The organism is Bacteroidales bacterium (assembly GCA_035299085.1).
Classification (GTDB): domain Bacteria; phylum Bacteroidota; class Bacteroidia; order Bacteroidales; family UBA10428; genus UBA5072.
In genome coordinates this window covers 1-106,887 of sequence record DATGXG010000004.1, presented here as the reverse complement: position 1 = coordinate 106,887, position 106,887 = coordinate 1, and the positions used below count along the sequence as shown (strand labels likewise).

Sequence of the window (106,887 nt, the reverse complement as noted above, 5' to 3'; positions counted from 1 at the left end):
GTTAAGAAAGAAAAGCTGTTTGAGTCCGATTCCTGCGGACGAGTTCTTTTCTTTTAGCGAAGAGAATTAATTTTTAGCGATTTTTTCAGCAGCGGCGGCATTTTTTGCTTACTTTTTTTTGCTGCAGAAAAAAAGTAAGTCAGGGCTAGGGGCGAAGCCCCTATAAATTATATGCTTCCAGATTCTTATTCAGCCAGGCGATGAATTGATCCACATCGGAACTGTAAGTGTAAAATTCGTCGGTGACATTCTTATCATCTCCGTTTACCACAGCATACAGCGGTAATGCATTCGAATTGAACCTTGTTACCTGCAATTCCTGGTTCACTTTACCCATTGTATTTTTTACTTTACCGTCGGCCGATGTGACCCATTCTGGTTCCGGCAGTTTAGTCCTGTCATCCGTATACAATGCCACTATTATAAATTTTTCCCTGAGAATATTCTGAACTCGCGGATCAGACCACACTTCGGCATACATTTTTTTGCAGTTGGAGCACGTGTGCCCGACAAAATCAACAAGGACCGGTTTTTTCTGCTGTTTTGCACAGGCCAGCGCTTCACTGTATTTGAAATAACCCTGCAGTCCCTGGGGTATTGAAAGCATATCGGAATAAGATGGGGTAGAGCACACTTCATTTGATGTTGCTGATAATGCCTGTACCTGCGTGGTTACTTTCCTTTCGGATGCCGGTGGTACTATTGTTGACACAGCTTTCAGATCTGAACCCAGTAACCCTGAAAACAGGTAGAGTGCAAACGAGAAGCTCGCAACAGAAAGGATAAACCTCGGAACACCAACATAATCGACATCACTGTCATGTGCGAATTTTATTTTCCCGAGCAGGTAAATCCCCAGCAAAGTAAAAATAACAATCCAGATGCTTAAAAACAGTTCCCTGCTGATCAGGTTCAGATGATAGGTCTGGTCAATCTTTCCAATGAAATACATCGAAAAGGCAAGCATAATGAAGGCAAAGAAAATTTTCACACTGTTCAGCCATCCGCCTGATTTGGGCAGACTCTGAAGCCACGACGGAAATATGGCAAACAACGTAAAAGGCAGGGCGAATACAATCGAGAATCCTGCCATTCCTATGATGGGTTCCAGTACTTCTCCCTGTGAAGCCTTGATTAACAGCGAGGCTACAATGGGTCCTGTGCATGAAAATGACAGTACAGCCATGGCAACCGCCATGAAAAATGCCCCCACATACCCGCCTTTATCAGCCTGCCTGTCGATTTTATTGGCAAAGCCCGAAGGCAGTGTTATCTCAAACATACCGAAAAATGATGCGGCCAGTATAATGAAAATTGAAAAGAACACGAGGTTGGTGGCCCAATGCGTGGTGAAATTATTTACAGCGTTCGGATTTTTAACAACAGCAACCAGAACGCCGATGAGGGTATACAGGAGAATGATGGACAGACCAAACACCAGCGCTTCGGAAATGGCTTTTGAACGACTTTTTTCACCCCTCAGGAAATAAGAAACCGTCATGGGAATCATTGGGTAAACACAAGGTGTGAGTAACCCTCCCAATCCTGCTACCATGGCAAAGAAAAACAAGGACCACAGAGAATTGCTTCCGGAACCGGAATTATTGGTTGTGCCGCCGGATACTGAAGCCTTTTGTTTATTGCCTGTATCAGCAACTGCAGATGTTTTAACTGAATCAGCCGTATCAGGCACCATTGTCTGATTGCTTGTGCCGATTGTGATTTCAGCTGTTTCTTCTTTAACAGGAGTCTTTTTTCCTGTTCCTTCCAGCCTGAATTCAAAATCCTGTTCACCCGGAATACATTGCATATCGCTACAGGTCATGTATTCAACAGTTCCTTTCACCACAATGCTGTCAGGTCCTGTTTTTTTAATACGCTGGGTAAACGTAACCTGGCCGTTGTGCAATTCGAGTTTCATATTGAAGATCTCATCATCCACGACTTCCGGTTTTGGACTCTGGGTTGGTTTTCCTGTGATTTCAAATCCTTTGGGATTGTCAAAGTGCAGGCTGGCCGGTATTGGTCCGCCTTCCGGTATGTTCAGGCCGTACATATGCCATGGTTTGGAGATCGTTGCTTTGAAGATAAGATCAACATGCGTTGCATCAACCTGTTTGGCCGAGAATGCCCATTTTACCGGCTTAATCACCTGGCTGCTGCCCGGCAGAATAACTGAAATCAGTAAGAAAAAAGCAAGAATTCCGCGTTTCATTTGGATATATAAATAATTAATACAAATTTAGAATTAAAATACAGAAAAATGAGTTTCGCATATTCTCTTGAAAAATTCAGGGTGGTACCTGAGCGGACCAAACGTCCCAGGTTATTGTCAGTGGATGCGCTCCGCGGATTCGACATGTTCTGGATTATGGGCGGTGAAGCCATTTTCAAAAGCCTTGATCTGATTTTTCACTCCCACACAACCCAGTTGATAAACACACAATTGGATCATGTGGAATGGCTGGGATTTCGCTTTTACGACATCATAATGCCACTGTTTGTGTGGCTTGCCGGCGTATCCATGCCTTTTTCCTATTCATCCAGACTTGGACAAATCGGCTCCAAGAGAGCGCTGTGGCCGCATATCATCAGGAGGTTTCTCATTTTGTGGATACTGGGTATGATGGTGCAGGGAAACCTGCTGAGTTATGATCCTGCAACATTTAAATTCTACAGTAACACATTGCAGGCGATTGCTGCAGGGTATCTGATTGCATCAGTGTTTGTGCTGTACCTGAATGTCAGGTTACAGGTGCTGGCAACGGCGGGACTCATGATGGTTTACTGGCTTGCCATGGCCTTTATACCGGTTCCGGGAGCGGGTGCCAATATATATGAGCCTCAGCAAAACCTGGCTTTGTATATCGACAAACTGCTCCTTGGAAGATTCCAGGACGGCACTACCTATACCTGGATACTCAGTAGTCTCAATTTTGGCGCATCAGCCATGCTGGGTGTTTTTGCCGGGTATATTCTCAAATCGGATTACAAAAAATTCAAAAAATTCTTTGTCCTTGCTCTTGTTGGTTTTATTCTGATTTTCCTTGGAAAGGTTTGGGATCCGGTGCATCCGATAATCAAGCATATATGGACCGGTTCATTTGTTCTGTTTGCAGGCGGGATCTGTTTCCTGGGAATGGCATTCTTCTTCTTCGCCGTTGATATGACCGGTTGGACCCGATGGGCAACATTCTTTATTATTATAGGATCCAATTCTATTGTGGCTTACACGGCATGGCACCTGTTTGACTGGGGACTCATATCCGACGTATTTACAGGCGGTCTTCAGCAATATATGGATAACTGGTACCCGCTGCTTCGTTCACTATGTGCCTTTGCCGTGATCTTCCTGGTACTTCGGTTTATGTGGAAGCAGAGGATTTTTGTGAAGGTCTAAAAGCCCGTCATTGCGAGGAGCGTGAATCGACAATGATTATAGAAAAAATTAATTGCGACGAAGCAATCTGCCCGAACAGGCACAGCAATGCAATGAGCAATTATTGTTCCGATTAACTGTCTTGGCGAGGCAATACCTGTGCTGGCAGATTGCTTCGTCGCTCTATATATTCAATATAATCAGTGATTATCAAGCTCCTCGCAATGACGCTTTTACATCGCCACTTCCTCCCCCTTACCATCAAACAAATGGTATTCAAGGAAATCGTAGGATGAAATGGATATGATCTTTATACGGCAGCCGAAATGAAAGCGCCACCGGAGATTCAACGGAATGATTCCTTTGGTCAGGTAGGCTGCCACATAGGGATGAAGCTTAAGAACAAGAAGACTATGCTTCTGCTTTTCAAGTATCGAGGTGATATGGTTTTCTATCTTATCAATAAACAGGATGCTTGGTGAAATTTCACCGGTACCGTTGCATGTAGGACACTTTTCCGTAGTGCTGATATGCATTTCAGGCCGCACCCGTTGACGGGTTATCTGCATCAGTCCGAATTTGCTCAGAGGCAGAATGCTGTGCTTGGCACGGTCGTTTTCCATGCACTGCTTTATCTTTTCATTCACCTTCTGGCGATGATCGCTCGACTGCATGTCGATGAAGTCGATTACAATAATGCCACCCATATCTCTTAACCTCAATTGCCGGGCAATTTCTTCAGCTGCAGCCAGGTTAGTTTCAAAGGCATTGCTTTCCTGGTTGTTCACCGATTTCGACCGGTTGCCGCTGTTGACGTCAATTACATGGAGTGCCTCGGTATGCTCGATAATTAAGTATGCACCGTTCTTGAAGGATACCGTTTTTCCGAATGCAGATTTGATCTGCTTTTCAACACCGAAATGCTCAAAAATGGGAACAGTGCCCTTGTGGAGCTTTACAATTTTCTCCTTTTCAGGGGCAATCGTATTGATGTAATCTTTTATTTCCCTGAAGATGATTTCATCATCCACAGTGATGCTGTTGAATGATACATTCAGGATATCACGGAGTATGGCAGTTGTGCGGTTGATCTCGCCGATAAAAAGATACGGCGGCTTTATGTTTTTTAAATTATCAAAGGCATTTTCCCATTTACGGACAAGACCCTTCAACTCCGTATCAAGATCCTTTACCTTTTTGCCTTCAGCCACTGTACGTACAATGATGCCGTAATTCTGAGGTCTGATGCTTTGAATAAGCGTTTTAAGGCGGTTTCTTTCTTCAGCCGACTGGATCTTTTGCGATACGGAAACCTTATCATGGAAAGGCATTAACACCAGGTTACGGCCTGCAATTGAGATTTCGGATGTAAGGCGCGGGCCTTTTGTGGAGATGGGTTCCTTAGCTATCTGCACCATTACAAGTTGTCCCTGCGTGAGGACATCCGTAATAGTTCCTTCTTTATCAATATCCTTTTCCCTTTTAAATTTCTGAAATGAAAATGCTTTCCCGCGGCGGTTGAGCGATGATTCAAGAAATTTGTGCAGTGTTCTTACCTGGGGACCAAGATCAAGATAGTGCAAAAAAGCATCCTTTTCAAAACCAACATCAACAAAAGCCGCATTTAAACCGGGCATCAACTTCTTTACTTTGCCAATATAGATATCACCAACGGCAAACTTGGGATTGCTTTTTTCCTTATTTAATTCGACTAATTTTTTATCCTCTAGTAGAGCAATGTTAACATCGCTGGAAGATGTATCAATAATCAATTCTTTGCTCACATTTCCAAAATTATGAAGTCTACCGATACTATAGAGCCTGAAGAACGCAGATAAATAAACATAATAAACCTAAAGTGAACTACGTCAACTTTAGGTTTATTTCAGGTCATTATGAATAAGTTACAGAACTACCTGTTTTTCTTCTTATGTCTGTTCTTACGCAAACGTTTTTTACGTTTGTGTGTAGCCATTTTATGTCTCTTACGCTTTTTTCCGCTTGGCATGTTGTTATTATTTAGAGAAAATTACTTTACGTTAGCTTTTACCTTATTTACAAAGGTTTTTGCAGGCTTGAACGAAGGGATATTATGAGCAGGAATGATCAGAGTTGTATTTTTTGATATATTCCTAGCTGTTTTCTTAGCCCTTTTCTTAATTATAAAGCTACCAAATCCCCTGAGGTAGACATTCTTACTCACAACCAGCGAGTCCTTTACAGCTTCCATAAAAGCTTCAACTGTCTTCTGAACAGTTATTTTCTCAATCCCGGTGTTTTTAGAGATTTCGTTTACAATATCCGCTTTCGTCATTGTTAAAATACTTTAATTATCAATTAATTAGAAGTTTACATTTTTTCGAGATGCAAATATAAAGCATTTCCTTCGATAAATAAAACACTAAACCATTAATTTTGACATTCTTTATATCGATTTCAGGAAAAAAAAACATGAATGTGTCCTCATTATTAATTAAATGGTACCATAATAATAAAAGGGACCTTCCATGGCGTTTATCGCAAAACCCTTATCATATCTGGATATCAGAGATTATTTTGCAGCAAACACGGGTCAATCAAGGCCTGCAATACTATTGCCGTTTTATCCGAAAATATCCTGATATACAGGATATGGCTGATGCACCTCTTGATGAGATATTGAAGCTTTGGCAGGGTCTAGGCTATTATTCCAGGGCTCGTAACATGCACTTAACTGCAAAACAGATTGTTAAGGAGTTTGATGGTCGGTTTCCCTCAACCTATGATTCGCTTATTAAATTAAAAGGAATCGGCAAATACACTGCTGCAGCCATTGCCTCAATGGCTTTCAATGAACCGGTTGCCGTTGTCGACGGAAATGTATACCGCGTAATCAGCCGTATATATGCCGTATCAGAGCCCATAACATCTACGGCAGGAAAAAAACTTTTTGAAAGTCTGGCAGGTGAACTGTTAAACACCCTGGACCCGGCAACCCATAACCAGGCTATGATGGAATTCGGGGCGCTTGTCTGCGTGCCCCGTAATCCCGACTGCCTGTCTTGCGTGCTTGCGGAAGGTTGTATGGCAAGGGAAATGAATCTTGTTCATGAACTGCCTGTGAAGAAAGTCCGGCAGGCAACCCGGATGAGATATTTTAATTATTTGGTTATCAAAAATAAAGACCATATCCTTATCAGAAAACGAAACGAAAAAGATATCTGGAATTCGCTTTATGAATTTCCCATGATTGAAACACCTGAACCTGTATCATTTGATGAACTTCGCCAAAAATCACCGTGGGATAAACTAACCTGGCATGCAGGCCAGGTTGAAGAGCCTGTAGTCACATACAATCACAAACTCAGCCACCAGACGCTGATTTGCAGTTTCTTTAAAGCGGATTCCGGAAAACTCCCGGAGCCTGATGGTGGAGAATACATACGGGTAAATCTTAATGATATTAAGGAATACGCCGTGCCCAAGGTGATTGAGAGGTTTTTGGAGGAGATGGAAAAAACCTGATAGCGTCCGGAGGACCTGTCAGCGTTTTTTGATGGGTAATATTCATTGGAAAGCCCTGATCAACGCTGACAGGTCTTCGACGCTGTCAGGATGATCAGGGCATCCAGTATCCGTTTTTTTTTATAATTTTACCTTCTATTTTAAACTATCAACCTATGTCAGTCAATAAAGTAATTCTTGTGGGTCACGTCGGACAGGACCCTGAGGTTCGTTACCTTGATAATAATACACCTGTCTGCACCATCAGAATGGCGACAAGTGATGTTTACAAGAACAAAAGCGGCGAACGGGTTACAACGACCGAATGGCATAATGTAGTGCTATGGAGAGGACTGGCTGAAGTGGCTGAGAAATATGTAAAAAAGGGTAGCCAGATTTATATTGAAGGGAAACTGAGAACCCGCTCCTGGGATGATAAAGATAAAAACAAACGCTATACTACCGAAATAGTTGCGGATGTCATGCAACTTCTGGGTAAAAGAAGTGACGAACAGGGCCAGTCGCCCCAGGCTCTTTCACATGGTGACCAGCCTGCACCCGATAAAATGCAGGTTGACGAACCTGATATAAACAATGATTTGCCTTTTTAGCATTTCCTGTGTTTAATCTTATTTTTACTGAATTGGACGAAGAACCCTATTACCAGGCTGCCGGCATGGTATTTCAAGTTACGGTACACCCGTTTACTCTCAATTTGCTGTTTGCTATTTTTGCCATCCTGGTATTGCTCATCCTTTCGGCTCTTGTTTCCGGAGCCGAGGCGGCTTTCTTTTCGCTTTCCCCTTCAGAAATTGAAAAATTCCGTAATTCCAAATCATCAAATGACCAATCAATTAACCGCCTTTTGGGCATTCCCGACAAATTGCTGGCGACCGTTCTTGTATCGAATAATCTTCTGAATATTGGAATTATTATCATTTCAGCATATGTAAGCAGTTCACTCTTTGATTTTTCACATTCCGAAGTTCTCGGGTTTATTGTTGAAGTCATAGTAATTACCTTGCTGATCGTGTTTTTCGGCGATATTTTGCCCAAGATATATGCAATTCGTTATTCAGGAAAGGTAGCAGCCTTTATGGCAAAGCCGCTTGAGACAACCGAGAAATTACTGAGGCCGCTGAATTACCTGCTTGTCAATTCAACGGGTTGGCTCCAGAAAATTTCAGGCCAGCATAAAAAGAATATTTCAATGGATGACCTTTCCGAAGCACTTGATCTCACTCAGCATAGCCTGAGTGATGATAAAAAGATTCTGGAAGGCATCGTAAAATTCGGCAACCTCAATGCAAGCGCCATTATGACGCCGCGAATTGATATTGTTGGGGTTTCAATACGCACACGATTCAAAAAGCTTATTGGTGTGATTGTGGATTCGGGCTATTCAAGAATACCTGTCTACAGCGACGACTTTGACAACATCAGGGGTATTCTTTACATAAAAGACCTGCTGCCATATCTTGATAAACCGGATTCATTCAACTGGCAATCGCTCCTCCGGCCGGCTTATTATATTCCTGAAGCCAAGAGGATCAATGACCTGCTTAAGGAATTCCAGACTTCCAAAATTCATATGGCCGTTGTGATTGATGAATACGGCGGAACACTTGGAATTATTACACTTGAGGACATACTTGAAGAAATTGTGGGCGAGATCAGCGATGAATCTGATCTTGAAGAACCTCCACCTTACGTAAAACTTGACGATAAAAATTACCTTTTTGAAGGGAAAGCCCTGTTAAACGATTTTTTTAAAATTTTTAACCTTTATGAGGAAGATTTTGAGTCAATTAAAGGAGAAGCTGATACCCTGGCCGGGATGATCCTTGAATTAAAAGGAGAACTTCCAAGGAAAAACGAGGCTTTTAAAATAAAAGGATTTACTTTCACCGTGAAATCGGTCGATCAGCGGAGAATTAAACAAATTCAGGTCACCCTGGAATAACACGAGAGGCACTATGAATAAATTTCAATCATTCTTTTTCAGGGTTTGTCTTGCATGCACCCTTGCCTTTTTTTCAGTGTGTTTAACCAGTTGCCACAAAAATTATACGCCAAAACCACGGAGTTATTTCAGGATCGACTTTCCCGAAAAAAAATATGTGCAGTACCATTCCGAAGGTTGCCCTTACAGCTTTGAAGTTCCGGTGTATTCAAAAGTGGTCCCTTTTGAAGGCAGGATGGCCGAACCATGCTGGATCAATATAGAGTTCCCCGGATATAAAGGTGTTCTGCATATTACCTATAAAACCTTAAGCAACAACCTGGGCAGTTTCGTTGAAGACATTCATACGCTGGCTTATAAACATAGTATCAAGGCGGATGATATTATTGAAAAGCCTTTTTATTACCCCGATCGTAAGGTAAACGGCATTCTTTATGATATCAGAGGTAACACGGCCTCGTCACTCAGCTTTTTTGTTACCGACAGCACACGCAACTTTTTAAGTGGTGCATTGTATTTTAATGTGATACCCAATAAAGATTCACTTGCGCCGGTTATTCAATTTTTTTCGGCAGATGTGCAGCATCTCATTGAGACAATAACCTGGAATTAACCGAATTTATTCATTGGTCCATGGCAATTATACTGAATGAGCAATTTGAATGCGGCTGCCAGTTGGGCATCTGGAAAATTACCGAAGATTATAATGCGCTGCGTTCAAGTGTTAAACTTAACCGCGAAGAGCTTGAAACCCTTGAAAAATTCACCCATCTTCCACGTAAAATCGAGTGGTTGAGCGTCAGGGTACTTTTAAATGCAATGACTCAGCGTGAACTGTCCATATTTTATAATCGCAACAGAAAGCCGTTTATAAAAGAAGAAAACTACCTGATCAGCATATCCCATTCGCGGGACCTTACTTCAATCATGCTAAGCAGGCAGAAAAGAGTGGGAATAGACCTTGAGTATATGTCGCACCGGATTGGCAATATATCCGACCGGTTCATCAACAGCCAGGAACAGATTACTACGGATGAGGAACAGCGCAAATACCATTTATACATTCACTGGTGTGCGAAGGAAGCCCTTTATAAGATCTGTGACAAGCAGGATATTAATTTCAAGGAAACGCTGACAATTGAACCTTTTATCCCTGCTGAAAAAGGTGAACTGAACGGGTGGGTCAGAAACCGTTCAAGGAATGAACTTTTTAAAATGAATTATTTTTCACTGGGTAATTATGTTGTTGTCTGGACGTGTAAATAGCATATCAATACAATTAAATCCGTGATCTACAATACCGTTTCAACACCCGGCCGGAAAACAATTTCCCTTTTGATCGATCCCGAAAAACAACCGGTTGCCTCCCTGGATAAAACACTGGCAGTTGCAGAAAAATCAATGGTTGATCTCATTCTTGTAGGAGGAAGTCTTACTTCACTCCCTGTAACTGATTTTATCACCGAACTTAAAGCCCATAGCAATATTCCGGTATTGCTTTTCCCCGGAAACCTAATGCAGCTAAGCGATAAAGCTGACGGTATATTACTATTGTCTTTGATTTCAGGCAGAAATCCTGAATTGCTGATCGGAAATCATGTCATGGCTTCCCGGTTCCTGAAAAAGTCGGGCATGGAAATCATTCCAACAGGATATATCCTTATTGGCGCGGATATCCGAACGTCTGTGGCTTATATGAGCAATACAATTCCCATTCCGGCTCAAAAATCCGACATTATCACGGCCACGGCAATCGCCGGTGAGCAGCTTGGAATGAAACTCATTTATCTTGAAGCCGGAAGTGGTGCAAAAGAAATGGTGTCGCCGGAAGTGATAACAGAAGTTAAAAGGAATATTAGCATACCGTTATGGGTAGGTGGCGGAATCCGAAGCAGGCATGATGTGCAAAAGCTTTACGCTGCGGGCGCCGATGGAGTGGTTGTCGGAACGGCGGTGGAGGAGGATTATGAAAACCTCATCCGGCTTGCGGAAGTCCGCAAAGAATTTACATGGTAAGAAACAAGGCAAGTCCTTGTTTTTTTCGTTAATGGAAAAATTGAAATCATTCATCAACACATCTTCCCGGTTCACAGAAATCCGCCAACTTCTCTGTAAGGGGTGCGTATCATCATACAGAAATCAGAAAACAAAAAACAATAGATGACAGAAAGAAAAAATAGATGATTTTGCCCAAGTTGGTTTAGTTAGTAGTTTTGTTTAATGTGAAAAGACCGTCGTTTGACGGTCTTTTTTTTTACCAATTATCTATCTTTGCTTATACCAGAAATTCACAATGTCATCGGAAGATAAAATCAGGATTGATAAATGGCTATGGGCCATGCGCATTTTTAAAACGCGTACCCTTGCCACGGATGCCTGCAGAAAAGGAAGGATCATAATTAACGGCAATGAGGTAAAACCATCGCATGATGTGAAACCGGGTGAAACGATATTTATCCGGAAGCTTCCTGTGGTTTATACTGTCCGTGTTATAGCGGTGAGCAATAACAGGCTTCCTGCCCAGCGGGTAAGGGAGTTTTTGGAAGACCTTACATCACCTGAAGAACTTGAAAAGCTTAAAATCAGTGAAAGCAGCTTTTTCAGGCGGGATAAAGGCAGTGGCAGACCAACCAAAAAGGATCGCCGATTACTTGATAATATTTTTGATCAATAGCAACCGTGTTGCCAATGTCCTAACCTAAGATTATGCTGATAGCCCAGGAAAAGAGAAAAACCAATATTGCAGAATATATACTGTATATGTGGCAGGTGGAAGACCTGATCCGTGCATACCGGTTTAATATTGACGATATTGAAGAAAATTTGATTTCACAGTACCCTAACTCGGAAAAAATCCGGGATGATGTACGCGACTGGTATGCAAACCTTATCCTGATGATGTACCAGGAAGGGATCCGTGAAAGAGGTCATCTGAGTTTCCTGAAAACACTGATGGACGAAATTACCGACCTGCATATCAGGCTCATTAATCTCGAAGGGCAGGATGATTACCAGCAATTATACCGGAATGCTCAGGTGTATCTTGATGAATTCAGGAAAAAAAGTGCCGATCCGAATGCCGGTGATATTGAAACCTGCCTGAATGCGCTTTACGGCCTGCTACTTCTGCGCCTAAAAAAACAACAGGTAAGCCGCGAAACCGAAATCGCTATGTCAACCTTTTCCAAACTAATGGCCCTGCTTTCTCAGATATTTCTGAAGGTAGAGAGAGGAGAGAGGGAGATTTGAGGCTGGATGCTGGGCAGAAGCGCGTCATTGCGAGGAGCTTGAATAATTAGTGATTATAGTCTGATTGTAAGTCGACGAAGCAATCTGCATGAACAGGCAGAACGATGCAAAGACAAACAACAGATAGATGCTTTTAGAAGGTGTGCATGTGCTGGCAGATTGCTTCGTCGCTATAAATATTAACTACAATCAATGATTGATCAAGCTCCTCGCAATGACGAATCACCAATTACTGATTACTTACCCTCGCCTCATCCCTTATCCTGTCTGTAAGCGCATTATAGTAATTGTTCGCGTCTTTTTCCTCAAATTCTGTATAGGAACGTGATGCCCATTCCTTTGCCTTTTCAAGATCACCCAGGACTTCATAGGCAACAGCAATATTGAAAGCGGCCCTGCCGGCGTCTTTCCTGTCGCCGTTATTTACAGTCTTCATCCATGAATCAATGGCTTTATCCCATTGTGCGACTTCGGAGTACCTTACACCCGTTCCCAGCTCCTTTTTAGGCTTATCAAAGAAATACCGGGTTACCTGGTAATAGGTTGGAGTGATGCGTTGGCCGTAAATAAACCCGGCATCATAGCTGGCCCGGTTTATAGCTTCGGTTTTGTCGAGCAGTGAATTAAGTGCGCCCTGCAAAGTTGGTGCCTGTGCATCAAAGTTCAGTCGGTGCGTCGTCTGGAATTCATCGATGATTACATGGTTCACCGCATCATATAGCCGGATTCCAAGATTTATAACGGCTATGCCGTTGGCCCTGAATTCAACCCTTGTTGAAACCTGGCCGTTCTCGGTCTTCGTATCCAGCTTTACAGGATTGTTCGTAAGCAAAAAATCAGTATCGAAAATTTCTATTGAAAGCAGGATATCGGTTTTGTGGCGGTTACAGATTTCCGTAACAGTTTCCCAGTCAAGCGGGGCAGGAAACGTATTTTTTGTACCGTTCGATTTATATCTTTCTGAAGTTCTCACGGTTTCAAATCTTTTTGTTCCAGAACAGGCTTCTATAAAACCTTCTGCAATGCGGGCAACCGCCTGGTCATCCTGATGAAAGGCTTCACCGGTTATAACCTGTTCAATCTTATTCTGGTTGGTTTCATCCTGTAAAGTCCGGTCGATAAGGGCAATTGATTTCAGGTTTTCGGGCAATACAAGGTCTGAAGGCCTTACAAGGGTTAGCTTAACCCATGCTGAGCCTGAGAAAAGGATAAAGGCAAAAACGGAAATAAGTATAATCGTAACTTTTTTCATTTTCGTTGGCTTTATTTCTGTATACGTGATTTGCACTTAAAGTATTCACTTGAGTATGTTAATTTGATTTTGAAAATAATGTGTTATTTTTGTGGAAGGGGCATTTAGCTCAGTTGCCTGCCTGCCGGCAGGCAGGGTTTAGAGCACCGGGGTCTTAGCTCAGTTGGTTCAGAGCGCATGCTTGACAGGCATGAGGTCGCCAGTTCGATCCTGGCAGATCCCACTTTCATATCACTGCACATTCATAATATCGAACAAGGAACACTGATTTATGAATTTCGAAGTTTACCTTAATCTGTAAAAATCCAAACTATGCGCTGGAAAGGACGTGAAGGCAGTGGCAATATCGAGGACCGCCGCGGAATGAGCGGTGGCAGAATTGCTGCCGGCGGTACCGTCGGTACCCTTGTAATTGTTGTTATCGTTTGGCTTCTTGGAGGAAATCCTTCCCAGTTACTGAATAATCTTCAATCCGGCACCGAACAGGGAACAGCCGATTCCACAGTTATTCAGGCTGAACAGGAACTTGCCGATTTTTCTTCGGTAGTGCTAAAGGATACCGAAGATGTATGGCATGAACTGTTTGCAAAAAACGGTCAATCTTACCGCGAACCGACTCTTGTTCTTTTCAGCGGTTCTACTCAATCGGGCTGCGGCTTTTCTTCAGCGGCAACAGGCCCGTTCTATTGTCCCGGCGATGAAAAACTGTATATCGATCTTTCCTTTCTGCAGGAGTTGCAGGACAAACTATCGGCAAAGGGAGATTTTGCCATGGCCTATATTATTGCCCATGAAGTAGGACATCATGTTCAGAAACTCCTTGGAATTACAGATAAAATGAATGAAATGCGCGGCCAGGTTAGTGAATCGGAATATAATAAATACTCAGTGAAACTTGAACTTCAGGCTGATTTTCTGGCTGGTGTCTGGGCTTATCATGCCCAGCGCACGAAAAACATTCTTGAAGAAGGGGATATTGATGAAGCCATAAACGCGGCTGCTGCTGTGGGCGACGACCGCATCCAAATGCAATCGCAGGGTTATGTGGTTCCCGATGCGTTCACACACGGCACTTCTGAACAGCGAAAATACTGGTTCATGAGAGGCTTTAAAACCGGCGATATCAGTAAGGGAGATACTTTTAAAGAAGTGGATTAGGAAATTTATGATTTGGGATTTACGATTTAGGATTAATTGAATTGACGAATTTAGATTTACGATGTACGATTGGGCTTGAGATTTGAAATCGTAAATCGTAACTCGTAAATTTATAATATCCGGTTTTCCTGCTCTGATTTATGAATGATAAGTAACGAAGGAAACTGATTCAGGGGTAAATTGTGCTTATCCTCAAGTGATTTCCAGTTATGTTCCGAAACAATTACAAGATCAACCGATCTCAGAAAAGCCGGCTGCAGTAAACTGCCTGTTACAGGAACCATGGGTATCCCTGAATCATTAAAACCATTGGCTGAATCCTTGTTTTCAAGTCCGCGGTGATAGGCGTAAAACTTCCGGTCACTGTTATGATTCAGCAAAGCGGCATACTTAAAAATGAATTCATCGCCGTTACCGAAATACACGATAAGAACCGACTTGATTTCAGTGAAATTGCGCTCATTGAAAATCAGTACATCACATGGCGCATCATGAATAATTCTTTTCAGAATACCGCCGAGGATGTCAGTGCTGAATACCGACCGGGCACTTCCCATAATCAGAAAATCAGGCTTCTCATAGCGGCAGGTCCTCAGAATTTCGCCATGGATTTCGCTTGAATTTAAGTAGATCGTATTCAGTGTGAGATCATATTTTTCAGATACCTGCCTCACCGGGATAAAACTTTCCCTTTCAAAAATTCTTGCCTCATCAGGAGAAATATCGCTCCTTGGAGATATGTGCAGGGCTGTGAAAACAGTGTCTTTTGCCACTTTTCCGGCAAAAAGGTATGCCAGGTTCAGCAGGGTACTTCCCATTTTGGGATTGGCAAACGAAAGCATGATGCGGTAAATGTGACCAGTTGAAACGAGTTTTTCCTTTTTCGGGTGGAAAAGCTCAACCAGATTCAAACCCGGACCGGTGAGTACCGTTGTGATAAGTGCCATGATGATGAGCATGGTGAAGATATCAGGGCCGAGAATACCCAGGTCATACCCGATATTCAGCACAATAAGCTCCATCAGGCCTTTCGTGTTCATCAGCACGCTCAGGGATATTGAATCGCGCCAGCTGAGCTTTACATACCTGGCACCAAGCAATGTGCCGCCAAATTTACCTAAAATTGCGATGAGAGTTATGAAACCGCAAATCATCCACATGGTACTGTTATTGATCAGCCCTATCTGTGTACGTAATCCGGTGGAAACAAAAAACAACGGCAGCAGGATAACAAGAGAGATGTCCTCTATTTTTTCAGTAAATACCCGTTTGAAGTTGATATTTTCAGGCATAACAACTCCGGCCATGAAGGCGCCGAATAAGGCATGAATTCCAATAGCTTCGGTTACAAGAGAGGAGAGTAATATAAGCAGGAAAACAAGGGCTACAATCGGTTTCACCATGGCTTCGCGACTGCCGTAAACATTTCCGATTCGGTACATCAATGGTTTGACAACGTAAAACATGAAAAGGATGTACAATACCGAAAAGCCAATGGTCATAAAGGAATGGCTTATACCCCCTGCTTTTACAACGGCAATTACAATGGCCAGTATGATCCATGCCACCACATCACCTATGGCAGCCACAGTGATAGCCATTATGCCAACCGGTGTCCTGGTAAGTTTTCTCTCCTGTACAATGCGGGCAAGAACCGGAAAAGCTGTAATCGACATGGTGGTACCCATGAAAAGCGCGAAGTATGTGAACTGCACATTTTCAGGGCAAAAACGCTTGTATAGCAGGGATGCCAGGAAAACACCCAGGATAAACGGAACCACCATACTGGCGGTACTTATCAGAAATGCCTTGTTGGCCGACTTTTTGAAAGCGCTTGTATCCAGCTCCATACCAATGATAAACATAAAGAAGATCAGGCCCAGCTGGCTGAATTGCTCAAGTACAAAAATTGAATTTTCGGGGAAAAGGAATCCGAATACTTTTGGCGACAACGCTCCTAAAACCGAAGGACCAAGCAGCAAACCGGCAACAATTTCACCAATCACAAGCGGCTGATCAACCAGCTGAAAAATGTAACCCAGGATCCTGGCGGCTACCATGATGACAATAAGCTGCATGATAAAAATACCGGGTGCCTGAGTAAGCTTGTCGGCAAAATGTTTGAGATTAATCCCGTTACCCCACAACGACGACCGGGTGACAGTTTCCCCGGTGCCTGCCGAAGCAGAACCCAGGATAAACCAGACTGCCACCAGTCCTATACCAATCAGAATGCCATAGAAATACAGATTTCTTTTCATTCTTAATTTTCCTGTTCCTTAAAGAGACCGGCAAACTTTGTAAACATCATCAATGCCAATATACCGGCAATCATATGGATAGCCATTACAAACCACACATTCTCGGGATGTCCTGTGCTAATGAAGTGACTGAAAATATAGCGTGTATAAATCCAGCCGCTGAGAAGTCCCCCAAGTCCGGTTGCAAGAAAATTGGAGCCCATGTAAAGACCTGCTTTTTCTTTCGGTGCTATCCAGGTTATATATTCCTGGATGCGGGGTGATGTTATCATTTCTCCGAAAGCAACAAGTATGATTCCCGGAAAAAACAGTGCCGGACCTGATATGCGGGCAAGTCCCAGCAGGCAAAAGCCTGCACACAATACACCCAGGCCTGAAATGAAGGATGAAACCGGCCTGAATCGTTCAAATATCCATGAAACGATCACCTGGAAGACGATAATAACCCATCCTGTGTGTGAAATAGTCTCTCCGAGCACCATTCGAACACCGTTTCTTTCTTCCGAAATCAGACCTGCCAAACGGCTTCCAAAAACTGACCTGATCTGTTCATACAACTGGTGCCCGTCAAGGTATGACTCCACATAAGTGGGACATATATTGAAGAACGTCCAGAATGGCAGCCAGAAAAACAAGCCAATCAGAATAAGGAAAGTGGTAAACTTCATATCGGAAAGGGCTTCGCCCATTTCCCTGAATTTTTTACCCAGGGTTTCGCCTTCAAGAGCTCTTTCAGGTTCCTTATAAAACAAGAGAGTGATGACAAACATTATGGCAATGGCAACAAATGCAGCTATATAGGCATTTTGCCATGATGTGGCCCTAAGGCTTCCCATGATCAGCGGTCCGAAGGACGCCCCGATGTTAACCATGGCGTAGAATATGCCAAAACCTATCGACCGGTTTGTACTGTCGGTAACGACTCTCACCGTGCCTGAAATCAAAGGTTTGAAGATCCCCGCTGCAAACCCTATGCACAGCATTGTCAGCGCAATGCCCGAAAATGATTTAGTGTAGATGAGTAGCAAAACGGAAGGCAAATAAGCCAGGTAGGAAATGAGCAGTACTTTCTTAAATCCGTACCGGTCGGCAAACGTCCCTGAAATTACAGGTACCATATAGGATACAAACAGGAATAAACCCTGGATGATTCCCAGCTGATCAGTCTTAAATCCTAGTTTTTCGAAATAAATCCCGAAACCTATATAAATGCCATAATACGCAAATCGCTCAAGGATCTCAACACTGTTGGCAATCCAGAATACTTTAGGAAACCTGGAACGGTTTTTAGTCATAAAGCCCGAAATTTACAGGAATAAACAGAAGTGCCGGCAAGTTAACAAAAAACGGGTATTGTCTGCAGTAATGTGCGAGAAATTCAATCATTCCCTGTTTCTGACCTCTAGCCGGAAACCTGTGTTATGAATGTTGACAATTGATACGGCGGGATCGTTACCCAGCATTTTCCGCAATTTGGTAATATAAACATCCATGCTGCGCCCCATGAAATAATCATCTTCACCCCAGATGGTCTTTAAGGCAAGATCCCTGCGAAGCACATTGTTCATGTTTATGCACAAAAGGTGCAGCAATTCAGCTTCCCGTTTTGTAAGCTGCCTTTCCTGGTCGGCGATTGAAAGAATATGGTTCGGGTAATCGAATTTATATCGGCCGATATTAAAAACAGATGACTTTTCAGCGTTTCTTCTTGACCTTCTTAATACGGCATCTATTCTTAGCTTTAGCTCTTCAGTACTGAAAGGTTTGGTGATGTAATCATCGGCTCCAATTCTGAATCCTTTCAGTTTATCTTCTTTAAGTGTTTTGGCAGTCAGAAAAATGACCGGTATATCGCAGTCGGTTTTACGGATCTCCTCAGCTACCGAGAAACCGTCAAGAAGCGGCAGCATGATATCAAGTAAAACAAGGTCGTAACTGCCTTTTTTAAATTCGTCCAGTCCATCCCGTCCGTTTTCTCTGAGAATCACTTCATATTCCGACATTTCAAGGAAATCGCGGATTACGATACCCAGATTCTTATCATCTTCAACTAAAAGGATTATGCCTTTAGATTTCGCCATTTCAATTTCGTTTTTCGGCGGCTGAATACGGGAAGTAAACATCAAACCGGCTGCCTTTGTTCAAATCGCTGAATACATTGATATACCCGCCATGCGCTTCAGTCATGATCCTGGCATAATATAATCCGAGACCGAAACCTTTCACATTGTGAATATTTCCGGTGGGCACCCTGTAGAATTTATTGAAAATATGTTTCATTGCCTCACGGCTCATTCCGATTCCGTTGTCGGTAATTGATATCAATATGCCATCGTTAGCATCTTCAGTATCAACCCGGATTTCAGGCTGCCTGTTATTATATTTCAGAGCGTTTTCAGTGATGTTGGTTATAACACCGGTCAGGAACATCATATCACCGCGTATGACAGGGTTTTTAGCCTTGAGATTATAATTTACGCTTACTTCTTTTTCTGATCGTTCAAGGCAGATATTGGGAATGACAGAACTTATAGTCTTATGTACATCGCATTCCTGGAGGTTAAGAGTGATTTCCTGGTGATCTTGCTGGGCAATTTCAAGAACCCGTTCAATCTGTTTCTTCATCCGTTCATTTTCATCAAGAATGATGCGGGCGTAGTTTTTCACGCGCTCCTGACCTGAACGCGGATCGGATTTCATCAGCACTTCAGCCGCAAGGGCAATAGTGGCAACCGGCGTTTTGAATTCATGGGTTACATTATTAATGAAATCATTTTTCATTTCCGAAAGCTTTTTCTGTCGGAGGTATGTAAAAACTATCAGAATTACGCCTGATGAAATTATGGTGAGAAAAATGAGTGTCAGCAGAATCCATCCGATCTGTTTTGAAAAAACGATCCGGTTTTTACCGGGAAAATACAATGCCAGGTGATAATATGTGCCTTTATACACAGGCGAAAGACAGGCTTTGAATGGCTCCGTTTTTTTTGAATCGTCAGAAAAGCCGGCCGAGTGCCATACAACCGAGTCATTACTGCTTTTAACAATGCTGTAGTAATATTCTCCTTCCAGCCTGTGGTAGTTTACATATTTTCTCATAAGACCGCTGAGAAAAGCTGTATCCACAACCTGCAGGATATTATGCGCCGTATTTGAATCAACAGGTACAGCAACGGCTTCATGATTGGTTTTAAGTTCGCCGATTACATCTGAAAGAGCGTTATCGGCCCGGTGATTAAACTGCTTTCCGGCTAATCTGGTTTCTTCCAATATCCATAACACCTGGGTAAAAACAAGACCCAGCAATGCAAGTAATGAAACAAGTATGATTATTTTAACAGTTTTCGGACGCATATTCTTTCTGCACCCGACTAATTTATAACAAATTAGAGTGAGTTTAATGGTTTTAACAGATAATTAACGAGAAGGTTATGGCTATAGGCAAAATCCAACCTGTCAGCGTCCGGAGGACCTGACAGCGTTGTTTATTTATATGTATCTTCTAATTATAAATCTTAAAACGCTGACAGGTCTGCGACGCTGTCAGGTTTTACGCCGGGTCCAACCTGTCAGCGCTGTTTCGCCTACAGCCTCTTATTGAAATTATTCATTGTTCGTTCAACGCCGAGGGTGGCGAAACCCTGTATGACTTCGTGGCAGCTTTTAAGTTTTTCAGGAAGTACGGATGCTTCTTCTTTTGTCCATTTGCCGAGGACATAATCAACCTGCATTCCATACGGAAAATCGCCTCCGATGCCGAACCTCAAACGGGCGAAGTTCTGATTGCCCAGTGTTTCAATTATGCTTGTGAGTCCGTTATGTCCCCCGTCACCACCCCTGGCTCTGAGACGGATTGTGCCGAAGGGCAGCGAAAGGTCATCTGATAGTACCAGGAGATTTTCAGGAGGAATGGATTCTTTCTGCAACCAGTAGTTAACCGACTTTCCGCTTAGATTGACGTAGGTGTTGGGTTTGAGCAGAATGAGAGTGCGGCCTTTGTAACGGTATTCAGTAGTAAAACCGTACCGTTTGTCATTAAAAACAATACCGGATGCCTCTGCTAAAGCATCCAGTATTGTGAAACCGATATTGTGCCTGGTATTGTGGTATTCATCTCCCACATTACCCAATCCGGCTATCAGGTATTTCAAAACAAATGTTATTTTTCTTTCTTGGCTTCGGCAGCAGGAGCGGCAGCAGCAGGAGCAGCAGCAGCTTCGGCAGGTGAAGCAGTTTCAGCTTCTCCCATACCTTTGGCAGCAGCCCTGGCTGATATCACACCAACGATAAGTGAGCGCGGAGCTTCGAGTATTTCAACCTCGGGAATTTTAACATCGCCGGCAAGGATTGACCCTCCGATATCAAGGTCCGAAATATCGAGAGTAAGAACATCAGGCAATTTATCCATCAGTCCTTTAACCTTAACGTATCTTTTGCGCTGCCTGAGTTTACCACCGGCACGGATACCGATTGAATTCCCAGTGATTTCAACAGGAAGTTCAACTATAATAGCCTTATCCCTTGATACTTCGATAAAATCAATGTGGTTGATGTCATCGCTTACCGGGTGAAACTGCAATTCCTTCATTACAGCCAGATGCTTCTTACCTTCAACGTCGATATCAACTATAAAGGTATGATGCGTGTAAACAAGATCCTTAAAATCTCTTGCCTGGGCTGCGAAGTGAACGTTTTCTTTACCGCCATACAGAACGCAGGGTACCTGGCCGTTTCTTCTCAGATTTTTTGCGTCTTTTTTTCCTGTTGCTGAGCGCAGGGTCGCTTTCAGATCGAAAGTTTTCATTTTAATAATTGATTAAACAATAATACTCGTGCTACCTGGAATTCCCCGGGATAACCGGATTCCCCATTACACCATTGTTTAATGTAAACAAAGGTTAAAAAGGAGGGCAAAGATAAAAAATTATTTGGATTAAAGAAAAGATACTGGATACCGGATGCTGGATAGTGGATGCTGGATACTGGATTCCGCCGGTCCCATTGGTCTCATACGTCCCATTGGTCCTAGTAATGAACACCGAACACCAAACACCGATTTTTGATTTAAGAAGTTTTCCTACAGCCTATGGCCTAAATCAGAAAATTCTCCGTTATCGATTTATATTTATAAACCTTATGGATCACGTCAGCAAACAAATCAGCTATGCTCAGCACTTTGATTTTATCCGAATGACCCCGCAGAGGAATGGTGTCTGTTACAACAACCTCTGTAATATCTGATTTTTCAATACGTTCATAAGCGGGTCCCGATAGAACCGGGTGTGTGCAAACCACTCTTATGCTCCGGGCTCCTTCTTCCATCATCAGTCTTGCGGCCAGGCAAACAGTCCCTGCCGTATCAATCATATCATCCACAATGATGACATTCTTGTCTTTTACATCACCGATTACCCGGATCTCTTCTACTACATTGGCCTTTTTTCTGACCTTATAGCAAATCACCATTTCACAGTTCAGAAACCTTGAGTATGCGTTGGCTCTCTTGGTCCCGCCCATATCGGGTGCAGCAATAACAAGATTGTCAAGTCCCAGGTTTTTAATATAGGGAACAAAAATCGTTGATCCGTATAAATGATCCACAGGCACATTGAAAAATCCCTGTATCTGATCGGCATGGAGGTCCATTGTCATTACCCTGTCTGCCCCCGCTGCAGTTAATATATCTGCAACCAGTTTTGCTCCAATGCTGCACCTGGGCCTGTCTTTCCTGTCCTGCCTTGCCAGCCCGAGATATGGCATTACGGCCACCACCTGGTAAGCAGAAGCTCTTTTTGCCGCATCAATGAGCAACAAAAGTTCCATCAGGTTATCTGAAGGAGGGAAAGTTGACTGAACTATAAAAACGATGCAACCCCTGACTGACTCTTCAAAGTAAGGCTGAAACTCACCATCGCTGAATTCCAGAACCGATGTGCGACCCAGTTCGGTTCCGTAACTTTGAGTGATTTTTTCAGCCAGATAATGTGAAGCGCGACCAGAGAAAAATTTAATTGGAGCCTTAATTTTCATCTTTGCAAATCAGGTTAATTGAAGTGCTGCAAATGTAAAAAATATCCGCTCAACAAAAGAAGATGAAATGCGATTAATTTAAAAATTCAATGTTTCAGCGTGTTTTCAATGAAATCAAGAATTTCCTCCCTGCCGGTTTTATCGGGTGAAGACGATACGAAAACAGGGGGTAATTCGTCCCACGATTGAAGCAATGTCTTTTTATAATAATCGAGATTCTTTTTGAGTGCGGTTGATGACATTTTATCCGTCTTGGTGAATACAAGGGCAAGAGGAATGCCAGCCTCACCAGTCCAGTTTATAAATTCAATATCGCTGTTCATTGGGTTGTGCCTGCTATCGACAAGTATAAACAAACAGGCAAGTGTCTTCCTTTGCTGGAGATAATGACCGATGGTTGTGAGAAAATCATTCCTTGTTTTCTTTCCGGTACGGGCAAATCCGTAACCGGGCAGGTCAACCAGGTACCATTTGTCATTTACAAGAAAATGATTGATCAGTTTTGTTTTTCCCGGTGTAGACGAAGTTTTGGCAAGGTTCCGGGTGCCTGCCAGTAAATTCAGAAGCGAAGATTTTCCGACATTCGAGCGGCCGGCGAAGGCAAATTCAGGCGGACCTTCACGCGGACACGATTTTAAATCGGCGCTGCTTTGTATGAATTTCACCGATTGTATGATCATCCCAGTATCTGATCGAATAATTCATTTGAACGATCCGGCTTTTGATGCTTGCCGGCATAAATCTCAAGAATACGTGCTGAAGGATCTGGTAATAGTGAAATATTCTTCAGTTCAGCCGGTAAAAGCACGGTCTCGCCTTTTTTTACCTGTTCAAGCTCGTTATCATAATACCTGATTGAGAAACTGCCTTCAATGCACATGAATATAATGAAGGAATCAATCCGGCTGTAATCTTTATCGACAGACTTACTGAGTTCAATAAGATTTGTTGTGAAATAATTACATGAAACCAGGCTAACAGACTCATTGGGTGTTACCTTGTATGAAGTCTTAAATTCTTTAACATCACTGAAATCTATGGCTTCAAGTGCCTTGTCATTATGGAGAGGGCGCGGTTTCCCTTTTTCATCAACCCTGTCAAAATCATAAATTCGTAATGTTGCATCGGAGGTTTGCTGAATCTCGGCAACCAGGATGCCTGATCCCAGCGCGTGAATACGGCCTGCAGGCAAAAAGAAAACATCACCCGGCCTTGTCTTTTCCTTATTCAGAATGTCAAGGATCTTTTTCTTTTCCAGTTGATCCATATATTTTTCGGCATCAACCTTCTGGTTAAAGCCTATTATTATTTCAGCATCCTTTTCTGCACTTAATACATACCACATTTCTGTCTTTCCGAATGAGCCGAATTGCTTTTCCGCAAGCTCATCTCCGGGATGTACCTGGACGCTCAGGACATCATTTGCATCAATGAATTTGATCAAAAGCGGGAACATGGTTCCGAACTGATCAAATACACTGTCACCTACCAAATCGCCCATGTAAACCTCAATAATTTCTTCGAGGGAATTACCGGCAAGAAACCCGTTCTTAACCCTTGAAATATTACCCGGAAATCCACTGATTTCCCAGCTTTCACCTGCCTTATCGGTTTTTGTACTTTTATTCAGAAGGTTTTTCAGCCTTGTGCCACCCCAGATCTTATCTTTAATTATCGGCTTGAATTTCAGAGGATACAAACGGTTCATAAAAAAGCAGTTAGAATGTTTCGTTGCGTATTTGACTGATATTTTGTAATTTTTCAGAGTGCAAAAATAACGATTCCGGCCATATTATGTTAGACCAGTTAAAAATAGGCAACATACTGTTCCTTGATATTGAAACGGTTCCGGCATATCCTGTTTATGACGATGTTCCTGAAAGGATCAGGACCTTGTGGGAAAAGAAAGCTTCTTACCTGAAAAAAGAAGAAACGGAAACGCCTGAGTCAGTTTACCAGCGAGCCGGCATATATGCAGAATTCGGCAAGATAATCTGCATTTCTACCGGAATGATCGGTTTGCTGGAAGAAAAAAGAGTGTTGCGACTGAAATCTTTTTTCGGTCCAGATGAAAAAGTACTGCTTGCCGAATTTGCTGACCTTATTACCCGGCTGTGCCAGAAACGCGAAATTGATCTTTGTGCTCATAATGGCAGGGAATTCGATTTCCCCTATATAGCCAGGCGGATGGTGGTAAATGGCATCAGGTTGCCCGATTTATTCGACAATGCCGGGAAAAGGCCCTGGGAAATAAGGCATATTGATACCCTTGAGCTGTGGAAATTCGGAGATCATAAGCATTATACATCCCTTGATCTCCTGGCTTCCCTTTTCAATATTGAAAGCCCTAAAACAGAAACAGACGGAAGCCAGGTATCCCGTATCTACTGGCAGGAAGACAATCTTGCCCGCATAGTGGAATATTGCCGCCGTGATGTGATCACAACTGCACAGATTATGCTTAAATTCAAAGGGGAACTTCTGCTTGATCCCTGTGATATATTGATATTGGATACCTTATAAAATACCCCGGCCTGCACAGTGATTCGAAAATTAGTGTAATTTCATGCGTTATTTAATCTCTCATTCTATGTATTTCAGAATTTCACTTTTAGTAATCCTTTGCTCCAGCCTTTATACTGCAAAAGCTCAATTTCCGGCAAAGGCCATTTTTATTGAACCAAAGTCAGGTTTCTGGCAAAATTCAATCCTTAAAGATGACAGGGATGTAGAAGCCCGCAAAGAACCGGAGAAAACTAGGAAGTATTTCTCCGCTGATCTTACCGTATTGTCTTTGCCCAACAAAGTTGATCTTTATAAAAACCAGCAATGGCATAACCCTCCGATTTCACAGGGAAATACAAGTACCTGCTGGTGCTTTTCAACCACTTCCATGTTAGAATCGGATGCCTACAGGATTAATAAAGTTCAGGTTAAACTGTCGGAAATATACACCGTGTATTGGGAATGGGTTGAGAAAACGAGGAGATTCATAAATGAACGCGGAAACTCAGAGTACAGCGAAGGATCTGAATCAGATGCCGTAACCCGTATCTGGAAACAATATGGTGTAGTTCCTGAAGAAAGTTATACAGGCTTGCTCGATGGCAGGAAGTACCATAATCACTCCACCATGGTGGATGAAATGACAAAATATATGCAATGGGTTAAGGAGAATTCGGCATGGAATGAAGAAGAGGCAATTGCTACAATAAAATCAATAATGAATCATTACCTCGGTGTACCTCCGACTGAAGTAACTGTGAACGGCAAAAAAATGAGTCCGCAGGATTATCTCAGGCAAGTTGTAAAAATCAATCCCGATGATTATGTGGGCATCCTTTCCTATTTGCAGGAGCCTTTTTATAAGAAAGTGGAATATTCGGTTCCCGATAACTGGTGGCACAGTAAGGATTATTACAATGTACCGCTTGATGTTTTCATGGCTTCGCTTAAATCGGCGGTTCACCAGGGATTCACAGTTGCCATAGGTGGTGATGTTAGCGAACCGGGTTTTGACAGGATTACACAGTGTGCAGTTGTCCCTGAATTTGATATTCCCTCAGCTTACATTAATGACGATGCAAGGCAGTTCAGATTCAGCAACAAAACAACCACGGATGACCACGGATTGCATATTGTAGGTTATCTTGAAAAGGACGGAAGGGACTGGTATCTTGTCAAGGATTCAGGATCCGGATCAAGAAACGGCGATCCGAATGCGAAAGAGTTTGGTTATTATTTCTTCTCTGAAGATTATGTGAAGCTTAAAATGATGGATTTTATGGTTCACAAAGACGCAGTGAAAGACCTTCTTGAAAAATTCAAATAATTACTTCAGGAAAAACATTCTATGAAAACCATTGACATCAAAAAGACAGACAAAACACCTGAAGTTGTGCTGGATACCGAAAAGCAGGTGTTCCATATAAAAGGGAAATGTCTTCCCGAAAACATCAGAAGTTTCAGCGAAGGGGTTTTAAGGGATTTTGAAAAGCACCTGCAAACCCTGCCCGCCGGGGATGCGATTCATCCGGCATTCAGGATACATTTCAGGCTTGGATACTTTAATTCTGCTGCAGCCAAGTTCATTGCCGATGTGTTGACACTGTCGGGACAATATATACAAAAGGGCTGCAACATAAGAAACTACTGGTATTTTGAAGAAGACGACCACGATATGCTCGAAGCCGGTGAAGAAATCGCCCAGATGGTTAACGTACCAATGGAATTTATTGCGGTAGTGAGGGAGTAAAAGGATTTACGATTTACGATTTACGGATTTACGATTTGTGATTAAGATTTGGGATTGACCGGCAAGACCTGACAGAGTCTTAGTATTATCCCCAAAGTGCTAGGCGAAGTTTGCAACCATCGCCGTCAACTTAAGGCCATTACTGTACAGTTAATTAATGGTTTAAACCACATAGTGGCTTAATTTGAATAGCGCCGGCTGAAAGCCGGTGTAAGCGAATATCCAATGCATACAGTACTTCTAACCACGGAGTGGTTAAATGTAAACACAACGGTTGAATACCGTTGACTGATAGTTTCACTTGTTCAAATTCAACCGCTAACGCGGTTGTGAAAACCACAAACGCCATAACACCGGCTTTCAGCCGGCGCTATTCACATTAATCCGCTAACGCGGATTTTAGCTTAAGTTGACGGCTATGGTTTGCAACTTCGTCCGAACGGAATTTGATTACTCAATGCTAGGCGAAGTTTGCAACTTCGTCCGAACGGAATTTCATTACTCAATGCTAGGCGAAGTTTGCAACTTCGTCCGAACGGAATTTCATTACTATGTTAATTAACTATCAGTTACATAAAGACGAAGTCACAGACTTCGCCTGGCACTTTGTCACCCTTGACATTCTTTATTCACACATTATTTCAACCGTTCCTTCTCTCAATCCCTCCGAATATACCGTCAGCTTTATCGTTCCCGGATTATGTGAAGATTTTACGATCGCAAGACATTTACCCCGCCAGGCTTTGCGCCTTGGCAAGCTGTAGCTTTCGGTGCTCATGGGATTGGCATTGCCGACAGCGAGCAGCGATCCTTGCTCTTGAACCAAGGGGACCGTTGTCGTGATGAACGCATCCTCCCATTAATTTTAAAGGAATGCCGTTCATCCTGAAACCATATGTTGTATCGTTGATCCAGCATTGTGAATTCATATACACTCCGTCGAAAATGACAGTTACCCGTTTCCCATTCCATTCAGCCGGAATATTTATTGATTTCCTGTACCAACCTGTCCCGCCGGTTGTAAAGCCTCCGCTTACCTGGCTTACCGCATCAGGTGAAAAAGGAGAATTTGTACCGGGCAGGTCCTCAATGCTCCAGTCGTGAGGCAGATCAACCGATCTCCAATCCGAATCATTAAACGACGGATCTTCTGCGCCCTGGGCTCCACCACGGTGGAATTTCCAGTCATCGTCGATCAGAAAGGTCTGGCTGAAAGAAGCTAAGGAAACGACAAGAAACAGCAGGCAGGTAATACTCCGGTTCATGGTGAGTTGTTTTGGTATTTTAAAGATAATATAATACAGACAAAAGATCGTCATTACGAGTTAGAAGACCTTTTTAAGGATCACCCAATAATATGACAACCATGGGCTTTCAACGAATTACGAAAAGGCGTCATTAGCAGGGGGGTGATCACTCGCAATGACTGACATTAGGGTTTTTCCCTCTTCGCCGGTCTAAAGAAAAACACCTTTTAACAATAAATCCATGGATAGAAAAGCCTTTGCTCAAAAGCTTGCCCTCATGGGCGTTTGCCCTTTTGTTGCTGGTAAACTGTTCGCCGGTGAAACAACACCCGTTCAAAGCACTGACAATTGTGATGAAGTAAAATCACAAAAAGAATTTGTTCAGAACTGGCTGACTGACCTGCTTGAGTCAATTGACAAAAATCTTGACAGGGCCACCCAGGAAAAGATTGTTGCTTTCTGCGGCGTACAATGTTTCAACAGGCACCAGTTCAAAAAGGACATAGCCCTGACAAGCAATGCAAACCTTGAAAAACTCATTGAGAATTACAGCAAGAATTTTGAAATCTGGAAAGAAGATAATAAAGTCCACATCCGCTATGGCGAAGTTTCAGATCGTTGTTACTGCCCTGCCGCCAATTATCGCACACCAAAGCCAAACGATATCCATTGCGAATGCACCCGTAACACACATAAGGCCATTTTTGAAACAGCTTTAGGTCGTGAATTTAGGGTTGATGTTGCCGAGAGCCTCAGAAGGGGAGGCAAGACCTGCCATTTTATAGTATACCTGGATTAAGAAACCGTTTATTCAGTCTTAATCGAACTGGCCGGGTTCATTATTGCAGCCTGGTAAGCCTTATACCCTATTGTAAGGAATGTAATTACTATTGTCAGCGAGGTAGCCAGCACTATTAACAGTACTCCTATATGAATTCTGTATATATAATTTTCAAGCCATTTATTCATTATATACATTGCAACAGGAACGGCAATTACAATTCCTGCTATGACCAGGTACAGGAAGTCGCGTGATATGAGCTGCAAGATCTTTCCTTCACCGGCACCAAAGACTTTTCTGATACCGATTTCTTTAGTACGCTGTTCTACCATGTATGAGGCAAGACCGAATAAACCGAGACATGCAATCAGAATGGCCAGCAGGGTGAAAAGGGTGAAAATCAGGCCCCTTTTTTCATCGGCATCAAACTGGTTATTGAACCGATCGGTGAGGTATGTGTAGTTGTAAGGCTGATCAGGAAAAATGTCGTTCCATGTTGATTTTATAAAATCAAGGGTTGCCCTTGTATTTTCTCCGCTTAGTTTAATATAAATCACGTTGTTCATCTCGCGGTAAACCAGTACAAGCGATTCAACCTGGTTGTACATTCCTGTCTGGTGATAATCGTCCATTACGCCTATTACCCTTGCACGCAGCGTGTTTGAATCTCCGAGTTCCATCTTTTTCCCGATCGGGTCTTTCCATGCCATCCGGTTTGCAAATGTCTGGTTAACCACAATCGATGACAGGGTATCTGAAGGCATGTCTTCTCTGAAATCTCTGCCGCTCTTTATTTTTATCCCCATAGTTTCAATGAAATCATGATCGACCACGGCAAAGTTAACGCCCCGGGTTTCCATTCCCTGTTCTGTTTCAACATTGAAAATAACTTTCGGAGACCCTTCACCTATGGGTGTATTCGTTGAAGTGACATGCACAATATCTTTATTTTCGAGCAATGCCTGTTTCAGAACAGGATATTTCCGGCTGAGAGGACCATCCAGTTGCAGTGTAACGACATTCTTCTGATCAAAACCCTGGTCCATATTTTTCATGTAATGGAGCTGTCTGAAAACTACAAGTGTACAGATGATCATGATTACCGAGGCGGCAAACTGTATGATCACAAGTATTTTCCTGAATGAACTTCCTGCTTTGCCCTGGGTGATTTCACCCTTTAATACGGTAACCGGACTGAACCTTGAAAGGAAGAACGCCGGGTAACTTCCTCCTGCAATTCCGACAATCAGGAGAATCACTGTTAATGTAATCAGGACTACCGGTGAATAAAGTACATGAAAGTCAAATGTCCGGCCGGCAAGTATGTTAAACTTTGGCAGCAATACAGCCACAAGGATGAGGCTGATGATCATCGAAAAAACAGTGAATACAACCGATTCTGAAAGAAACTGCATTATAATGGGCCCTCTGGCCGATCCGACAACTTTTCGGAGGCCTACTTCCCTGGCACGGCGGGTCGACCGGGCAGTTGCAAGATTCATGTAATTCATGGCCGCTATCATCACGAGCAAAACAGCAACTATAAAGAAAATGTATACATACCTGATGCTGCCGGTAGGTTCAGGTTCTCCGCTATTAGTCGAATACAGGTGTATACGGGTTACCGGTTCCAGTATGTATTCGATTTTTATATTCATTTTTTCAAATATCGGCTTCATGTACTTGTCGTACATGCCCTGCATTTTTTTCTCAAACGCCTTAACGTCTGTATTTTCAGGAAGCAGAATGTAGGTAAAGACTCCGAAATTACCCCATGAACCCAGTTCTTTCGGAAGGTTGCTTCGCGAAGTCACCGCATCAAAACGGAAGTGCGAGTTATTGGGTACGTTCTTAATGACACCGGTTACTTCATAGGATTTGTCGCCCGATTGCAGCACTTTTCCTATCGGATCGGCATCGCCGAAATATCGTGCGGCGATTTTCTCTGTCAGAACAATTTTATTCGGTTCTCTTATGGCGGATTTCACCTCGCCTTTGATAACAGGATAGGTAAAAATGTCAAACAGCGTTGAATCAACATAAAAGAATTTTTCTTCAGTGAATTCGTTATCTTCATATTTGAATACCGCACGGTCCATTGGAATAAACCTTACATAGGCTTCCACCTCAGGGTAATCCTGGGCGCATTGAGGCCCGAATGGTATTTGAGCCACTATCCATGTAAACTGGTCATCAGATTCAGTTATCTTAGAAGATACCCTGTAAATTCTGCCGGCTTTTTCATGATACCGGTCGTAACTGATTTCATTAAATGAATATATGATCAGGAATAGGGCGCTTGTAATTCCGAGGGTCAGTCCGAGAATGTTCAATGCACTGTATCCAAAGTGTTTGAAAAGATAACGAACTGCGGTTTTGAACAGGTTTTTTAACATGGTAGTGGTTAAAGGAATTGAGTGACAAAGAATATGACGACCAAAATCAAAATTGGTTACATGTATACAATTGTAAATTTAAGAAATCGATAATAATTTGTAAATTGTAAATGTATTTTCCTGATAAGCATACAGGTTAACTTACAGAATTTCCAACCAATTATCATTAATATGAAAACATTAGTTTTTATTATGCTTACTTTATCAGTAAGTTTTTCAGAATGTAAACAGTTATCTGATGGAACAAAAGATCAAACCAAAATGGATTTTGAAATAAAAGTTCATGAACGTTTTAAAATTAAATTAGAATCCAACCCTACTACCGGGTATCAATGGAAATGGTCAAACAAACAGGATATTTCTATTGTCGATTCCACTAATTGGCGATATGTTGCTGATTTCCCGGTCAGAACAGGAAGCGGAGGAAAGGAAATATGGACATTTGAAGGAATCAAGACCGGAATTGATACTATAAAAATGGAATACTACAGGTCGTGGGAAAAAAATGTTCCTTCGGCAGAATCCAAAACCTTTATTGTACAAGTCAGATAGAACAACTGATCACAAATTGCCTATATCCGTCATTTTTATTTCACCCCGTTATGCGTAAAACACAGAACGTATTTCTGGTCGGTTTCCATAATGTGGTTATTAAGCCAGCTTCTTAAAAAGTTCATCAGGTCGTAGGTTAATGCACTGTGATTTTTCTTGAACTTGTCCATGAATTCCTCCACTTTGCTGCGGAACAGCTCATGTTCTTTGATGTGGCTTTCAGCACCTGCATAATTAAACATGCTGAAATACTTCTCCTCGGTGGTGAAATGATAGTTGGTATACGCCCACATCCTGTCTACAATGGCTCCGGCTTTTATTTTATGTTCCTTTTTCATAAAAGCATCGTACAATTCATTCAGCATTTTAATGAGTTCTTTATGTTGATTGTCAATTTCAACAGATTGAACACTCATAGAATCTGTCCAACGGAAAAAAGTTTTTTCAGTCATAGATAAAGTGAAACAAAAAATTAATAAGTAATGATCAACCGAGTTTACTCAAAATTTTAAGCAGGTCAATACTTTTAAGTATGACCTTGCGATCCTCAATATCGATCATACGATCATTTTTAAATTCGGTTAATGTCCGGCTTACACTTTCTTTGGTTGAATATACGTAGTCTGCAAGCTCCTGCCTTGAAAGGGGCAATGTAAATTCGTTATTATTATATACTTCGGTACTGAATGAAAGCAATAATTCGGCCATTCTGCCGGGTACCTGTTTCTGGTGGAAAACTGACAGTTTATTTAAAAGATAAACGCCTTCCTTACTTGACTGTTCAAGGATTTTGAGACCGTATTGCCCGTTTTCACTGATCAGGTCTTTAAGAGCCTGGATGTTTATATAAACGAGTTCACTTTCTTCAATTACAGTGGCAGATATCTGGTATTTCAAATCATAAAATATCGAAAGCAGGCCAAGATAACGGTCCGGACCCACGATCTTGACAATCACTGTTTTGTTATTTGTACTTTCCCGGTGAATTTTAATCAAACCTGATTTAACATAAAGCAAATGAGATACAGGCCGGTCCTGCCCGAACAACAATTCTCCTTTCCGGTGTTTAACCGGAACACACGCCGAATTGATCTTCCGGATCTGATCATCAGTTAATACACTATACGCTGGTATTATACACTCAGTTGCCATCAAGCCGGTTTGCATTTAACAAAGTAAATTTACACATTTCGGTCATTTATCAATTATCCTAATCAATAAAGGTCACAATTTATTTCTTTTTTGTAGCTTAGCAGTCGACTCTCAAAAAATCACATGAAGAAAAAGATTCTTTGTATTGACGATTCATTAACGGCTTTGCTTTTACTTGAGTATGCTCTAAAAGATGCGGGATTTGAGTGCTATTCCGCAAAGAGTGTGGATGAAGCCAAGAAGATTTTAGAGAAACTTTCACCTGATCTGATTCTCCTGGATTTGAGTATGCCCCAGGTTTCAGGTTATGATTTCCTCAAAATGAGGGATGAGCTGAAATTGGGAGGAGTTAAAATAATTGTAGTTTCGGCTTTTGATTCAAAGGAATCGATTGCTTTGACAGAATCACTCGGAGCTGCAGGCTTTATAGCCAAGCCCATCAAGATTGAACAGGTAATTAGCAGAATCAGGTCAGAACTGGAATAGCTCAGAACCTTAAACCGAAGCCGATACTGGCTATTGGTGCAAAACCGTTGGACCCTATTTTTTCTCCTGTCACGGGAAGGATTTCCGGTTTCTTTATAGAGCCAAGGTATAACCCATAACCCACTGCAGCAGTAAGATATATGCCATTTGTAATGCGGGCATGAATGCCCGCACCCAAATGGTGTTCAAAGCTTTTATAAGTTCCGAAACTGTTAATAAGGGAATCGGATCCACTTTTGCCGACTTTTGTGATCCTGTAAATGCAATGATAAAAAGCAAAGGGTACCAGCCTTTTTTCTTGTGGGAACCTCACAAGCGCCACTTCATGATGAACTATAACGCCGGTAAACCTCTTTGCTTCCGAACAGAAATAGAAACCTATTGCTAAATTTCTTCCTTTTTCACTCATTGAAAGTAACAGCTCTGTTCCTGAAGCGAAACCGCTTCCTGTGACAGTCTGGTTAACCTCAACTCCATAAACCGTCTTTTTTACGGAATCAGGTACCTGCGCATAAACACCCGTCACAGCGAAAAGAACCAGGATAAGGAAGTAAAACTTTTTCATTGGATCCGATTTGATTTCTTTTACGCTGTTATGTCGGCTTAGTTAATTGTAATGGATTGATATGCAGATTAATAATGATTGATATTGACCATGCTTATGCTTGATTCACTATACTAAATCCGTTGACTTGAATCAACGTATTACTTTTCTAAAGAATTTAACCTTTTATATTCCAAATATTTAAATTATCTTAGACTTGTATTCTGTCTTTCAATACCGGTTTGTAAAAGGTTCTTGTGAAATGTGATTATCCCGGCCCTTTACGGGATTGAGTTATAACCGGTATAGGTTTTTCGTGTGAATGGTTTGAGCACAACTGCAATTAATAATATGAAAAAGGCCATAATTCCCGGTCTTGTCTTGTTGTTATTACTATTCGTTACAGGAAGCAGCGGACAAGAATTTCAGAGTCCTCTTGATTTTGATCATATCGAAGCCTTGTTTAACAGTTCATGTGTGGTTAAGCTTAACTCAGGTGAAGATGTTACAGGAACCTTCAATGGGATTATGATGAGCTCAGAAAATTACCTGTCTCAGATCATCATTCGGCTTGAGAACAAGAAATGGAAAAAATACCATGCTGATGAAATTTCTTCTTTCTGGGTTAAATCAACAAGCAGAGCTGGTAGCTATGGCATGCTGCACGGGAGAACTATATCAGTCAACGGATGGACAATGGACCTGGACGGAAAGGTAATCGGGGATTATTTTATTTTTTATCCCGCCCTTAAAAATAGGAGAGGAACCAAAATCCGGCTTTATCAATTATTGAATCCGGGATTTGATAACCGGATAAAAGTTCTCTTTTATGAGTATTGTGAAGGAGGTAGCAGGGGCACAGGAATCGGAGCGGATTTTACTTACACAGATGCAGGAAGTATGACCTTCATCCTTGTGAAAGACGGGGAAAGCTATTTTACAAAACCACAAAACTACCAGGAGATCGGCAAGCAGTTATATTCAGATTGCCCGAAAATGAGAGAAGTATTTGGAGGTACCTACAACTGGAATGACCTGATAAAACATATCATCGTTTATGACAAATTCTGCAGGTTCGAATACTGAATCCGGATTATTTTTAGAAAGTAAAATTTCACCCAAATAATCAAAATCATGGCCAAATCCACCCGAATCCTTAAAACCGGAATGACTGTGCTTAAAGGAGGCAATGTTCCGTCCTATACCCTGGAATACATCACTCCTTCCAAAAGAAAAAAAACAGGTGAATACGAAACCATTGTAATCCCCTACATAGAAATAGGGCGTGCAAATGAATGCAATGTCCAGTACGCAAACGATATTATAACAGTTAGCCGCAGACACGCTGCCATTGAAAGAAGGGAGGATGGTTATTATATCATGCAGTTATCACAGACAAACCCCACCTTAATTAATGGCCAGGCTATCAACAAAGAAAAACCGCTGAACAACGGGGATGAAATACAACTTTCAATCGAAGGCCCGAAACTCAGGTTTAATATTACGGCTTCAGGTACTTCAAATATGGGTTATACCCAGAAAATCGGCCTTATGGCAAGCCAGGCGCTCAAGCCCTATAAGATTCAAATCCGGGTCCTTGTATTCACCCTTATGGTAGCCATTGTGGTTGGACTGTATTTTATCAATAAACAGGCTAAAAAGAATATTGACCTTCAGACACAAATTGCTGTGACCGAAAATCGCAGGGTTCAGGACAGCATAAAATACGCGCAGATTATGAGCCAGTCGGAGCAGGTTATCACAAAACAGGCCGATGAGAACTCTGAGCTTAAAAGCACGGTGCTGGGTGTGACAAATGAACTCGATAAAATAAAAAGAAACATCGATACCACACCGGTTATTGAGTATACCAAAAAAGAAGCTTACAGGGATGTTAAAGATTATATCTATTTTCTTGAAGTGGTTGAGATATCGGTGAAATTTCCAAATGGAGATGAATCCAATATTAATAACGGATGGACAGGAACCGCTTTTCTATGCAAAGATGGTAAACTGATCACCGCCAGGCACTGCATTCAGAACTGGAGATACACAGGCGATGAATCCGCAACGCTGATCAATTATGCCGAACTCAACGGAGGCAGTGTTAATGTCAAATTCCGCGCTACTTCATCGAAAGATCAGTTTATTTTCAGCTATGACCAGGTGGTGATCGATGATTCGCAGGATCTCATCTTTAATGGAAAAACCGGGAAACGAAGAAAAGAAAAGAAGTATATACTGAAATATGCCAATGACCTGAGAACCGACTGGGCTTACCTGCAAACCGATAAAAAATCACCCCTTGAAACAGATATAGACCAGTCGTTGACGCTGGAGGCAGGTGAAAACCTTATGATTTTCGGTTTCACTGTAAATAAAGAAAACGAAGCCAAAAATGACATCAAACCATTTTTTGCCGAATCATCGGTTGCACAAACTGGTTTATCAGCAGACGGAGTGTATACCCTTTCCGCCAAGAATTATGAAGAAGCAAACAGCGGAGGGCCGGTGATCCTTTTTAATCCGGAATTGAAAACACATATACTTTGTGTTGGAATTATGGCTTTTGGTGACTTTGAAACCCGGGGCGGTGTAAGCCTTACAGGTGGAGTAGTGCCTATTGCAAACATTAAAGATAAGGATACTCAGGAATCTTCATCGCTAATTTCACAGTGACATGAAAATTTCGGTTTATGGCGAAACCAATGTCGGCAGGCAAAGGGATCATAATGAGGATTCTTTCGGCATATTCTGCCATTGTAACACTACAGGGTTTGAGTTGAACGACCAACAAATTGAACTCGCTCAACAGGAAGCCATACTGTTTATGGTTGCTGATGGGATGGGGGGCGCCAACGCCGGCGAGATCGCCTCGTCAATTGCCGTTCAAAAGGTGGGTAGCCGGTTTAAGACTCATAAGGATGCATTGAAAGATACTGGCCAGATTCAGAAATTCCTGTTTTCAGTGATTGCTGATGCTCATTCGGCCATATTAAAAAAGGCCAGGAACGATGAGTCGCTGAAAGGCATGGGCACCACAATCATATTGGGTTATATAACCGGCCATTCCCTGTATTTAGCCTGGGCAGGCGATAGCCGTATTTATCATTTCAATACTTCATGGGGTGTAAGTCTAAGGCCTTTTTCAGATGACCACTCACTGGTTTGGAGCAAGGTGAGAAAAGGTGAAATGACTCCCGAAGAAGCACGGAACAGCAGCGAGAGCAATTTAATCCTGAATGCAGTGGGTGATCCGTTACAGAAACCGGCTCCCGATTTCAAATCAGTTATTTTGCAAACCGGAGACAGGCTTGTTATGTGCAGCGACGGAATGAATTCGATGTTAAGCGACTCGGGAATTCAACAACTTATTGAATTCTCTTCCAGTACAAAGGAAACCTGTAAATCGCTCATTAAAGCAGCCTGCAACGCCGGCGGAAGAGATAATGTCACAGTAATTGTAGTTGATATTCTCGATGCACCGAAACCGACAAAAGAAGTGGTTACACGAAAGCAGAAAAACAGGAGGAGAATCTGGCCTTTTTTTGTCATTCTTTTGCTTGTGATGCTGGTTTATGCAGGAACCAGGTACAATATTGAAATTAGGAATTTTATTACTGAAAAGGTTAAACCGTTCCTCACACAATTAATTCATCCCGGCTCTTCACTATTACCGGTTAACGACAGCCTTTCTGCCACTGTGAACACTGATAATATCGTCGCTGGATTTGATCGCTCCCCGAAAGATACAAACAGGATTAAAACTGACCTGGAATTTGAGTTTTACAGGATCCGCCATCTAACCGATCAACTGGAAACGTACATGTCGGAACATGAGGAAGCCGGTATCTCACCCGCTGACCAGGCCTCATTTGATAAGTTGTTTGTCAGGCTTGACAGTCTTCGTAATCTAGTAGCCAATGTTGCTGATACTTCGGGGAACGGTATCCTGTCGCTTAATAAACCCGGAAAAGCTTTAAAAATGCTTGAACCACTGAAAAATTCAGTGGACAGATTAAAAATCACCGGAGACAAATTAATGAATCATCCGAAATAACCAGTATATGAAAAATATCTTCAGCTTCCTTGGCTTTAAGCCTAAAAAACCGAAGACATCAACGGGTCGTCCTGAAATACGGCTTCCTTTCTCAGATGGTAAATCAAAAAAAACAATGGCCGGATTGCAGCCGGAAAGGCCCGCAGTCAACCGACCTACACAAGGCGCAGTAGGAGGAATTTTGAATTGCCCTCAATGTCAGTATCCTCTTCGCGTGGAACCATCAAGATCTTCTCCGTGTCCTAATTGCGGCTTTTCCGGATCAAAACCTGAAAATACGGTATTTAACGCCGGAAAAACAATGGCTGTGAGCGGACTGGAAGAAATTGAAGTCCAGGGACTGAACGAATTGCGGTTTAAACTCATCGATGAATCCAATAAGAGTGAACTCAAGATCCAATCAGAAGATCCGGAGGTGATGCTGAACCGTGATTACCTCGATCCCGGAAACATGAGCATATCTGGTGAACAGCATGTTATTTTCAAATTAAAAAATCGCCGGATCCTGATTCAGGATGTCAGTTCCAACGGTTCTACATTTATCCAGGTTAAGGAAGCCACGCCTTTGGTTTCCGGTATTCGCCTGGTACTTGGAAACAAAGTATGCCTGTTTACAATACGCAATAAAGAACAGAAAGCTGCTTCAGAAAATACAACAAAGAAAATGGGGGGCTTTGATTTCAAACAACAGGGAGCTGATGCCGGCTTTGAGCTGAAGGATGACAAAAGCGGCAGGACCATTTCATTTTCTGAATCGCATGTGGTTGTGAACCGTGTGAACCTTGACACGGGAAATAACACGATTTCAGGATCACGTCATGCTGAATTTACTTTTGAGAACGGGAACTGGTTTATTCACGATCTCAGCTCAACAGGGGCAACTTTTTTTCAGTTGACTGCTGAATCCCCCCTTGCAGATAACACTAAAATTATAATCGGAAATAAGGTATACACTTTTATGTATGACTGATGCGCTTAAAGTAAAAGAGTGAGTTATGCTTCAGACGCTTAAATTACAATCGGGGCAAAATCTCTCTTTGTCATCCGGCAATTATTTCATCGATTCTGAAATTGGCAAGGGCGGATTCGGAAGCGTATACAAGGGTGTTAAAGACAACCGTTACTTTGCCATTAAAGTTAACCGGTTATGGGAGATGCTACCTGAAGACAGGGAGGAAATTAAAAAACGGATTAAGCTGGAATACGAGATAAGTCACGGTATCCAGTCTTCACATGTGGTGCACGCCTATAGTTATGACGAAATCAATGAAAATCCGGTACTGGTTATGGATTTCTGTCCTGATGGCAACCTTCGTGAGAAAATCGGAAAACCATACAACACTGAAGAACTAAACAGCCTCGCCCTGCAGATACTCCAGGGCATAAGCAGTCTCCATTTTTTCAATATCATACACAGGGATATTAAACCGGAAAACATCCTGTTCAATAAAGATGTCGCTTTACTTACCGATTTCGGAATTGCGGCAAACCTTAAGGGCCGGCTGACAAAAACCGATATCAGGGGTCACGCTCTCAAGGTTTTTGCCACCATGACCTATTCACCGCCCGAACAAAGCCAGAAATCGCAATCCTTTAAATCAACGGGTCCCACAACGGACATTTTTTCCTTTGGCGTTATCCTGTTTGAATTGATCACACAGGGAAGTTTACCCTTTGGAAATCTTGATGAGTTTAAAGACGATTCCAAAGCCATTGAAGACAGGAAGACCGAAGGGAAATGGGATGTCGATAAACTGGCAGCCTGTATTGGCACAGGTTACTGGTTTAAAATCATCCAGCGATGCCTGTTCCCTGATCCGAAGATCAGGTTTCAAACCATTGATGAAATCATTGCCCTGCTGGATTCCAATATGGACCAGGAAACTTTTATCAAACAAACAGTCTGGAAGATCCAGGTTGTGGAGGGCACGGATAATGGGAAGGAGTTTAACCTGACCAACCTGATGAAATTCAAGCAGAAGAATATGCTGACAATGGGCAGGATGGATGCCGGGGACCCGTTCATCAACGATATCGGCATCAGGGAGGAAGGAAATAAAACCTTCATAAGCAGCCGGCATGCCACTTTCGAATATGTTAAGGCAGAAAACAGGCCCCAGTGGTATTTGCGCGACGGGCAGTGGTATGCAATCGACGGAATTCCATCCTGGAATCCTTCGAGGAACGGCTTATATGTGAATGAAATACAGATTGATAAAAATGGTGTTCTGCTGAAAAATAACGATGTGATACGGATGGGTAAAAGTTTGCTGAGGTTTTATGGAGATTGAACCAAAACCAATTTAAAATCCGCAATATGAAAACTGCATGTTTCCTGTTACTCATTATCAGCTTTCTGCCTTTACATTGTCGGGCACAAACATTTATTCAGCCTCTTAATCCCGATGCCATCGATAATCTTTCGGGAAGTCCTTGTACTGTTACTCTTTCAACCGGCGAAGAACTTCATGGTACTGTAAAGGGCGGAGGCTTTATGGGCAGAACCATCACAAATATTACTGTTGTTCTTGATAACGGTAAAAAAGTCAAGTATAAACCGGAAGATATGGTTTCAATAAAAGCTAAACCACCTTACCGTTCTTTGTATGATATAGTCAGGGAATCAGGTTATTCAATGGATGAGGATTTAGGTGAGGATATAGACCGCTATATTGAAAGAGAATACATCACTTTTGCATCAGTGCCGCTGGATGAAAATGGAGGCAGAATCAGGTTCATGCAGCTGATCAATCCCGGATTTGACAGCAAAATGAAAGTATATGCGTTTGTCCGGAAGGATCTTAATCTTGTAAGGGTAACCGATGGCGATGCTTCGAAAAAACAAAGAGTTTCCGAAGATGAAGATCAAACGGAAGAGGAAGAAGAAACACCGCTACCCGAACCGACTTACAGCACCGACCTGGTGTTTGTTAAAAAGGGTGAAAAGCCTGTGAGAATCTTTGATTATACTTACCTGTCCGAATTTCCATCCCTGTTCTTCGATTGTCCGCAAATGAAAAAAATGTTTTCAGGCCACAACTTACGCCTAGAAGACATGGCCGGTCATGTGTGGGTGTATGATCGGATGTGCGAGGGAAGTCTATAAGATACTTTACACTCCTTTATATCCAACACACTTAATGTATTTGTATTCTACTGGTGACACAAAAGAAACCTCAACTGCTTGATGAGGAATCACACCAAATAAGGTGGCATTAAGTAAGTTTTTAGCATTACACACAATTCGGAAATTTTTACTAAAGGCATTGATACGCCCGACTGGGAGGCCCAATTCTTTTGCTGCTTCCTCTATTGTTGCATCGATCTCCCATTCGGTGATTATTTGATATTGATAACCACTATAGGAATCATCTTTTTTAATTGCAGCGGCTATGAGTCCAATATCGTTATGAATTACATGTTGCTGGAAATCCATTGGGCTCAGAAGCATCTGTTTCAACTTTTTTCTTGCATTATTAAATAATTCAACTTCTGTTGTTAAATTACATTTGCATCCTAACTTTCCATCAATTTTGTTATTACAGGCAACAAAGCCATCAAAACCTCCCTCATGTGAATTAAGCAAATATAAGGGAACAAAACCACCAGATCGTTTAATGGCTGACTCATCTCTAGAATCACCTCTAAATAAATATTGAAGTTTCATTTTTACCTCCAATTGTTTGGTTATGTCTTATTTTCAGCCCCCAATCAATACCTGTGGGAACCCTGCCATGATTACTCCACCGTGGGCGGTGGAATCGCCCATGCGGGCGGCAGGCTGGCCACCGATGAGGACAGTGGCTGATCCCATTAGAATGGAATCAGGCGGGCCTACACAGGTTGCCATATCGCCCATACGGGCTGCGGGTTGGCCGCCGATCAACACCGTCGGGCAACCGGGAGGCAGAATCGGCCCTCCCACATGCGGAATCGGCGGAACTCCGGGTGTCTGCATCGGGCAGGTGTGCATGTCACCTACCCGTGCTGCTGGTTTTCCCATAGTTGTTTAGTTTATTCGTTTTCCATCTTTAATAATTACCGGTCCCTTGCCGGCTGGCCTTAAATCGTGAACCGGGGACGCCACTTTCCCCGAGAATACCATCTTTTCGAAAAGCTCATATACAAGCTCCAGATAGATTTCCACTTTTGCCACGGAAGCATAAATATCCTGGTGATCGTATTCCAGGTTCATGAGTTCGAAAGCCGCATTATCCAGGTCTCTTGATGAAACCCAGTGGCTGAAATGATTCAGCACCTCTTCACGGTCATACTCGGATAGCCAGCTTAATGCCGATTTGAACAGCCTTGCAAACCGGATGAAAAATTCGATCATAAACACAGGAGGCTGTGTTTTTAAGATCATTTTATAATGACTCAGGTTTATTGTGAGATAATACACCAATTTTTCAATCACATAAATCAGGTTATTATTGAGCTTGGTCTGGTCCGTGCGGTTCTTTCTCAGGTACTCGGCTAATGCGTTAGTGATTTTCTCAATCTTATTTTCAAATTCCATGTAATAATCGAATAAGGCAGGATACGCTGTTACTCTTGAACACGGCGGAATATATTCGGTGATTACATGCACTTCATGCGCTACTACCTGGAACCGGGCTATGGTTATGTGGTTTTTCCATAATTGCGACGAATTCACCTGTTTTGTAGGGACCGCATTGATCTGAATTTCCGGCATCACCCAGGGATGACGGAACGGTGTTTCATTTTCAACCGGCTGACCCACAGGCACTCTCTTATCGGGAAAAACTGCCAGAATCAGGTCAAACATTTCATTCGAAGCATCGGATATATTGAAGTCCATCGAAAGCTTTTCAAGGGGATACAGCAGTTTCTGGATATTCTGCGAATTGAGTTCTACCCGGATGCCTCCTTTGGTTATCGCCCTGCATTCGGCCAGTTTCACATTGATCTGGTTATTCTGGTCGAAGCTGATCATCAGGTTCAATGAACTGTTTCCTTCACCCGAGCCTTCCAATAAACCATAATTGTGGTCCGTCATCTGGATACATCCCATATCCCGCAATCCATCCATCAGCCAGTTGTCGAGGCCGATGAAATGATCCTTGTTCAGCTTCATTCCGTCGATCCAGTTGGTTGCGAGATTTCTTTTTTCTGGTAGCATATGTTGTCAGTTTATATCGATGTGCTATAGGATAACCGGCTTTCATAATCCCTGCCGGCGATGATAAACGGTTCATCTTCGGGTTTAAGCAGGATCCTGAATTGCGTGTGCAGGTCGGCCTGAAAAAACAGTCCTGTAAGCCATTCAACCAGTTTCCTTTTATCACCGGCCACATAATCCATCAGGTCGTCGCTGTTCATAAGCGGCCCGATCTCAATCGTAATGAGGGGATTCGCGTCCGGAAAACTTTCTCCCAGCGTGGATTCAAGTGCCAAATGCATTTGACCCACAGGAAGAGCTGATCCTGTATATTTAATTGCACGGTTATTCTCCTGTTTAATCCTGATTATTTCCTGGATGATGATCTCAAGGCAGGTTTCAGTCAGCGCCAGGTTTCCAGCAATACTGCTGATATAAGGCATTATAAAAAAAAGCGATGCTTTCTGATACGGGTCCAGGCCAAATTCATCGAGGTTAAAAAAATCCACAAACTCCCGGATACTCTCCGGTGAAAAATAAAAATCCTGCTCAAAATTTTCCTTGTTAACCAGGTGCCTGTAAAATTCCTGTTCCAGGGGCATAAAGAACAGCCGGGCGTTTTTCTCCTGTGTTTTATGAAGTGAGAATTCAGTTACCGTTTCATTATGATCCTTAAAGTATTTCCGCGACGTGGTATGGAAGAAACCTTCGGGCAGGATATCATAAAATCCTTCACGGTGCAGGAAAATATCCCACTCCTGTTCATTCCGTGTGTTGGTGCGGCTTGTTATTTTTTCCACATCATGTGAAAAGAAACGGCGAAATATCCCCAGCAGCCGGACGGTTACCCCCGCCGGCGCTTTCTGCCCTGAAAGCAAATGACTGACAACCACTTCAGCCAGGTAATCAATATTTTCGCGGTTATTCGTTAACATAATCGACCTTGTAATGATAAAGACATGAAGAGCGCCGTTCAAGCGACTTTTCAATATGGTTAACCAAATTCAGTGCTTCATCATCCGTTTTTCCGGTACTGAATTTCAAAATCACATGAAGGCAGTTCATATACCCGGAAGATCTTTCTTTTGAAAGAAGAGCTCCTTTTTCGACGGTTACCTTATCCAGTTCATTGCCCAGTTCGGATTTGCAAAACGACCGTATATCTTCAACCGTAACAATCCGGTTGCGTGCCAGGAGCTCATTTTTAAACAGCCATGTCCTTTCGAGCTGATCGGGTGGGTTTTTACCCCCTGTTGAGGTGGTGAGGAACCGCAGGCTTTTCTTATCATATTCTCCGCTGGTGCACCGGCTTCCAGGGGTGATGTTATTGGCAAACGGCCCTGCAGTGGACCAGTATTCGAGCCATATATCCTCGACAACAGCTGATTTCATAAAGATGAAATGGGTGCTGTTCTCGTCGGTGTTTAATTTTGAAATCCCCAACTGAAGCCTGTTTATAATGATCTGCAGATCATTCAGCTCCTTTTCGATCATGGAGGCATTCAATGAACGGAATGCGACGTATTCTTCACGCAGCAGTTCCAACAGGTAAACCACATATTCGAGGGCATCTCGTTCATCAAACCGTTTGACGCCTTTTGTGCGGACCGTAAAGGTGCCTGGTGTAAATTCACTGGCTCTTTTAAAGGGTAATTCCTGGTAACTGGTCTGGCTGCCGCTTATAATACGATGAATGGTGAAAAACATATCGTCGTTCTGCAGAGGAAGAATATTCAGATCGGCGCTGATCGTAAAGGGCCGGTTCGAACTGTGAAACCTCCTGTTCATTACAGGGAAAGCGTTCGGTGTGCAGAAGATGCTTGAAAATGCATCCGGGGGAAATATTTCAGGAAATCTGATTTCAATCCAGCAAAGTTTCTCTTTTATTTTTTCGAGTTCGGATTCATTATAAAATTCTTTGAATACTGCCGGATGGATATCCGCCTTAGGTAGCATGTCGCCTGCTATGGTGATGAAATGCTCCTCAAAGAAGCCGGTTACCGCTTTTTCGGTTTTGCTGTTTATATCCAGGAAACTTTCAATGTCGACTGAAATCTCATTGTAAATGTTTTCGATTTCTCTGCTGTAGCCGCTTTTTACCTCGATCTCCGTTCCCTGGTGAAACCAGCGCGTTGCCGGGAGCAGTTTTAGCAGAAATTGCTTATCCGGATTGTTGAACCAGTCGAAGTAAAATGAGACATTTTTCAGGTTCTTCACTGAAGGATTCATTTTCAGGCCAAGCCAGATAGTCTGGTTGTAAGCGGGTAACGGAGGACCTGAAGACCTGAATTTGATTTCCCTTGTCATCTCATTCATTTGCATAACGGCAGATGACGTTATCATAAGGGCTACCTCAGCATCTACCAGGGTAAATTCGGAGGCGGGGGAGAAATAGAGTTTCTTGTGCCCTGTTTTACCATTTACTGCATTGATGTTTTCTTTTTCGAAAATGAACTGGTCACTCCGGTTTGCTTTTTTAGTCGGGGTGGCCGGCTTTGCATGCATTATGGCATACGCGGGAACCGGCCGTAAATTCACTTCAGGCAGCAGGATCCGGGCTACTTTTTCAAGGATCCTTGACCTTGAATTATAAAGCGACGTTGACAATCTTTCAAATTCAACCGAGCAGGCACCGAAAAGCATATCAATGACAGGGTCAAAACCTTCGGTTTCGGCATCACTGTATCCCCACAATTTAGCGGCATATTGCTTGAGCCGGCTTTGTACGACCTCTTTTTTATTTTCTTTCAGGTCCATATTCTTATCAGGCTACGGAGAGGGGACTGAAAAACAGGAATTCAAAATGCTCAAAAGGTTCATTCAGGTGTGATATCACGCCCCTGATTTCAAGGGTCAGCTTGTGCTTGAGTCTTAACGGCTGTCCTTTGAACCGTTCAAAAACCTCTGCCTCTTCCAGGTCAATTTTTACCTCCGTTTTACTTATCCTCGGTTCATTCGATTCTATTGAATCTACCACGGAACTGCGCAAATCTTCAAGCCACTTTGAGATATTGGTTACCGTACTATAATCCTGGTTCCAGATCAGGCAACCATAGGATTGATTATACCGGTATTCCCGGAAGTGCGTTTTAATGATCATATTGATGTTCATCCTGATCGATTCACGGATATCGCAAGCCGGGTGTTTCTTCTTCTCTAAAAGAGACGCGGTATTCAGAGGTATAGAATAATATTTATCCACTTCATCGGAATTAATTGATCTTTACAAGTCCCCCGGTGACTTCCGTAATTCCGCTTCCTGCCACCTTAACCATGGCACCGCTGATTTCTGTCTGTGCGCTTCCGTTGATCTTTAGTGTAGTTGCCTTTATATCGGTTTGTGTCCCGTTAATATCCATCTGCTGTCCTTTTATGTTAACTCCCTTACTGGCGTTGATTGTATGATCGGTAGCGGTTAATTTGGTTCCTTTACCTGAATCAATCTGAATATCACTTTTCGCAGAGATCTTAATTGAATCGGCAGAAATTTCAAGTTCACCTTCTGTTTTGATTGTGATCTTGCCTTTATTGTCCATGCTAAGAGATATCTCATTTTTAGGGGAGCCGTCGTCCTTGTTTAAAATCCGGATTTCTTCTTTTCCGTCCTCGTCAATAAAAAGTATTTGATTCCCGTTGCGGGTTCTTATGGATTTCGTATTGTTTTGTGAATGGTACCAGTGGTCGGGTTTTGAGTTTTTATGATACACACTTCCCATTACAAAAGGTTTATCCGGGTCATTTCCTTCAAAACCTATCATAACTTCATCGTTAATTTCAGGAATAAAATAAAATCCGTGCTGGTCATTTTTATCCGATTTGCCTCCATGCGGATTTAAAACCCTGAGCCATGGTGTTTCGGAATGGTCATCCCAAAAGAACCGGGCTTTGACCCTCCCGAGGTTCTCCGGGTCATCATTACTGCTGATAACGGCAGGTTGCATTTCACATGCAGGGAGTTTCACCCTGTTGTTCAGCGGTGGTTTGTTTATTGATTTTGGGATGGCTGTGAAATAATTTTTATATTTCCTTTCGGTGTCAATAATGTGCTTTACTGAAGTAATGATGAATTCACCGAAATCATCTTCCTGGTCATTCTGACTTTTAATTTTGATAACCGAACCCACGTTAATATCAGGCAAAGTACTCTGGCCTTCATTGCTTATGAGGCTTCGGGTGTCGGCAATCCGGCGGGTTTCAAAGAAATCCTTGAAATCGCTTTCTTTTGCATACAAACCGGATGAGAACAGGATGTTCTCCTGTTTGAATTTTTTCTCGGAAACCGATTTGGCATGATCTCCCCGGGCATCCAGGTCATTAACCGCAATGTCCTTGCTTTCTTTAATCCAGGACTCATTTTCAAGGTAATCATAGGTTATGGCCTTGAAACCGTAATTTTTCAAATTAAAGGCAAAATTGAAATCCTGCAGGTTATTATCAACAAAAACGTCAATTGATTTGGATTTACTCAGGGTGCCAAATATCAGTTCACTTCCGTTATAATAGCACCATTCGCCATATTTTTCAGCAATGCGGTTAAGAAATTCAAAGTTTGATTCATTATACTGGACAATATAAGGAATGTCTGTGCGGTAAGAAGGATTAGAGTTCAGTTTCAGGTCGTTTTGGGGTACCTGGTCGTGAGTGGCCTGTACTATTTCACTGAGCAATCTGCCGGTAAATGACCTGCAGCAGGGCCTTCCATCTATAAGTATGGTCGGACTGAAACCGGCGAGATGAATTTCCTTTTGTCCCTCTGAGGTACGGTTAAGTCTTGCCTGGGTTACAAGACCATAAAACCGGTTGTGTACATTGTTTTTTCCGTTTTCAATGGTTTCAAAAGTGATTTCAATTTCCGAGCCGATAAAATCCCGGATTTTATTCAGGATTGAATTGTATTTCTCTTTGTAGAAATCGGCAACATAGATCACCTCGAACTGGTGATGCCAGTTGATTTCCTGGTTTATTGAACAGGAAATAACGGGGGAAATCGTATTTCCCCCGATTTTGACGGTTAGCTCGACTTGCTGTAGCAATGCTTACGTATTGAAATTATTTACCTGCCTTCACATCGTATTTGACCCCGTTCATGTCAATTTTGGTGAATGCAATTGAAATGCTCATTCCTCCTCCGCCTCCACCGCTGAATGATTCACTTAAGGATGTAAGATAGGCATCACTGAATTTTATTTCCCTCAGGTTGGATCCGGGATTATTAAAATCCTCAATTTTTATGGTTCCACCGATTTTCTTTTTAGTCGTTATCCACTGAAAGAACTCCGTTTTATCGGTGAGTTCTATGTTAAGCGAAAGATCAGAAAACGATAGCCTTGCTGCGGCTGCATTAGCCTCAAGGCCTGATACAGGAAGATTTGCGCCATACGATACGCTGTAAACCTTAACGTCTTTTAAGTTTTCAATGTCCAGTTTAATTTCATCCATTGCAATAATTTTTTAGGGTTTAAGAAAATAGATATGTTTATTTACCTTGATCCTCAGAGAATTCAGCCTTCCATTCTTCTGCTGTGTCTCCCTTGGTTCCTCCAAGCCGCAGCAGGAAGCTTTTGGCGGGGAAGAAGGGCGTAATATGGACATCAAGGTGGATGACTTTTGTTTCAGGGTCCTGTGTGATATCCACTACCTGGAATGATTCGATGATTTTGTCATGTCCCTTAATACTCCCCAGGAAACGGGCTATTTCCACTTTTATGTCCCTCTCCACAGTGGCATCCCAGTTAACAAAGGCCTGCCGGTTCAGGAAGTCGATGATGACTTTTGCCACATAATCGAACACCCTTACAACAGAATAGGTCTGAAGTCCGATATCATTTCCGTTATAAAGCGTTTTAGCCGACATGCCCATAACCTTTCCCCACTCATGAACCATGGGAACCAGGCCGCGTCTTTCAAGCTCGGATATCTCACTTTTCTTCATTTCGAATTTGACGCCGTTCACTTCATTCAGTCCGCCATGCATTTTCCCTGCAACAGGCTGAGCAATAAGTGTGCTGTAAATCTTACCCGCAAGGGCTGTTGACGGCGGAACAAACAGATGATCCTCTTCACCCAGTTCGGCATATTTCTCTCGGCCAACAACCCAGTTACACGTAAGTATCGCGTTTGATTTGTATATTTCACCGCCTGTAAGTCCGGCACTGTCAAATTCCTCAATTACGGCTTCGGGGTCATCGAGGTGCTGAAAATCGGTTATCAGCATCACCTTGTTATTATAGGCAATTTTCGCCCATTTGTCCACCGCCTGGTTTGAACCGAGATAACCCGGAAGCACAAGGAGCGAATAGTTTTCCCTGAGGTCAAGCCGGTCATAATTTTGCTTAAGTTCTTCCGTAATCTTATCGATCACCATGGTGTTTTCCATGTCCTTCAAGCGGTCAGGATCCACATTGATAAAAGTGACATTCCTGACCTTATCGCGTTCCGCATTTTTGTAAAACAGCGCAACAGAACGGTATGCTACTTCAAGATCATGTGTAGCGTTCACGGCTTTTGCCATGTTTTCATTCAGCACCTTTGAGGATGCGCTGATGCGTTCCTGGGCAGCGCCGATCATTTCAGTAAGATCGGTATGCTCCGACAGGAGCTGGATCCATAGCGAAAGATGGTTTTTAAGCTTAGCACGGTCCGATCTTTTTGAAGAATCCGTTAGAAAAATATTCTTCCGCGCCCTGGCTTCGGGGTCCATGGATGACACTCCGTCTACTGTATCTTTAATCAGATCGAAACCTCCGTAATCCAATAAAGCTTCAATCGATTCTGCCAAAGGCCTGGCCCCGGTTTTAACTTCCTGTATCTTTTCCTGAACAGGCTTGGCCTGCTTTTCTACTTTCTTTTCTGTTTCATTTGCCATGGTAGTAGGATTTAAGCGTTTGCCTGGTCGAGTTCATTAATGATTCCCTGTAAAGCCTGCAGGAAATTTTGTTTTGCATCGGCGTTTTGCAAAGCCGCCTTAAGGATTTTATTCGTCTTCAGCTTTTTAATAATGGAGTTACACACATCCTGCTCTGCCTGCAATTTTTGCAGGAACTCACTCTGGTTTATTATTCCTTCCTTTTTAAAATCGAGAAGGCTGTTGAATAGTAACTCTTCTTTTCGCTGTGCACCATTTTCCTCTTCAAATTCAACTTCAACCGAAGGTTTGAAATGATTAAAAACTTCATCGATTGTTTTAAGGCCTTTCACGGGTTCAAGTTTTCCGGGTTTCCCTGTCAGCTTTTGAACGAGGAGGGTTTTGTTCGAAGAAATATTCGTTATAGCTTCGAAAGACTGTTGAGGGACCAGCTGTCCCCCGATTTCAACTTCATTGAGCATAGGATAGATATTTAGTTTTTGTTCACTGTGTTTTTATTCTGAATGACATTCCATACGAGTTCTTCTTCTTTGTTCAGATCGAGATTCAGGGTGTCACCTGCGTTTACTTCACCTGAAATAATCATTTTAGAAACAGGTCTTCGCAGGTAGCTGCGGATGACCCCGTTAATCGGTCTTGCACCATAACGGGGCGAAAATCCTATTAATGCAAGGCTTTTCTGAGCCTCATCCGTGATGTTAATTTCAATATCGTTCAACTTCAACGTGGCAATGAATTTTCTAAGGTGTATTTTGAAAATTCCGGCGATGTTTTCTTCGGTAATGGGTGCAAAAGGAAGGATTTCTGTAATACGTGCCAGGAATTCCGGACGGAAGTACCTGCTCATGATTTCCATCATTTCAGATCCCGTTGGCAGGCCATCTTTATTGAATTTTTCTATAATGAAATCACTGCCCACATTTGAGGTAAACAGAACGATTGAATTGGTAAAATCACCTTCTTTGCCAAGCCTGTCATGCAACTTTCCTTCATCCATTATCTGAAGAAATACATCGAAAACAGAAGCATGGGCTTTCTCGATCTCATCGAAAAGAAGTACCGAATAAGGTTTTTCACGGATTTTATTTACAAGCAATCCTCCTTCCTTATAACCCACATATCCCGGAGGGGCGCCGTATAAAAGCGCTGCGGAATGTTCTTCCTTGAATTCCGACATATCGAACCGGATCATCGCCGTTTCATCGTTGAAAAGGTAATCAGCCAGTGATTTCGCGAGCTCCGTTTTCCCTGTACCTGTGGGTCCGAGCAGGAAAAAGCATCCTATCGGCTGACCCTGCCTTGTAAGACCGGCCCTTGCTTCGAGAATGGCAGCGGAAAGCGACTGAATGGCAAGGTCCTGCCCGATAACCCTTGATCTCAGATGTTCTTCGATCTTCAGAAGTTTCTCTTTCTCACTCGTTTGAATTTTCCCGAGCGGGATACCCGTTTTGCCTGAAATAACGGCAGCCAGGTCTACTCCGAGCAATACTCCTTTCTTGTCCGATGCCAGCGTTTCAAGATTATCGAGGATACCTGACAGGTATTCCGTATAGTTTGCTGGATCGTCAAAATGTTTTTCGGTCAGGTTCAGCCCGCCGGATAAAATGGGGCTGATTGTGCTTCTGAGTTGTTGTTCAAACCAGGAAAGTTCTTCAGAAAGATTTTCTTTCTTTTCCTGCAGTAGGAAATTGAGACTTTTCCTTAGTCCTTTAAGTGAATCCATCGACACCTCATCCATGATCCGGATGGCTGCCATAGTGCGGTCAATCAGGTCAATGGCAGAATCAGGCAGTTTTCGTTCCTTCAGGTATCTTTTTGCCAGTTGAACCGAAGTTTTTATTGTTTCATCTTCGATTTTGATGTTATGGTGCTTTGCATACAGGGGGATAATATGGCGGATCATCCGGAAGGCTTTTTCCGGGTCAGGTTCCTCGATTTGCAGAACTTCAAAGCGCCTGTTGAATGCGGCTTCAGGTTCAATGAACTCCCTGTATTCCTCGATTGTGGTTGCCCCGATTAAAGTCAGGTCCCCTTTTGTCAATTCAGGTTTCAGTATGTTAATGACGCCTGTTCCTAAAGATCCTGAAGCATCAAAGAGGGAATGAATCTCGTCAATAAATAATATGGCTTTTTCAAACGATTTAATTTCATTTATAATATTCTTTACCCTGTCTTCAATTTCTCCTTTATAGGATGCCCCGGCAGCCAGTGAACCCAGGTCGAGGCCAAAAACCAGGGCATTCTTAAGATTTGCCGGCACCTGTCCTTCGGTAATTTTCAAACACAGACCATCTACAAGGGCGGTTTTGCCCACCCCGGGGTCACCAAGAATAAGTACATTGGGTTTGGTTCTGCGACTGAGTATTTCAATCATAGTCCGGGTTTCGGCATCACGGCCTATAATCGGATCGATCTTGCCTTCCCGGGCAAGCGAAGTTTTATCGACACAATAACTGAAAAGAGCTTTTACCTGTGCCTGCTTTTTTCCTTTTTCAGGTTGGCCGGCCGATTTCACAGGAATTGATTCCAATAGCCCTGCCTCTTCAAGCAGGTGATCGGTAAACTCCTTTTGCGAGAGGGAGAACGATTTTAACTGATCCTGGCTGAAAGCAAGGTTTGGTTTACAAAGAGCCAGCAATAAAAGATCCGGATCGATAAGTTCCCTTGAAAACTTGAGGCGCAGCAAATCAGCTTCTTCAAGAACCCTGCCAATGCATTCGTCACCTGAAGGCTCGGGTATGGTTACAGCCGATCTGGGGAGCTCTTCAATTCTTATGTCGGCCCATTCTTTAAGGTAATTTACATCTTTTCCAATACGGGTCAGTACCACATCAAGCCCCACATCCTTATGCAAAAGACCTTTTAAAAGATGGGCTGCTGAATAGTGTTCATGCTGATACTCCCGGGCAATCTTCTGGGCGATCCTGACTGCTTCCCTGGTTTCTCCGGATAATACATTTAATTCAGACATTTATTCAAAACAGAGTTAGTATGGAAATTATCTGATCGCATACAAATCAATCATCCAACATATCCATGCCACAAGTCCATCCACCGCGAAAAAACACCGAATCAAATATGAGAACCTGCGCCTGCAGGACTCACAAAAAGGAATATTTTAAAACTGTTAAGAGTTGAAAAACGGTTTAAGATCTGCTTTCTGTCTATAATCTTGCTGATAATCCCTTAAAATTTACACAACAGATCCAATTCATCTAAACAATCATGAAACAAAGAAACAAGTTATAAATTTAGCAAAAAAAACTATTCCACAATAGGTTATATTGTATTCTTGACGGATAATTCCCATTTGTCGATGTTTAATAAATCGTGACTCGCATTTAAACAACCTGTATTAAAAATATTTGATTTTTAAGAATTTGATGTAATTTTATTCAACTAATCTATTCCAGTCCCGTTATGAAGCCCTTTTATTGTTTTTTAATTGCTCTTGGTATTCTTGGCGGTTATGCGAAAGCACAGGAGGTAATTAGCCGTAAATCGGATGCCAAACAAATTACCTTGAATGCCGGCCCTCCTGAACTCACATACATGTATTATACTGTTTGTGATACAGGCGCAGGTACCACCACGTTAAAACCTGATGGTTGGATCCAGGCGGGTGAAGTGGTGCAGGTCAGATTTTACATCAAAAATACAGGAGATGCAGTAGCCAATGATGTTACTTATATGTTTAAGTCGCCAAATCACTCTGTTGTTATTTCAAAGAACTTTGGGAATTTAGGTAATTTACCACCACAGCAGGTTAAAACATTTACTATTTATGTAAATCCCGACAGGTCCTACAGGTTGCCGAATATTCCTGTGGTTTTAACTGTAAACGGATCAAATAAACCTTCAGGCATTAATAAACTGCAAATAAACCTGGCGTTCAATAAAAAACCTCCCTCACCTCCACCGCCACCTCCACCGCCACCTCCGCCTAATCCGTATAAAAATCTTGACAGGGCGCCCAATACAAATTCAGGAAGGCCCGATGCTATTGCGGTGGTTATTGGGATTGAAAAATACAAGGATTTACCTGATGCCATTTACTCCAGTAACGATGCAAAACTGGTTTCCTCCTATTTTAAGAATACTCTTGGCATTGATAAAGTAATAACGGATACGAATTCGGATGCAAACTGGATTTTTTTTGATAACATGTTCAATCTTGAAAACGGAGAGTTGAAGAAAATGGTTGTTCCCGGCGTTACAGAACTGTTTGTATATTTTTCGGGACATGGAATTCCGTCCATCTCCGGTGAACAGATATACGTTGTACCCTCTGATGCTAAAAAAGACAGAATCAGCAGCCAGGGTATAAATGTCACCGCTTTATATGAAACCCTTCAGCATCTGAAGGCCAAAAATGTTTTTGTATTTGTGGATGCCTGTTTTTCCGGAATATCGAAACAGAGCGAAAGCATTAAGTCGGAAAATATCATCAGAACCAGATCAACAATAACAGGAAGTAAGTCAAGGAATCCATGGATCAGCAATCCGTCATTTTATGTTTTCAATTCCTCGTCATCTGATGCAGTTTCTCTCGCATTTGATGAGTCCCGTTCGGGTTTGTTTACCTGTTTTCTTTGTCTTGGACTGCAGGGCGCTGCGGATGAAAATAGTGATAAAAAGCTTACTACAGGTGAGTTGCAGAAATACATATATAACAATGTCTTAAAAAACTCTGAAACGATGATCAGTAAACAATTCACCCAATTCCACGGAAATATGGATTATGTTTTGGTGGAATATTAAAAACAGGATTATTCCTTTATAATCGGACAGAAAAACCCATAACAGGAGGATTGTATCCGGTTTCTCAGGTTTCTTCAGAAATCCCAGGAACTTCCAATTCAGGTGCACAAGCGGACAATACCCCTAATGCTGCAATCAAAAATTTCTTTCTCATTCTGCAGAATATTTCCGGACATTAAAATGTATAGGCGATTCCGAAAGTCACATCAGCATATTTAAATTTGTACAAGGATATTCCGCCTGAAAGATAAAACTGCTTTATCCTGTAAAGAGCTGAAACTTCAGCCTCAAAAGCTAAAAATGAATCTTCCCTTAGAGTTACCCATTCAGTATCATTATCTGAGTTGGTCATATGCCACAATGCACCATGATAAGCAAGACCTGCTCCCGGCTGCACATAAAAGGAATTTGAAAGCTTCAGATGCAAGCCGGCAGTTACCGATAATCGCTTACGTTCAGTTTCATTTGGCAGAAAAAACCATCCATTTGGTGGTAAGTAATTCTCAACAGATAAATCTGACTTTGTTAAGACATTGGAATTGCATCTTGCTGAAATATATAGTCCGGGATTTCCGGATATTCCGGCGATTAATCCGAATGGCGCAGTATGCGATCCCTTATATCCAATAAATAGTTCCCTGTTTTTTTCTTTGTTTATTTCTTCAATTGCTTTAATCTCAAAAACCGCATCCCCTTCCTTGAAAGAAGGAAATTCCTTTGACAAATCCCAGATCACTTTCTTCTCTTTACCCGGCTTAACATCTTTGCCAACATCACCTGTTACAAATTTCAATTCCTGTTTTTTGAAGGTAGCACCGCTATCCAGGCTAACGTATATTTCAATCTTATAGATTTTTTCCTTCGAATTGCTTGCCAGGTCATATCTGATTTCAACTTTCTTATCCTTGATATTCCAGTCAATATTCTCAATGGTTTGACAGAATGACTGAGGAATATACAAAACTAAAAGAATAAAAAGAACTATATTCCTTTTCATTTAAATGAATTTTTTACAATTTAAAAATCATAAATTGAATAACATGTTTTTATTGCTTAATACACCGAACTGAAAAACCATAGGTCAAAACAAATGATTTATATAAGGCTTCATTACTATTATACAAAAGCTGAATGCAATTATAATTGTTACTGGGAATCTTTTTCATCCAGATATAGGCATATCCTCCCATTTCTAAATAACCATCTCCTGAAGGATTACGTTTTCCGGAAGGCATAGCACTAAAACCTGTTACATTGGTGGGTGTAGTTGTCGAAGAATTCCATAAAGGACTCACTGCTTTTAATTTACCTCCTGATATCCCATATCCTCCGAGAAAATCAAATAAAGTTTGCACATTATTAAAGTCCGGAACTATCCAGCCATCAGGACATAATTTATCTGTATTCATAGCATAGCCATTATATAACGCACCATAAGGATTTGAATTCGCCGGATCGTCGTTATACCAGCAATAGGCAGAAGTAGAATGGTTTCCCCAGGATTCTTTATCAACCAGATAATCTATAGGCTCACCATTATTAAGTCTGGTTACTTTTAAATTTTCAGCCGACCAGTATTGAGTACCAATCTTTACTACTTGATAAAAATTACTGTCAACATCAACCAATCCAATATGAATCAAATTTGATTTTCTAATTGAATCAATTCCCGCATTATTTAATATGGTTAGTTTCACAGTATAAACACCTGGATTTAGATAAGTGTGTTCAGGATTTTGTAAATTACTAAATGTGTTATCTCCAAAATCCCAGAACCAAACACTCGGATTATTGCTGGAATTATCCTTAAAAGTTACTGAATTACCCAGAGTCACAAATTTTTGCGAACTGAAGCTTGCTACAGGCAATTTTGTAACAACTAATTCGGGTTCACACGAATGCAATGCAACAAGCGTGATGATAAAAGGGAAAATTAAGCCTTTCATATCTTGATAAATAAAAATTAGTAATCAAGAAATACAAAAACCCAGTGTAATCGAAAAAGAATAAGGGCTTACCGTCAGCAAATGCAATATCGGCCTGAACAGAACAAACAGGACGGTAATTCTTAGGAAACGTTAGATCAAATCTATAACAAACTATTCTAAAATCAAAATTTAACTTTCTTTATTTCAGCTTAATATTCGTAAAATCAATGGCAGTATAATCTTTGTGAAATTGTGTATTCCCGTTAATCAAACTGAAACTTTCGACAGGGTCTAATTTTCTGAAATGAAGCCGGACAATTCGATCTGATTCCTCAATAACAAAAGAACCGGTTTTTACCCCCGAAATATCTGTTAAAGTAAGCCTGTGGTTTCCATAAGCTATGTAGAATGAACCGTCATTACCAGGGCTGCTGAAATAGAGACTTTCCCCGGCTTTCAGCCTGAGTGTAATTATGGTTGCTGAATTCGTTATTTCAACACTTACAAATGAAAGAGCATCATTTTTACTTTTATCCATATTTAGCTGATTCCGGTAATATACTCCGGCAGAGAATAGTTTCGGAGGTTTTGCCGGTTCAACTTTAATTATGGAATAAATTGTGTCGATCCGGTGTTGCACAAATTTGCGGTCACGTAAATTTTCTAATGCAATAATTTTAAGATATTGGTTTTGTGCCTGTGCATATTGTTTTTTATCAAATAATTCATTGGCAATACTAATCAGGGTATCTGACCTGAGGATCTGATAACTGAAATTGTATTTTCTCAGAATGGCAGTGTTTTTTTTCAGACCATCCTCAAGAGAGTCGTAAATGCTAATAAGTTCGGTGTATTTAGATTCGGCTAATAATGTATTAAATTGCCTTATTATGGTGGACACATCGGGCTTAGAAGGAACCGGTGGGGTAGGAGGAAGAGGATCAGGGTCCGATCTGAAAATGAAGTATAGTAGAATACTGACAATCACAAGACCTGCACCGATCATTGGTTTTATATATCCCTTTTTCCTTTTTTCAAGCGTTGTAATTTCCATGGTTCGGATCGCATGCGTCTGCATCTTTTGCGATCCGGAATTTTTTTGAAGGAAAGCCTGCAACAGGGTTATAATCTCAGATGCATGTTGAAACCGGCTGGCCGCCTTCTTTTCAAGGCACCGCCTGATTATTGTCCTGTATGGTTCCGGAATCTGCTCTGAATGTTCAACCGGATCACTTACGATCGATTGAATCAAGGTCATAGGGCTATCAGCCTGACTATGGCTGAAAGGCAATTTCTGCAGAAAAAGCTCATAGAGAATTATACCAAAGGCCCATAAATCGACATTGGTGCTGATCCTTTTTTCAATACCGTATTTCTCAGGGTAAAACTGTTCCGGGGCCATGTAATCCACTTTTCCAAGAAGCTGGGTGGACTTATTCTGATTATTTGCTTCCTGTGATAAATCAATTTTTTTTGAGATTCCGAAATCTGCAATTTTAGGAATCCATATATCACCGTCACGATACATTAGAATGTTCTCGGGACTTAAATCGCGATGAATCAGTTTCTTGTCTTCATGAAGGTATTCAAGTCCCCTGAGTATCCCTGTTAAGACCTGTGCAAAGGCTTTTTCAGTTGGCTGTGATTGAATGAAGTCACGAAGATTTCCTCCGTTTGCATATTCCAGGATACCTACCTGAATGTAGGAATAACCTCCGGTATGTTCAAAACGTACCACATAGGCGTCATGGATACGAATGATGTTTGGATGGGAGTACCTGCGGGTATCTTTCATTTCATGCAGCACATCATATTTTCCCTGGTCACCCTTGCTGTAAAACTTGAGTGCTACATATTCCTGGAATTGTTTGTCAAAGGCTTTATATACCTGCGCAAAACCTCCTTCTCCCAGCAGATCTTTGTCTGTATATTGATATCTTGCCCTGAAATCGGTTTCAGAAATGAAAATTTCGTTAATGTTGCTCATAGGGTTGGTTTTGGGCTCGAAACCAATTAATTCGCAACAAGATACGAAAAATGATCGGGATTCAAATAAAAAAGGGTTTGAATTTCTTCAAACCCTTTGTGGGAACTGATGGATTCGAACCATCGACCCTCTGCTTGTAAGGCAGATGCTCTGAACCAACTGAGCTAAGCTCCCTTTATTATTCCCTTTCATTAAGGAGGTGCAAATATAAACCGCATTTTCAAATTGACAAAATTATTTTTGAAATTTTGTTTTATTCTTTGTAACCAGCTATTGCAGATTTGATTCATAGATGATCGTCATGCTTTATGAACTACCGGAATGGTGAAATAAAACGCTGATCCCTTGCCCGGCTCGGATTCTACCCATATTTCACCTCCGTGATTTTCAACAATCCTTTTGCATATTGACAGCCCGATGCCGGTGCCTTCATATTCCTCCCTTGGCATAAGCCTTTTAAAAATCTGGAATATCCGTTCAAAATACTGCGGCTCAATCCCGATTCCTTCATCTCTCACCGAGAATACATATCTTGTTTTTTCGGAGCGTGATTCAACGTAAATCCTGGGACTGCTTTTACTGAACTTGATTCCGTTGGAAATCAGATTCTGAAAGAGCTGGATCATCTGGTTACGATCAGCTTTAACATGGGGAAGTCGATTCACCTGTATATCGCAGTTTTTCTCTTTAATTACAAGAGCCAGATTAGCCATTACCGTCTTAATCGTATCATTCAAATCCACATCGGCCAATGAAATTTCTTTCCTGCTAATCCTGGAGTAAGCCAGCAACCCGTTTATAAGGTCATACATGCGCTTTGCTCCTTCAACAGCAAATTCAATATACTCTTTTGCCCTGTCATCGAGCTTGTCACCGTAATTACGTGCAAGCAACTGCGTAAAACTGGAAACCATCCTTAATGGTTCCTGCAAATCATGAGAGGTGATGTAGGCAAAGTTTTCAAGTTCCTTATTTGATCGAAGCAGATCTTCATTAAGTTTTGAAATCAGCCGTTCGGTTCCTTCCTTTAGGTCCGTAATGTCAAAATTAACTCCTGTTAAACCGGATATATTCCCTTCCTCATCTTTGTGTATAAGAGCTTTTGAACTGATATATTTTACTTTTCCGTTAACAGGTTTTGTCCTGAATATAACCTCAAATGGAGCGCCGTTTTTTACCGTTTCACTTATTGCTTTTCTCACATGACCGATATCCTCTTCATGTACCAGTTTCTCAAAGTAACTGTGTTTCTTTTCATAAGCGCCGGGTATTAGGCCGAACATTTTTTCAGACCGCTCATCCCATATCACATCATTGGTTTTCAGATTCCATTCCCATAGCCCGATATTGGCGTTTTCAAGCGCCATTTCAAGCTTCAGCCTTGATTTTTCAAGCTCATATTCTGCATTCTTTTTGTCTGTAATATCCTGCGTAATACCGAAACCTGCTACAAGGTTTCCTTTTTCATCAAATTCAAGAAAAGCTTTTTCCCGGACCCATTTTACATTTCCATTCACCACAATGCGATGTTCAATATCGTAGTCTTCGCCCAACATGGCAAATCTCCATTTCCGGTCGACATATTCTCGATCTTCCAGATGAATGATGGCAAGAAAACTTTCATAGGTTTGCGGGCTTCCTTTTTTAGCTCCGAATATCCTGTAATTCTCATCTGACCACACAAGCTCATTTTTCTGCACATCAAGCCTCCAGCTACCTATTTTGCCTACATTCTGCGCTCGTTTGAGGTTTTCCTCACTAATACGCAACGCATTTTCAGCCACCCTCAGGTTAGTTGAATCAAAATAATAACAGATTACACCAAAATTTCCATCAGCTAGTGTCATGCGGTGCAATTCCCATTCGTACGATTCGAGCTGTGCTTCATCCAGGCGGTTACTTACGAACCGGGGCGAATAATAGGATTCCCCTGTATCCAATGTGTGCCGGAAATGTCCGATGATTTCTTCCGCCACCTCGTCAGGCCACAAAATGTGCATGGCCTCATTAAACGGTCGGCCAATTATCGGCCGTACATTGCGGAAGGCACCGTTTTGCGAACTGGCGTTCATGTGGGCAATACGGAATTCCGAGTCAATGACATAAATTCCGAACGGAGCTCTTTCAATCAATTCCGAAAAGGTTTTCTGGCTTTGCTTCAATGCCTCATCAGCCTTTTTCCGTTCTGTAATATCATGGGCGATAACCAGTCCTTTTGTGGGTTTTCCTTGATCTGTAATAATCCTCAAATTCAGAACAGCCCACCTTTCACTGCCATCCTTCATTCGCACCCTGTACTCAACACTTTCATCAATGTCTTCGCCGGCGAGAATCTTGGCTATTCTTTGACGGAATTGTAAAGAACCCTGGTGATCAAGCAATTCAAACGGATTCATGGATAATAGTTCCTCCCTGCTGTATCCGCTGATTTCACACATGGTATCATTGACCGACAAAAACCGAGGCACAGTGAAATCCACAACATATATACCTATAGGGGCATATTTTACAAGCAGATTGGCGCTCATTTCGGTTTGTCTGAGAGCTTCCTCAGCTTTAGTAAGATCGCTGATATCAATATTATCTCTTCTCATCGGGCAGGTCGGGTTAGCATATAAAATTACGACATTTTTGTCAGCCAATCCGGAAATATTATCTTTATACCAGTGTCCAGTAAACATAATCCCCGAATATCTGCCATGAAACCTTTTATTCTGTTCATTAGCCTCTTTTGTGTTTCAATGCTCAATGCACAAAATAATTCAGAAAAACATCCCCAAACCTGGATGCCTGACAACGGAAACGGAACTTTCACCAATCCGCTGTTTTATGATGAATTTTCAGATCCGGATATGATCCGCGTGGGTGATGATTTCTATCTTACCGGTACTACAATGCATACCGTCCCGGGCTTGCCGGTACTCCGATCAAAAGACCTTGTAAACTGGGAATTACTGGGCTATGTTTTTGACAAGTTTACGCTGGGACCTGAATTTAACCTTGAACAGGGCAAAGAAGCATATGGCCAGGGAATCTGGGCGCCCTGCATCCGATATCATAATAATACATTCTATATTTTCAGCAACGTTAATGGTCACGGCATGCAGGTGTTTACTGCCAAAAACCCGGCAGGGCCGTGGGAACACCGGCCGCTGAATTCAGAAATCTATGATCTTTCCGTTTTATTCGATGATGATGGTAAAATATACGCCGTCTATAATTACAATGAAGTACACCTTGTTGAACTGAAGCCCGATTTTTCAGGCACAGTGGAAGGAACCGACCGCATTATCATACCTGCCGGGAATAACATGGGTGAAGGCCATCATATGTACAAGATTCACGGCAAATATTATATAATCAGTGCCAATTATGCCCCTGTTGGGCGCATGCAATGTGCAAGAGCAGATAATCCGTATGGCCCCTTTGAAACCGTTGTAATAAGTGCTGAGGAAACATTGGGTACACAAAGGGGATGGATGACTCAGAATGCCGGCTTTGGCCAATTACCTGAAGCCAGTGCTTCGTTGGGTTTTACCCCTCCCGGAAATAATTACCTGGGCGCAGTTACCCTTCACCAGGGCGGTATTGTGGATTTACCGAACGGCGACTGGTGGGGCTTCTCCATGATGGATTTCCGTTCTGTAGGACGCACTACCTGCATTTCACCGGTAACATGGAAAGAAGGATGGCCTTACTTCGGCCTCGAAGGTAACCCTGGCCGGTCACCCAGAACATGGACCAAACCCAATGTGGCCGCTCATTCTGAACAGGTTGCGCCATATGAGCGGAACGATGATTTTTCAGGTCCCGGTTTATCCAATGTGTGGCAATGGAACCATAATCCTGTCGATAGTAAATGGGAATTGAATAAGAAAAAAGAAAGTCTGCGCTTTTATACATTGCCTGCCAAAGACTTCATATGGGCGAGAAATACGCTTACACAAAGGGGCATAGGTCCGATATCCATTGCTACGACCCGACTCGATGCTTCGGCACTTAAAACCGGTGATTATGCCGGTATTGCTATCCTGAATATTCCCTATGCTACTCTGGGCATTGAGAGGACGCAAAACGGTTTTGTGCTTAAGTTTTATGACCAGAGTACGAACAAGACAATAGAAAACGCCGTGAGCACAGGCTTAATCAGTTTGCGCATCTCAGGCGATTTCGACAATGATTTTGCACAATTCAGTTACAGTACCGGTGAAGACAAATACATTGCCATCGGAGATCCCGTTTGTATGTCATACCAGCTTAAAACGTTCCAGGGATCAAGATACGCCCTGTTTGCCTATAACAGGGAGAACAGGGAAGGCGGATACGCTGACTTCCTTGATTTTAAACTGGAGGAACCCATGGCCGACAGGTCGGCCAATATACCGTTGGGTAAGGTAATCATCCTTACAAACCTGGCTGATAGCAGTCATGTCTGGGCTAATCCGCATGGGATGTTACATTCACAACAAAAAGGATCGAAAGAATTTGAAAGTCAGGGTTGCCGGTTTAGGGTTCATGATCGCGGAAAAGGTAAAGTGGCCCTCGAGGCCATGAATGGCACGGGTTTTCTGACAGTTGTCGGAATAGGAATATCAGCCGACGTCCGCCTGATGAAGCAGGAAACTGAAGCAAGCCTCTTCATGTGGCAGGATATGCTGTATAACCAATGTATGCTCCTGTCGCTCAAAACATACAGGTATGTGGGTATAACACCCGGAACCGGGGAGCCTTATGCAGCCGACAGGCCCGGTGCGCTTCCTGCCCGGAAGGATGGTACCGTGCTGGTGTGGAAAACGGCTGAATAAACGCCGGCAAAACTTTATACCTGTGCGCTTGTTCTTGTAACAAGGCACAGGAGTTCATCATGTTATACCGCAAAATTCTTAAAATAACAGGCATTTTTATTCTTATTTTACTAGGCCTGGTTATACTTATTATCCTTTCCATCAATACATCTCCGGCCCGGAAATTCATTGCAAAAACAATTAACCGGAAACTGGAGAGCCTGGAAAAGCCTGTCACCATTGGTGCAATCAATTCTCTTACATTAGAACATCTGAGCTTTTCAAACATCCTGGTTCATGATAACCGGGATACGATTGCGTTTACCGGACTTGTGGAAATTGACTGGTCATTTCCGGCGTTAATGAAACGGAAAATCACAGTGAAAAACTTAAAAATTCAGGATGTTAAATTAAAACTGTTCCAGTCGGATAAGCAGGAGCCGATGAACCTAGTGAAAGCCTTTGAAGGTAAGGATACGACAAAACAGGATACTGCCGGTAAAGGATCCGGGGCATGGACTTTTAATATCGGCCAGGTCAGTGTTGAAGCCGTTGACGTACAATATAACAGCATTCCTGCAAAAACCTTTGCCCGTCTCAGGTTAAAAGAAGCCGGTATTAATTTTAATAAAATCGATCTTGCCACCAAAGCCCTTGAAATACCACTGATCAAGCTGGTTCAGGCGGATGCTATGCTGTTCACCGGCAATGCTCCTCAAAAAGAAGCCGATACGACTGCTTCGTTTGATTTCCCATGGAATATCCGGGTTGGTGAAATAAACATACAAAACAGCTCGTACAAGGCCGGATCATATCCTGATTCTTCAGGTACAAGTTTTTCTCCGCAGTTTTCGATTACCGGATTTCACTCTAAACTATCCGGCATCATTGTTAAACGTGATCAGGCTGCTTTAACTATTTCTGAAACAGGGTTCAGCCTGGGAAACGGATTTGAATTGCGGAATTTCGATGGTTCTCTCCAATCAGCTATGGATAAAACAAACTTCAATTTTAATGTTGAGTCTCATAATAGTGATATTGACCTTCAGGGAAGCTCGGATACAATCCTCTATGCAATAGCTGAAAAAAATTCAGTCTCCGTCCTGGTCTTAAATGATAGCAGGATATCGCTTAACGACCTTCTTTATTTTAATCCGGAACTAAAGAATGCATCCTGGTTTTCACGCTATGGAATCAATCCGGTCCGCATTGATACAAAAATTGAACGCTATGGCAGTGTCATCCGTTTTGATACTCTTCGGATCTTTCAAACGAACAGCCTCTGGTTGGCTCTGTCTGGCCATATTACGAATATTCAGGATTCGCTGAAATCAAAGGATTTTGATGTGAACCTTCAGAGCAGCCTGGGAAATATAGCACTGAAAGGAAAGGTCAATACGGAGGAACAAACGTTATTTGCCTCAGTATCATTCAGCCGGATAAGAACATCCCCGGTAATTGAGCAGCAGGTTTTACAGGAGGCAAACGGAACATTTGAGGCCGATATCAGGGGTTTCAGCAGCAAAACACTTCAGTCTGTTTTCGACGTGAACCTCGACCATGTTATTTTAAATCATCATTCATACGACAGAATCCGGTTGAACGGCAATATAAATCCCGACACCATCACTGTTTCAACTGAGGTAAATGACGAGGGACTTCAACTGGGCTCGCTGAATCAGGTTAATCGGAATGGGACCGGCATGAAAGTTCAATCATCGGGGAAATTCAGCATTACACCCGTTTTGCTCGGACTGGGAAAAGATTCCATGACAGTGAATTCTGCTTATGCCGCCGGCTTCCGGCAAACTGATGACTCTCTGAATGCCTCTCTGGATTTGAATGAAATAGCCATTACAGCACCCGGAACAGGTACCCATTTGAGCAGTCTGCATTTCGATTTGAAGTCGGATTCAATGGCAACCACCGTGAATGGTAATTCCGATTTTTTTGATATCAGCGGGTATATGGAAAGTCCTGTAAGCAATGCCGGCAGGATAGCTTCAGGACTTTCAGGTTATTTCAGGTCGCTCGCATCCAATTTTTTCCTTGATTCCGCTTTTATACTATCAGGAGCACCGGGCGCAAGACTGGATGCTGATATCAGGTATCACCCGGTTATTGCACTGGTTTTAAAAGATACGGCATTGAGGTTTTCGGATGCTTCAGTACAGGTAGTATCGGATTCAATGAACTCACGTTTTTCAGCAAATGTCACTGTTAATCGCATTAAGGCAGGAAGCGTACTGGTGAATCATTTTCAGACTTCTTTTAATGATTCATCCGGATTGGTTAACCTTCGGACCAGAATTGACAGTATTTCGGCTGAATCAGGTCTGATTTCGGCAATAGAATTTTCAAATAATTCAGATATTTCAACACATAATGGCAAAACCCATCTCATTATTCTGAAAAATCAAAATGAGATTAACACAGAAATTACGCTGGCATCAACCTTAAGACATCCTGAGCTGGTGGTTACATTTCCAACGGGTGAGTTATTGCTGAACGGGTTTGCGTGGCGGACTGATTCCACTGAACAACTGGTATACAATCCGTCAAGTGCTGAATTTCTTCCGAAAATTACCCTGTTTACCGATAGTTCGGAATTGAAGCTGGCCGCTATAGAAGAAAGATCATTGAAGGGTTTTACAGTGAACTTTAACCGCGTTGATCTCATGTCCCTGATTCCTTCCGGTCTTATACCCGGAAATCCATCGGCACGGATCAACGGGCTCGTTGAATACCTGGGAAATAAAGAGAATACCGATGTCAAAGCAGATCTCAACCTTGATCATGCCGGTTGGTCCGACATTCACCTGAACGCAGTAAAAATAAACGGTTTATACAATAGTTCAGGAAATGGGGGTTACAGAATGAATGTGAATGCAAACCTCGATTCGGCAAAATTACATGCCGAAGGACATGGTGATTCTGCATCCGGCAGTGTTCTTTCAGCCGATATTACAAATGTTTCGCTTGACTTACTGAAGCCATTTGTTAAGGAATCGCTCTCCGAATTATCTGGCACAGTGTCAGGAAATATAAAGTCAACATCATCCGGGGGTAAGCAATCGCTTGATGGAATTGTTAAACTTGACAGCGTCAGAGCCCGGGTGGCTGCGTTTAATTCTCTTTTCAGAATACCTGGCGAAAACATATCAATGTCCGGAGGAAAGATCATTTTTGACCGTTTCAAAATCCTTGATTCGCTGAATAATGAGCTGCTGATCAACGGAAACCTGGATATATCGAAACCGGGCGCTGTAAATGCCGATTTGAATATTTCATCACCAAAGCTGCTTGTGATGAATTCAACAAAAGAGGATAACCAGTCATTTTACGGCAGGATTGTCATCGGCACAGGCATAACAGTTACAGGTCCCCTTACATCTCCCAATGTGCAGGGAAAACTGACGCTGAAAAACGGTACTGAAATATTCTATGCAAACCAGCCAAGCTATAAGCTCCAGGATATGAATAAAACGGTTACGTTTATAAATACCGGTTTTCCGGATTCAACCGAAATAAAACAAAATGAGCCATCGGCACAGGCAAACACTGTCATCGGGACCACCGTGGAAATAGACCCTGAAACAATAATTCATTTTTCAATGCCTGATCCGATGTATAATTTAAAAATGGACATCCAGGGAGGAGGCTTACTCAATTATAGCGTTACATCCACTAACCAGGCCGCATTATCCGGTGTTTACAATATAAGCGACGGAAATGCCGATGTGAAAATAAAAGGATGGTCAAACAAAAATTTTAAAATTACCGACGGCAGTTTTATCAGGTGGATCGATCGCATGGACGATCCTGAGATGCAGATCGAAGCGCAAAGTGCCGTCACAGGGAAATATAAAAATCCGGAGGATAAAAGTGACCGGATTGTTGAGTTTAACGTGGTCCTTAAATTAACCAACCGGCTGTCAGCCCTGAACGTACTGTTCACGGTAACTACCGGGGACCAGTACCTGATGAGCGTGATCAATTCAATGAGTCCGGAAGACCAGATGAAGCAGGCCGTGTCGCTGTTGCTGTTCCAGACAATCAATATTCCGGGCATTTATACCTCTTCGAATAACGTTACCGACCAGGTAAACCAGATTGTGGAAAGCCAGCTGAACAAACTGACACAGGCTTCGATTAAGAATGTGGATATTTCACTGGGAGTGAATTCCTATACAACGCCCGGCCAGGGCGGTTCTGAAGAAACACAAACAAGTGTTTCATATAATATAAAAAAGAATGTGTTCAATGACAGGGCCACTGTTGAAGTATCCGGAAGACTCAATGATTACGGCCAACAGGGACGAAATGACAACTCTCTGAGCAATTTTACATTCGAATACAGGCTTGATTCGGCCGGTACCAAAAACCTGCATGTTTACAGGCAAAGATCGTATGAAGACATACTTGAAGGTGAAGTGGACAGAACCGGGATAGGACTGATCTTCAGGAAAACCTACGATTCTATCAGCGATATCTGGCGAAGGAGGAAAGGCAGATGACAGGAAGGCGATTTATAAAATTTGCGGCAGGCGCTTTTCTGCTGGCGGCATGCTCGAACACCCGGTTCCTGGCGGATGATCAGCTTCTGTATACAGGCAGGAAAAAGATAGAAATTCTCAGTCACACAACCAGGAAAAACGAAAAGGAAGCGAAAAGCGAGGCAAAAACCATCACCGCCAACAAGGTAAATAATGCAATTGCAGGAATCAGGATGCTGCCACCGGTTTCGCTCTGGATTTACAATTATGCATGGCCCGGTAAAGAAAGGGGGTTCGGTCACTGGTTCCACGAATATTTCTCAAAGCCGCCGATCCTGATTACGGATGTAAATCCTGAATTACGGGCCGCCAAGATACAGAATGACCTTGTGAATCGCGGATTCTTTCATACTACAGCCAGTGCTTCCATTGATACGGCAAGCTATAACAGGAAAAAAGCGAAAGTATCTTATTCCGTAAACCTTCAGCCGCCATGGTATCTGAATAAAATAAATTATGATACGGTCACACATCCGGTTGATTCGGTTATAAATGCCACGAATATTGCAGAGCTTGTAAAACCCGGGGACCGCTTTGATCTGTCGGCTTTGCAAAGTATAAAAACCAGCATGGCAGAGGCAGCACAGGAAGACGGTTACTTTTTCTTCCGCCCGGAATATATAACCATCAGGGCGGATTCAGGAATCGGAAACAGGAAAATGGATATTTTCCTGGGCAGAAAGGAAAATCTTGATGAGAATTTATTGTCGCGTTACCGCATCAACAGGATAACGCTTCACCTGGTAAAAACCGGTGGAAGGGACAGCGCGCTGACTGACACCTTTCATTATAAAGATATGGTGATTGTATCTCCGGGAAAAGTTCTGAGGCCTACAGTATTATATAATTCCGTTGCATTCCGAAACGGTGATCTGTATTCGATTACCGATTATCGCAAAACGTTGAACCGTTTAAACAACCTGGGCGTATTCAGCCTGGTGAATTTGTATTTTGATGTTCCCGGTAAGGATACTTCTTCACATTTGCTGGATATCCGTATTGAAACACAGGTCCCGAAAAATTTAAGTTTGTCGGTTGAAACCAATCTTGTTACCAAATCCACTGGATTTACCGGGCCCGCGCTTATAGCGGGTGTTCAGCATAAAAATGCCTTCAGGGGTGCTGAGAAAATTGATCTGAAACTTACCGGAAGCATGGAATGGCAGTGGTACCGGAATTACAGGAGTGAACTTGGATCCTATTCCTATGAAGCAGGTGCTACGGGATCTGTTGTTTTTCCCCGGATTATGCTTCCTGGAAAAAAAATTAATGAAGGCAACCTGGTTACTAAAAGTACAACACTTAACGGCGGTATCAGTCTGCTGAACCGTACTGCCTTTTACAGGCTGGGTTCACTCAGGGCAGGACTTTCTTACCAATGGGGCCATACACAAAAAGTACATCATACCTTTTCGCCGTTATACCTTAATTTCGTAAAACTCCTGAAAACCACACCGGCATTTGATTCGGTTGTAAGAAATAACATTTATATCCGGCGTAGTTTTGAACAGCAGTTCATTCTGGGGCCCCGGTACGAGTTCAGTTTCGACAATAAGTCGCCCGAAAAGCCCGGAACCTTTATGTTTATTGGCGGAGTATACACTTCGGGCAACCTGGTCAGTTTATTGGCCCGGAAATCCGGTGAAGAACCCGCAAGGTTATTCAACGCGGTGTATGCCCAGTTTTTTAAGTTTACTGCCGACATCAGGTATTATCTAAATGGCAATAATCAGACGCTTGCATTTCGTCTGTATTCAGGCGTAGGTCTGCCTTATGGAAATTCATCGGTGTTGCCTTATGTAGAACAGTTTTTTAGCGGCGGTGCCTACAGTATCAGGGGATTCCCGGCACGACGGCTCGGTCCGGGCAGTTATCACGATAATACAAGGGGATTCATTGATCAGAGTGGCGATATCCGACTTGAAATGAACGTCGAATACCGTATGAAATTTACAAAAATCATACAGGGAGCGCTGTTCCTTGAAACCGGGAATGTCTGGCTGAGGAATAATGATCCTGCACGGCCGGGTGCGCAGTTCAGGGCCAATACTTTTATGAATCAGCTGGCAGCAGGAACAGGTTTGGGACTGCGTTTCGACCTGGGATTCTTTGTGCTGCGAACGGATCTTGGTCTTCCCCTGAGAACGCCATATACAGTGAATGGCAGCCACCATATCGGTTCATTCCGTGACATAATGAAAAAGAGCGTTTTTAATTTAGCTATTGGTTATCCGTTTTAGTCTGTTAGTCTGTTAGTCTATTAGGCTATTAGGATGTCAGAAAAACTTCTTAAATCAAAAATCGGTGTTCGTTGTTCGATATTTTTTAGCACATTATCACATTATCACATTATCACATTATCACATTATCACATTAGCACATTACCACATTAGCACATTATCACATTAGCACATTATCACATTACCACATTAGCACATTAGCACATTAGCACATTACCATGATGAACACGAAAATATATAAAATGCCTTTTGCCGCTGTATACCCTATGCTTGTGCAGAAGGCCGAGAAAAAGGGCCGTACAAAGGCCGAAGTGGATGAGATTATTTACTGGCTCACCGGGTATGATGAAAAAGGGTTGAAAAGCCAGCTTGACAATAAAATTGATATTGAAACCTTTTACTCACAGGCTCCGCAGATCAATCCCAATGCTTCAAAAATAACAGGTGTCATTTGTGGTTACCGGGTCGAGGAAATCGAAGATAGGCTCATGCAGAAAATCCGGTACCTGGATAAACTGGTAGATGAACTGGCAAAGGGAAAGGCGATGGATAAGATTTTAAGGAAGTAATTTAAGACGGACACCAACCTGTCAGCGTCCGGAGGACCTGACAGCGTTGTTTCCTGGCATAATCACGACTAACTCAGTTTTCAATTGTAATAAAAACGAATTGACCTTTTTATTCGTATATGCATTCAAAACCCATTACTATGACTGACAATAAATATGGAAAGCTTATCAATCGTGTTAAAGCAATTCTGGTTGATACCCTTGTAATTATTGGTCTTGCACTCGCTGTTTCCGGCATTCTTAACCTGTTTGAAAATGTAAGTAACCCGGTACGGGCCTTGTGCTTTACCTTGATTGTTCTTTATGATCCTATTCTTACTACATTAAACGGAGCAACTGTTGGGCACATGTTAATCGGTTTAAAGGTAAGAAAAGAATCCGATGAAAATCAGAAGATCAGCTTTCCGTTTGCATTGATCCGCTTTGTGCTTAAAGCCTTCCTTGGATTTATTTCGCTAATGACAATCTCGGAAAAGAACAAGGGAAAAGCAATTCATGATTCAGCTGCAGGTTCGATTGTATTACAGAGTTAAGGGTTTTCTTCATGACCAATAAAGCCAGGTTATTAACAGGAAGTATACTGCTGATGGCCATTGGATTGTTTTGCTTTAATTATTACGGAGCGAGGGCAATTATACAGGTCAGAGGGGATTTTGTTGATTTTTTGAGACCTGTGAATGCTGGCCTTATTCCTGATACAGCTGACTTTCCTCTGAATTATCAGGATATTTCGTGTAAAACAAATGACGGCTTAACATTGAAAGGTTATATAGTCCGCACAGATTCAATAAACCAGAAGGGTACCGTATTTTTGGTTCATGGTATACGTGCATATAAAGAACATTTTCTTCCGGTAGCCAGGATGCTTTCCGATAGCGGATACAATGCCGTGTTGATCGACTTAAGAGCTCACGGAAAAAGCGAAGGTAAATACTGTACATTCGGTTATCTTGAAAAACAGGATCTCACCATTTTAATCGATACAATCCTGAATGAGAAAAACCTGAGTTCAGATATAGGAATCTGGGGGCAATCCCTTGGTGGCGCTGTGGCCTTGCAAACCCTGGCCATTGATGACAGATTGAAATTCGGTATCATTGAAAGCTCATTCTCTGATTTCAGAATTACGGTACATGATTATTTTAAGCATTTTGCCGGTTTTGATATTCCGTTTCTGACCGATTACCTGGTTCATCGGGCTGAAAAAATAGGCAGTTCAGCAGACCAGGTAGTTCCGGAACAAAGTGCCGTGAATATACATCAGCCTGTTCTGATTGTTCACGGGAATATGGATGACAGGATCAATATAACCTACGGGAAGCGGAATTATACTAATCTTTCCGGGCCAAAGGAATTCATTGAATTGCCCGCCACTCACCTGGATGTATGGCAGGTTGGGGGAGAGGATTATTTTAAGAGGGTATTTGGGTTTTTGGAAACGATTCAATAATTGAAATTTAAATCTTACGCCCTTTCAGGGCTGAATGGTGAATCCGCCATAAACACAGGGTTTGCACCCTGTGCTGGTATCTTACACCCTTTCAGGGTGATTCGCCATTCGTAAAATGTTTGCACCCCTGTGCTGGTATCTTTCACCCTTTCAGGGTGATTCGGAATCCGGACAATGAAATTCGTTGGTCAAACAGGCAATACATCCCGGGATGTCCATGATTTGTCATGCGTCATTACGAAAAGCCCTGAAAGGGCTGAATAACCCAGCACAGGGTGCAACCCTGTGTTAAATGTTTGTGTTAAGAATTCAGCCCTGTAAGGGCGTAAGATTATGGTGCCCTGATATTTTTATAACCTGAAATAATAAAAACAACGCTGCCAGCTCCTCCGGACGCTGACAGCGTTGTTTTTCCCCTAATAGCCTAATAGCCTAATAGCCTAATAGCCTACTAAATCGGCAACCAATATGATAATTTAATCAGGAATACGTTATTGGCTTTTTTCTGGAATAAATCACGGATATCATTTCCGTAATTGAAATTACCATCCGATGCTGAATCTGTGCGGCCCTGCGACCAGACAAGAAACAATGTTGAACCGGGCAGGTACTCCCACCTGACAACCAGGTTTGATCTGTATTGTCTGAAATTAAAATCAGGATTGCTGATGGTATAATCTATGGTTCCATCCTTGTTTTCATCCACACTGTATTGACCGCTGTTTCCGTTGGTTCCCGGTGCATAGGTGATTTCATCCGTAAATACATGATACCGGTCATTGAACTGATCGGCAACCGGATTGGTTATCCTGCTGAAATGGCTGTATTTTCCGGCTGATACAAAAGGCTGTCCGTAATACTCAACCGAAAGTTGAGGATTTATTGTATAGTTAAGCCTGATGGTGACAGTCATTGTTTTCTGTTCAATTTGTGCAAAAAGATACCTGTTTTCATCCAGGATACTTGATGTTTGTACATATTGCAGTTGTGAATTTATTGCCAGGTATTCCGGTTCAATAGTAAGAGAAAGAGAATTAAGGGGCTGTGCTATTAATCCCCCATAGAAATCATGTGCCCTGAAGCTTTCCAGGTCGCCATATCCCCTGTAATGACCGGCATATAGCGATATCTTTTTCGACTGATCCGTAAAGCAGTTCAGATTTCCTTCAACACTTCCGGGCATATGCATTGCAGGACCTCCTCTTAACAGGTCATTTGATACATTCTTGGTTTCGCGGGTAATGTTGAAATTCATGTTCCAGTGGTTCTTATACTGCCAGTGCCAGTTTGTGTTAAACAGGGTCGTGGTGTGTTTTCCCGAAAAGTCCCAGAACATCCAGTAATTAGTGTTCAGGTAAAAATTATTGAAAATAAGGAAGGGATCCCGCTTGTTTAATGATAACCATGAACCATGATGAAACAGGTCACTGTACCTCATGTAGCCGATATCGTTGAATTCAAGTCCCGGCGATCTGACTGTGAAACTGGTTTCAAACTGCACTACTTTCTTGCTCTGACGCCCGAACTTTACCGTGCTGCCCATACCCGAAAGGGAAGTCAGGCTTGTGTCAACCGATTTATAATCAGCGTCAGGTCTTTGGAAATAATGTGCCGAGGACTGTTGTGTAGCCGTTATGGCCTCCGGTTTTCCTCTTACATTGCTGAATTCTACGTTTCCGGCAAGGTACCATGTGCGTTCTTTCCATGTGGTCTTGAAATCAACGCCGCCGGTATATGCCGCGGAGTGAAGATAATCAAACGCATGGCTCCTGGTGTCACGGTTCACGGCCGTTACAATGCCGCCCAGGGTGGTTTCTCCTTTATTAAAATCCTGCTGTACTCTGGCCACAAAATAGTTTGTCAGTGGTTCCACAATTTCTTTGCTCCGGATTCCTTTTTGGTCTATTTCAGCCTTCTCGTTTGTTGTGACACTTTCAAGAAGTCCCACTGATAATCCGTTCCTGGTTTTTCCCGACAGTTTTAGTGCTGTAAGTATTTTTGTTGATTCAGGCATTTTAACATGCACTGTGTCATTTGATTCAGGGGTAAGATGTGGGTAGCGCCCGATCCGCCGTGAATAGAATAAATTATCAGAATTAAAATTATTGATTACAATGGTGTTGGAAGGTTGAAACTGGTAAATGTTTTTTCCTTCCACAAATAAAGGCCTGTGCTCTGAGAAATACGTTTCAAAAGCAGTGAGGTTAACCTCTGATGGATCCGCTTCAACCTGCCCGAAATCGGGATTGACTGAAAAGTCAAGCGTGAAATCATTGGTTACCGCAATTTTGCCATCCAGGCCGGCCGATATTGAATTCGATCTCCCGTTTTTCAGGAAAGGATCATTTTCAACTTTTTCAAATCGTTCGGTTTTAGCCAATGCATAGGGCATCAGTTCAATTTGCCTGACCGGCTTTATATTATTGATTCCGTGCAATTCACCAAACAAGTGAACCACGCCCGGAGATCCTTTTGGAATAAACTGCCAGGCAGATTCTTCCTGGTTCCTGAATAAATAGCGTTTTATCTGGATTCCCCATATGTGTTCATCCTTCTTTCCAAATCTCAACTGACTGAATGGAATACGCATTTCAGCGCTCCATCCGGAGTTATCAATTGTTGTGGCCAGGTACCACACCGGGTTCCAGCTGTCGTCAAAATTATTTCCGTCCTGTGAAATCAGTGCATCTCCCTTTGTTCCGGATGCCATTGCAGTGAATGAAAACGCGGTTTGCTGATCATAATAACTATCGATCTGGATGGTTACCATATCGCCGTCCTCCGTGTCGCGCCTGGATAACCTGCGACTTATTTTGGATGCGGTGCTGTCATGGGCTCTTATGAAAACGTATAAATTGTTGTTGTCGTAAAGGATTTTAAAGGAAGTCTGTTGTGAGGGTGCTACATTTTCCTTTGGAATACGCTGAATGAAGCTGTTGCCCCATTCTACGCCATTCCAGCTATCCTCATTCATCATACCATCAATAACAGGAGGAGTGTCTGTAAATGACGTTTCATACATTCTTTTTTCACCGCTTTGAGATTGGCCTGCAAGTTGCGGCACTGCAAGAGTAAATGCAGAAATGATTACCGGAATTATTAAGTTTGTTTTCATAGTCAGGTTTATCATGAATTAAAACTGTGTTGCCACTAAAAGGAGTACCCTCCAACATTACAATGGTTACAAACAAATTTTAATTTTGAATATAAAGACTATGTTTTACCGGGAATGCTGCATGAAAATTTGTTAAAAATTCAATTACGCCTGTTCATTGAATTGCTGATTATTTCAATCAATACTTCTTTATTAACATCCTCAAGTTTTTGTACATAGATGCATCCCTTGCCTGCCTTGAATTTTCCAAGCCTCGTCAGCAAGACTTCCTTATTTTCGAAATCGCCCACATAAAACGTAATTGCATTTGATCTGCCGGCTAGTCCCGCCAAAGGAGCGTCACCTGAATGCCCGCTTTCATACTGGTAGTGGTACGAACCAAATCCTACAATGCTTTTCCCCCACATTTTTGGCTGTATACCGGTCTTTTGTGTTATTAAATCAATGATTACAGCACAGTCCATACGTTTTTTTTCATCCGGTATGGTTTTCAGATAGTCTAATACACTCGTCTGGTTTTCAATTGTTTTGTTGGTAGCCATTGTTTTTTACCGGTATAACAGATCATAAGAAGAAGTGTTCCTGATGTATCGGGATTTTTTTCAGACGCGATTTATCGCGTCTCAGGGAATCTGTAATAAATGCATAAAGACGCGATGAATCGCGTCTCTACATGGGGGTATTGAACACCCTCGAAGGGTGGGGGTACCCTCGGAGGGTGTCTTTATTGTTTCCGGCAAAAGATGTCCCCGCTGATGGTTTCAAGTTTTACGGGGTAGCCGCCGCCGTTTAGGGACTGGTTGACCGATTGTGGAATCTGGTTGTCGTTTCCGCTGAATTTCAAATCGAGGTTTGAATACAGAGTGCCTGAGATGGTGCTCATCTTAAGGTCAGCTTTTCTGCCATTGGCAACTGCCCAGTCTATGAACCCGCTTATCGTTTTTGCCTTTATTTCGGTTGTGCTGCCAGTAATCATAATGTTGCCATTTATGGTTTCAACCGAAAAAGGTGCATTCTGAGGGATGAAAACTTTCCAGGTAATCATGGATTCATCACAGCAATTGTTATGCTTTTTAAAATACTCTTCCCTGATCTTAGCTGTAATAACAACCTGGTCGCCCTGTGTGTCAAACGATGTTATGTAGGCTTCGTTATCTTTATTGTCATTCAGATTAACAAGAGCTTTTATTCCTACTTCCTGCCTGTTCCATGTGCTGATCACGATTGAATCGGCAATCTGGATGTCCATTTTTACGCTTTTTTTGCCCTGGAAACCTAATGTTTTCTCAATATTCGTCTGCGCCGTTACGGGAAATACAATTACCCATAAGGCTAATAAAATCCGTGCTTTCATAATTATGCTCCTTTTCTCAGGTAAATATTTCCGCTAACAGAAACGATACTGAATTTCACACCTCCGCCATTCAGCTTGTATTCAAGGTTATTTCCGCCCACCTGCTTTACATCTTTGTCTGTATTGCTGAAATCAAAATCCGAATACATGCTTCCTGTAACAGAGTTCATTTCAATATCAGCTGCAAATTTCGAAGGCATTGTGATATCAATCTCACCGCTCACCGAGTTTATGGCAAAAGGCTTCTGTGAATTAATGGTGCCGAATGTGATGTCGATATCGCCACTTATCGTGGACAGAACCAGCGGTCCTGAAACCTGATCCAGTTTTATTGAATGACATATCTGGATTTCAATTTCATTTTTCATTTTGCTAACGACAACATCATTGCTGTTCTGACACTCGCTTGTAATTTTCAATGCCATATTTTCAGGAACTTTCAAAGTGAAATCTTTCTGATTGGTAAATGGCAACAGGCATTTTATGCTGATTTTGTTCCCATCCTTATCCAGTTTCAAGCCTAGTCCTGTGTTATCCACCCCGCCTGAATAAACAGGCTTCAGACCTTTGGCTCTTTCTGGCGTTTCAGTTCTGTCGGCCGGGCCTATCACTATCTCGTTTCCTGAATAGCCTTCAATGGTGAGCTGTCCGCTGAACCCGTCGAGAACAAGGGATGCATCGGTACTGTTTGAAGCCGGAATCTTATAGTCCTGTGAATATAACGGACTGTAAAGGACAATAATAATGGTACTTAATAATATAGTGGTTTTCATAATGTTGAATTTTAAAAATTTAGAATTTGACCTGCCCGACCCGGAATCCGGCTGATCTTTTGTTATTGAATTCAATAATGTATTTTAAAGCAGCACGTTGATACTCTTTTGTGCCACAGCTTTTACTTCCTTCAGCGTTTTTTCATCCGAAACAATCCTCTGCATGGAGGGTACAGCTTTTGGTTCCTTCATATCCACCAGGATGTTCATGAGTACTACCTGAATAATCGGTTCGGTTTGCTTACCCAGTGACTCGACCAGGGTATCCCTCACCGCCTGCACGGATGCAAACTTTGCAAGAGAATAAGCGGCAGCCATGCGTACGTTTATGTTTTTATCCTGGTTCAGTGTTTTTGTAAGAGCATTCAGCACCTGGGGATCGGGCCCACTGAGTCCATCGGTGTAGCTTACTGCCTGTATACGCTGACTGGCTGATTCATCTTTAAGCATATTCAGCATAACAAGCTTCTTCATATCATTCATTTCAGAACGTAGCTGGGCTATCTCTGTAGTACGGCCTTTACCATGGTTCATGAAAAGAGCAGAAGTGAACGAGCCTGCCAGGAAAAGTGCAATGGCAGCGGCTATTCTCAAAAATAGCCGGATATTCAGGTGCCTGACTTGAGGTGCCTTTTCTATTTCAGCATGCAGCATGTGATAGAAATTGATCTTCAGCGTTTCAGCGGGAAGTTCCATTTTTTCTGTATCCATTTTCTCCAGGACTTCCTTTAGGTCTTTCAGCTCATCCGAACATCTTTCGCAGTTCGCAATGTGTTTGTCTACATCAGCCCTCTGTGATTGATCCAGCTGGTTATCCAGGTAGTCGATCAACAGGTTTTCTATTTCTTCACATTTCATATATGAGGGTTTAGCTTATTTTAAAATATATATTCCTCAGTTGTTTAATGGCCCTGTGAACCTGGACTTTAATGGCCGGAACCGACAGGTTGCTGATTTCAGAAATCTCGCTGTACTTCAGACCCTGGTACCGGCTGAGCACAAGGAGCTCTTTCTGATCGGGGGCCAGTCGTGACATTGCTTTATCCAGATTGGCGAAATCATCTTCGTTGAAATCATTTTCAACATCGGAAACATTGTGATCAACCTGCTCAACCTGCAAATACCGGTCATTTTGTTTCTTCTGCTTTTTGCAGTAATCGGCATGAATGTTCCGCGCCAGCTGAAATATCCACGATTTGAATGTATGCTGGTCCTTAAAAGTATGCCTGTATTTAATGATCCTGTAAAACAACGTTTGTGTCAGGTCTTCACTGGCCGTTCTGTCAAGCGTAAGTTTCAGCATGAAATTGTACATGCGCACATGATACCTTTCAAAGAGCTCCGAAAGTTCAGCCAGATGGCCTTCCTTCACGTGATTCATTATTATTTCATCCGAAACTTCCTTCACCGGTTTAAACTTCTTTTATTATGATTACCACCTAAAGGTAGGAAGGTTACAAAAAAAAAGCTGCCTTTCCGGGCAGCTTTTCTGACTAAAAGTAAACCACTAAAGAACAACCTTTTGCGTTAGTGTTTTTCCTCCTGATTTTATTTTAACAACATAAACCCCATGATTCAGGGTCTCTGTGTTGAATTGAAGTCTTGAACTATTTGGTTTTGAGTTGATCACTACCCGGCCAGTAAGGTCAAATACATTGGCCGATTCAATTGTTGTACCGGCATCTACATTGAGCATACCCGGGGTAACATATACATTGATGTCATCTGCTTTAATATTGCTGGTTTTCACCGGTGTTGAGGCAACCACACTTACATTGTCATAATACAGGTAAGTATACGATTCACCATAACCAAAATCCCTTGAATTGTAAATGTCAATTTCGAAAACAAGATTTTCGCCTGCTTTCTCATTGTCTGCTTCAATTGTAAAAATACTGTCAAGGGTTTCATAGGTAAACCAGAGGGAATCATCGCAGTTAAATACGAATGTAAGGGTATCCATACTCACTCTTGATGCAGTATCTGTACCGGCAAAAGAGCTGAATATCACGTAAAGATCCGTATTGTAATCGTTTGACCACCATGAATACATGCAGGTTGCATCAAAACTGAAAGTGTAATCGGTTTTAACGGATGGAACAGTTCCGATAACCTGGTAAATGCTCTTAGCTCCGTCCCAGTGCCAGCAAACAGGTTCGTTTTCATTCTGATCATCGAATGTTCTTCCGCTGTTTTCATCGGTAATATCATCCGATCTCCAGTAGGGTATTGAATCAATCAGTTCATATTTCCGGGAATCGTCAGGCAGACTGAAATCCCCATTGTGGATCAATTCCTGGCTGAATGCCCATGAGCCTGTAAACAAGGCACAAACAATAAAAAGTAGAGTTTTCTTCATAGTGATAATAATTAGGTTAAAAATCAAAAAGCTTTATTTGAATTGTAATTTGAATTTTCAAGGAAAAGTAAATCCCGGACCTTTATTTCATTCCCGTTTATCGTAACAGCCTTATCTTCAATGAAACTGACCAGTATTTTCCAGCCGGGGTCTCTGCTGTCAAACCAGGCTTTGGAAGAGAACAGGTTTTGCATCTCTCGAAAACCTTCGGTATCGGCTGACAGATTCCCTGTAAACAGGTTGTTTTCGGCTATACTGTTAGTCGATTTTGTGGGTTTCCATGCAATTAGGATTTCTTCAGACAGTATATAATTGTTTCGGAACGATGTATTATCTGCGTAACCCCGCCAATCAGTAAAGTGAACCAGTGTGCGGTCAATGGAAGAATTTTTCTTTTTCGGCAGGATAAAAAGGTTCTTTTCAATAAGGGTATTTTTCACAGGCCCTGTTATATTTATCACCGGAGAAAAGTAAGGCTGGCCATGGGCATCCACTCTTTTTTCACGAATTCCGTCATTGATACTTATGTTATAGCGGATAATGGTGCCTGTATTGCCAGTACACCAGTCAGGCGGCCATCCCCCGGGGTTGCAGATAAGCAAAAAACCTCCCTGGTTATTATAACTGAGGTTGTACTGAAAAATGCTGCCTTTGCAGTCGTAATCCGAATCGAACCCATACCCGTCCACACTGCCGCTCATATCACTTACAGTGTTGAACTGGATAAGGGCACTGTCGCAAGCCCATGGCCAAATACCATCAGCGATGGCATCGTGAGGCATAATATCCGGGCAGTCTTTCATTACATTGTATTCTATAAGCGGTTTCAGGCAACCGACAGGAACAATCCCGTAACCCGGGACCCCTTCCAGCACATTGTTCCTGATAACCACGTTAAGACTGGGATACCATTTGCTCCTGATCCAGTTTCCCCACATCAGTATTCCATCGCGGGAGCAATTCTTTACCAGGCAATTTTGTACAAGCAGTCCGTCATACCTTGAAAGGAAAGGTTCTTCCACATTATCCCGGTAATTCCTGATCATTATTCCAGATCCGCCTCCCGTACTGTCGGTAGCCACGCTGCCAGTGACATCATGTACATATAGGTTATCGAGGGTAACGTTATGTGCTGTACCGAACTCTTTTAATTCAACCAGGATGCCCGTTAATCCTGTCACCTTGGTGTCTCCTTTGTTCGAAATGTCAAGATCCCTGATGTATATATGTTCTGAATTAAAAATATGTACGGCTTGCGGTGAATGACCTCTTGTTTTGATTCTCGGCATTTCCTTGCCGCCGTATTTACCTATAACTATGGGTTGTCTTTGATTTCCTGAACAATGTACATAGACCGGCTCGTTAAATTCAGCACCCGATTTGAGCAAAACGCTGTCACCGGGATTCAGTTTCAGATCCGCTAATTTAGCCACCGATCTGAAAGGCAAGTCAGGTGAGGTACCCGGGTTAAGGGTGTCATTTCCTGTTTCCGGGTTAAAGTAATAATTTGTTGTCCGGGGTCTGTTGCAAGCCATAATTAAAGGGATAAGCAACGCAGTTCCTATGATGTAAAGACAGATCTTCATTTCACCCTGATTTCTATTACTTTTTCAGGCAAACCCTTCGATGAGGCTTTTACTTTAATGATTCCGGGGTCAAAGCCGGCTTTAACGATTACCTGGCACCTGCCCCTCCAGGTCATTCGCTGGGGCAGCTGAAAGCTTTCAGTGCTCATGGGGTTTGCATTGGCCACTGCGAGCAAAGTGCCCGAACCGGAAACATCAAAATGGATTAACCGGTCAGAACCCGGATTTATTCTGCCTTCTTCATCCTGCAGCTCAATATCGATAAATGCCAGGTCCTGGGAATTAGCTAATATCTGTGAACGGTCAGCCCTCATTTCAATGGATTGAACAGGATACGCTGTTTCCAGAATAGCTTCAGAATCTTTTTTACCATCAGTATATCCAATGGCTGAAAGTATTCCTTTTGAATAGGGTACCTGCCATATAAGTCGGTTTTTGTCCGCCGCAGTTTTTTGTTTTCTTCCCAGTGATTTTCCGTTGAGGAAGAGTTCCGCTTCCGTCGCGGAGGTATATACGGATACATTAAGCGCTTTCCCTTCATAACCTTCGAAATTCCAGTGTTGGACCACATCTGGCCAATCCCACACACTCCAGTCAGCTTTATTTGGGTTCACCGGAAAGGAGGTTTCAGGAGGTTCTACAAACAGGGCTGTTACAGGATGTGAATCCCACAAGGTTTGACGATAATATGATTGCGGCCTTCTATGTCCGGTAATATCAATGTCGCCACACCATGCCAGGTTCCATGGATAGAAGTTTTGTTCCTGGGGATAGCCTCTCCAGCCTATTGAAGCTTCACCAATATAGTCAAAAGCAGTCCATACAAAATCACCAATCACCCAGGGATGGTCCTCTACCTGTTTCCAGTAGTCATATGCCTGCCATGCAAACGATTCGGAACCATACATGATCCTGTCGGGAACCCTTTCATGGTCAGCTTCATACAGGAAGGGTGCATAATTGTATCCGCCTATATCGAGGTATGAGAAAAACGTGTCCTTGGCTACACTTATATTGTTAACAGCAGAAGTGACAGGCCGGGTATAATCAAGCGTTTTAACCAGTCCGGCAAGTTTCATACAAGTTTCTGCAATCTCAGGCGTCTCAGATTTTTTTATTTCGTTTCCGATGCTCCACATAATTACAGAGGGGTGATTCCTATCACGGCGAACCATGTATTCAATGTCCTTCTTCCATAACGAATCGAATTTCGCCGAATAATCACCTTCAAAATGCCCGTATTTCCATACATCAAATGATTCATCGATAGCCAGCATGCCCAGTCGGTCGCATGCATCCAGGATTGCCGGAGAAGGAGGGTTGTGCGCAAACCGAATGCAGTTAAAACCAGCCGATTTCAGCAACTCTATCTTCCTTTCTTCAGCACGGTCATATGCGCATGCTCCCAACGCACCATTATCATGGTGTATGCAACCGCCTTTCAGCTTCACCGGCTTACCGTTTAAAAGCAACCCGTCTTTCGCGTTGTATTCTATTTTTCGTATTCCGAAATCCTGTGCGTATTCGTCGTGATTTTTCCCTTCTGATACTTTTACAACCAGTTTGTATAGTGTTGGGGAATCTACGCTCCACAAAGCAGGATTTTTTATAATAAAGTCATGTGTTATTTCGATATTCCGGTTGGCTTCGATTTCAGCAGAAACTGTTGCCAATGCTATTTTATGATTGTTTTTACTCAACAGTACAAGCTGAATCCGGGCTTTACCTTTAACTGTATTGTCATTAGCAAGATTTCCCTTGATTCTTACCAGCGCCTGCTTTTCTGACACAAGCGGAGTGATAACCTGGATGTCGCCCCGACTGAAACTTATTCTACCGGACCTGGTAAGCCACACATGCCTGTATATGCCTGATCCGGAGTACCAGCGGCATTTCACCGAATTGTTTTCCACCTTTACAGCCACCACATTATCTTCGCCAAACCTGGCATAAGGGGTGATATCAACGGGAAAGCCTGAATAACCATAAAAATTACCACCGGCATGATGACCATTTATCCATATGTCAGAGTTCATATAAACCCCGTCAAATAAGAGCCGGATTGTTTTGTCCTTATCGGCATTTTCAAGCCTGAAATGCTTCCTGTACCAGCCTGTTCCTCCCCTGGTGAACCCGCTGGCCACACCGTTTTCAACGGTTGAATCAAACGGGCTTTCTGTCCCAGGGATATTTTCAATACTCCAGTCATGCGGCAAATTCACGCTCCGCCATTCTTCGACACCGGTTTCGTTCCGTTCAGCTCCAGGGATGTCACCGCGATGGAATTTCCAGCCCGAATCAAATAGTTCACCCGGGTTAGTATCAACTGAATAGTTGGAACTGCAGGCAGTCAGAAAAATAAAACAAGCAGGTAAAAGAGAGAGTAATTTCATGATCAGTATCCCGGGTTTTGAATTAAAGCTGTATTCTTCTGCATTTCTTCATATAATATGGGAACGAGGTAATTCCTGTCATTCCATGCGTGGGTTTCATAGGTAAACTGTGAATATTCCGAGCCATCATACTGAATTCCATATGCCTCTCCATATGCCTCAGGCGCTATCATCCACCTTCTCACATCAAAGAAGCGCTGGACTTCAAATCCTAATTCAACTTTCCTTTCGTTCCGGTAATGATCAATCAGGACCTGGCCTGTTTCCGACGCCGGTATATCAGGCATGCCTGCCCGTTGTCTTATAAGGTTCATTGCCTGGCGGGCATTTGTTTCCTCACCCAGCCCTAGGCAGGCCTCTGCATAATTGAGCAAAACTTCTGCATACCTTAACTGGATATAAGGCTGGGGTTGTGGTGTTCCCTGGTAATGGTCGTTTTGCGAGGGAGATATGAACTTTTTTAGATAATAACCGGTCGAATTGCCCTGTTTATAATCAATTCCGGTTCCCTTGGTAATATCAATGGTATCCAGTGTTACCACATCATTTGCATTGTGATACCAGGGTGAACCATGGTGCAGGATGGAAGCATTAAACCGGGGATCGCGGTTTGAAAAGGGATCGGCAGCCTGCAACCCGAAATTGAATTTTGAACCATCAAGGTTCTCAAAGGAATTGGCCATATTGGCTGTTACCTGGTTCAAACCATACCCTCCATACGATGGCGTGCCATTGAACCATGCCACCCAATCCATCGCCCAGTATGTATTGACCTTATCAAGCCTTGTAATGAATATCTGTTCGTTTGACGATATGGCAAGAAACAGCTCCTGGAAATTGGCCGATGGATCAGGATTTTCGTTATAAAGCGAATAACCCATTCCCATCACCATCTCAGCGGCTTCCTTGGCCTGCTGGTATAACTGAGTCCTGTTGCCTCCTATATACCCGATTAATTCCGGATGTGAGTAACCCGATGACCATGATGTGTTATGGTGCAGTTCACTGGCAGCATAAAGCAGAACCCTTGATTTCAGCGCATACACTGCACCGGTGGTGGCCCTTGTTTTATCAGTTTGCCCTGCCAGCCTGTTGTCGGCCAATGCGGCATCCAGGTCTGCCAGTATGAAATTGATGGTTTCTTCAAATGTATTCCTTGGAATATTATAATTGTCTCCTATGTTTACCACATAATCAATAAGGGGTACCCCACCGTATTGTGCCATCAACACATAATAAAAATAGGCCCTGAGAAAATGGACTTCATCAACCATCTGCTCCCGGTAAGCAGCAGGGGTATTCTCAGCAAGATGAATTTTTTCAAAAAACAGGTTACACGACCTTATATTGCCGTATGCATAATTCCACCACCATCCGTCCATACAAGCTGCCCAGTTGGGTTTGAATGCCCCGGGCTCCTCCGGGGTCATATTCGATTGAAGGACACGGTCCATAATCCCGTCATTCTGAATGGGAACACTTTCATCCACAAGCGACGCGTTGGAGAGCCAGGTATGAGGATAGGGGACTCCATTATAGATACCAAACAGGAAACTTTCAATCAGGCTTGTATTTTTCCAAACCGTGGCATCATCATATTTATCACCGGGATAGGTGTCGAGATAGTCATCGCAGGAATTGGTAAGGGCAGCTAAAAAAAGGAATACCAGTGTGTATGCAGAACGTTTCATTTCTTACTCTTTTAAAAAGTTATGGATAAGCCGGCTGTAAGCATTTTCTGCAAAGGGTATCCTTCCCCTGCCATGCCATCACCTTTTGCTTCAAGCTCGGGATCAAAATCTCGCATGTCCGGTGTCCAGGTGACCAGGTTATATCCGCCTGCATGTATCCTGCAACCCGTAAGTCCTAATTTGCCCGCAATCTTTTGTGAAAGGTTATAACCCAGTTCAAAATTCCTCAACCGGATAAAATCGGTTTTCCTTAGCCAGAAGGTATTTGCATTTTCAGAGCTTACCCAATATTCATCATTCCTGTTGAAAGTCCGCGGATAATCGGCATACGGATTATCTTCCGTCCAGCGGTTATCATAAAAATCTTTCATGTAATTTGAACCGGTCTTGCTTCCCATATACTGGATGTATTTTATACCCCCTGCCTGTCCCTGCACCAACAGGGCCAGGTCAAAGCTTTTGTACATAAGTTTCACCGTGATTCCGCCTGAAATGGTAGGAACCACGTTTTTATAAATGCGTTTCATGTCATCCCCGTTGATCTTCCCGTCGTCGTTGATGTCTTTGAACCTGACATCCCCTGTGCGCGCATTGTTCATATGCGGATACTGATCAAGTTCCTCCTGAGTGTGAAAAATGCCATCAGCTATATAAAAGATGCCTGATTTCATAGGATGACCGGTCTGCTTTTGCCAGGGAAGCATACCTTCGGCTTCATCAAAGAATAATACCCTGTTCTTTGCCCACAGGCCATTAAATGCCACCGAATAATCAAGTTCATGATCATTATCCCGCCACAATAATTCAAAATCGAAGCCCTGGTTTCTTACTTTTCCCAGGTTTATCAATGGCAGTTTGTCCGATGTGCCCGTCATGTCCGGGATGGAAGCCGCCTGGCTGATGAGGATCTTAGTCCTGAGATTATTGAAGTAATCAAAAGTAAAAGTCAGTTTATTGTTTAAGAAGCCCATATCGGTTCCGACGTTGAACTGGTTGGCCTCTTCCCATTGGGCTTTAGAATTGCCTGCCAGGCTTTCACCATATACCGGGTATGTAGTGCCGTTTCCTGAAATGAAATTTCGCCATGATTGCTCATACAATGAATAAAACTGGTAGGCAGGAATCAGGTCATTGCCGGTTTTCCCCCAGGAGGCACGTATTTTCATATAAGGAATGAAACCGGCAAAAGGCAGGTCTTTCCAGAAAGGTTCCTCTGCAATTCTGTAGGCAAGCGAAATACCGGGAAAAAACCCCCATCGTGTAGAGGGGCTGAATTTGCTGGAACCCTGGTACCGCCATACAAATTCAGCAATATACCGGTCTTTCAGTGTGTAATTAAAGCGGCCGAAATAATTCTTCCACCGGTTGATACCCGGGTTCGAACCGGAAGCATATTGTTTGTCCTCATCACCAAAATTAAGCTCATCAGGATAATTGAGTGTAAAATTCCGGCGTTCGGCTGTAAACCAGAAATAATTGTTCTGGATTAGCTCCATACCGGTCACTATGTTCAGGTTATGGTCATCAAATTTTCGCTGGTAGGTCAGGAAACCGTTAACCACATATTCCTTGTTAATGGTGAGCGACTGCTGCAGATTGGATTCTCCGAATCCGTTGCTTTCGAGAACAGGCAGGTTGTCCGCATCTACTGTAACCCGATCCCACTGGTAAAGCTGGTAATGCTTTGAAAACGACTTGTTGTAATTCAGCCCCCTGTCGAGCGCGCCGGTAGCCGTTAAAGTAAGTCCTTCAATACCGGGAATTTTAACAAGGAGCTTTGAATTTACATTGAAAACATAATTCTCGCCTTCTGCTACACCGCCATCAGGCGTAGCCTGAACAACAGGATTCACCTGGTTACTGGGATCCAGCGGGGGGCCGGGTAAACCATTTGGCCATCGGGCTACCTGCATGGGCAGGGCAGTCATCAGGTTCAGGAAGATAGCCGGGGACCAGGCGGTCGGAGATGTTCTCTGCTCAACACGTAAACCGGCATCTACCGAGAAATCAATATACTTATTGATCTTGTGGTCGATATTTGCCCTTATGTCGTGCTGTTTGTATTTGCTGGCGCTGTTTTTGAAAAATCCATCCTGGTTTCGTGACGAAATGGATACAAACGACCTGATTTTTTCATTTCCGCCTGACATGGTTATGTTGGCATTACCCTGCATTGACCACGGTTTAAGAACTTCCTTAAACCAGTTTGTGTTTGGATAACGCCAGGGGTCTGAACCGGAACGAAATGCTTCAATCTGCTCCGGTGTATATACAGCAGGCCTGTTATCATAATAGTTTACCTCGTTGGCCAGTGTGGCGAACTCTGCAGAATTTGTAAGTTCCGGTATCCTCGTAGGCCGGGTCCATCCCATGGTGTAGCTGGCTGTAAATTGTAATTTTTCAGCATTACCCCGCTTTGTGGTCACCAGAATGACACCGTTTGCAGCCTGGGAACCATAGATTGCTGCTGACGCGTCTTTTAACACGGAAATATTTTCAATTGTTGCCGGGTCAATTCTCTCAAGCGACCGGTTCGGTACCCCGTCAATGACAATCAGTGGAGAATTATCATTCAGCGTACTCTGTCCCCGGATATATAAGGTGGCATAATCTTCACCCGGTTCACCGCTTTGCCCTACTGTTACCAGCCCCGGTATTGAACCGGCCAGTGAATTGGTAACATTCAATGCCGGCGACCTCGATACTTCCTGTCCGTTTACCTGGGCCACTGACCCTGAAACCGTTGTTTTCTTCTGGGTGCCGTAGCCGACAAGGACAACCTCGTCGAGTTGTGCCACTTCAGGTTGCATGGTAATGTCAATTATCAACCGTCCGTTTAACTGCACTTCCTGCGTCTTATATCCTATAAAGGTAAAGACAAGCGTTGCGTTACCATCGGTCACTTTAACAGTATAATTGCCTGCTATATCGGTTATTGCACCGTTAGCGGTTCCTTTTTCCCTTACATATACCCCTGGAAATCCATTACCCGTTTCGTCTCTTACAGTTCCGGATATGCTAAGGGAGCCGTCGGAAGTACCTGTTGATGCTGAATAAACAGGCAAACAATAAAGTATGATGGTAAGGAAGAGAATACCTAATGCTGACTTCTGATAAATTTTCATAAATTGGATTCTATTTCAATCATGAAATTATATAAGGCACACTGAAGCCGATAACAGAAAAGAACCCATTCATAACAGAATCGTGTCATAGGGTTAAGCCGTTGATAATGATGGATTCAAAACAGACAGAAATGCAACACCGCTTAAAAATTGCATTGATTTTAACTCTCCTGGTTCGGTTTACTTTACCGGCACCAGCACAGGAATTTATCCGGTATAATATAACAGATGGTCTTTCTGGTGTTGAAGTGACGGATATAATAGAAAATGGAAATTTTTTATGGATATCGACGACAGATGGCCTTAACCGATTCGACGGCAAGCACTTTAAAGTCTTCAGGCATCAACCGGGCAATACCAACAGTCTCAGGGAGAACAATACGGAATGTCTTTATTTCGACAGGGACAGCCTGTTATGGATCGGGTTGAAATCAGGCGGGGCCGACATTTATAATCCCCGGCTCCAAACCTTTATGCATCTTAACGACCTTATCGGAGACAGTGTGCCGGTCAGGGTTATTTCCATTTTCGAAGATTCACATTTGAATATATGGCTTGGAACATGGGAGGAGGGTTTATATCAACTGGTTCCCGAAGGAAAAGATAAAAAGCACTTCAGGGTGAAGATCCATTACCCCGGATATATCGTATCCTCTCTCCTCGAAAAACCACGGGGCTTTTTAAGGGTCGGTACTTATTTCGGGTATTTTGTTTATGATATTTCGAAAAACAGGTGGATTGAAAATGAACACCGAAACGCCTCAGTTACGCGTTTTCTTGATGACGGGAGTAAAAATGAACTATGGTGCTCTACCTGGTCATCGGGATTGTTGAAACTGAATTGGGATGAATCAGACCCCGGACAGATGAAAATTGCCGGGCAGTATTCCGATAGTCGATTTCATTCCATCTTCAGGATGGCTTCCGGGCAAAATGGTTCTTTATTTCTTGGCACCTGGGGCAACGGGTTGAAAAAAATGGACAATGATTTCGCTGTCAGGTCCGGATTCACGGGAAAAGGATTCTCCGCTTCATTAATTAACTCCTTGCTGAGAGACCAATATAATAACATATGGGTGGGAACTTACGGAGAAGGATTAATCCGGTTCAGCGATACTGAAACCGGGTTTTCTCATTTTCCTGCAGAAGGAAAACTGCCTGCACCGGCTACTTCACTGGCAGACCTGGGAAACGGTAATATCTTGGTGGGGACACAGGGATCAGGTTTGTATAGGTTAAGCCTGCAGGATAAAAAGCTTATCCCGTTGAGCATAGGTTCTGAAAAGGAAGATCTCGCCAATTTCATGCTGAGCTTATACACCAACGGAGATCTGGTATTTGCAGGCCATGACGGAATGGGAATTCCTTACAGCCTGAACAGAAAGGATGAACATTTCGGTTTTAAAGTATTCAGGCATGATCCTGCTATTCAAAAAGTCACTTCATTTTTTCAGACTGATGACGGTACCGTTTGGATCGGAACGAAACAAAGCGGGTTGAGTTCACTGAAGTTTGATTCAGGCTTGCCCGGAAAGTATACATACTATGATAATTTCAGGCGGGAAGAAATAACAGGATTTGCGCCTTTTGACGACTCTACCATGGTTATTTCCTCTCATAGCGGTTTATTCAGGTTCAATACAAAAACCGGTCGGCTTGCTCATAAGGGTGAACTCTCGGGAGAACTGATTTACCGGTTGTTTTTTGACAATAAGAACAGGCTGTTATGGATCGGGACTTCCACTTCATTGATGCAACTAAATTATAATGCTGATCCGTTAAAAGCTGAATCCCTGTTTGCTGATTATGGTCTTCCGCAGGGAGCAGTGCGATCACTTATTCCCGACGGAGAGAATAATCTCTGGTTTTCAATCGGCGAAAGACTGTTTTGTTATGTTTCAAGGGATAGTAATGTTTTTGAGATTGACTGGGACCAGGTTGGCAATCATGCTATTCTTTCAAGCACTAAAACACGTTTTAAAGGCAAAGACTATCTTGTGTTCGGAACTACTGATAATTTGATTATTGTTGATCCGTATACCTTACTGCACCATGAAAACGCCGATCAGATTGTTCTGACTGAACTTCAGATTGACCATAAAATAATTAATGCCGGTGATAAGATCGAGGGTATCGTAGTAACACACGTCGCACCTGAATATGCTTCTTCGATTACACTTTCGTATAAAAGCCGCTGGATTTCTTTACTTTTTGCGGAATCGGGACCGGATTTGTATGTAAACCGGTATCAATATATAATTGAAGGATTCACAAAAAAGTGGCAACATCTTGATTTAAAAAATCCTATTACCTTTTCGCAACTAAACCCCGGTGAATACACCCTTAAGATCAGGAAATTTGACAATTCTCCGGAATCTGGTATCTGTCGGGCTATACACCTTACCATAGTCCCTCCATGGTGGAAAACAAAATGGTTCAGGATTATTGCAGTGGCATTAATAATCTTAATCGTGATTTTAGCAATATGGCTTGCGATTAACCATAACAAGAAGAAACAGGTGGCCGAACTCTTCAGAATCGGTAAGGAAAAAGAACAGGAATTATTACGCGAAAAAGAAAGCTTCTTTACCGGCCTTTCGCATGATCTGATGACACCATTTTCCCTTATAATCTCACCTTTGAATGATCTTCTGAGAGACCAGGATAATAAAGACGGTGTTAAGGATAAACTCAGGATCATTCATAAAAATGCGTCTTACCTGAGTGATATTTTCGGAACCATACTCGACTTTAAAAAAGCTGAATTAAACAATGATGAGCTGAAAGAGACAAAAATTGAAATTGTATCCTTTTGCAGGATGGTTGTAAACGCATTTGATTACCTCGCCACATCAAGAAAAATCAGCCTTGGTTTTGTTTCATCTCACGACATGCTTGAAATCATTACAGATCATGTTAAAATAGAACGAATCCTTTTTAACCTTATCAGCAATGCCATTAAATTCACGCCCGATAAGGGTCAGGTGGAGGTAAAACTTTCACTTGATCACCTGAACCAGTTGACCATGGGTGTAAAAGATAATGGTACCGGGATGGAACTAAAGAACCAGGCCCGTATTTTCGAAAAATTCTTTAAGGAATCCGATGGCATCCCTTTTGCCAAAACAAAAGGGTTAGGACTCGGGCTTTACATTGTACGGAAATTCACCGAAAAACTCGGGGGAACAGTTATGGTAAAATCCGAACCTGGCAAAGGCACTGAAATTGAAGTTTGTATCCCGGTTAAAATGGCGGAATCAGCCGGCGAACCTGAAACACTCAAATCCGTTTCGGGCGATAAATCTACCATCCTCATTGTCGAGGACAACCCGGATATGCGTGATTATCTTGAGCAAAAACTCGAAGCCAGCTTTAATGTGTTTACGGCGGAAAATGGCCAACAGGCAATTGCAATGATTGAAAAAATAATGCCTGAGATAATCATTACGGATATTATGATGCCCGACCTCGATGGATTATCATTGACCCGCACCATAAAGCAAAATCCCCAGTTTTCAGACATATTTGTTGTGATTCTTACAGCCCTTGTAACCACCGATGATGAGCTCCAGGGGTACCAGCAAGGGGCGGACCTGTATATTAAAAAACCCTTTGATGGTGAAGCCTTGCTCAATCAGATGATAAACATCCACACAACTTCAGGGAACCGGAAAAGGCAGATTCTTTCATGGCTGGTTTCCGGGGAAGACGACAGAACGAATATCGAGTTTGACCCCCGCGAAGCTTTTTTGAAAAGGGCGATGCAGGTAATAGAGGAACATATTATGGAACCTGAATTCCGGATTGATGAGTTTGCTTCGGCTATGAATGTAAGTAAAACGGTTCTTCACCGGAAATTCCGTGTGCTGCTCGAACAAAGTCCAAACCAGTTTATTCGTCTTGTCCGCTTACGGAAATCCCTTCATCTCCTGAGGAATACCGATCATTCCGTTGCTGAAATAGCCTATCTGACAGGGTTTAACCAATCGCATTATTTTATTAAATGTTTCCGTGAAGTGTACCATCAGACCCCTGGTGAGTTCAGGGGAGAAGTGAGAAGTGAGAAGTGAGAGGTGTGTGGGGGAGACCTGACAGCGTCCGGAGGACCTGTCAGCGTCTCAGGGCATTTAGAAAAACAATAAAAAAAAACTTTACGAAATAGCATAATAATTACAAAAATCGTATATTTGTACCATTAAACGTATCCTAATAATGAAAACGTCTGATGCAAAATACGACACGATTTTGAAGACCGGAAGGTCACTGTTCTGGAAATACGGATTTAAAAGGGTATCCATTGAAGAAATTTGCAGGGAAGCCGGTATAAGCAAAATGACCTATTATAAATTTTTCCCCAATAAAATCGAACTGGCGCGGAAAATTTATGACAACGAGGCGGATCGCGGAATCCGTGAATTCAAACTTTTTATGTCCGAGGAAGGTTCGCCTGCTGAAAAAATGATGAGGATGCTGAAACTTAAGCAGGAAGGAACCAATGACATCAGTAAGGAATTCCTTGCTGATTTTTACAATAACCCTGAACTCGGACTTAAAGAACATATCGAACAGGTTAATCGCAGGCTATGGAAAGAAATCATGGACGATTTCAGGAATGCCCAGAAAAAAGGGCTTTTCAGAAAGGATATCAAGCCTGAGCTCATCCTGTATTTTGCAGAAAAAATGATGGACATGATCAATGATCCGCTTCTGATCAGTATGTATGAAAAACCTCAGGATATGGTAATGGAACTGGCCACCTTTTTTGTATTTGGCATTTCTCCGAAAAATTAAGATGAAACAGCTGAAAGCTATATTGACGTTGATTTTAGTTCTACCCTTTATATCGGTCGGGGCACAGGATTCCCTTTCCTTTTCAGGAATGGTTTCAGGCTGGATGCATGTTAATCCGGAAATAGACCTGCCTGTGAATGCCGGTTTGCGTTATATTCCCGCATTCGATTACCAGGTGAAGCTAAAAAAAGACAGGATGATTGATTTTGAAGCGTCTGCCAACATCAATGGTTCTCTTGGATTTTCACCTTTTGATACAATACATTCCTACGGAAAAATCAAGCCTTACAGGGTATGGGCGCGTTTTTCAGCGGATCAATATGAACTACGGCTGGGATTGCAGAAGATCAATTTCGGGTCGGCATCCATGCTTCGTCCCTTAATGTGGTTTGACCAGCTTGATCCCCGCGATCCGCTTCAGCTTACCGACGGAGTCTGGAGCCTTCTGTTCCGATATTATTTCCTTAATAATGCGAATCTATGGCTTTGGGGATTGTATGGAAATGAAGGTCCTAAAACCTGGGAAACCGGTAAATCCGCTGAATTGCCTGAATATGGCGGGCGCTTTCAGTCGCCGGTTCCCAAAGGAGAGGTGGCCCTCTCGTTTCATCACCGGATTGCTGATACACGCGGATTGACCGGAGATTTTCAACAATACGGAAGAGTAGGAGAGAACCGCATAGGGATCGACGGCAAATGGGATGTAGGCGTTGGCCTCTGGTTTGAAGGAACATGGATCGGGAAAACAAGATACTCCGGATTCTACACAAACCAGGAGTTATTTACAGCAGGAATCGATTATACATTCGGTTTAGGCAACGGACTTAATGTGATCGCTGAGCACCTTGTGTTTGCTCTGGATGAGAACGCGTTTCAGTTCAGAAAGAACACGTCCTTCACAGGAATTTCCCTATCCTATCCGCTCGTCATGAACGATAATCTCAGCGGTATTGTGTTCTACGACTGGACTCATGGTAATTTTTACAACTTCCTTAACCTCAAGCATGACTTTGGGAAGATGACCGGTTACCTGATGGCTTTTATGAACCCGGCTCAGTATATCATGCCTCAACAGGGTGAATCATCGCAGTTATTTGCCGGTAAAGGCTTTCAAATTATGATTGTATATAATTATTAACCATTATGGAAAACAATAAAATAATTGAGATCAGCGGACTTACCAAGCGATTCCCAATGGGAAAAGCAGTATTTACGGCGCTGAAAAACATCAATATCTCATTCGGCGGAGGAGAATTTGCAGGACTCATCGGCCCCAGCGGTTCAGGTAAAACCACCCTGCTGAATATTATCGGGTCACTGGATAGTCCCACAGACGGCCGGGTAACCGTGCTCGGTAAATCGATTGGTGACCTGAATGCCAAACAGGCTGCTCAACTTCGCAAAGTAAACCTCGGCTTCATCTTTCAGAGCTATAATCTTCTTGCTGTTCACACCGTTTTTGAAAACGTTGAATTCCCTCTTTTACTGCTTGATTACAGTACTGCCGAACGCAGGAAAATGGTGATGGAAGCGCTGGAATGGGTGGGACTTACTGATAAGGAGCGCTCAAAACCTCCGCAGCTTTCGGGCGGCGAATGCCAGCGTGTGGCCATTGCAAGAGCCATGGTTAAAAAGCCGTCGCTTGTTCTGGCCGATGAGCCTACAGCTAACCTGGATGCGGCTAATTCTCACAATATCCTGCAAACCATGGTGAAACTGAATAAAGAACTGAACACGACTTTCCTTTTTGCCACTCACGACGAAAAGGTTATCGGTTATCTGAAACGAAAGGTTTTCCTTGTGGACGGGTCTGTTAACCGGGATGAGGTGCTGAATTAATACATGGGTTATGAAAACTGCATTTAAACTGGCCTATCGTAATCTTGTCGGTGCCGGGCTGCGCACCTGGCTGAATGTGATTGTGCTTTCTTTTTCTTTTGTTGTGATTATCTGGATGAAAGGGTTGCTTGCAGGATGGGACCGCCAGGCAAAAATCGATATGATCCGGTGGGAAATCGGAAGCGGACAAATCTGGCATCAGTCCTATGATCCCTTTGATCCGTTTTCATTGCAGGATGCTCATGGTCGGATCCCGGATTCCCTGGCAACTCCTGTTCAAAATAAAGTAATCGTTCCTGTTCTTATATCACAGGGCACCATTTATCCTTCCGGACGGATTCAATCGGTTATGATTAAAGGTATTGATGCAAAGCAGAACCTGCTGGCACTTCCCACTGAGAAGTTTGACACAGCATGCGGCGCTATCCCGGCCATAATCGGTGAAAACATGGCCCGCTCAACTAAACTGAAGGCCGGTGATTACACTACACTCAGGTGGCGCGATGCCAACGGCACTTTTGATGCCACTGAAATATGCATTGCCGCTGTTTTTAAATCCAATGTGCCGTCAGTGGATGTGGGACAGGTTTGGATTCCGCTGGATACCCTGCAGAGAATGCTCGGAATGCCTGGCGAAGCAACTCTGTTTACGGTTAAAACTCCTGAATTGGTTGTTTCTCCGGGACCTCAATGGAAAAGGATGCCTCAGAAAGCCCTTGTAGCTGACCTGGAATCGATGATCAAAACAAAATCCGCAAGCCAGTCAATATTCTACATTATTCTTTTGCTGCTGGCCCTTTTGGCTGTTTTTGACACACAGGTATTATCCATTTTCAGGCGTCAGAAAGAAATAGGAACCTATGTGGCGCTTGGATACACCCAGAGCCAGGTTGTGTGGCTGTTCACACTCGAAGGAGCCATGCATGCTGTTCTTGCCGCTGTGCTCGCAACAATATACGGATTGCCGTTTTTTATCTGGCAGGCGCAAACCGGTTTTAAGCTGCCAGTTAATGGAGGTGATTATGGAATTGCCATAGCAGATACATTATACCCGGTTTATAGTGCAGGACTGGTAATGTCAACGACGCTGCTGGTTCTGCTTACAACTGCACTTGTAAGTTACTGGCCATCGAGGAAAATAGCACGACTGAAACCAACAGAAGCTTTAAGGGGGAAATTGCAATGATACGATTCTTATTCAAAGGACTTTTGCGGGATAAAAGCAGGAGCCGGCTGCCCGTGATTGTGGTAGCGCTTGGCGTTATGCTCAGTGTATTTATGCATTCATACATTACAGGACTTATGTCGGACATGATTGAAATGACGGCTAAGTTCACTACCGGTCATCTTAAGGTAATGACTAAAGCCTATGCCGATAACGCCGACCAGTTTCCGAATGATCTGGCTATGCTTGATGCCGGGAAAATGAAAGAAAAGCTGGCAACAGATTTCCCCGGATTTCAATGGACGCCCCGTATCAATTTCGGGGGATTGATTGATGTGCCTGATACAACCGGTGAAACCAGGAGCCAGGGTCCGGCAATGGGACTTGGAATTGATTTATTGTCGGAAGGCAGTGAAGAGGCAGAGCGGCTCAACCTGGCAAAATCACTTGTGAACGGAAGGCTACCCGAAAAGAGGGGAGAGATTCTTCTCAGCGACGCCTTTTCAAAGAAGCTGCAGGTGAAACCGGGAGAGCAGGTAACCCTTATCGGATCGACAATGAATGGGGGAATGGCAATCAGTAATTTCACTGTTGCCGGTACAGTACGGTTTGGAACCAATGCACTCGACAGGGGAACTCTCATTGCCGATATCGCCGATGTGCAGCAGGCACTTGAAATGACCGATGCTGCAAGCGAGATTCTCGGATTTTCAAAAGAGGGGTATTATGATAACGACGAGGAAGAATTAATTGCCCGACAATTTAATTCGAAATACAATACAAGCGAAGACCTTTATAAACCGGTTATGCAAAAGCTTGGCGACCAGAGGGGAATGGACACATATATCTTTATGTCGGAAAGTATGGGTTCCATTATAACCTTCGTATTTATTATTGCCATGTCGCTGGTGCTTTGGAACGCCGGTTTGCTGGGTGCCCTGCGACGATATGGTGAAATCGGAGTCCGACTTGCCATGGGCGAAGAAAAGGGTCACGTATACCGCATGATGATCTATGAATCGGTGATGATTGGCATCGCCGGAACCATAATCGGAACCTGTTTTGGCCTGGGATTCGCATGGCTTATGCAAACATACGGTCTGCATATAGAAACATTTACAAAGGGAGCCACAGCGGCTGTTATGATGCCGGATGTGGTAAGGGCAAGAATAACAGTAACCGACTATTACATCGGGTTTATCCCCGGAGTGATTTCAACGATTATCGGTACTTCTCTTGCCGGCATCGGAATATTTAAAAGAAAAACAGCACAATTATTCAAAGAATTGGAGGCTTAAAATGAAAACGATAGAAGTAAAATTAATGGCTCTAATAATTGGCGGCTGCAGCCTGTTTTCATCGGTGTTGTCACAGGATCCGCTAATGATGCTGAACCGCGTGGATAAAAACATGTCGGCTCGTAGCAGGGTTTTTGAATCCACTATGACAATCCACGGAAAAAGAAATGATCGCACGGTTCAGTCAAAGACTTATTCCGAGGGGTCAAACAGGTCATTCACCGAATACCTGGCCCCGGCATCTGACAAAGGAACCAAGATGCTTAAGCTTGAAGGACAGTTGTGGATTTATTCACCTTCGGCCGATCGTACGATCCAGATATCCGGTCATCTTCTCAGGCAATCGGTTATGGGTTCTGACCTTTCGTATGAGGATATGATGGATGACCGTAAACTGACTGATTTGTATACGGCCGTTTTTTCGGGAAACGAAAAGATCGGCGACAGGGATACCTGGGTGCTTGAACTAACCGCAAAGGTCAATGATGTAGCTTATTATAAACAAAAGATATGGGTCGACAGGGAAAGATTCATCCCGTTGAAGCAGGAACTATATGCCCGGAGCGGGCAATTGCTGAAACGCACTGAATTATCGGATGTACAAAACATCCAGGGCCGCTGGTTTCCCACAAAAGTCTTATATAAAGACATGCTGAAAGAAGGAAACGGCACTGAATTTAAAATGTCAAACATTAAGTTCGACCAGGAAATTCCGGGTTATATTTTTACAAAAGCTGCATTAAAGAAATAGGTTACCGGTTATCTTTCCAGACGAGACGCCCGTTTTTAGCTGTTGTGAAGAAGTCAGCGCACCGGCCGTCACCGCCGCCGGCAATACCCCCATCGGGTGAACAGATATAATTACACCGGGCATCCGTCAGCTCACTGGGAATATCGCAGCAATGCTGGGGAATATAATATACAGTCCGGCCCTTGTAGTTGTAAGAGTATATTTCTGCAGGCGGGTTCCATACAGGTTCACTTTTTATCTCATCAATCCTGGCCTGGATGCATTCGGGAATGCCGGCCAGTTTAACCATTTCATCATTCGGCGCATCTGTATTCTCACAGGTTGCAAGAAGCAGTAGCGAAAGCAAAAACACATATTTCATAACCGTTAAATCACAATCATGATGCAAATTCCCGGCCAAAGGTTGCCTGAAATGAGGTTTTAAAGTGACCACCAAAAAATACTATTGTGAAATTCCGCCGGTTGGTACTTATTCGGGGTCGGACCAGGCTATTATGTTGTATATTAGTTTTTTAATAATAAAAAAAGGCCAATATCTGGCCTTAGAGCATCATTTTTGGCATGTAAAATGGCCTTCTAAGAAAACACCTGTTTTGCGGCGGTTGAATCTGATTTCTTAGAAGGCTAAAAATAGGGTCAAAAATGACTCTGTAAGACCAAAAACAGGTAAAAAAATAACTTTAAATCCCTTAATATCAATAAAATAGTTTGGTCCGACCCCGATAAAAGAACTATTGAGAAATTCCTCCTGTGGGAATTACCTGTTTGATTGTGCCGTCCGCATTATAATAAAGCTTATCAAAACAAATGGACCTTCTGAAAGGATGCGGACTGCCGGGATGGCCCCAACCAAATAGGGGTTTGATGCCGGGATTATTCCTGAAATACAAGTCGGAGTTGTGATAGAATAAATACCATTGGCCTTTATATTGCACAATGGAATGATGGTTGGTGCCACTGTTCATTTTCTGCAACACAACGCCTTTATATTGAAAAGGCCCCAGTGGGTTGTCACTCATGCAGTATTTAATTTCACCGCTCTGAGCGGCATACGACAGGTAGTATTTGCCCTTGTATTTATGCATCCAGATGGCTTCAAAAAAATCATCAGTGCCTTCGAGCAGGTAAACCCTGCCGTCGTATGAAATCATGTCCTTATTGAGCTTAATTGCATTCACAACGAGTTGTCCCATGTAAAGATAAGCCTGTCCGTCATCGTCAATGAAAACACAGGGATCAATGAAATCACGGTTGCACACTACACCTTTCGATTTGGTATGGATCAATGCCGAATCGAGAGGATCCTTGAACGGCCCGTACGGCCTGCTACCCACTGCAACCCCTATTTTACTGGCTTCAACCGGATAATAGAAATAATACTTACCGTTTCTGTATGCACAATCAGGTGCCCACGCCTCAGAATGAGCCCAGCCCAAGTCGTTCAGAGATAGCGCAACACCGTAATCGGTCCATTTTTTCATGTCGGTTGTTGAAAACACATGCCAGTCTTTCATCGAAAACTGCGTGGCCGTATCCTCGTCATGCGACGGATAAACATAAAGCGTATCGTTAAACACCCTTGCCGAGGGATCGGCGGTATACATATGGGTTATAAAAGGATTTTGCGCTAAACATGCATTAAAAACCCAGGCAAAGCAAATCAGAAAAATGATGCGGTTCATTGTATTTATATCAATCATACTAAAAGTAATGAAAATTTAAACGGGATCAAAATCCGGTAGTCAGCCTGATTTTTTTTCAAACAAAATTCATATATTTCCTTTACGAAGTCCATGGTTAAATTTTGTTTACTGTAATATACCGGATAAAACCCCGATCAAGCCATATTCTGATTACTAATTTTCTGATCTGCAAAGCATGGAAAAAAACAACGAGCCGTTTGAGAATATCTACAAAAGCATAACTGAATCCATTGGACTACCTGTTTTTTCAGTTGACACCCAATACAGGTACACCAGTTTTAACAAGATTCATGCAGAACAAATGAAATTCCTGCATAATGCAGACATCCGACTGGACAAAAGTATCCTTGACTATTTTCCGCTTGCCGCCGACATTCAAAAGGTAAAATTCAATATTGATAAAGCGCTGAGGGGAGAGCAATGGATTGACGAGGCCTCATGGGGTGAATCACCCAATACATTACATTATGAGGTAACTCATAACCCCATATATGATAAGACAGGGAAGATTAAAGGTGCGGTTTTTGTCGGAAGGGATATATCAAATTACCGTAATACACAGGAAAAATTAAATCAGATCATTCAGAATTACAATGCTGTATTCCAGACTTCACCCAATGCCATTGTAGTAACGGACATTAACGGAGTGGTGAAAATCTGGAATGAAGCTGCTGAAAAGATATTCGGATGGAAAAAAGAGGAAACTATCGGTAACTATGCCTCTTTTATTCCACCTGACAAATCGGAAGAGGCGATTGGTGTAAGGACCCGGATACTTGCAGGTGAAACCATAAAAGGATTTGAAACGGTTCGGCTTGACATTACAGGTAAACGCATTGATGTCCGGTTCTCAGCGTCACCTTTTCGGGATGGTCATGGTGAAATTAGCGGTATCATTGCCATAATCGAGGATGTATCGGAACGCAAGGCTGTCGAGAGCGAGTTGCAACAATCGCTGCAAAATAAATTGAAAATTGAGCATCAGCTCCGTGACGTTATGGACCATATGATTGAAGGGTGTCAGATCCTTGGAAAAGACTGGACGTATAAATACCTGAATGACGCTGCTGTAAGGGATGCCCGTATGGAAAGAGATTCTCTTATCGGCCGTAAAATAACCGAATGTTTTCCTGATTTTGAAAATACAACTATCTATTCTGTCATGAAGGATTGTATGGAAAACAGGGTATTCAGGAACGTTTATAATGAATTCACCTATGAAGATAAATCCAGGGGATATTTTAATCTTTCTATCACACCTATACCTGACGGATTGTTTGTCCTGAGCCTGGATATCACCAAGCAGAAACTGGCACAGGAGGCGTTACAGATCAGCGAAAATAAACTCAAACTATTTGTGGAATATGCTCCTGCAGGCATTGCGATGTTTGACAGTAAACTTAATTTTATTGCGGTAAGCCAGCGGTTCCTGAGTGATTATGGCCTGGATAAAAACATCATAGGACGACATCAATACGAAGTATTTCCGGAAGTACCTGATCAATGGAAGGAAATTCATAAAAGATGCCTGTCGGGTGCAACCGAATCCAAGGAGAAAGACTTATTCAGGCGCAAAGATGGATCAGTGGATTGGGTACGATGGAAAATAACGCCATGGTTTGAAAACTCCAGCCGCATAGGAGGAATTGTTTTGTTTTCAGAACTGATTACAGAAAAAATCAAGTCGGAAGAAGCTCTTGAAATTTCGCGGAAGAACTTTGAAACGGCTTTTGAATCCAATCCATCAGCTATCGTTATTGTTAATTCTGAAAATAAATTCGTCCTTGTAAACGAGGCCTTTACTTCTATCCTGGGGTATACCAAAGAGGAAGTGACCGGCAAACACGATCAGGATATCAGTACTTTTGTTGATCTATCGATCAGGCAGTCTTTAAAAGAAATGCTTTCCCGATCCGGCTATATAAAAAACGAAGAAATTCTGGTTAAAACGAAGTCGGGCGAAGTTAAAACTGTAATAATTTCAGCCAGGCCTATTATTCTTTCAGATGAAAATTGTGTATTAATATCATTTGTTGATATTACCGGGCTAAAACAGGCGCAGGAAAAACAACGGGAAAGTGAGGAAAGGTTCTCAAAAATATTCCATTCCAGTCCGGTTGGAATTAATATATTCGACCTCGAAACCGGTTTTTCCATGGATGTAAACCCTGCATTTCTTGATATGATTGGCTATTCAAGGGATGAGGTCATAGGTCATTCTGCCGATGAGATGAACTTGTTTGTGAGATCCGGAAGTCGCAAAATTTGGGTCGATATTCTTAAGCAAGGTTCCGGTGTAATTAACCAGGACGCAGCCATCAGAAGAAAAAACGGTGAGATACGGTATGCCATGGTTTCTATTGAAGTAATTGAAATCAGGGGCAGGAAAATGGGCCTTGTGCTGGCAACCGATATAACGGACAGGAAAATTGCCGAAGACACCATCCGGTTAAGAGAAGCCGAACTCAGAAATTTAAATGAAACACTTGAACAAAGTATTGCAGAGCGCACTGCTGAAGTGATGGACCTGTATAACAATTCACCGTGCGGGTATCATAGCCTGAATAAGGATAGCGTATTTGAAATGGTGAATGATACCGAACTACGGTGGCTGGCATATGAAAGGGATGAGCTGATCAATAAAATGAAAGCCATGGATATCCTCACGCCGAAAAGCCAGGAGACATTCAGCAATAATTTTCCGATCTTTATGAAAACCGGTTTTCTGAATGATCTTGAACTTGATTTTATCCGAAAGGATGGAAGCATATTATCTGTACTGCTGAATGCCACGGCTGTCTATGATGATAATGGAGGTTTCCTTCGAAGCCGTTCTACTATGATTGATCATACAGCCAGGAAGCATGCGGAAGAATCATTGAAAAAAGCATTAATCCGACTTGAGGAAGCCAATAAGGAACTTGAATCGTTCAGCTATTCAGTTTCGCATGATTTAAGAGCCCCGCTCAGAGCAATAAACGGATTCACGCAAATCCTGCTTGAAGATTACAGTCCCCGTTTTGATGAGGAAGGAAAAAGAATCTGTGACGTCATTCAGCATAACTCGGATATGATGGGCCGCCTGATTGACGATTTGCTTGCCTTTTCCCGTTTCGGCCGGTCAGAAATGAATAAAATAAGCATTCCCATGCACCGGATTGTACAGTCGGTTATTGATGAACTGATTACACCACAATTGAAAAGACGTACAGAAATTGTGATGGGAGAACTGCCTGAAGTAATAATCGATCCATCATTGATGAAACAGGTGTGGGTTAACCTGATATCCAATGCCATTAAATATTCATCAGGGAAAGAACAAACTATAATCGGCATAACTTCCGTTATTCATTATGACAAGGTTGTTTTCTCAATAAGGGATAATGGCATCGGATTTGATATGATGTATGCTGATAAGCTTTTCGGAGTTTTCCAGAGACTTCATTCCGAAACCGAATTTGAGGGAACCGGGGTTGGGCTGGCTATTGTCAAGCGAATTATAAACCGTCATGGAGGGGATATATGGGCTGAAAGCCGGTCCGGTGAAGGATCTGTATTTAGTTTTTCAATTCCAAAATAAGTCGCTATGGAACGAAACGGAATCATTGATCTGTTGCTGGTGGAAGATAATTCCAGTGATGCGGAACTTATACTCCGGGCATTGCGCAAACAAAATTTAAATAATTCGTGTAAAATTGTCAGTGATGGAGCTGAAGCGCTTGATTTTCTGTTTTGCAGAGGACATTATAACGATCGTAATATTGATCACCAGCCGAGAGTTATATTTCTTGATCTGAAATTACCGAAGATAAGCGGACTTGAAGTGCTGGGCGCATTACGATGTGAACCCAAAACAGCAAGTATCCCGGTTGTTGCCCTGACCTCCTCGCAGGAAGAATCAGATGTCCGCACTGCCTACAACCTGGGTGTTAACAGTTATGTGGTAAAACCACTCGATTTTGAATCCTTGTCAAATGCTATTTCCCAGGCCGGTTCTTACTGGCTTCAGCTGAATCATGTTCCATTCAGGTAAAAATCAACCTGACAGCGTCAGAAAGACCTGTCAGCGTTGATTTTAAAAGTGATTAGTGACTGGTGACTGGTGACTGGTAAGTCTCACACCGATTACTAATTACCGAATACCGATTACGGTAGACCTACTCACTTCTCACAACTCACCTCTTTTCTCTATTGCCCCTCAACATAAACCAAATTCGTCAGTGCTACAATTCGTTCGCCGTTGCGCGAATTGTAGGATACTTTATAGTTTTGGGCATACCATCCGCTTCTTTGATAAGCCTGGGGCTGTCTAACTGCAGTAAAGCTGTTTACCGGGTTGCTGAGCAGGTAATCCCTTGTTACCATCGGTTCCCAGAAGGTAAATTTCCCGTCATAGGAGCCCCAGATAAATGTCTTTGTAAATATACCGCTGCCACTAATTTCAGGAGAAAGCAGGTCAACCCAGTGAGATCCCATTTGCGGCACTCCACCGGGCCCTTTGAAATAGAAAGGAGGAATATAAATGGAATCCGGTAGATTTTCAAATTGAATGGTGTCATTAGGACCTATGGCCAGCCTTTCTTCCAGGGGAATAGTGTAAAAATGGAAATCAAAGTGAGGCAAGGTGTAAACATGCTCAGGCTCATGTCCTGCTGGATTCCAGTCGACTGTAGCGTGTGTGTAAAAATCCTGGTCAGAAGCTTTCGGAAATTCAAGAACAAACTCTGTCATATCATGGGGAAGGTTATCTAGAGCTTTCTTTGACATAAGTATACCAACGGCTTTCGGATCGCCGTTCCTGTCCTCAACAACAAAAGTACGTACTGCCCCGTTGCCCATATGTACCGCAGGACCGTAAAATGTCTTGTCACCTGCACATTTCAACTCTCCTGTCACATCATAAGCCTCAGCTTCCTGTTCCGGTTCAGGTGTGTTCAGCGATTCCTTCTGGCACTGAATGGCAAACAGTGAACCTGCGATCGCGATGACCGCCCACATCTTTCTCGTATTTCTCATAAACATTAAATTTAACGGTTAATTAATTGAGATAATCAGATCAATTAACCTTTATTGTGTCGGCAAAGTTTAAAGGATTGTTAAATTTATTACTCCTCCTCCCCAACCATCCTTTCCCTAACATGCATTTCCTCCAGGTCAATCAGTGCCTGGTATTTCCTGATCAGTTCCTCATCACAATCCGCAATCTGGTTCATGTCATTCAATATATTCCGCTGGTGTTGTAACAAATCAAGATAAATCGCCTGGAATTCGGTTAACGTGTGATCTTTTGTATTCTCGGCCTCTTTAATCTCATTTCTGAAGAAATCGCGGTCGGTCTGAAGCTTTTCATACAGGTTTTTAAGGTGATCATTCAGATGACGCTGGCGCGTATATTTTTCATTTAAATATCGGATCGAGTCTTCGGTTATTTTCCTTTGAATATAAATTTCTGCTTTTTGTTGCGGCAGAGATTCATGGTCTATACCCGGCTTAATCTTACGAATAAGCCAGGGAAGTGTGAGTCCCTGGAAAACCAGCGTAACCAGGATTACAATAAACGTGATAAAAAGGATCAGATTCCGGTGGGGAAATGGATTGCCGTCAATCATTAGGGGAATGGAAAGTGCGGCGGCAAGTGAAACCACGCCGCGCATTCCCGCCCATCCGAGGATGAGCGGTGAACGCCATCCCGGGTTGTCATCAGCGACTGTGATAAACCGGCTTATGAACCGGGTAAATACGGATGCGCCCAGCGTGCACAGCAAGCGGGTAAGAATGAGTACCAATGAAATAACCAATCCGTATTCGATAGCATTGATGAGGGTAAAATCGCCGAGTTGCCTGACTATTGAAGGCAACTGAAGTCCGATGAGCATAAAAACCAATCCGTTCAATACAAAGACGAGGTTTGTCCAAACATTGAATCCCTGCACCCGGCTTTCATAGGTGAGTATGTCATTTCGCCTGCTCGAAAGGAAAAGTCCCCCGCTCACCACAGCCAGCACTCCTGAAAAGTGGAAATGCTCTGCAACATAGTACATACAATAGGGTGTTACCAGGGTGAGTGCTATTTCAATACTGGATGTGGTGGGCAGCCACCTGTGTATGGCATAGAAAATACCAGCAATGGCAACACCAATCAGTATTCCCATAATGATGACAAGAATAAAACTAAGGGTGGCCTGCTGAAGGCTGAATTGTCCTGTAATGATAGTTGCAAGCGCAAAACGGAAAATAATTAATGATGAGGCGTCATTTAAAAGACTTTCTCCTTCTGCTACACTGACAAGCGTTTTCGGAACATTTACCTGGCGCATGATGGATGTGGCTGAAACGGCATCAGGAGGTGAAATGATACCGCCCAGCAGGAAGCCCAGGGCCAGCGTGAATCCGGGAATAAGCTGGTTTGCAACGAAAGCTATGACAAAGGCAGT

The 106,887-nt window shown here is 42.7% G+C and carries 86 protein-coding genes and 2 tRNA genes; 39 read left to right on the top strand and 49 right to left on the bottom strand.

Translation table 11 applies throughout. The features are described 5' to 3' along the window. Positions 1–160: 160 nt before the first annotated feature. Positions 161–2,215 (bottom strand): cytochrome c biogenesis protein CcdA, encoded by a 2,055-nt coding sequence (locus VK179_01190; protein ID HLO57332.1) that lies wholly within the window; start codon positions 2,213–2,215, stop codon positions 161–163. Positions 2,216–2,263: 48 nt separating this feature from the next. On the opposite strand from VK179_01190, the gene VK179_01185 reads away from it, so the two are divergent. Next, positions 2,264–3,400, top strand: a complete 1,137-nt coding sequence (locus VK179_01185; protein ID HLO57331.1) for a hypothetical protein — start codon at positions 2,264–2,266, stop codon at positions 3,398–3,400. Positions 3,401–3,612: 212 nt separating this feature from the next. Here the strand turns inward: VK179_01185 and VK179_01180 are convergent, their stop codons facing one another. Both VK179_01180 and VK179_01175 read right to left on the bottom strand, forming a co-directional pair. Beyond that, positions 3,613–5,163, bottom strand: coding sequence for an Rne/Rng family ribonuclease (locus VK179_01180; protein ID HLO57330.1), 1,551 nt, complete (start codon positions 5,161–5,163; stop codon positions 3,613–3,615). Positions 5,164–5,408: 245 nt separating this feature from the next. After that, entirely contained in the window at positions 5,409–5,693 is a 285-nt protein-coding gene (locus tag VK179_01175; protein ID HLO57329.1) for an HU family DNA-binding protein, read from the bottom strand. 101 nt (positions 5,694–5,794) lie between these two features. On the opposite strand from VK179_01175, the gene mutY reads away from it, so the two are divergent. The 8 genes from mutY (at position 5,795) to VK179_01135 (ending at position 12,074) form a co-directional block, all read left to right on the top strand. Further along, the gene (gene mutY / locus VK179_01170) at positions 5,795–6,883 is read left to right on the top strand and encodes an A/G-specific adenine glycosylase (protein HLO57328.1); all 1,089 of its coding nucleotides are present in this window, start codon (positions 5,795–5,797) and stop codon (positions 6,881–6,883) included. A 155-nt stretch (positions 6,884–7,038) separates the two neighbouring features. Continuing rightward, on the top strand, positions 7,039–7,473 hold the full coding sequence (locus VK179_01165; GenBank protein HLO57327.1) for a single-stranded DNA-binding protein: 435 nt from the start codon (positions 7,039–7,041) through the stop codon (positions 7,471–7,473). A 32-nt stretch (positions 7,474–7,505) separates the two neighbouring features. After that, positions 7,506–8,825 (top strand): gliding motility-associated protein GldE, encoded by a 1,320-nt coding sequence (gene gldE, locus VK179_01160; GenBank protein ID HLO57326.1) that lies wholly within the window; start codon positions 7,506–7,508, stop codon positions 8,823–8,825. A 13-nt stretch (positions 8,826–8,838) separates the two neighbouring features. Next, a complete protein-coding gene (gene gldD / locus VK179_01155; GenBank protein ID HLO57325.1) occupies positions 8,839–9,438 on the top strand; it encodes a gliding motility lipoprotein GldD in 600 nt (199 codons plus the stop codon). Between the two features lie 20 nt (positions 9,439–9,458). Next, positions 9,459–10,091, top strand: coding sequence for a 4'-phosphopantetheinyl transferase superfamily protein (locus tag VK179_01150; protein HLO57324.1), 633 nt, complete (start codon positions 9,459–9,461; stop codon positions 10,089–10,091). A gap of 21 nt (positions 10,092–10,112) precedes the next feature. After that, a complete protein-coding gene (locus VK179_01145) occupies positions 10,113–10,841 on the top strand; it encodes a geranylgeranylglyceryl/heptaprenylglyceryl phosphate synthase (protein ID HLO57323.1) in 729 nt (242 codons plus the stop codon). A gap of 277 nt (positions 10,842–11,118) precedes the next feature. Beyond that, entirely contained in the window at positions 11,119–11,499 is a 381-nt protein-coding gene (locus VK179_01140; protein ID HLO57322.1) for an RNA-binding S4 domain-containing protein, read from the top strand. 32 nt (positions 11,500–11,531) lie between these two features. Beyond that, positions 11,532–12,074: a DUF4924 family protein gene (locus VK179_01135; protein HLO57321.1), complete on the top strand. Its 543-nt coding sequence runs from the start codon at positions 11,532–11,534 to the stop codon at positions 12,072–12,074. A 229-nt stretch (positions 12,075–12,303) separates the two neighbouring features. Here the strand turns inward: VK179_01135 and VK179_01130 are convergent, their stop codons facing one another. Further along, positions 12,304–13,326 carry a DUF6340 family protein gene (locus tag VK179_01130; GenBank protein HLO57320.1) on the bottom strand — a complete coding sequence of 341 codons (1,023 nt, stop codon included), beginning with the start codon at positions 13,324–13,326 and terminating at the stop codon, positions 12,304–12,306. 148 nt (positions 13,327–13,474) lie between these two features. Between VK179_01130 and VK179_01125 the strand changes: the two genes are divergently transcribed. Beyond that, positions 13,475–13,549: transfer RNA gene (locus VK179_01125), tRNA-Val, on the top strand. 89 nt (positions 13,550–13,638) lie between these two features. Further along, entirely contained in the window at positions 13,639–14,484 is an 846-nt protein-coding gene (locus tag VK179_01120) for a neutral zinc metallopeptidase (GenBank protein ID HLO57319.1), read from the top strand. 110 nt (positions 14,485–14,594) lie between these two features. Here VK179_01120 and VK179_01115 read toward each other — a convergent pair whose 3' ends face one another. From VK179_01115 to VK179_01075, 9 genes are all read right to left on the bottom strand, one after another. Continuing rightward, complete coding sequence (locus tag VK179_01115; GenBank protein HLO57318.1) at positions 14,595–16,745, bottom strand: cation:proton antiporter; 2,151 nt, start codon at positions 16,743–16,745, stop codon at positions 14,595–14,597. A 2-nt stretch (positions 16,746–16,747) separates the two neighbouring features. After that, positions 16,748–18,040, bottom strand: a complete 1,293-nt coding sequence (locus VK179_01110; GenBank protein HLO57317.1) for an MFS transporter — start codon at positions 18,038–18,040, stop codon at positions 16,748–16,750. An 87-nt stretch (positions 18,041–18,127) separates the two neighbouring features. Next, positions 18,128–18,826, bottom strand: a complete 699-nt coding sequence (locus tag VK179_01105) for a response regulator transcription factor (protein HLO57316.1) — start codon at positions 18,824–18,826, stop codon at positions 18,128–18,130. Position 18,827: 1 nt separating this feature from the next. Next, positions 18,828–20,099 (bottom strand): HAMP domain-containing sensor histidine kinase, encoded by a 1,272-nt coding sequence (locus VK179_01100; protein HLO57315.1) that lies wholly within the window; start codon positions 20,097–20,099, stop codon positions 18,828–18,830. Between the two features lie 230 nt (positions 20,100–20,329). Beyond that, positions 20,330–20,896 (bottom strand): aminoacyl-tRNA hydrolase, encoded by a 567-nt coding sequence (gene pth / locus VK179_01095; GenBank protein ID HLO57314.1) that lies wholly within the window; start codon positions 20,894–20,896, stop codon positions 20,330–20,332. 8 nt (positions 20,897–20,904) lie between these two features. After that, entirely contained in the window at positions 20,905–21,549 is a 645-nt protein-coding gene (locus VK179_01090) for a 50S ribosomal protein L25 (GenBank protein HLO57313.1), read from the bottom strand. A gap of 287 nt (positions 21,550–21,836) precedes the next feature. After that, complete coding sequence (locus tag VK179_01085; protein ID HLO57312.1) at positions 21,837–22,775, bottom strand: ribose-phosphate pyrophosphokinase; 939 nt, start codon at positions 22,773–22,775, stop codon at positions 21,837–21,839. A gap of 86 nt (positions 22,776–22,861) precedes the next feature. After that, the gene (yihA, locus tag VK179_01080; GenBank protein HLO57311.1) at positions 22,862–23,455 is read right to left on the bottom strand and encodes a ribosome biogenesis GTP-binding protein YihA/YsxC; all 594 of its coding nucleotides are present in this window, start codon (positions 23,453–23,455) and stop codon (positions 22,862–22,864) included. Next, positions 23,452–24,483, bottom strand: a complete 1,032-nt coding sequence (locus tag VK179_01075; protein ID HLO57310.1) for a type I phosphomannose isomerase catalytic subunit — start codon at positions 24,481–24,483, stop codon at positions 23,452–23,454. Before VK179_01075 ends, yihA begins: the two co-directional genes overlap by 4 nt. An 86-nt stretch (positions 24,484–24,569) precedes the next feature. On the opposite strand from VK179_01075, the gene VK179_01070 reads away from it, so the two are divergent. The 3 genes from VK179_01070 (at position 24,570) to VK179_01060 (ending at position 27,030) form a co-directional block, all read left to right on the top strand. Beyond that, entirely contained in the window at positions 24,570–25,298 is a 729-nt protein-coding gene (locus VK179_01070) for a 3'-5' exonuclease (GenBank protein HLO57309.1), read from the top strand. Between the two features lie 67 nt (positions 25,299–25,365). Then, the gene (locus VK179_01065) at positions 25,366–26,607 is read left to right on the top strand and encodes a C1 family peptidase (protein ID HLO57308.1); all 1,242 of its coding nucleotides are present in this window, start codon (positions 25,366–25,368) and stop codon (positions 26,605–26,607) included. A gap of 21 nt (positions 26,608–26,628) precedes the next feature. Next, positions 26,629–27,030 (top strand): DUF1987 domain-containing protein, encoded by a 402-nt coding sequence (locus VK179_01060; protein ID HLO57307.1) that lies wholly within the window; start codon positions 26,629–26,631, stop codon positions 27,028–27,030. 728 nt (positions 27,031–27,758) lie between these two features. On the opposite strand, the gene VK179_01055 is transcribed toward VK179_01060, so the two are convergent. Next, positions 27,759–28,295: a hypothetical protein gene (locus VK179_01055; GenBank protein ID HLO57306.1), complete on the bottom strand. Its 537-nt coding sequence runs from the start codon at positions 28,293–28,295 to the stop codon at positions 27,759–27,761. Positions 28,296–28,518: 223 nt separating this feature from the next. Between VK179_01055 and VK179_01050 the strand changes: the two genes are divergently transcribed. Next, positions 28,519–29,076 (top strand): hypothetical protein, encoded by a 558-nt coding sequence (locus tag VK179_01050; GenBank protein HLO57305.1) that lies wholly within the window; start codon positions 28,519–28,521, stop codon positions 29,074–29,076. Positions 29,077–29,084: 8 nt separating this feature from the next. On the opposite strand, the gene VK179_01045 is transcribed toward VK179_01050, so the two are convergent. Continuing rightward, on the bottom strand, positions 29,085–31,454 hold the full coding sequence (locus tag VK179_01045; protein ID HLO57304.1) for an ABC transporter permease: 2,370 nt from the start codon (positions 31,452–31,454) through the stop codon (positions 29,085–29,087). Between the two features lie 171 nt (positions 31,455–31,625). On the opposite strand from VK179_01045, the gene VK179_01040 reads away from it, so the two are divergent. Further along, positions 31,626–32,006: a protease inhibitor I42 family protein gene (locus tag VK179_01040; GenBank protein HLO57303.1), complete on the top strand. Its 381-nt coding sequence runs from the start codon at positions 31,626–31,628 to the stop codon at positions 32,004–32,006. A 35-nt stretch (positions 32,007–32,041) separates the two neighbouring features. Here the strand turns inward: VK179_01040 and VK179_01035 are convergent, their stop codons facing one another. After that, complete coding sequence (locus VK179_01035) at positions 32,042–32,458, bottom strand: bacteriohemerythrin (protein HLO57302.1); 417 nt, start codon at positions 32,456–32,458, stop codon at positions 32,042–32,044. Positions 32,459–32,492: 34 nt separating this feature from the next. After that, entirely contained in the window at positions 32,493–33,173 is a 681-nt protein-coding gene (locus VK179_01030) for a Crp/Fnr family transcriptional regulator (GenBank protein ID HLO57301.1), read from the bottom strand. A 108-nt stretch (positions 33,174–33,281) separates the two neighbouring features. Between VK179_01030 and VK179_01025 the strand changes: the two genes are divergently transcribed. Beyond that, positions 33,282–33,644, top strand: coding sequence for a response regulator (locus VK179_01025; protein HLO57300.1), 363 nt, complete (start codon positions 33,282–33,284; stop codon positions 33,642–33,644). 1 nt (position 33,645) lies between these two features. Here VK179_01025 and VK179_01020 read toward each other — a convergent pair whose 3' ends face one another. After that, positions 33,646–34,209 carry a hypothetical protein gene (locus VK179_01020; protein ID HLO57299.1) on the bottom strand — a complete coding sequence of 188 codons (564 nt, stop codon included), beginning with the start codon at positions 34,207–34,209 and terminating at the stop codon, positions 33,646–33,648. Between the two features lie 330 nt (positions 34,210–34,539). Between VK179_01020 and VK179_01015 the strand changes: the two genes are divergently transcribed. The 6 genes from VK179_01015 to VK179_00990 are packed head-to-tail and all read left to right on the top strand — an operon-like array spanning position 34,540 to position 41,354. Continuing rightward, on the top strand, positions 34,540–35,274 hold the full coding sequence (locus VK179_01015) for a hypothetical protein (GenBank protein HLO57298.1): 735 nt from the start codon (positions 34,540–34,542) through the stop codon (positions 35,272–35,274). 48 nt (positions 35,275–35,322) lie between these two features. Beyond that, positions 35,323–36,867, top strand: a complete 1,545-nt coding sequence (locus tag VK179_01010) for an FHA domain-containing protein (protein HLO57297.1) — start codon at positions 35,323–35,325, stop codon at positions 36,865–36,867. Position 36,868: 1 nt separating this feature from the next. Beyond that, positions 36,869–38,248: a protein phosphatase 2C domain-containing protein gene (locus VK179_01005; GenBank protein ID HLO57296.1), complete on the top strand. Its 1,380-nt coding sequence runs from the start codon at positions 36,869–36,871 to the stop codon at positions 38,246–38,248. Between the two features lie 7 nt (positions 38,249–38,255). Further along, positions 38,256–39,218, top strand: coding sequence for an FHA domain-containing protein (locus tag VK179_01000; GenBank protein ID HLO57295.1), 963 nt, complete (start codon positions 38,256–38,258; stop codon positions 39,216–39,218). 25 nt (positions 39,219–39,243) lie between these two features. Continuing rightward, the gene (locus tag VK179_00995; protein ID HLO57294.1) at positions 39,244–40,539 is read left to right on the top strand and encodes an FHA domain-containing serine/threonine-protein kinase; all 1,296 of its coding nucleotides are present in this window, start codon (positions 39,244–39,246) and stop codon (positions 40,537–40,539) included. 26 nt (positions 40,540–40,565) lie between these two features. After that, entirely contained in the window at positions 40,566–41,354 is a 789-nt protein-coding gene (locus VK179_00990; protein ID HLO57293.1) for a hypothetical protein, read from the top strand. Between the two features lie 6 nt (positions 41,355–41,360). Here VK179_00990 and VK179_00985 read toward each other — a convergent pair whose 3' ends face one another. The 11 genes from VK179_00985 to VK179_00935 are packed head-to-tail and all read right to left on the bottom strand — an operon-like array spanning position 41,361 to position 53,206. Then, positions 41,361–41,915, bottom strand: a complete 555-nt coding sequence (locus tag VK179_00985) for a hypothetical protein (GenBank protein ID HLO57292.1) — start codon at positions 41,913–41,915, stop codon at positions 41,361–41,363. A 33-nt stretch (positions 41,916–41,948) separates the two neighbouring features. Then, on the bottom strand, positions 41,949–42,251 hold the full coding sequence (locus VK179_00980) for a PAAR domain-containing protein (protein ID HLO57291.1): 303 nt from the start codon (positions 42,249–42,251) through the stop codon (positions 41,949–41,951). A gap of 6 nt (positions 42,252–42,257) precedes the next feature. After that, positions 42,258–43,391: a hypothetical protein gene (locus VK179_00975; GenBank protein ID HLO57290.1), complete on the bottom strand. Its 1,134-nt coding sequence runs from the start codon at positions 43,389–43,391 to the stop codon at positions 42,258–42,260. Between the two features lie 11 nt (positions 43,392–43,402). Then, the gene (locus tag VK179_00970) at positions 43,403–44,305 is read right to left on the bottom strand and encodes a hypothetical protein (GenBank protein ID HLO57289.1); all 903 of its coding nucleotides are present in this window, start codon (positions 44,303–44,305) and stop codon (positions 43,403–43,405) included. Then, positions 44,292–46,127: a hypothetical protein gene (locus VK179_00965; protein HLO57288.1), complete on the bottom strand. Its 1,836-nt coding sequence runs from the start codon at positions 46,125–46,127 to the stop codon at positions 44,292–44,294. Before VK179_00965 ends, VK179_00970 begins: the two co-directional genes overlap by 14 nt. A gap of 7 nt (positions 46,128–46,134) precedes the next feature. Continuing rightward, positions 46,135–46,572 carry a GPW/gp25 family protein gene (locus VK179_00960; GenBank protein HLO57287.1) on the bottom strand — a complete coding sequence of 146 codons (438 nt, stop codon included), beginning with the start codon at positions 46,570–46,572 and terminating at the stop codon, positions 46,135–46,137. 10 nt (positions 46,573–46,582) lie between these two features. Next, positions 46,583–48,403, bottom strand: coding sequence for a phage baseplate assembly protein V (locus VK179_00955; GenBank protein ID HLO57286.1), 1,821 nt, complete (start codon positions 48,401–48,403; stop codon positions 46,583–46,585). Between the two features lie 16 nt (positions 48,404–48,419). Then, positions 48,420–48,809, bottom strand: coding sequence for a type VI secretion system tube protein TssD (gene tssD / locus VK179_00950; protein HLO57285.1), 390 nt, complete (start codon positions 48,807–48,809; stop codon positions 48,420–48,422). A 37-nt stretch (positions 48,810–48,846) separates the two neighbouring features. Further along, complete coding sequence (locus VK179_00945; protein HLO57284.1) at positions 48,847–50,235, bottom strand: hypothetical protein; 1,389 nt, start codon at positions 50,233–50,235, stop codon at positions 48,847–48,849. Positions 50,236–50,246: 11 nt separating this feature from the next. Next, the gene (locus tag VK179_00940) at positions 50,247–50,696 is read right to left on the bottom strand and encodes a hypothetical protein (protein HLO57283.1); all 450 of its coding nucleotides are present in this window, start codon (positions 50,694–50,696) and stop codon (positions 50,247–50,249) included. An 11-nt stretch (positions 50,697–50,707) separates the two neighbouring features. After that, positions 50,708–53,206 carry an ATP-dependent Clp protease ATP-binding subunit gene (locus tag VK179_00935; protein HLO57282.1) on the bottom strand — a complete coding sequence of 833 codons (2,499 nt, stop codon included), beginning with the start codon at positions 53,204–53,206 and terminating at the stop codon, positions 50,708–50,710. A gap of 449 nt (positions 53,207–53,655) precedes the next feature. On the opposite strand from VK179_00935, the gene VK179_00930 reads away from it, so the two are divergent. Then, complete coding sequence (locus VK179_00930; protein HLO57281.1) at positions 53,656–54,996, top strand: caspase family protein; 1,341 nt, start codon at positions 53,656–53,658, stop codon at positions 54,994–54,996. Positions 54,997–55,171: 175 nt separating this feature from the next. Here VK179_00930 and VK179_00925 read toward each other — a convergent pair whose 3' ends face one another. The 5 genes from VK179_00925 to VK179_00905 form a co-directional block, all read right to left on the bottom strand. Next, positions 55,172–55,993 carry a hypothetical protein gene (locus VK179_00925; protein ID HLO57280.1) on the bottom strand — a complete coding sequence of 274 codons (822 nt, stop codon included), beginning with the start codon at positions 55,991–55,993 and terminating at the stop codon, positions 55,172–55,174. Between the two features lie 49 nt (positions 55,994–56,042). Continuing rightward, on the bottom strand, positions 56,043–56,942 hold the full coding sequence (locus tag VK179_00920; GenBank protein HLO57279.1) for an FISUMP domain-containing protein: 900 nt from the start codon (positions 56,940–56,942) through the stop codon (positions 56,043–56,045). A 181-nt stretch (positions 56,943–57,123) separates the two neighbouring features. After that, on the bottom strand, positions 57,124–58,911 hold the full coding sequence (locus VK179_00915; protein HLO57278.1) for a serine/threonine-protein kinase: 1,788 nt from the start codon (positions 58,909–58,911) through the stop codon (positions 57,124–57,126). A 99-nt stretch (positions 58,912–59,010) separates the two neighbouring features. Beyond that, a tRNA-Val gene (locus VK179_00910) sits at positions 59,011–59,085 on the bottom strand. Positions 59,086–59,210: 125 nt separating this feature from the next. Then, the gene (locus tag VK179_00905) at positions 59,211–61,505 is read right to left on the bottom strand and encodes a PAS domain S-box protein (protein HLO57277.1); all 2,295 of its coding nucleotides are present in this window, start codon (positions 61,503–61,505) and stop codon (positions 59,211–59,213) included. 105 nt (positions 61,506–61,610) lie between these two features. Here VK179_00905 and VK179_00900 point away from each other — a divergent pair, with 105 nt between their 5' ends. The 6 genes from VK179_00900 to VK179_00875 all read left to right on the top strand — a co-directional run bounded on the left by VK179_00900 (position 61,611) and on the right by VK179_00875 (position 72,510). Continuing rightward, positions 61,611–63,716 (top strand): glycoside hydrolase 43 family protein, encoded by a 2,106-nt coding sequence (locus tag VK179_00900; GenBank protein ID HLO57276.1) that lies wholly within the window; start codon positions 61,611–61,613, stop codon positions 63,714–63,716. Positions 63,717–63,775: 59 nt separating this feature from the next. Next, on the top strand, positions 63,776–68,212 hold the full coding sequence (locus tag VK179_00895; GenBank protein ID HLO57275.1) for a hypothetical protein: 4,437 nt from the start codon (positions 63,776–63,778) through the stop codon (positions 68,210–68,212). After that, positions 68,209–70,491: a BamA/TamA family outer membrane protein gene (locus VK179_00890; GenBank protein ID HLO57274.1), complete on the top strand. Its 2,283-nt coding sequence runs from the start codon at positions 68,209–68,211 to the stop codon at positions 70,489–70,491. The genes VK179_00895 and VK179_00890 overlap by 4 nt, the downstream gene beginning before the upstream one ends. A 218-nt stretch (positions 70,492–70,709) precedes the next feature. Then, a complete protein-coding gene (locus VK179_00885) occupies positions 70,710–71,060 on the top strand; it encodes a DUF2200 domain-containing protein (protein HLO57273.1) in 351 nt (116 codons plus the stop codon). Positions 71,061–71,200: 140 nt separating this feature from the next. Then, complete coding sequence (locus VK179_00880) at positions 71,201–71,593, top strand: RDD family protein (GenBank protein ID HLO57272.1); 393 nt, start codon at positions 71,201–71,203, stop codon at positions 71,591–71,593. 11 nt (positions 71,594–71,604) lie between these two features. Continuing rightward, on the top strand, positions 71,605–72,510 hold the full coding sequence (locus VK179_00875) for an alpha/beta fold hydrolase (GenBank protein ID HLO57271.1): 906 nt from the start codon (positions 71,605–71,607) through the stop codon (positions 72,508–72,510). A gap of 451 nt (positions 72,511–72,961) precedes the next feature. Here VK179_00875 and VK179_00870 read toward each other — a convergent pair whose 3' ends face one another. From VK179_00870 to VK179_00820, 11 genes are all read right to left on the bottom strand, one after another. Continuing rightward, a complete protein-coding gene (locus tag VK179_00870; protein ID HLO57270.1) occupies positions 72,962–75,625 on the bottom strand; it encodes a DUF5916 domain-containing protein in 2,664 nt (887 codons plus the stop codon). Positions 75,626–75,765: 140 nt separating this feature from the next. Beyond that, positions 75,766–76,167, bottom strand: a complete 402-nt coding sequence (locus VK179_00865; protein ID HLO57269.1) for a DUF1801 domain-containing protein — start codon at positions 76,165–76,167, stop codon at positions 75,766–75,768. 182 nt (positions 76,168–76,349) lie between these two features. Then, the gene (locus tag VK179_00860) at positions 76,350–76,979 is read right to left on the bottom strand and encodes a hypothetical protein (protein ID HLO57268.1); all 630 of its coding nucleotides are present in this window, start codon (positions 76,977–76,979) and stop codon (positions 76,350–76,352) included. Positions 76,980–76,981: 2 nt separating this feature from the next. Continuing rightward, on the bottom strand, positions 76,982–77,752 hold the full coding sequence (locus tag VK179_00855) for a DUF4097 family beta strand repeat-containing protein (GenBank protein ID HLO57267.1): 771 nt from the start codon (positions 77,750–77,752) through the stop codon (positions 76,982–76,984). A gap of 84 nt (positions 77,753–77,836) precedes the next feature. Continuing rightward, a complete protein-coding gene (locus VK179_00850; GenBank protein HLO57266.1) occupies positions 77,837–78,610 on the bottom strand; it encodes a zf-HC2 domain-containing protein in 774 nt (257 codons plus the stop codon). A 10-nt stretch (positions 78,611–78,620) separates the two neighbouring features. Further along, positions 78,621–79,133 carry a sigma-70 family RNA polymerase sigma factor gene (locus VK179_00845; GenBank protein ID HLO57265.1) on the bottom strand — a complete coding sequence of 171 codons (513 nt, stop codon included), beginning with the start codon at positions 79,131–79,133 and terminating at the stop codon, positions 78,621–78,623. A 126-nt stretch (positions 79,134–79,259) separates the two neighbouring features. After that, positions 79,260–80,111: a T9SS type A sorting domain-containing protein gene (locus tag VK179_00840; protein ID HLO57264.1), complete on the bottom strand. Its 852-nt coding sequence runs from the start codon at positions 80,109–80,111 to the stop codon at positions 79,260–79,262. Between the two features lie 23 nt (positions 80,112–80,134). Beyond that, positions 80,135–81,697, bottom strand: coding sequence for a right-handed parallel beta-helix repeat-containing protein (locus VK179_00835; GenBank protein ID HLO57263.1), 1,563 nt, complete (start codon positions 81,695–81,697; stop codon positions 80,135–80,137). Beyond that, positions 81,694–84,090 (bottom strand): glycoside hydrolase family 2 TIM barrel-domain containing protein, encoded by a 2,397-nt coding sequence (locus VK179_00830; GenBank protein ID HLO57262.1) that lies wholly within the window; start codon positions 84,088–84,090, stop codon positions 81,694–81,696. Before VK179_00830 ends, VK179_00835 begins: the two co-directional genes overlap by 4 nt. A 2-nt stretch (positions 84,091–84,092) precedes the next feature. Then, the gene (locus VK179_00825) at positions 84,093–85,781 is read right to left on the bottom strand and encodes a RagB/SusD family nutrient uptake outer membrane protein (GenBank protein HLO57261.1); all 1,689 of its coding nucleotides are present in this window, start codon (positions 85,779–85,781) and stop codon (positions 84,093–84,095) included. Between the two features lie 11 nt (positions 85,782–85,792). Continuing rightward, entirely contained in the window at positions 85,793–88,906 is a 3,114-nt protein-coding gene (locus VK179_00820) for a TonB-dependent receptor (protein HLO57260.1), read from the bottom strand. Positions 88,907–89,037: 131 nt separating this feature from the next. Between VK179_00820 and VK179_00815 the strand changes: the two genes are divergently transcribed. The 7 genes from VK179_00815 (at position 89,038) to VK179_00785 (ending at position 98,750) form a co-directional block, all read left to right on the top strand. Beyond that, positions 89,038–92,976: an ATP-binding protein gene (locus VK179_00815; protein ID HLO57259.1), complete on the top strand. Its 3,939-nt coding sequence runs from the start codon at positions 89,038–89,040 to the stop codon at positions 92,974–92,976. Positions 92,977–93,118: 142 nt separating this feature from the next. Then, positions 93,119–93,697 carry a TetR/AcrR family transcriptional regulator gene (locus VK179_00810; GenBank protein HLO57258.1) on the top strand — a complete coding sequence of 193 codons (579 nt, stop codon included), beginning with the start codon at positions 93,119–93,121 and terminating at the stop codon, positions 93,695–93,697. 1 nt (position 93,698) lies between these two features. After that, positions 93,699–94,835, top strand: coding sequence for a hypothetical protein (locus VK179_00805; protein ID HLO57257.1), 1,137 nt, complete (start codon positions 93,699–93,701; stop codon positions 94,833–94,835). Between the two features lie 5 nt (positions 94,836–94,840). After that, positions 94,841–95,536, top strand: a complete 696-nt coding sequence (locus tag VK179_00800; protein ID HLO57256.1) for an ABC transporter ATP-binding protein — start codon at positions 94,841–94,843, stop codon at positions 95,534–95,536. A gap of 10 nt (positions 95,537–95,546) precedes the next feature. Continuing rightward, positions 95,547–96,722, top strand: a complete 1,176-nt coding sequence (locus tag VK179_00795) for an FtsX-like permease family protein (protein ID HLO57255.1) — start codon at positions 95,547–95,549, stop codon at positions 96,720–96,722. Then, positions 96,719–97,999, top strand: coding sequence for an FtsX-like permease family protein (locus VK179_00790; GenBank protein ID HLO57254.1), 1,281 nt, complete (start codon positions 96,719–96,721; stop codon positions 97,997–97,999). The genes VK179_00795 and VK179_00790 overlap by 4 nt, the downstream gene beginning before the upstream one ends. Before the next feature lies 1 nt (position 98,000). Then, positions 98,001–98,750: an outer membrane lipoprotein-sorting protein gene (locus VK179_00785; GenBank protein ID HLO57253.1), complete on the top strand. Its 750-nt coding sequence runs from the start codon at positions 98,001–98,003 to the stop codon at positions 98,748–98,750. Position 98,751: 1 nt separating this feature from the next. Here VK179_00785 and VK179_00780 read toward each other — a convergent pair whose 3' ends face one another. Next, on the bottom strand, positions 98,752–99,111 hold the full coding sequence (locus tag VK179_00780) for a hypothetical protein (GenBank protein HLO57252.1): 360 nt from the start codon (positions 99,109–99,111) through the stop codon (positions 98,752–98,754). 370 nt (positions 99,112–99,481) lie between these two features. Further along, positions 99,482–100,450 carry a family 43 glycosylhydrolase gene (locus tag VK179_00775; GenBank protein ID HLO57251.1) on the bottom strand — a complete coding sequence of 323 codons (969 nt, stop codon included), beginning with the start codon at positions 100,448–100,450 and terminating at the stop codon, positions 99,482–99,484. 178 nt (positions 100,451–100,628) lie between these two features. Here VK179_00775 and VK179_00770 point away from each other — a divergent pair, with 178 nt between their 5' ends. Together VK179_00770 and VK179_00765 are read left to right on the top strand one after the other, a co-directional pair. After that, on the top strand, positions 100,629–104,033 hold the full coding sequence (locus tag VK179_00770; GenBank protein ID HLO57250.1) for a PAS domain S-box protein: 3,405 nt from the start codon (positions 100,629–100,631) through the stop codon (positions 104,031–104,033). 6 nt (positions 104,034–104,039) lie between these two features. Beyond that, positions 104,040–104,486, top strand: a complete 447-nt coding sequence (locus tag VK179_00765; GenBank protein ID HLO57249.1) for a response regulator — start codon at positions 104,040–104,042, stop codon at positions 104,484–104,486. Positions 104,487–104,641: 155 nt separating this feature from the next. On the opposite strand, the gene VK179_00760 is transcribed toward VK179_00765, so the two are convergent. Continuing rightward, on the bottom strand, positions 104,642–105,469 hold the full coding sequence (locus VK179_00760) for a DUF5602 domain-containing protein (protein HLO57248.1): 828 nt from the start codon (positions 105,467–105,469) through the stop codon (positions 104,642–104,644). 89 nt (positions 105,470–105,558) lie between these two features. Next, positions 105,559–106,887: cation:proton antiporter (locus VK179_00755; protein HLO57247.1), on the bottom strand; the 1,329-nt coding region annotated here is incomplete at its 5' end.

Bases quoted from the DNA above. Each gene is read 5' to 3' on its own strand.
- VK179_01190 (HLO57332.1), bottom strand. From the start codon at position 2,215: ATGAAACGCGGAATTCTTGCTTTTTTCTTACTGATTTCAGTTATTCTG.
- VK179_01185 (HLO57331.1), top strand. From the start codon at position 2,264: ATGAGTTTCGCATATTCTCTTGAAAAATTCAGGGTGGTACCTGAGCGG.
- VK179_01175 (HLO57329.1), bottom strand. From the start codon at position 5,693: ATGACGAAAGCGGATATTGTAAACGAAATCTCTAAAAACACCGGGATT.
- VK179_01165 (HLO57327.1), top strand. From the start codon at position 7,039: ATGTCAGTCAATAAAGTAATTCTTGTGGGTCACGTCGGACAGGACCCT.
- gldD (HLO57325.1), top strand. From the start codon at position 8,839: ATGAATAAATTTCAATCATTCTTTTTCAGGGTTTGTCTTGCATGCACC.
- VK179_01150 (HLO57324.1), top strand. From the start codon at position 9,459: ATGGCAATTATACTGAATGAGCAATTTGAATGCGGCTGCCAGTTGGGC.
- VK179_01140 (HLO57322.1), top strand. From the start codon at position 11,119: ATGTCATCGGAAGATAAAATCAGGATTGATAAATGGCTATGGGCCATG.
- VK179_01135 (HLO57321.1), top strand. From the start codon at position 11,532: ATGCTGATAGCCCAGGAAAAGAGAAAAACCAATATTGCAGAATATATA.
- VK179_01130 (HLO57320.1), bottom strand. From the start codon at position 13,326: ATGAAAAAAGTTACGATTATACTTATTTCCGTTTTTGCCTTTATCCTT.
- VK179_01120 (HLO57319.1), top strand. From the start codon at position 13,639: ATGCGCTGGAAAGGACGTGAAGGCAGTGGCAATATCGAGGACCGCCGC.
- VK179_01115 (HLO57318.1), bottom strand. From the start codon at position 16,745: ATGAAAAGAAATCTGTATTTCTATGGCATTCTGATTGGTATAGGACTG.
- VK179_01110 (HLO57317.1), bottom strand. From the start codon at position 18,040: ATGACTAAAAACCGTTCCAGGTTTCCTAAAGTATTCTGGATTGCCAAC.
- VK179_01105 (HLO57316.1), bottom strand. From the start codon at position 18,826: ATGGCGAAATCTAAAGGCATAATCCTTTTAGTTGAAGATGATAAGAAT.
- VK179_01100 (HLO57315.1), bottom strand. From the start codon at position 20,099: ATGCGTCCGAAAACTGTTAAAATAATCATACTTGTTTCATTACTTGCA.
- VK179_01090 (HLO57313.1), bottom strand. From the start codon at position 21,549: ATGAAAACTTTCGATCTGAAAGCGACCCTGCGCTCAGCAACAGGAAAA.
- VK179_01085 (HLO57312.1), bottom strand. From the start codon at position 22,775: ATGAAAATTAAGGCTCCAATTAAATTTTTCTCTGGTCGCGCTTCACAT.
- yihA (HLO57311.1), bottom strand. From the start codon at position 23,455: ATGATCATACAATCGGTGAAATTCATACAAAGCAGCGCCGATTTAAAA.
- VK179_01075 (HLO57310.1), bottom strand. From the start codon at position 24,483: ATGAACCGTTTGTATCCTCTGAAATTCAAGCCGATAATTAAAGATAAG.
- VK179_01070 (HLO57309.1), top strand. From the start codon at position 24,570: ATGTTAGACCAGTTAAAAATAGGCAACATACTGTTCCTTGATATTGAA.
- VK179_01065 (HLO57308.1), top strand. From the start codon at position 25,366: ATGTATTTCAGAATTTCACTTTTAGTAATCCTTTGCTCCAGCCTTTAT.
- VK179_01060 (HLO57307.1), top strand. From the start codon at position 26,629: ATGAAAACCATTGACATCAAAAAGACAGACAAAACACCTGAAGTTGTG.
- VK179_01055 (HLO57306.1), bottom strand. From the start codon at position 28,295: ATGAACCGGAGTATTACCTGCCTGCTGTTTCTTGTCGTTTCCTTAGCT.
- VK179_01050 (HLO57305.1), top strand. From the start codon at position 28,519: ATGGATAGAAAAGCCTTTGCTCAAAAGCTTGCCCTCATGGGCGTTTGC.
- VK179_01045 (HLO57304.1), bottom strand. From the start codon at position 31,454: ATGTTAAAAAACCTGTTCAAAACCGCAGTTCGTTATCTTTTCAAACAC.
- VK179_01040 (HLO57303.1), top strand. From the start codon at position 31,626: ATGAAAACATTAGTTTTTATTATGCTTACTTTATCAGTAAGTTTTTCA.
- VK179_01035 (HLO57302.1), bottom strand. From the start codon at position 32,458: ATGACTGAAAAAACTTTTTTCCGTTGGACAGATTCTATGAGTGTTCAA.
- VK179_01030 (HLO57301.1), bottom strand. From the start codon at position 33,173: ATGCAAACCGGCTTGATGGCAACTGAGTGTATAATACCAGCGTATAGT.
- VK179_01025 (HLO57300.1), top strand. From the start codon at position 33,282: ATGAAGAAAAAGATTCTTTGTATTGACGATTCATTAACGGCTTTGCTT.
- VK179_01020 (HLO57299.1), bottom strand. From the start codon at position 34,209: ATGAAAAAGTTTTACTTCCTTATCCTGGTTCTTTTCGCTGTGACGGGT.
- VK179_01015 (HLO57298.1), top strand. From the start codon at position 34,540: ATGAAAAAGGCCATAATTCCCGGTCTTGTCTTGTTGTTATTACTATTC.
- VK179_01010 (HLO57297.1), top strand. From the start codon at position 35,323: ATGGCCAAATCCACCCGAATCCTTAAAACCGGAATGACTGTGCTTAAA.
- VK179_01005 (HLO57296.1), top strand. From the start codon at position 36,869: ATGAAAATTTCGGTTTATGGCGAAACCAATGTCGGCAGGCAAAGGGAT.
- VK179_01000 (HLO57295.1), top strand. From the start codon at position 38,256: ATGAAAAATATCTTCAGCTTCCTTGGCTTTAAGCCTAAAAAACCGAAG.
- VK179_00995 (HLO57294.1), top strand. From the start codon at position 39,244: ATGCTTCAGACGCTTAAATTACAATCGGGGCAAAATCTCTCTTTGTCA.
- VK179_00990 (HLO57293.1), top strand. From the start codon at position 40,566: ATGAAAACTGCATGTTTCCTGTTACTCATTATCAGCTTTCTGCCTTTA.
- VK179_00985 (HLO57292.1), bottom strand. From the start codon at position 41,915: ATGAAACTTCAATATTTATTTAGAGGTGATTCTAGAGATGAGTCAGCC.
- VK179_00980 (HLO57291.1), bottom strand. From the start codon at position 42,251: ATGGGAAAACCAGCAGCACGGGTAGGTGACATGCACACCTGCCCGATG.
- VK179_00975 (HLO57290.1), bottom strand. From the start codon at position 43,391: ATGCTACCAGAAAAAAGAAATCTCGCAACCAACTGGATCGACGGAATG.
- VK179_00970 (HLO57289.1), bottom strand. From the start codon at position 44,305: ATGTTAACGAATAACCGCGAAAATATTGATTACCTGGCTGAAGTGGTT.
- VK179_00965 (HLO57288.1), bottom strand. From the start codon at position 46,127: ATGGACCTGAAAGAAAATAAAAAAGAGGTCGTACAAAGCCGGCTCAAG.
- tssD (HLO57285.1), bottom strand. From the start codon at position 48,809: ATGGATGAAATTAAACTGGACATTGAAAACTTAAAAGACGTTAAGGTT.
- VK179_00945 (HLO57284.1), bottom strand. From the start codon at position 50,235: ATGGCAAATGAAACAGAAAAGAAAGTAGAAAAGCAGGCCAAGCCTGTT.
- VK179_00940 (HLO57283.1), bottom strand. From the start codon at position 50,696: ATGCTCAATGAAGTTGAAATCGGGGGACAGCTGGTCCCTCAACAGTCT.
- VK179_00935 (HLO57282.1), bottom strand. From the start codon at position 53,206: ATGTCTGAATTAAATGTATTATCCGGAGAAACCAGGGAAGCAGTCAGG.
- VK179_00930 (HLO57281.1), top strand. From the start codon at position 53,656: ATGAAGCCCTTTTATTGTTTTTTAATTGCTCTTGGTATTCTTGGCGGT.
- VK179_00925 (HLO57280.1), bottom strand. From the start codon at position 55,993: ATGAAAAGGAATATAGTTCTTTTTATTCTTTTAGTTTTGTATATTCCT.
- VK179_00920 (HLO57279.1), bottom strand. From the start codon at position 56,942: ATGAAAGGCTTAATTTTCCCTTTTATCATCACGCTTGTTGCATTGCAT.
- VK179_00915 (HLO57278.1), bottom strand. From the start codon at position 58,911: ATGAGCAACATTAACGAAATTTTCATTTCTGAAACCGATTTCAGGGCA.
- VK179_00905 (HLO57277.1), bottom strand. From the start codon at position 61,505: ATGAGAAGAGATAATATTGATATCAGCGATCTTACTAAAGCTGAGGAA.
- VK179_00900 (HLO57276.1), top strand. From the start codon at position 61,611: ATGAAACCTTTTATTCTGTTCATTAGCCTCTTTTGTGTTTCAATGCTC.
- VK179_00895 (HLO57275.1), top strand. From the start codon at position 63,776: ATGTTATACCGCAAAATTCTTAAAATAACAGGCATTTTTATTCTTATT.
- VK179_00890 (HLO57274.1), top strand. From the start codon at position 68,209: ATGACAGGAAGGCGATTTATAAAATTTGCGGCAGGCGCTTTTCTGCTG.
- VK179_00885 (HLO57273.1), top strand. From the start codon at position 70,710: ATGATGAACACGAAAATATATAAAATGCCTTTTGCCGCTGTATACCCT.
- VK179_00880 (HLO57272.1), top strand. From the start codon at position 71,201: ATGACTGACAATAAATATGGAAAGCTTATCAATCGTGTTAAAGCAATT.
- VK179_00875 (HLO57271.1), top strand. From the start codon at position 71,605: ATGACCAATAAAGCCAGGTTATTAACAGGAAGTATACTGCTGATGGCC.
- VK179_00870 (HLO57270.1), bottom strand. From the start codon at position 75,625: ATGAAAACAAACTTAATAATTCCGGTAATCATTTCTGCATTTACTCTT.
- VK179_00865 (HLO57269.1), bottom strand. From the start codon at position 76,167: ATGGCTACCAACAAAACAATTGAAAACCAGACGAGTGTATTAGACTAT.
- VK179_00860 (HLO57268.1), bottom strand. From the start codon at position 76,979: ATGAAAGCACGGATTTTATTAGCCTTATGGGTAATTGTATTTCCCGTA.
- VK179_00855 (HLO57267.1), bottom strand. From the start codon at position 77,752: ATGAAAACCACTATATTATTAAGTACCATTATTATTGTCCTTTACAGT.
- VK179_00850 (HLO57266.1), bottom strand. From the start codon at position 78,610: ATGAAATGTGAAGAAATAGAAAACCTGTTGATCGACTACCTGGATAAC.
- VK179_00845 (HLO57265.1), bottom strand. From the start codon at position 79,133: ATGAATCACGTGAAGGAAGGCCATCTGGCTGAACTTTCGGAGCTCTTT.
- VK179_00840 (HLO57264.1), bottom strand. From the start codon at position 80,111: ATGAAGAAAACTCTACTTTTTATTGTTTGTGCCTTGTTTACAGGCTCA.
- VK179_00835 (HLO57263.1), bottom strand. From the start codon at position 81,697: ATGAAGATCTGTCTTTACATCATAGGAACTGCGTTGCTTATCCCTTTA.
- VK179_00830 (HLO57262.1), bottom strand. From the start codon at position 84,090: ATGAAATTACTCTCTCTTTTACCTGCTTGTTTTATTTTTCTGACTGCC.
- VK179_00825 (HLO57261.1), bottom strand. From the start codon at position 85,781: ATGAAACGTTCTGCATACACACTGGTATTCCTTTTTTTAGCTGCCCTT.
- VK179_00820 (HLO57260.1), bottom strand. From the start codon at position 88,906: ATGAAAATTTATCAGAAGTCAGCATTAGGTATTCTCTTCCTTACCATC.
- VK179_00815 (HLO57259.1), top strand. From the start codon at position 89,038: ATGCAACACCGCTTAAAAATTGCATTGATTTTAACTCTCCTGGTTCGG.
- VK179_00810 (HLO57258.1), top strand. From the start codon at position 93,119: ATGAAAACGTCTGATGCAAAATACGACACGATTTTGAAGACCGGAAGG.
- VK179_00805 (HLO57257.1), top strand. From the start codon at position 93,699: ATGAAACAGCTGAAAGCTATATTGACGTTGATTTTAGTTCTACCCTTT.
- VK179_00800 (HLO57256.1), top strand. From the start codon at position 94,841: ATGGAAAACAATAAAATAATTGAGATCAGCGGACTTACCAAGCGATTC.
- VK179_00795 (HLO57255.1), top strand. From the start codon at position 95,547: ATGAAAACTGCATTTAAACTGGCCTATCGTAATCTTGTCGGTGCCGGG.
- VK179_00790 (HLO57254.1), top strand. From the start codon at position 96,719: ATGATACGATTCTTATTCAAAGGACTTTTGCGGGATAAAAGCAGGAGC.
- VK179_00785 (HLO57253.1), top strand. From the start codon at position 98,001: ATGAAAACGATAGAAGTAAAATTAATGGCTCTAATAATTGGCGGCTGC.
- VK179_00780 (HLO57252.1), bottom strand. From the start codon at position 99,111: ATGAAATATGTGTTTTTGCTTTCGCTACTGCTTCTTGCAACCTGTGAG.
- VK179_00775 (HLO57251.1), bottom strand. From the start codon at position 100,450: ATGATTGATATAAATACAATGAACCGCATCATTTTTCTGATTTGCTTT.
- VK179_00770 (HLO57250.1), top strand. From the start codon at position 100,629: ATGGAAAAAAACAACGAGCCGTTTGAGAATATCTACAAAAGCATAACT.
- VK179_00765 (HLO57249.1), top strand. From the start codon at position 104,040: ATGGAACGAAACGGAATCATTGATCTGTTGCTGGTGGAAGATAATTCC.
- VK179_00760 (HLO57248.1), bottom strand. From the start codon at position 105,469: ATGAGAAATACGAGAAAGATGTGGGCGGTCATCGCGATCGCAGGTTCA.